121 protein-coding genes and 2 tRNA genes (2 of these 123 cut by a window edge) are annotated in these 107,649 nt (G+C 69.6%); 43 read left to right on the forward strand and 80 right to left on the reverse strand.

Annotation, left to right across the window (positions count from 1 at the left end):
* Together N0B31_RS07875 and N0B31_RS07880 are read left to right on the forward strand one after the other, a co-directional pair.
* On the forward strand, positions 1-747 hold the 3' portion of the coding sequence (locus tag N0B31_RS07875) for a DoxX family protein (RefSeq protein ID WP_260595321.1). 285 nt of this gene lie to the left of the window's left edge; the window shows 747 of its 1,032 coding nt (coding positions 286-1,032); its start codon lies off the left edge, out of view; the stop codon is at positions 745-747.
* A 58-nt stretch (positions 748-805) separates the two neighbouring features.
* Entirely contained in the window at positions 806-952 is a 147-nt protein-coding gene (locus N0B31_RS07880) for a DUF8555 family protein (protein ID WP_260595322.1), read from the forward strand.
* 194 nt (positions 953-1,146) lie between these two features.
* Here N0B31_RS07880 and N0B31_RS07885 read toward each other — a convergent pair whose 3' ends face one another.
* Entirely contained in the window at positions 1,147-1,416 is a 270-nt protein-coding gene (locus N0B31_RS07885) for an amphi-Trp domain-containing protein (protein ID WP_260595323.1), read from the reverse strand.
* A gap of 267 nt (positions 1,417-1,683) precedes the next feature.
* On the opposite strand from N0B31_RS07885, the gene N0B31_RS07890 reads away from it, so the two are divergent.
* Positions 1,684-1,968 (forward strand): PadR family transcriptional regulator, encoded by a 285-nt coding sequence (locus N0B31_RS07890; RefSeq protein WP_260595324.1) that lies wholly within the window; start codon positions 1,684-1,686, stop codon positions 1,966-1,968.
* 9 nt (positions 1,969-1,977) lie between these two features.
* Here the strand turns inward: N0B31_RS07890 and N0B31_RS07895 are convergent, their stop codons facing one another.
* A complete protein-coding gene (locus tag N0B31_RS07895) occupies positions 1,978-2,331 on the reverse strand; it encodes a HesB/IscA family protein (protein WP_260595325.1) in 354 nt (117 codons plus the stop codon).
* A 261-nt stretch (positions 2,332-2,592) separates the two neighbouring features.
* On the opposite strand from N0B31_RS07895, the gene N0B31_RS07900 reads away from it, so the two are divergent.
* Both N0B31_RS07900 and N0B31_RS07905 read left to right on the forward strand, forming a co-directional pair.
* Positions 2,593-2,667 (forward strand) — tRNA-Val (locus N0B31_RS07900).
* Positions 2,668-2,749: 82 nt separating this feature from the next.
* The gene (locus tag N0B31_RS07905; RefSeq protein ID WP_260595326.1) at positions 2,750-3,160 is read left to right on the forward strand and encodes a DUF7522 family protein; all 411 of its coding nucleotides are present in this window, start codon (positions 2,750-2,752) and stop codon (positions 3,158-3,160) included.
* A gap of 231 nt (positions 3,161-3,391) precedes the next feature.
* Here N0B31_RS07905 and N0B31_RS07910 read toward each other — a convergent pair whose 3' ends face one another.
* The 3 genes from N0B31_RS07910 to N0B31_RS07920 form a co-directional block, all read right to left on the reverse strand.
* Positions 3,392-3,610, reverse strand: a complete 219-nt coding sequence (locus N0B31_RS07910; protein ID WP_260595327.1) for a dodecin family protein — start codon at positions 3,608-3,610, stop codon at positions 3,392-3,394.
* Between the two features lie 101 nt (positions 3,611-3,711).
* A complete protein-coding gene (locus N0B31_RS07915; protein ID WP_260595328.1) occupies positions 3,712-4,314 on the reverse strand; it encodes a DsrE/DsrF/DrsH-like family protein in 603 nt (200 codons plus the stop codon).
* Positions 4,315-4,569, reverse strand: coding sequence for a sulfurtransferase TusA family protein (locus N0B31_RS07920; protein ID WP_260595329.1), 255 nt, complete (start codon positions 4,567-4,569; stop codon positions 4,315-4,317).
* A gap of 213 nt (positions 4,570-4,782) precedes the next feature.
* On the opposite strand from N0B31_RS07920, the gene N0B31_RS07925 reads away from it, so the two are divergent.
* From N0B31_RS07925 to N0B31_RS07945, 5 genes are read left to right on the forward strand one after another with little or no spacing between them, the layout of a single operon-like run.
* Positions 4,783-5,958 (forward strand): MBL fold metallo-hydrolase, encoded by a 1,176-nt coding sequence (locus N0B31_RS07925; protein ID WP_260595330.1) that lies wholly within the window; start codon positions 4,783-4,785, stop codon positions 5,956-5,958.
* Entirely contained in the window at positions 5,958-6,434 is a 477-nt protein-coding gene (locus tag N0B31_RS07930; protein ID WP_260595331.1) for a YeeE/YedE family protein, read from the forward strand. The genes N0B31_RS07925 and N0B31_RS07930 overlap by 1 nt, the downstream gene beginning before the upstream one ends.
* Positions 6,434-6,913, forward strand: coding sequence for a DUF6691 family protein (locus N0B31_RS07935; protein ID WP_260595332.1), 480 nt, complete (start codon positions 6,434-6,436; stop codon positions 6,911-6,913). Before N0B31_RS07930 ends, N0B31_RS07935 begins: the two co-directional genes overlap by 1 nt.
* Positions 6,913-7,368: a helix-turn-helix domain-containing protein gene (locus N0B31_RS07940; protein WP_260595333.1), complete on the forward strand. Its 456-nt coding sequence runs from the start codon at positions 6,913-6,915 to the stop codon at positions 7,366-7,368. The genes N0B31_RS07935 and N0B31_RS07940 overlap by 1 nt, the downstream gene beginning before the upstream one ends.
* Positions 7,369-8,142: a DUF2270 domain-containing protein gene (locus N0B31_RS07945; protein ID WP_260595334.1), complete on the forward strand. Its 774-nt coding sequence runs from the start codon at positions 7,369-7,371 to the stop codon at positions 8,140-8,142. It abuts the gene before it with no gap.
* Positions 8,143-8,297: 155 nt separating this feature from the next.
* Here the strand turns inward: N0B31_RS07945 and N0B31_RS07950 are convergent, their stop codons facing one another.
* The gene (locus tag N0B31_RS07950; RefSeq protein WP_260643329.1) at positions 8,298-9,056 is read right to left on the reverse strand and encodes a DUF429 domain-containing protein; all 759 of its coding nucleotides are present in this window, start codon (positions 9,054-9,056) and stop codon (positions 8,298-8,300) included.
* A gap of 122 nt (positions 9,057-9,178) precedes the next feature.
* On the opposite strand from N0B31_RS07950, the gene N0B31_RS07955 reads away from it, so the two are divergent.
* Entirely contained in the window at positions 9,179-9,763 is a 585-nt protein-coding gene (locus N0B31_RS07955; RefSeq protein WP_260643330.1) for a DUF7504 family protein, read from the forward strand.
* Here the strand turns inward: N0B31_RS07955 and N0B31_RS07960 are convergent.
* The 3 genes from N0B31_RS07960 to N0B31_RS07970 form a co-directional block, all read right to left on the reverse strand.
* Positions 9,760-10,398, reverse strand: coding sequence for a DUF7504 family protein (locus tag N0B31_RS07960; protein WP_260643331.1), 639 nt, complete (start codon positions 10,396-10,398; stop codon positions 9,760-9,762). The two genes, N0B31_RS07955 and N0B31_RS07960, sit on opposite strands and share 4 nt — an antisense overlap.
* Positions 10,395-10,991, reverse strand: coding sequence for a response regulator (locus tag N0B31_RS07965; protein ID WP_260643332.1), 597 nt, complete (start codon positions 10,989-10,991; stop codon positions 10,395-10,397). Before N0B31_RS07965 ends, N0B31_RS07960 begins: the two co-directional genes overlap by 4 nt.
* A 66-nt stretch (positions 10,992-11,057) precedes the next feature.
* The gene (locus tag N0B31_RS07970; RefSeq protein WP_260643333.1) at positions 11,058-12,158 is read right to left on the reverse strand and encodes an ATP-binding protein; all 1,101 of its coding nucleotides are present in this window, start codon (positions 12,156-12,158) and stop codon (positions 11,058-11,060) included.
* Positions 12,159-12,248: 90 nt separating this feature from the next.
* On the opposite strand from N0B31_RS07970, the gene N0B31_RS07975 reads away from it, so the two are divergent.
* A complete protein-coding gene (locus N0B31_RS07975) occupies positions 12,249-12,518 on the forward strand; it encodes a hypothetical protein (protein WP_260643334.1) in 270 nt (89 codons plus the stop codon).
* On the opposite strand, the gene N0B31_RS07980 is transcribed toward N0B31_RS07975, so the two are convergent.
* A complete protein-coding gene (locus N0B31_RS07980; protein WP_260643335.1) occupies positions 12,498-13,238 on the reverse strand; it encodes an MBL fold metallo-hydrolase in 741 nt (246 codons plus the stop codon). The two genes, N0B31_RS07975 and N0B31_RS07980, sit on opposite strands and share 21 nt — an antisense overlap.
* A 125-nt stretch (positions 13,239-13,363) precedes the next feature.
* On the opposite strand from N0B31_RS07980, the gene N0B31_RS07985 reads away from it, so the two are divergent.
* Together N0B31_RS07985 and N0B31_RS07990 are read left to right on the forward strand one after the other, a co-directional pair.
* On the forward strand, positions 13,364-13,639 hold the full coding sequence (locus N0B31_RS07985) for a hypothetical protein (protein WP_260643336.1): 276 nt from the start codon (positions 13,364-13,366) through the stop codon (positions 13,637-13,639).
* 125 nt (positions 13,640-13,764) lie between these two features.
* Complete coding sequence (locus N0B31_RS07990; RefSeq protein WP_260643337.1) at positions 13,765-15,588, forward strand: SLC13 family permease; 1,824 nt, start codon at positions 13,765-13,767, stop codon at positions 15,586-15,588.
* 1 nt (position 15,589) lies between these two features.
* Here N0B31_RS07990 and N0B31_RS07995 read toward each other — a convergent pair whose 3' ends face one another.
* The 8 genes from N0B31_RS07995 to N0B31_RS08030 all read right to left on the reverse strand — a co-directional run bounded on the left by N0B31_RS07995 (position 15,590) and on the right by N0B31_RS08030 (position 20,008).
* Positions 15,590-15,799: a dodecin gene (locus N0B31_RS07995; protein ID WP_260643338.1), complete on the reverse strand. Its 210-nt coding sequence runs from the start codon at positions 15,797-15,799 to the stop codon at positions 15,590-15,592.
* A gap of 52 nt (positions 15,800-15,851) precedes the next feature.
* Entirely contained in the window at positions 15,852-16,508 is a 657-nt protein-coding gene (locus tag N0B31_RS08000) for a DUF2238 domain-containing protein (RefSeq protein ID WP_260643339.1), read from the reverse strand.
* Positions 16,505-17,134 carry a hypothetical protein gene (locus N0B31_RS08005; RefSeq protein WP_260643340.1) on the reverse strand — a complete coding sequence of 210 codons (630 nt, stop codon included), beginning with the start codon at positions 17,132-17,134 and terminating at the stop codon, positions 16,505-16,507. The genes N0B31_RS08000 and N0B31_RS08005 overlap by 4 nt, the downstream gene beginning before the upstream one ends.
* A gap of 54 nt (positions 17,135-17,188) precedes the next feature.
* On the reverse strand, positions 17,189-17,731 hold the full coding sequence (locus N0B31_RS08010; RefSeq protein ID WP_260643341.1) for a mechanosensitive ion channel domain-containing protein: 543 nt from the start codon (positions 17,729-17,731) through the stop codon (positions 17,189-17,191).
* A gap of 37 nt (positions 17,732-17,768) precedes the next feature.
* Positions 17,769-18,083: a DUF7116 family protein gene (locus N0B31_RS08015; RefSeq protein ID WP_260643342.1), complete on the reverse strand. Its 315-nt coding sequence runs from the start codon at positions 18,081-18,083 to the stop codon at positions 17,769-17,771.
* Between the two features lie 84 nt (positions 18,084-18,167).
* Entirely contained in the window at positions 18,168-18,542 is a 375-nt protein-coding gene (locus tag N0B31_RS08020; protein WP_260643343.1) for a universal stress protein, read from the reverse strand.
* 101 nt (positions 18,543-18,643) lie between these two features.
* Positions 18,644-19,591 carry a D-2-hydroxyacid dehydrogenase gene (locus N0B31_RS08025; protein WP_260643344.1) on the reverse strand — a complete coding sequence of 316 codons (948 nt, stop codon included), beginning with the start codon at positions 19,589-19,591 and terminating at the stop codon, positions 18,644-18,646.
* 30 nt (positions 19,592-19,621) lie between these two features.
* Positions 19,622-20,008, reverse strand: a complete 387-nt coding sequence (locus N0B31_RS08030) for a universal stress protein (RefSeq protein WP_260643345.1) — start codon at positions 20,006-20,008, stop codon at positions 19,622-19,624.
* 86 nt (positions 20,009-20,094) lie between these two features.
* On the opposite strand from N0B31_RS08030, the gene N0B31_RS08035 reads away from it, so the two are divergent.
* Positions 20,095-21,339, forward strand: a complete 1,245-nt coding sequence (locus N0B31_RS08035) for an MFS transporter (protein ID WP_260643346.1) — start codon at positions 20,095-20,097, stop codon at positions 21,337-21,339.
* 13 nt (positions 21,340-21,352) lie between these two features.
* On the opposite strand, the gene N0B31_RS08040 is transcribed toward N0B31_RS08035, so the two are convergent.
* From N0B31_RS08040 to hisD, 3 genes are read right to left on the reverse strand one after another with little or no spacing between them, the layout of a single operon-like run.
* Entirely contained in the window at positions 21,353-22,132 is a 780-nt protein-coding gene (locus tag N0B31_RS08040) for an enoyl-CoA hydratase/isomerase family protein (RefSeq protein WP_260643347.1), read from the reverse strand.
* A 34-nt stretch (positions 22,133-22,166) separates the two neighbouring features.
* Complete coding sequence (locus tag N0B31_RS08045) at positions 22,167-23,720, reverse strand: DolP-mannose mannosyltransferase (RefSeq protein WP_260643348.1); 1,554 nt, start codon at positions 23,718-23,720, stop codon at positions 22,167-22,169.
* A 60-nt stretch (positions 23,721-23,780) separates the two neighbouring features.
* The gene (hisD, locus tag N0B31_RS08050) at positions 23,781-25,052 is read right to left on the reverse strand and encodes a histidinol dehydrogenase (RefSeq protein ID WP_260643349.1); all 1,272 of its coding nucleotides are present in this window, start codon (positions 25,050-25,052) and stop codon (positions 23,781-23,783) included.
* A 253-nt stretch (positions 25,053-25,305) separates the two neighbouring features.
* On the opposite strand from hisD, the gene N0B31_RS08055 reads away from it, so the two are divergent.
* Genes N0B31_RS08055 through N0B31_RS08070 form a run of 4 tightly spaced genes read left to right on the forward strand, consistent with a single transcriptional unit; the run spans position 25,306 to position 28,952 of the window.
* Positions 25,306-26,370 (forward strand): metal ABC transporter substrate-binding protein, encoded by a 1,065-nt coding sequence (locus N0B31_RS08055; protein ID WP_260643350.1) that lies wholly within the window; start codon positions 25,306-25,308, stop codon positions 26,368-26,370.
* Positions 26,367-27,161 (forward strand): metal ABC transporter ATP-binding protein, encoded by a 795-nt coding sequence (locus N0B31_RS08060; RefSeq protein WP_260643351.1) that lies wholly within the window; start codon positions 26,367-26,369, stop codon positions 27,159-27,161. Before N0B31_RS08055 ends, N0B31_RS08060 begins: the two co-directional genes overlap by 4 nt.
* Entirely contained in the window at positions 27,154-28,218 is a 1,065-nt protein-coding gene (locus tag N0B31_RS08065; RefSeq protein WP_260643352.1) for a metal ABC transporter permease, read from the forward strand. Before N0B31_RS08060 ends, N0B31_RS08065 begins: the two co-directional genes overlap by 8 nt.
* A 53-nt stretch (positions 28,219-28,271) precedes the next feature.
* Positions 28,272-28,952, forward strand: a complete 681-nt coding sequence (locus tag N0B31_RS08070; protein ID WP_260643353.1) for a metal-dependent transcriptional regulator — start codon at positions 28,272-28,274, stop codon at positions 28,950-28,952.
* A gap of 21 nt (positions 28,953-28,973) precedes the next feature.
* Here N0B31_RS08070 and N0B31_RS08075 read toward each other — a convergent pair whose 3' ends face one another.
* The 8 genes from N0B31_RS08075 to N0B31_RS08110 form a co-directional block, all read right to left on the reverse strand.
* Positions 28,974-29,609 (reverse strand): ArsR/SmtB family transcription factor, encoded by a 636-nt coding sequence (locus tag N0B31_RS08075; RefSeq protein WP_260643354.1) that lies wholly within the window; start codon positions 29,607-29,609, stop codon positions 28,974-28,976.
* A 255-nt stretch (positions 29,610-29,864) separates the two neighbouring features.
* The gene (locus N0B31_RS08080) at positions 29,865-30,119 is read right to left on the reverse strand and encodes an MTH865 family protein (RefSeq protein ID WP_260643355.1); all 255 of its coding nucleotides are present in this window, start codon (positions 30,117-30,119) and stop codon (positions 29,865-29,867) included.
* Positions 30,120-30,189: 70 nt separating this feature from the next.
* Positions 30,190-31,227 carry an AIR synthase family protein gene (locus N0B31_RS08085; RefSeq protein ID WP_260643356.1) on the reverse strand — a complete coding sequence of 346 codons (1,038 nt, stop codon included), beginning with the start codon at positions 31,225-31,227 and terminating at the stop codon, positions 30,190-30,192.
* Positions 31,224-32,264, reverse strand: a complete 1,041-nt coding sequence (locus tag N0B31_RS08090; protein WP_260643357.1) for an ABC transporter ATP-binding protein — start codon at positions 32,262-32,264, stop codon at positions 31,224-31,226. The genes N0B31_RS08085 and N0B31_RS08090 overlap by 4 nt, the downstream gene beginning before the upstream one ends.
* 61 nt (positions 32,265-32,325) lie before the next feature.
* Positions 32,326-34,140 (reverse strand): ABC transporter permease, encoded by a 1,815-nt coding sequence (locus tag N0B31_RS08095; protein ID WP_260643358.1) that lies wholly within the window; start codon positions 34,138-34,140, stop codon positions 32,326-32,328.
* Positions 34,141-34,159: 19 nt separating this feature from the next.
* On the reverse strand, positions 34,160-35,218 hold the full coding sequence (locus N0B31_RS08100) for a thiamine ABC transporter substrate-binding protein (protein WP_260643359.1): 1,059 nt from the start codon (positions 35,216-35,218) through the stop codon (positions 34,160-34,162).
* Between the two features lie 172 nt (positions 35,219-35,390).
* Positions 35,391-35,585, reverse strand: coding sequence for a cold-shock protein (locus N0B31_RS08105; protein WP_260643360.1), 195 nt, complete (start codon positions 35,583-35,585; stop codon positions 35,391-35,393).
* A 312-nt stretch (positions 35,586-35,897) separates the two neighbouring features.
* Entirely contained in the window at positions 35,898-36,455 is a 558-nt protein-coding gene (locus tag N0B31_RS08110) for a carboxymuconolactone decarboxylase family protein (RefSeq protein ID WP_260643361.1), read from the reverse strand.
* A gap of 438 nt (positions 36,456-36,893) precedes the next feature.
* Between N0B31_RS08110 and N0B31_RS08115 the strand changes: the two genes are divergently transcribed.
* A complete protein-coding gene (locus tag N0B31_RS08115) occupies positions 36,894-37,379 on the forward strand; it encodes a thiol-disulfide oxidoreductase DCC family protein (RefSeq protein ID WP_260643362.1) in 486 nt (161 codons plus the stop codon).
* On the opposite strand, the gene N0B31_RS08120 is transcribed toward N0B31_RS08115, so the two are convergent.
* Positions 37,367-38,722 carry an NAD(P)/FAD-dependent oxidoreductase gene (locus tag N0B31_RS08120; protein ID WP_260643363.1) on the reverse strand — a complete coding sequence of 452 codons (1,356 nt, stop codon included), beginning with the start codon at positions 38,720-38,722 and terminating at the stop codon, positions 37,367-37,369. The genes N0B31_RS08115 and N0B31_RS08120 overlap by 13 nt on opposite strands.
* Positions 38,723-38,937: 215 nt before the next feature.
* On the reverse strand, positions 38,938-39,312 hold the full coding sequence (locus tag N0B31_RS08125) for a VOC family protein (RefSeq protein ID WP_260643364.1): 375 nt from the start codon (positions 39,310-39,312) through the stop codon (positions 38,938-38,940).
* 120 nt (positions 39,313-39,432) lie between these two features.
* On the opposite strand from N0B31_RS08125, the gene N0B31_RS08130 reads away from it, so the two are divergent.
* Positions 39,433-39,888, forward strand: a complete 456-nt coding sequence (locus N0B31_RS08130; RefSeq protein ID WP_260643365.1) for a hypothetical protein — start codon at positions 39,433-39,435, stop codon at positions 39,886-39,888.
* Positions 39,889-39,961: 73 nt separating this feature from the next.
* On the forward strand, positions 39,962-40,189 hold the full coding sequence (locus tag N0B31_RS08135) for a hypothetical protein (RefSeq protein ID WP_260643366.1): 228 nt from the start codon (positions 39,962-39,964) through the stop codon (positions 40,187-40,189).
* 277 nt (positions 40,190-40,466) lie between these two features.
* On the opposite strand, the gene asd is transcribed toward N0B31_RS08135, so the two are convergent.
* The 8 genes from asd to cofD form a co-directional block, all read right to left on the reverse strand.
* Complete coding sequence (gene asd / locus N0B31_RS08140) at positions 40,467-41,501, reverse strand: aspartate-semialdehyde dehydrogenase (protein WP_260643367.1); 1,035 nt, start codon at positions 41,499-41,501, stop codon at positions 40,467-40,469.
* A 99-nt stretch (positions 41,502-41,600) separates the two neighbouring features.
* Positions 41,601-43,082 carry an MATE family efflux transporter gene (locus N0B31_RS08145; RefSeq protein ID WP_260643368.1) on the reverse strand — a complete coding sequence of 494 codons (1,482 nt, stop codon included), beginning with the start codon at positions 43,080-43,082 and terminating at the stop codon, positions 41,601-41,603.
* Entirely contained in the window at positions 43,079-43,687 is a 609-nt protein-coding gene (locus N0B31_RS08150) for a TetR/AcrR family transcriptional regulator (RefSeq protein ID WP_260643369.1), read from the reverse strand. The genes N0B31_RS08145 and N0B31_RS08150 overlap by 4 nt, the downstream gene beginning before the upstream one ends.
* 95 nt (positions 43,688-43,782) lie before the next feature.
* The gene (locus N0B31_RS08155; protein WP_260643370.1) at positions 43,783-43,971 is read right to left on the reverse strand and encodes a 30S ribosomal protein S17e; all 189 of its coding nucleotides are present in this window, start codon (positions 43,969-43,971) and stop codon (positions 43,783-43,785) included.
* 81 nt (positions 43,972-44,052) lie between these two features.
* Complete coding sequence (locus N0B31_RS08160; protein WP_260643371.1) at positions 44,053-44,655, reverse strand: DUF447 domain-containing protein; 603 nt, start codon at positions 44,653-44,655, stop codon at positions 44,053-44,055.
* 1 nt (position 44,656) lies between these two features.
* Positions 44,657-45,514 carry a triphosphoribosyl-dephospho-CoA synthase gene (locus N0B31_RS08165; protein WP_260643372.1) on the reverse strand — a complete coding sequence of 286 codons (858 nt, stop codon included), beginning with the start codon at positions 45,512-45,514 and terminating at the stop codon, positions 44,657-44,659.
* The gene (locus tag N0B31_RS08170; RefSeq protein ID WP_260643373.1) at positions 45,511-46,260 is read right to left on the reverse strand and encodes a tRNA-dihydrouridine synthase; all 750 of its coding nucleotides are present in this window, start codon (positions 46,258-46,260) and stop codon (positions 45,511-45,513) included. Before N0B31_RS08170 ends, N0B31_RS08165 begins: the two co-directional genes overlap by 4 nt.
* Positions 46,257-47,264 (reverse strand): 2-phospho-L-lactate transferase, encoded by a 1,008-nt coding sequence (gene cofD / locus N0B31_RS08175; protein WP_260643374.1) that lies wholly within the window; start codon positions 47,262-47,264, stop codon positions 46,257-46,259. The genes N0B31_RS08170 and cofD overlap by 4 nt, the downstream gene beginning before the upstream one ends.
* A gap of 124 nt (positions 47,265-47,388) precedes the next feature.
* Between cofD and N0B31_RS08180 the strand changes: the two genes are divergently transcribed.
* From N0B31_RS08180 to N0B31_RS08190, 3 genes are all read left to right on the forward strand, one after another.
* Positions 47,389-48,606, forward strand: coding sequence for an HD domain-containing protein (locus N0B31_RS08180; protein WP_260643375.1), 1,218 nt, complete (start codon positions 47,389-47,391; stop codon positions 48,604-48,606).
* 347 nt (positions 48,607-48,953) lie between these two features.
* Positions 48,954-49,988 carry an amidohydrolase family protein gene (locus N0B31_RS08185; protein WP_260643376.1) on the forward strand — a complete coding sequence of 345 codons (1,035 nt, stop codon included), beginning with the start codon at positions 48,954-48,956 and terminating at the stop codon, positions 49,986-49,988.
* Positions 49,989-50,038: 50 nt separating this feature from the next.
* Positions 50,039-50,527, forward strand: coding sequence for a universal stress protein (locus N0B31_RS08190; protein WP_260643377.1), 489 nt, complete (start codon positions 50,039-50,041; stop codon positions 50,525-50,527).
* A 15-nt stretch (positions 50,528-50,542) separates the two neighbouring features.
* Here N0B31_RS08190 and N0B31_RS08195 read toward each other — a convergent pair whose 3' ends face one another.
* The 12 genes from N0B31_RS08195 to N0B31_RS08250 form a co-directional block, all read right to left on the reverse strand.
* Positions 50,543-51,484, reverse strand: coding sequence for a biotin--[acetyl-CoA-carboxylase] ligase (locus N0B31_RS08195; RefSeq protein WP_260643378.1), 942 nt, complete (start codon positions 51,482-51,484; stop codon positions 50,543-50,545).
* Positions 51,485-51,516: 32 nt separating this feature from the next.
* Positions 51,517-52,602 carry a hypothetical protein gene (locus tag N0B31_RS08200; protein WP_260643379.1) on the reverse strand — a complete coding sequence of 362 codons (1,086 nt, stop codon included), beginning with the start codon at positions 52,600-52,602 and terminating at the stop codon, positions 51,517-51,519.
* A gap of 77 nt (positions 52,603-52,679) precedes the next feature.
* Entirely contained in the window at positions 52,680-52,991 is a 312-nt protein-coding gene (locus N0B31_RS08205) for a NifU family protein (protein WP_260643380.1), read from the reverse strand.
* A gap of 177 nt (positions 52,992-53,168) precedes the next feature.
* The gene (locus N0B31_RS08210) at positions 53,169-55,151 is read right to left on the reverse strand and encodes an AMP-dependent synthetase/ligase (protein WP_260643381.1); all 1,983 of its coding nucleotides are present in this window, start codon (positions 55,149-55,151) and stop codon (positions 53,169-53,171) included.
* A 171-nt stretch (positions 55,152-55,322) separates the two neighbouring features.
* Complete coding sequence (locus tag N0B31_RS08215; RefSeq protein ID WP_260643382.1) at positions 55,323-55,775, reverse strand: Hsp20/alpha crystallin family protein; 453 nt, start codon at positions 55,773-55,775, stop codon at positions 55,323-55,325.
* Positions 55,776-55,850: 75 nt separating this feature from the next.
* Positions 55,851-56,573: a CehA/McbA family metallohydrolase gene (locus N0B31_RS08220; protein ID WP_260643383.1), complete on the reverse strand. Its 723-nt coding sequence runs from the start codon at positions 56,571-56,573 to the stop codon at positions 55,851-55,853.
* Positions 56,574-56,617: 44 nt separating this feature from the next.
* Positions 56,618-56,824, reverse strand: coding sequence for a hypothetical protein (locus N0B31_RS08225; RefSeq protein WP_260643384.1), 207 nt, complete (start codon positions 56,822-56,824; stop codon positions 56,618-56,620).
* 64 nt (positions 56,825-56,888) lie between these two features.
* Positions 56,889-58,304: a motility-associated ABC transporter substrate-binding family protein gene (locus N0B31_RS08230; protein ID WP_260643385.1), complete on the reverse strand. Its 1,416-nt coding sequence runs from the start codon at positions 58,302-58,304 to the stop codon at positions 56,889-56,891.
* Complete coding sequence (locus N0B31_RS08235; protein ID WP_260643386.1) at positions 58,301-59,386, reverse strand: S49 family peptidase; 1,086 nt, start codon at positions 59,384-59,386, stop codon at positions 58,301-58,303. The genes N0B31_RS08230 and N0B31_RS08235 overlap by 4 nt, the downstream gene beginning before the upstream one ends.
* A 90-nt stretch (positions 59,387-59,476) precedes the next feature.
* A tRNA-Glu gene (locus tag N0B31_RS08240) sits at positions 59,477-59,595 on the reverse strand.
* Between the two features lie 52 nt (positions 59,596-59,647).
* The gene (locus N0B31_RS08245; protein ID WP_260643387.1) at positions 59,648-59,944 is read right to left on the reverse strand and encodes an HNH endonuclease; all 297 of its coding nucleotides are present in this window, start codon (positions 59,942-59,944) and stop codon (positions 59,648-59,650) included.
* A gap of 157 nt (positions 59,945-60,101) precedes the next feature.
* Positions 60,102-62,078: a 3-hydroxyacyl-CoA dehydrogenase/enoyl-CoA hydratase family protein gene (locus tag N0B31_RS08250; RefSeq protein ID WP_260643388.1), complete on the reverse strand. Its 1,977-nt coding sequence runs from the start codon at positions 62,076-62,078 to the stop codon at positions 60,102-60,104.
* A gap of 223 nt (positions 62,079-62,301) precedes the next feature.
* Here N0B31_RS08250 and N0B31_RS08255 point away from each other — a divergent pair, with 223 nt between their 5' ends.
* The 3 genes from N0B31_RS08255 to N0B31_RS08265 all read left to right on the forward strand — a co-directional run bounded on the left by N0B31_RS08255 (position 62,302) and on the right by N0B31_RS08265 (position 64,320).
* Positions 62,302-63,456 carry an acyl-CoA dehydrogenase family protein gene (locus N0B31_RS08255; RefSeq protein ID WP_260643389.1) on the forward strand — a complete coding sequence of 385 codons (1,155 nt, stop codon included), beginning with the start codon at positions 62,302-62,304 and terminating at the stop codon, positions 63,454-63,456.
* A gap of 235 nt (positions 63,457-63,691) precedes the next feature.
* On the forward strand, positions 63,692-63,943 hold the full coding sequence (locus N0B31_RS08260) for an MTH865 family protein (RefSeq protein WP_260643390.1): 252 nt from the start codon (positions 63,692-63,694) through the stop codon (positions 63,941-63,943).
* Between the two features lie 113 nt (positions 63,944-64,056).
* Positions 64,057-64,320 carry a hypothetical protein gene (locus N0B31_RS08265; protein ID WP_260643391.1) on the forward strand — a complete coding sequence of 88 codons (264 nt, stop codon included), beginning with the start codon at positions 64,057-64,059 and terminating at the stop codon, positions 64,318-64,320.
* Positions 64,321-64,322: 2 nt separating this feature from the next.
* Here N0B31_RS08265 and N0B31_RS08270 read toward each other — a convergent pair whose 3' ends face one another.
* The 3 genes from N0B31_RS08270 to N0B31_RS08280 form a co-directional block, all read right to left on the reverse strand.
* Positions 64,323-65,255, reverse strand: coding sequence for a hypothetical protein (locus N0B31_RS08270; protein ID WP_260643392.1), 933 nt, complete (start codon positions 65,253-65,255; stop codon positions 64,323-64,325).
* A gap of 4 nt (positions 65,256-65,259) precedes the next feature.
* Positions 65,260-66,513: a DNA primase small subunit PriS gene (gene priS / locus N0B31_RS08275; RefSeq protein ID WP_260643393.1), complete on the reverse strand. Its 1,254-nt coding sequence runs from the start codon at positions 66,511-66,513 to the stop codon at positions 65,260-65,262.
* A 99-nt stretch (positions 66,514-66,612) separates the two neighbouring features.
* Positions 66,613-66,858 (reverse strand): DUF5816 domain-containing protein, encoded by a 246-nt coding sequence (locus N0B31_RS08280; protein ID WP_260643394.1) that lies wholly within the window; start codon positions 66,856-66,858, stop codon positions 66,613-66,615.
* 74 nt (positions 66,859-66,932) lie between these two features.
* Between N0B31_RS08280 and N0B31_RS08285 the strand changes: the two genes are divergently transcribed.
* Positions 66,933-68,354, forward strand: coding sequence for a bifunctional metallophosphatase/5'-nucleotidase (locus N0B31_RS08285; RefSeq protein WP_260643395.1), 1,422 nt, complete (start codon positions 66,933-66,935; stop codon positions 68,352-68,354).
* Between the two features lie 55 nt (positions 68,355-68,409).
* Complete coding sequence (locus N0B31_RS08290) at positions 68,410-68,811, forward strand: universal stress protein (RefSeq protein WP_260643396.1); 402 nt, start codon at positions 68,410-68,412, stop codon at positions 68,809-68,811.
* Here N0B31_RS08290 and N0B31_RS08295 read toward each other — a convergent pair.
* Positions 68,808-69,839: a mechanosensitive ion channel family protein gene (locus tag N0B31_RS08295; RefSeq protein ID WP_260643397.1), complete on the reverse strand. Its 1,032-nt coding sequence runs from the start codon at positions 69,837-69,839 to the stop codon at positions 68,808-68,810. The genes N0B31_RS08290 and N0B31_RS08295 overlap by 4 nt on opposite strands.
* 87 nt (positions 69,840-69,926) lie before the next feature.
* Between N0B31_RS08295 and N0B31_RS08300 the strand changes: the two genes are divergently transcribed.
* Positions 69,927-70,685 carry a proteasome assembly chaperone family protein gene (locus N0B31_RS08300; protein WP_260643398.1) on the forward strand — a complete coding sequence of 253 codons (759 nt, stop codon included), beginning with the start codon at positions 69,927-69,929 and terminating at the stop codon, positions 70,683-70,685.
* 183 nt (positions 70,686-70,868) lie between these two features.
* Positions 70,869-73,946, forward strand: a complete 3,078-nt coding sequence (locus N0B31_RS08305) for an Eco57I restriction-modification methylase domain-containing protein (RefSeq protein WP_260643399.1) — start codon at positions 70,869-70,871, stop codon at positions 73,944-73,946.
* Positions 73,947-74,284: 338 nt separating this feature from the next.
* Here the strand turns inward: N0B31_RS08305 and N0B31_RS08310 are convergent, their stop codons facing one another.
* Both N0B31_RS08310 and N0B31_RS08315 read right to left on the reverse strand, forming a co-directional pair.
* Complete coding sequence (locus N0B31_RS08310; RefSeq protein WP_260643400.1) at positions 74,285-75,928, reverse strand: class I adenylate-forming enzyme family protein; 1,644 nt, start codon at positions 75,926-75,928, stop codon at positions 74,285-74,287.
* Positions 75,929-76,016: 88 nt separating this feature from the next.
* Complete coding sequence (locus tag N0B31_RS08315; protein WP_260643401.1) at positions 76,017-76,508, reverse strand: metal-dependent hydrolase; 492 nt, start codon at positions 76,506-76,508, stop codon at positions 76,017-76,019.
* A gap of 86 nt (positions 76,509-76,594) precedes the next feature.
* On the opposite strand from N0B31_RS08315, the gene N0B31_RS08320 reads away from it, so the two are divergent.
* Both N0B31_RS08320 and N0B31_RS08325 read left to right on the forward strand, forming a co-directional pair.
* Entirely contained in the window at positions 76,595-76,768 is a 174-nt protein-coding gene (locus N0B31_RS08320; RefSeq protein WP_260643402.1) for a hypothetical protein, read from the forward strand.
* A gap of 81 nt (positions 76,769-76,849) precedes the next feature.
* Positions 76,850-77,296, forward strand: a complete 447-nt coding sequence (locus N0B31_RS08325) for an ester cyclase (protein WP_260643403.1) — start codon at positions 76,850-76,852, stop codon at positions 77,294-77,296.
* Between the two features lie 42 nt (positions 77,297-77,338).
* Here the strand turns inward: N0B31_RS08325 and N0B31_RS08330 are convergent, their stop codons facing one another.
* Both N0B31_RS08330 and N0B31_RS08335 read right to left on the reverse strand, forming a co-directional pair.
* Positions 77,339-78,751 (reverse strand): lipopolysaccharide biosynthesis protein, encoded by a 1,413-nt coding sequence (locus N0B31_RS08330; RefSeq protein ID WP_260643404.1) that lies wholly within the window; start codon positions 78,749-78,751, stop codon positions 77,339-77,341.
* 3 nt (positions 78,752-78,754) lie between these two features.
* Positions 78,755-80,185, reverse strand: a complete 1,431-nt coding sequence (locus tag N0B31_RS08335; protein ID WP_260643405.1) for a sulfatase — start codon at positions 80,183-80,185, stop codon at positions 78,755-78,757.
* An 87-nt stretch (positions 80,186-80,272) separates the two neighbouring features.
* On the opposite strand from N0B31_RS08335, the gene N0B31_RS08340 reads away from it, so the two are divergent.
* Positions 80,273-81,247, forward strand: coding sequence for an alkaline phosphatase family protein (locus N0B31_RS08340; RefSeq protein WP_260643406.1), 975 nt, complete (start codon positions 80,273-80,275; stop codon positions 81,245-81,247).
* Positions 81,247-82,758 carry a sulfatase gene (locus tag N0B31_RS08345; RefSeq protein WP_260643407.1) on the forward strand — a complete coding sequence of 504 codons (1,512 nt, stop codon included), beginning with the start codon at positions 81,247-81,249 and terminating at the stop codon, positions 82,756-82,758. Before N0B31_RS08340 ends, N0B31_RS08345 begins: the two co-directional genes overlap by 1 nt.
* A 171-nt stretch (positions 82,759-82,929) precedes the next feature.
* Here N0B31_RS08345 and N0B31_RS08350 read toward each other — a convergent pair whose 3' ends face one another.
* Positions 82,930-83,769 (reverse strand): TrmB family transcriptional regulator, encoded by an 840-nt coding sequence (locus N0B31_RS08350; protein ID WP_260643408.1) that lies wholly within the window; start codon positions 83,767-83,769, stop codon positions 82,930-82,932.
* Between the two features lie 97 nt (positions 83,770-83,866).
* Between N0B31_RS08350 and aglJ the strand changes: the two genes are divergently transcribed.
* A complete protein-coding gene (gene aglJ / locus N0B31_RS08355) occupies positions 83,867-84,955 on the forward strand; it encodes an S-layer glycoprotein N-glycosyltransferase AglJ (protein WP_260643409.1) in 1,089 nt (362 codons plus the stop codon).
* On the opposite strand, the gene N0B31_RS08360 is transcribed toward aglJ, so the two are convergent.
* Entirely contained in the window at positions 84,952-85,281 is a 330-nt protein-coding gene (locus N0B31_RS08360; RefSeq protein WP_260643410.1) for a DUF5789 family protein, read from the reverse strand. The two genes, aglJ and N0B31_RS08360, sit on opposite strands and share 4 nt — an antisense overlap.
* A gap of 230 nt (positions 85,282-85,511) precedes the next feature.
* Here N0B31_RS08360 and N0B31_RS08365 point away from each other — a divergent pair, with 230 nt between their 5' ends.
* Both N0B31_RS08365 and N0B31_RS08370 read left to right on the forward strand, forming a co-directional pair.
* Positions 85,512-85,721, forward strand: a complete 210-nt coding sequence (locus N0B31_RS08365) for a ribbon-helix-helix domain-containing protein (RefSeq protein ID WP_260643411.1) — start codon at positions 85,512-85,514, stop codon at positions 85,719-85,721.
* A 48-nt stretch (positions 85,722-85,769) separates the two neighbouring features.
* Positions 85,770-85,985 (forward strand): hypothetical protein, encoded by a 216-nt coding sequence (locus N0B31_RS08370; protein ID WP_260643412.1) that lies wholly within the window; start codon positions 85,770-85,772, stop codon positions 85,983-85,985.
* On the opposite strand, the gene N0B31_RS08375 is transcribed toward N0B31_RS08370, so the two are convergent.
* The 9 genes from N0B31_RS08375 to N0B31_RS08415 form a co-directional block, all read right to left on the reverse strand.
* Positions 85,982-86,965, reverse strand: coding sequence for an isocitrate/isopropylmalate dehydrogenase family protein (locus tag N0B31_RS08375; protein ID WP_260643413.1), 984 nt, complete (start codon positions 86,963-86,965; stop codon positions 85,982-85,984). The genes N0B31_RS08370 and N0B31_RS08375 overlap by 4 nt on opposite strands.
* A 72-nt stretch (positions 86,966-87,037) precedes the next feature.
* Positions 87,038-87,526, reverse strand: a complete 489-nt coding sequence (locus N0B31_RS08380) for an ester cyclase (RefSeq protein ID WP_260643414.1) — start codon at positions 87,524-87,526, stop codon at positions 87,038-87,040.
* Between the two features lie 48 nt (positions 87,527-87,574).
* Complete coding sequence (leuD, locus tag N0B31_RS08385; RefSeq protein WP_260643415.1) at positions 87,575-88,192, reverse strand: 3-isopropylmalate dehydratase small subunit; 618 nt, start codon at positions 88,190-88,192, stop codon at positions 87,575-87,577.
* Positions 88,192-89,616 (reverse strand): 3-isopropylmalate dehydratase large subunit, encoded by a 1,425-nt coding sequence (leuC, locus tag N0B31_RS08390; protein WP_260643416.1) that lies wholly within the window; start codon positions 89,614-89,616, stop codon positions 88,192-88,194. Before leuC ends, leuD begins: the two co-directional genes overlap by 1 nt.
* Entirely contained in the window at positions 89,613-89,918 is a 306-nt protein-coding gene (locus N0B31_RS08395) for a DUF7989 family protein (RefSeq protein WP_260643417.1), read from the reverse strand. The genes leuC and N0B31_RS08395 overlap by 4 nt, the downstream gene beginning before the upstream one ends.
* Positions 89,911-90,972 carry a ketol-acid reductoisomerase gene (ilvC, locus tag N0B31_RS08400; protein WP_260643418.1) on the reverse strand — a complete coding sequence of 354 codons (1,062 nt, stop codon included), beginning with the start codon at positions 90,970-90,972 and terminating at the stop codon, positions 89,911-89,913. Before ilvC ends, N0B31_RS08395 begins: the two co-directional genes overlap by 8 nt.
* Positions 90,965-91,612: an acetolactate synthase small subunit gene (ilvN, locus tag N0B31_RS08405; protein ID WP_260643419.1), complete on the reverse strand. Its 648-nt coding sequence runs from the start codon at positions 91,610-91,612 to the stop codon at positions 90,965-90,967. Before ilvN ends, ilvC begins: the two co-directional genes overlap by 8 nt.
* The gene (gene ilvB / locus N0B31_RS08410; RefSeq protein WP_260643420.1) at positions 91,609-93,387 is read right to left on the reverse strand and encodes a biosynthetic-type acetolactate synthase large subunit; all 1,779 of its coding nucleotides are present in this window, start codon (positions 93,385-93,387) and stop codon (positions 91,609-91,611) included. The genes ilvN and ilvB overlap by 4 nt, the downstream gene beginning before the upstream one ends.
* 320 nt (positions 93,388-93,707) lie before the next feature.
* Entirely contained in the window at positions 93,708-94,901 is a 1,194-nt protein-coding gene (locus N0B31_RS08415; protein WP_260643966.1) for a LeuA family protein, read from the reverse strand.
* A 380-nt stretch (positions 94,902-95,281) separates the two neighbouring features.
* Here N0B31_RS08415 and N0B31_RS08420 point away from each other — a divergent pair, with 380 nt between their 5' ends.
* Positions 95,282-95,602: a DUF5779 family protein gene (locus N0B31_RS08420; protein ID WP_260643421.1), complete on the forward strand. Its 321-nt coding sequence runs from the start codon at positions 95,282-95,284 to the stop codon at positions 95,600-95,602.
* 7 nt (positions 95,603-95,609) lie between these two features.
* Here N0B31_RS08420 and N0B31_RS08425 read toward each other — a convergent pair whose 3' ends face one another.
* The 3 genes from N0B31_RS08425 to N0B31_RS08435 all read right to left on the reverse strand — a co-directional run bounded on the left by N0B31_RS08425 (position 95,610) and on the right by N0B31_RS08435 (position 97,443).
* Positions 95,610-96,140, reverse strand: coding sequence for a cupin domain-containing protein (locus N0B31_RS08425; protein ID WP_260643422.1), 531 nt, complete (start codon positions 96,138-96,140; stop codon positions 95,610-95,612).
* 49 nt (positions 96,141-96,189) lie between these two features.
* The gene (locus N0B31_RS08430) at positions 96,190-96,678 is read right to left on the reverse strand and encodes a cupin domain-containing protein (protein WP_260643423.1); all 489 of its coding nucleotides are present in this window, start codon (positions 96,676-96,678) and stop codon (positions 96,190-96,192) included.
* An 81-nt stretch (positions 96,679-96,759) separates the two neighbouring features.
* Positions 96,760-97,443, reverse strand: a complete 684-nt coding sequence (locus tag N0B31_RS08435; RefSeq protein WP_260643424.1) for a VOC family protein — start codon at positions 97,441-97,443, stop codon at positions 96,760-96,762.
* Positions 97,444-97,548: 105 nt separating this feature from the next.
* On the opposite strand from N0B31_RS08435, the gene N0B31_RS08440 reads away from it, so the two are divergent.
* Positions 97,549-98,238 carry a hypothetical protein gene (locus N0B31_RS08440; protein WP_260643425.1) on the forward strand — a complete coding sequence of 230 codons (690 nt, stop codon included), beginning with the start codon at positions 97,549-97,551 and terminating at the stop codon, positions 98,236-98,238.
* A 70-nt stretch (positions 98,239-98,308) separates the two neighbouring features.
* Entirely contained in the window at positions 98,309-98,707 is a 399-nt protein-coding gene (locus N0B31_RS08445; protein WP_260643426.1) for a JAB/MPN domain protein-containing protein, read from the forward strand.
* Positions 98,708-98,713: 6 nt separating this feature from the next.
* Here the strand turns inward: N0B31_RS08445 and N0B31_RS08450 are convergent, their stop codons facing one another.
* A complete protein-coding gene (locus tag N0B31_RS08450; protein WP_260643427.1) occupies positions 98,714-99,175 on the reverse strand; it encodes a DUF5799 family protein in 462 nt (153 codons plus the stop codon).
* 168 nt (positions 99,176-99,343) lie between these two features.
* The gene (locus N0B31_RS08455; RefSeq protein WP_260643428.1) at positions 99,344-100,498 is read right to left on the reverse strand and encodes an acyl-CoA dehydrogenase family protein; all 1,155 of its coding nucleotides are present in this window, start codon (positions 100,496-100,498) and stop codon (positions 99,344-99,346) included.
* A gap of 329 nt (positions 100,499-100,827) precedes the next feature.
* Here N0B31_RS08455 and N0B31_RS08460 point away from each other — a divergent pair, with 329 nt between their 5' ends.
* A complete protein-coding gene (locus N0B31_RS08460; protein WP_260643429.1) occupies positions 100,828-102,525 on the forward strand; it encodes an acyl-CoA carboxylase subunit beta in 1,698 nt (565 codons plus the stop codon).
* A gap of 116 nt (positions 102,526-102,641) precedes the next feature.
* Here the strand turns inward: N0B31_RS08460 and N0B31_RS08465 are convergent, their stop codons facing one another.
* The 5 genes from N0B31_RS08465 to N0B31_RS08485 all read right to left on the reverse strand — a co-directional run.
* Positions 102,642-103,298, reverse strand: a complete 657-nt coding sequence (locus N0B31_RS08465; RefSeq protein ID WP_260643430.1) for a helix-turn-helix domain-containing protein — start codon at positions 103,296-103,298, stop codon at positions 102,642-102,644.
* 106 nt (positions 103,299-103,404) lie between these two features.
* Complete coding sequence (locus N0B31_RS08470) at positions 103,405-104,844, reverse strand: DASH family cryptochrome (protein ID WP_260643431.1); 1,440 nt, start codon at positions 104,842-104,844, stop codon at positions 103,405-103,407.
* Positions 104,845-104,916: 72 nt separating this feature from the next.
* A complete protein-coding gene (locus N0B31_RS08475; protein WP_260643432.1) occupies positions 104,917-105,309 on the reverse strand; it encodes a secondary thiamine-phosphate synthase enzyme YjbQ in 393 nt (130 codons plus the stop codon).
* Complete coding sequence (locus tag N0B31_RS08480) at positions 105,299-105,904, reverse strand: DUF7344 domain-containing protein (RefSeq protein WP_260643433.1); 606 nt, start codon at positions 105,902-105,904, stop codon at positions 105,299-105,301. Before N0B31_RS08480 ends, N0B31_RS08475 begins: the two co-directional genes overlap by 11 nt.
* A 115-nt stretch (positions 105,905-106,019) precedes the next feature.
* On the reverse strand, positions 106,020-107,649 hold the 3' portion of the coding sequence (locus N0B31_RS08485) for a SpoVR family protein (protein WP_260643434.1). It continues 371 nt past the right edge of the window; the window shows 1,630 of its 2,001 coding nt (coding positions 372-2,001); its start codon lies off the right edge, out of view; the stop codon is at positions 106,020-106,022.

The following is a 107,649-nucleotide window of genomic DNA, read 5'->3' on the forward strand; positions in this document are numbered from 1 at the left end:
GCGGGCTACTTCTTCAGCCCCATCGTCGCGGCGCCGGGGGTGCGACTCCTCCAGATCGCACTCGGTTTCCTGTTGCTGTTCGGGCTGGCGACGCGCGCGAGCGCCGCGTCCGCGCTCGGGCTCTACCTCGCGGGGCTGGCGAGCGACCCGACGCTCCTGCTGGCGTTCGAGTACGTCGGGGGCCTCGCGGCGCTCGTCCTCCTCGGTGGTGGGCGCCCGAGCGCCGACGACATGCTGGGACGCGTGGCCGCGACGGAGGGGACACTCTACAACCGGGTCGACCCGGTCCACCGCGTCGCCGAGCGGTTCCGGGCCGCCATGGCGCCGTACGAGCGGTACGCGCCGACCGTCCTGCGGGTGGGGACGGGGCTGACCTTCGCGTACCTCGGTGTCGTCGAGAAGTTGCTCGACCCCGGCCGGGCGGCGCTCGTCGTGGCGAAGTACGACCTCACGAGCGTCGTCCCGGTGAGCGAGGGGGCGTGGATACTCGGCGCGGGTCTGGTGGAACTGGCCGTCGGGGTGGCACTGGTCGCGGGACTGTTGACGCGGGGGACGGCCGCGCTCGCGTTCGTCGTCCTGACGACGACGCTGTTCGGTCTCCCCGACGACCCGGTGCTGGCGCACGTCACGTTGTTCGGGCTCGTCTCGGCCATCTTCACGCTCGGGGGGGGACCGCTCTCGGTCGACCGTCTCCTCGAGGCCACCCCGGCCAGCCGGGGTCGGGAGCGCGCGGACCCGGCGGACTGAGTACGCACGACCCGCCGGTGTGAGAGGTTTCTTGACTCGGGCGGTGCTACCTCGGAGTATGCGTGACGAGGAGGAGATACGCGAACAGTACGAGTTCCTGAAGGCTGAACTGGACGACGAGGACATGAGACACGAGGGCGTTCGACAGATGTTCACCTACTACAAGCGGGCGCTCGGGTGGGTGCTCGAGGAGGAGTACATCTGAGGAACGCCGGGAGCGTCGTGCGGTTCAGCCGGTAGGTTTATGTCCCCGTGACCGCTTGTTGCAGGTGACGCTTCGCTTTGGAGGGCCGAAGCGTCAGCGGGGACCAACTAGGGCGGCAAGCCTCAAGCCGGCTCTTTTCACCCGGCTCGGGGCTTTCCACTCTTCGAGAACTACACCGCGAGCGACGTGGCCGTCTACTCGATACTCAGCGACGCGTCACCGTCGCCCGCGTTCACGTCCCACTCCAGCTCGAACTCGATGGAGAGCTCCTCGCGGCCGTTCGTCTCGCGCTCGACCTTCACCTCGAAGGTGGGACGAGCGGGCACGTCGAGCGACACCGACGAGCCACCGGCGCTGACCGTGACCGCCTCGCCGGCCTCGAGTTTGTTCGCGACGTCCCGCAGGAGCGCGGCGACGTCGGCACGGGACTGGACCTGTTCGTGTTCGAAGAGGACTTCCTCCATGGTACCCAGTAGGTGTGCTGGGGATTTGACTCGTCCGGCGGTCGGGGTCGGTCGTCGCGCCACTGGCCGAGCGCGTGGTGGGACCGCCGCCGAACGTGACGCCTCGGTGAACGGAGGGTCGGACCAGACACATCAGCGATATTTTGCGTGGTCGACGCCGCTGCACCCTGGTTGCAGGCCCCCTGGCCGGTCTCTCCGGCGCGTACGGGTCGACTCTGCCGGTAAATTTATCGTATTCCGACACTGATTGCGATGCAGACATAACCGATGTACGACCTGACAGGGTTCCAGCGTGACCTCCTCTACGTCATCGCGGGGCGGGACGAACCGCACGGGCTCGCCATCAAGGAAGAGCTCGAGGACTACTACGAGAAGGAGATCCACCACGGGCGGCTCTATCCCAACCTCGACACGCTCGTCGACAAGGGGCTCATCGAGAAGGGGCAGCGCGACCGCCGGACCAACTTCTACACGCTCACGAGTCGTGGCAAGCGGGAGATACAGGCTCGGCACGACTGGGAGGCCCAGTACACCGAGGGGATGTTCGACTGACGGCGCGGTTCAGGTCCTGAACGACTCGCCGCAACCGCACTCACTGACGACGTTCGGATTCTCGACGGTGAAGCCGGCCCCCTGGAGGCCCCCCTCGAACTCCAGCCGTGACCCCGCGATGTACTTCATGCTCGCGGGGTCGACGAACACGCGGAGCCCGTGCTCCGTGATGACGGTGTCGTCGTCCTCCGGTTCCAGGTCGAAGCGCATCCCGTAGGAGAGCCCCGCACATCCGCCCTGCTGGACGAACAGGCGGAGTCCGGCCTCGTCGGTGTCGTGCCCCTCGCCCGCCAGTAGCGAGGTGGCCTGTTCCGCGGCGGCCTCGCTCACGTCCACGGGTCGTTCGGCGGCCTCTGTGCTCATACCCGTAGGTACGCCTGCGTGGTGTTAACGCTAACGCCGGCGACACCGCTCGGCGAGCGGGGACAGACTGGCCGGTGGGTGCCGGCCTTCAGGAGCCCACGGTTCGACGGGCGAGCGCCCGCGTGACGGTACGCGGCGCGAGTGCGCCGTGATTTTAGGCTAGCCTAACAACCACTTGTAGCTTGCGATTTTTCGGCCGGCCTAAATCCATCACGGGAATCGACAAGGGTTAAGTTCGGGCGGGCAGTCCTTCGATACGCCGGGTCGGTGATCTAGTCCGGTTATGATACCTCCTTCACACGGAGGACGTCGGCGGTTCAAATCCGCCCCGACCCACTTCTGCAGCAGACGTTCGGGGAGCGTGTCGCGTCTGACCCGCCAAGCGACCCTTCATGCCGGTCGGCCACGTTGGCTCTCCATGACCGATCCCTCCGCTGCGGGGGCCGAACGGCTCCTCGAGGTACTGCGAGAGGAGTACGGGGACACACTGCGGAGTGTCGTCGAGTACGGTCCCAGTCGGAAACGCATCGTCTACCTCAGGGACGACATCGACCGCCAGGCCGCCAGTGGGCGGCTGGTCCGTCTCGACCAGCTCTACCAGGCCGAGCGCCTCAACAACGACCCGGTCATGAACGATCCGGAACTCGACCGTCTCCACGCCTCGATCTACGTCTTCGACGGCGCGACCGTCGTCCACGTCGTGGACCGGGGTGGCGCCGTCCTCGGCTTCTCGGTGGACACGGCGGCCCCCGTGGCGGTCGGGTCGGTGACGCGGTACCTGCGCGAGGCGTTCGGCGAGGTGCCCGACTCGCTCGCGGACCTGCCCTGACGCGTCAGTCAGGCGGCGGTGTCCCGCCGTCGCTGTCGCTCCGCGTCCGTCTCGCCTCCCGTCTCCCCCGTCCGACGAGCCGGACGGCTGCACTCCACCGGGACTGTCGAGTCGTGGCCGACGGTGACGTGTGCGTCCGCGGGACGTGGCCGTCGTCGTGGATTCGAACCCCACGCAGGGGTGAGGACGGGGCACCCCCCGAGCCCGCGGACACGACCCGAGCCGCGAACGCTACGGCTGCTGTCGGTGTCCGTGGACGGGGAACGCGATCTCGACGGTCGCCTTGTACTCCGTTATCCGCCCGTCTTCCACCTTCGCCGTCCAGTCCTCGACCTCGATGCCGCTGATGTCCTCCACCGACTCGCTCGCCTGCGCGATAGCCTCGCGCGCGGCGTCCTCCCACGAGTCGGTCGACGTGCCCAGTACCTTGATGATCTTCACTGCTGTCATGGCCCGTGCTCCCGTGGTCGCGAGAGCGTATCAACGATTCTTCAGTTCTGTCTGAAGGGATTCCGGTCTGGGCGAAAGAACGTCCCGCCCGGGTGGGCGGTTCAGACCAGCAGTTGTACGTCCGCCTCGGCCATCCGGTTGATGGCCGTTGCGGCACCGACGCCGACGGTGACGCCCTCGTAGAAGTCTGCCTCGTCGTAGTCCATCAGGTCGATGGTCATCTGGCAGGCCTGCATCTCGACGTCCATGTCGAAGCAGGTCTCGAGCAGTTCCTCGATGGTCGCGGTGTCGTTGTCGGCGATGCGCCGCTGCATCATCGTCGTCGTCACGCGGTCCATGCCGGGGAGCGCCGCGAGCGCGTTCGGGACGGGCATGTTCGGGTTGCCGACGGAACTCAACTTCAGGTCCTTCGAGCGCTCCTCGTGGAGGATGTCGAGCCCCCAGAACGTGTGGAAGACGGTGACGTCCCACCCGAACGCGGCCGCAGTCGAGGCGAGGATGAGCGGCGGGTAGGCCATGTCGAGCGTCCCCTTCGTCGCCACGATGACCATCGAGCGCCCGTCGTCGCCGGTGTCGGCCTCGACCTGCGCCTCCAGTTCCTCGATACGATCTTCGAGGGCGGCGATACGTGCCTCGGCCTCCGTCTCGGCGTCTGGTGAGGGCGTGTCGGCCTCGGTCTCGGCACCGTCCGTGTCCGCACTCATCTACGCCACCCGGACGTGGTGGACGTACACCGTCTCACCGCCGTCCTCACGTTCGGACTGCTCTTCGAGGGTCACGCCCTCGGTACCCTCGGCCCACCCGGAGATGTCGCTCACACTGCCGCTGTCTGTCGCCAGCACCTCCAGCAACGCCCCTGACTCGAGACCGTCGACGGCCTGCTTGGTCTTGACCACCGGCATCGGACACGACTCGCCCTTCACGTCCAGCACCTCCGTAGGTTCGGATTCACTCGTCATCGTTGTGTTCTGTCCGCATGCTCGCGGAGCCGACACTAAAGTCTTGCGAGTATACCACAACACACGATTTCTCGCTACCCGTACCACCGACCCGAAGCAGGCTGCAACAGGCGAGAATGACGACTGTTAAGCCCGTCATCGAGGCCAGTCCAGACAGGGATAGATTGTGGCCTCATCGCAACTCTTTTGGCTCGAACTCCCGAATCCCGCACCATGTCAGAGACGAAGTTCCCCGAGGTCGACGCCGAGGTCGAGGCGACGGACGCCGAGGACCTCAAGCGGCGGGTCGACGCGGGGGAGTCGGTCGCCATCGTCGACACTCGAGAGCCCGAGGACTTCGAGACGTGGCACATCGAGGCGCCGACCGTCACGAACGTCAACCTCCCGTACCACGAGTTCTTCGACGGACTGGACGCAGACCTCGAGGCCCGCATCCCGGACGCCGAGACCATCTACGTCGTCTGTGCCATCGGCCGGTCCAGCGAGTACGTCGCGAAGGTACTCACGAAGGCGGGCTACCACGCGACGAACCTCGCCGACGGGATGGAGGGGTGGGCACGCCTCTACGAACACACCGACGTGACGCTGCCCACCGGGACGCTGGTCCGGCAGTACCGGCGGCCCTCCTCGGGCTGTCTGGCCTACATGGTCGTCTCCGAGGACGAGGCGGCCGTCGTCGACCCGCTCCGGGCGTTCACGGACCAGTACCTCGTCGACGCCGACGAACTCGGCGTCCGCATCGAGTACGTGCTCGACACCCACGTCCACGCGGACCACGTCTCCGGCCTGCGCGAACTGGCCGACGCGGCGGGCGCGACGATGGTGCTCCCGCGTGCGGCCGCCGAACGCGGCGCGACCTACGCCGACGAGGCGCGCCTCGTCGAGGGCGGCGAGCGACTCCCGCTCGGGAACACCGCCATCGCGGTCCGGCACACCCCCGGCCACACCTCCGGGATGACGACCTACCGCGTGGACGACGCCATCGCCATGACCGGCGACACGCTGTTCGTCGACAGCGTCGCACGTCCCGACCTCGAGGAGGGTGACGAGGGCGCCACGGCGGCCGCGGAACAGCTCTACGAGACCCTCCAGGAGCGCGTGCTCACCCTGCCGGACGACACGCTTGTCGCGCCGGCCCACTACGGTGGCGACACCGAACCGCGCGAGGACGGCGCCTACCTCACCACGGTCGGCGAGGTGACCGCCTCGCTCGCCCTGCTCGGTGTCGACCGTGAGACGTTCGTCGAGCGCGTCCTCGCGGACATGCCGCCGCGCCCGGCGAACTACGAGGAGATCATCGAGACGAACCTCGGCCGGGCCACCGCGAGCGACGAGGACGCGTTCACGATGGAACTCGGCCCGAACAACTGCTCGGCCGGTGGCGACTGATGCTCGGGGAGCTCTACGCGACGCTGCTACCCAACGGCTGGGTCACCTACGCGGCGGGCGGCGCGCTCATCGGTCTCGGGACGGTGTTCATCTACTCGCTGACCGGCATCTCGGCCGGCGCGAGCACGTTCCTCGAGTCGACGCTCTCGTACGTCTCGGACCGCCCGCAGTTCGCCCAGTACCGCGCCTCGCGTGACTGGCGGGTCGTGTTCAGCCTCGGTATCGTCCTCGGGGCCGCGGCGTGGGCGTTCACGTTCGGCGACGGGCCGTGGCTCACCGACGTCCAGCCGTGGCGCCTCGCACTCGGTGGCGTCCTCGTCGGCGTCGGCACACGCCTCGGCAAGGGCTGTACCTCGGGCCACGGCGTCTGTGGCGTCGGCAGCGGCTCGAAGACCTCCATCGTCAACGTCGCCACGTTCCTCGCCGTCGCCATCGGGGTCGCCCAGCTCGTCGCGGCTATGGGGGTGAGCCCCTGATGGTCGCGAAGGACCACGAGTCCCACCCGCTGTTCCTGCCGGCGGTGTTCGTCGGCGGGCTCGTCTTCGGCGTCGGCCTCGCCGTCAGCGAGATGGCACGGCCGGAGGTCGTCCTCGACTTCCTCCAGTTCGAGGACTTCGGCCTCCTGCTGGTGATGGGTGGGGCCGCGACGGTCACCGCGACCGCCTACGCGGTCGTCGGCCGCTTGCGCGACAGCGCGCCGCTCACGGGCTGGGACTACGAGCGCCGGCTGAAGTCGTTCGACCGGAACGTCCTCCTCGGTGGCACCGTCTTCGGCGTGGGCTGGGGGCTCTCGGGCATCTGTCCGGGCGCGGCCTACGCCAGCCTCGGCATCGGGAACGTCACCATCCTCTGGGCCATCGGCGGGATGTTCGCCGGGGCGTACCTGCAAGGGTGGCTCCGAGCGGTGGTGGCCGGGGACGAGTCGCCCGCCGCGACCGCGGAGGTGTCGGACTGATGGTCGAGTCGATGGGCGAGATGCTCGAACGCGACCTGCAGTGCGAGAACCTGCTCGAGTGTTTCCACGGGCTGAGCGACCTGGACCGCGAGACGTTCCGGGTCCTCGTCGACGCCGACCGGCCGCTGACGGTCGACGAGCTGGCCGAGGCGGTCGACCGGGAGCGTACCACGGCCTACCGCTCGCTCCGGCGACTCGACGAAGCGGGCGTCGTCGACCGGGAACAGCGCAGCGGCGACGGCGGCAGTTACTACCACGTCTTCAGTCCCGCCGACCCCGACGAGGTGGCCGACGCGATGCAGCGCCTGCTCAACGACTGGTACGCGACGATGGGGACGCTCGTCGCCGAGTTCCGCGAGACGTACGCCGACCGCGTCGAAGTGGGCGCGGACACCGACGACGAGCCCGAGCGCGTCGCCGACGACCCACACCCGGCGCCGGCCAACCCCGAGTAGATGACCGACGCGAGCACCGGACCCCCCCACGAGACCGAACCGGACGAGGCGTCGAGCGACGCTGAGTCCCCACCGGTGGACTCGGCTCCCACGGCCGCCCCCGACGAGTCGGGGGACGCGAACGTCGGCTACGGGCTGCTCGACGAGGAGATGGGCCCAAGCGGGGCGATGGCGCACCTCTACCGTGGCGAGGTCCACCGGATGAAGCTCTGGCGCGAGCGGTTGGACCAGACGACGAACTGGGCGGTCCTCCTGCTGGCGGCCATCCTGACGTGGGCGTTCTCGAACCCGAGCAACCCCCACTACGTCCTGCTCATCGGCAACATCGCCGTGGGGCTGTTCCTCGTCATCGAGGCGCGTCGCTACCGCGCCTACGACATGTGGCGCTCGCGGGTCCGGACGCTCCAGCGGAACGTCTTCGCGCCGGGGCTCGACCCGACACGCGAGGTGGACCCGGACTGGCGCGAGCATCTCGCGGCGGACTACTACCAGCCCACGCTGAAGATCACGTTCGAGGAGGCCCTCGCCCATCGCCTGCGGCGGGTCTACCTCCCGCTGTTCTGCATCCTCGACGGCGCGTGGGTGCTCCGGGTCACCGCGTTCAGCGCCGTGCCGTGGCCCGAGAGCGCGGCCATCGGCGTCGTCTCGGGCCTCGCGGTGACGGCCGGGCTGGCCGTCGCGTTCTGCGCCGCGCTGTTCGTCGCGCTCAGACCGCGCACGTGGCGGGCGCAGGACGAACTCCGGACGGAGGATATCAGGTCGCCGCACGAGTAGGGCGAGGTGTGCGAGGTGTCGTGCGAGCGCAGCGAGCGCGACACCTCGGACTGACGAACGGCGAGCGAAGCGAGCCGTGAGCCGCGGCCTGCTTGCGCCGACCGACGAGCGCAGCGAGCGCGACACCTCGGACTCACGAACGGCGCGGGACGCCCTCAGCCTCCGAGCGGCCGCTCGCTCCGGTAGCACATCCGCATCGGCAGTCCCTCCGGGTCGAGCGGCGGGTCCGTCGGCAGCGATCGGAACTCGCCGGGACCGGGGCGTGCGGTCAGCGCGAGTGCCGTCGCGTCGATGACGTCGGCGACGCGCACCTCGTGGCCGCCGGTGGCCTCGCTGGCGTTCACCACGTCGACCGGGGCGTCCGCGTCGAACGCCGCCAGCACCCGCAGCCGCTCGGCGTAGCCGGCGGCCGTCCCGGCGTCGTACGAGAGGGTCTCACCGGCCAGCGCGCGGAAACAGAGTTCGGGGTGGGATTCGACGACCACCTCGCGGGCCTCCGGGATGGCCCCGAGCAGGCTGTCGACCTCGGCGATGTAGCCGGCGAGTTCGTGCGCGCGCTTCGAGAGCCGGCGGCCGGTCTTGCGCTCGTTCACCCGCGTCGCGGTGGCGTGGCGTCGCTTGCGCGTCGCCTCTCGGACCGGCGCGGGGACGACGGCGCTCGCGCGTGGGCCGAGCACCTCGCGCGCCAGCGGCTCCGGCGGCCGGGGGTCCTCGCCGCCCTCCAGCAGTCCGACCGGAACCCCGACGAGGATGCGTTCGGCCGTCTCCTCGTAGCGCCCCCAGAGCGCGCCCACCTCGGGGAACACCGCGGCGTGGTCGAACCCGTCCACGGTGTGGACCACGGCCACCCAGCCATCGGGACAGCGCCCGGCGCCGACGTACTGCCGTTCACCCTCCGTCGCCGTCTCACTCACACCGGACCAGTCGTGACTCGCCTGCATGTATCCATCGGGACCGGGACCGGTTCACGGCGGGGCTACTTCAACCGCTGAGAACGCCGCTCGGGTATTATGTGTCCGTGGTACGACGTGGAAGTATGAGCAGACAAGGTACCGTCGACCCCACCGGGGCGGACTCGGCGCGGACCACCCCGCGGGGCGAGAACGTGCTGGTGCTCGCGTCCTCGATGGACGCCGCTGCCGACGAGCCGTGCCGGTCCCTCACGAGCGATGCCGACGCTCTCGTCGTGGTCTCCCTCTCGGAGTCGCCGGACCGGCGCCTGCGCGCCATCACGGCCGACGGCCGGCGGCCCGCGCAGGTGGGGGCTATCTCCTGTGACACGACCCGAGGGGCGGCCGCGGCGTCGGGGAGCAGCCAGTCCGCCGGCGGCTCGGCCATCGTGACGGTGCCGAGCCCGGCCGACCTCACCGGCATCGGGATGCACGCCGAGCGACTCCTCACGCGGTTCGAGGGGGTGGGCCGGGTGGCCCTCTGTGTCCACTCGCTCACCACGCTCCTCCAGTACGCCGACACGCGGGCGGTCTTCCGCTTCGGCCACGCCCTCACCCGCAAGGTGCGCGAGACGGGAGCGACGGCGTACTTCCACCTCGACCCAGCGACGGTGGACCAACGGACGCTCCGGACGATGCGGTCGCTGTTCGACCGGACCGTAGAGGTCTAGACCGGGGTCCAGTTCGACCGGCCCTCGGGCCCGGTCACGCGACACGACACCTCGGAGCCACGCTCGTCCAGTTCCACCACGACGTCGAACGCGTCGGTGAGCATCGCGAGAGTCTGGTCGTTGCACGCGTCGGGGTTGAGCGTGCAGACGCCGAGCATCCCACCACGCTCGACCCGTCGGGCGAGCGTGGTGCAGAACTCGAACACGCCGCCACGGTCGAGGTGGTCGAGCATCGACGTGAGCGATAGCAGGCCGACCCGCATCCGGGCGGTGTCCGCCAGTTCGCGGAAACCGCGCGTGAGGGCCGTCCCGAGTTCCGTCAGGTCGCCGGGCGAGGAGATGGCGGCGACCCCCTTCCCCCCGGTTCCGGTGGCGTCGACGACGAACAGCCGGTCGTCGCCCTCTGCGCCCGTCACCTCGCGGTAGGCGCCGGAGGCCGCCACGCCGGGGACGTCGGTGCTGACGAGGACCACACCCTCGGCGCGTCGCTGACCAGCCGCGAGGAGTTCGTAGGCGAACTCGCGGCGGTCGACGCCGGCCGGCCCCAGCAGGAGGATCGAGGTCCCGGGCGCCACCCGCCGTCGGCCCGAGTGGGGGAACGATGGGCCGAGGTCGAACGGCGACTCCTCGCTCACGACTCCTCACCCTGCCGCTCGTCGATGGTCCGGAGCGTGGCCGCGAAGCCGGTCCCGTCCGCCTCGACGGCGGCCGACTCGTCGAGGCGTGCGTCGAGTTCCTCGATGCGGGCCTGCAACCGCTGGAACTCCTCGCGCTCGCGGACGCCGGCCTCGTCGCCTCGGGAGAGCAGCGTCTCGCGTTTCTCGACCAGCGACGTGTACTCGTCGAGTGCGTCGGAGTACGCCGTCTGTGCCCGGATGGCCTCGATGGTCTCGGTCAGGCCCTCGCGGTCGACCGGCTTGGTCAGGTAGGCGTCGAACCCCATCTCCACGATGTCGAGGTCCGGTTCGACGGCCGTCACCATCGCGTACTTCGCGCCGATGTCGCGCTCGCGCAGCGCCGCCAGCGTCTCGCTCCCGGAGCGTCCCGGCATCAGCCGGTCGAGCAACACCACGTCGACGCCCTCGTCGGCCACCTCGAGTGCCGTCTCCCCGTCGGGTGCGGTCAGTACCTCGTACTCGCCCTCGAGCCAGAGCTGGTAGGTCTCGCGGAGTTTCGCTTCGTCCTCCACCACGAGGACCGTCGGCGGGCCGTCCGCCGAATCTATCATATTTTCGTCGTCGCACGGTGGGCGGATAAAACCGGCGGCCACGCCAGCCTCGCGGGCCGTGGCGGGTCAGTTCGCCCGCCGGAACCGGAGGACGAACACGGCGCCACGTGGGTCGTTGTCCTCGATGGTCACCGTCCCGCCGTAGGCGTCCATCATCGTGTCGACGAAGAAGAGGCCGAACCCGGACCCGACCTCAGAGTCCTTCAGGCCCCGGTGGTCGCGCCGGAACACGGTCGCCTTGATGTCGTCCGGGATGCCCGGCCCGTCGTCGGCGATCCGTACCTCGACGGACTCGTCGGTCGTGGTGGCCGTGACCTCGACGTGTGGCCGCTCCCGGTCGTGGTGCTCGACGGCGTTCGAGAGCACGTTCGCGAACACGTCGGCGGCGAGGTCGTCCGCCAGCGCCAGCGCCCCCGTCGACGTGTCGACGGAGACGTCGACCTCGCGGGTCTGGGCGAGTGTCTCGGCCTCCTGCGCGGCGAGCTCCGCCACGTCGGTCGGTTGGGTGGCGTACGTCTCGCCCTCGCCAAGCACGTCCAGGACCGCACGGGTTCGTTCGACGAGATCGACGACCTCCTCGGTCTGCGTCTCGATGGTCTCGGCGTACTCCCGCTCGCGCCCGTTCAGGTCGTCGGTGATGACCTCGGCGCGCGCCTGGACGATCATCATCGCGTTCAGCACGTCGTGTCTGAGCATCGAGTTGAGCAACTCGAAGCGGTCGCGGGCGCGTTCGGCACGCTCGGCGTCGTTCCGGGCCCGTGCGTTCAGGAGGCCCACGACGACTCCCGCGAGCGCGCCCGTGCTCGTGGCGACGAGCAGCGCGAACTGCGGTTCCCCGACGGGGCGACCCTCCGCGCTCCGGATGAGCATCGTCGCGGCGAGGGCGCCCGAGAACAGCGCTCCGCCCCCGACCGACAGGAGCGCGACCCGCCAGCGCGCGCCCACCCCGAGGTCGGTCCGGTGGAGGAACACCCCGGAGAGACCGACGAGCATCGCCCCGCCCAGCCCCATGGCGAACGCCGCGATGGGGGGGAGCGTCACCGAGAGGTTCCGGAGTTCCATCCGGAAGTTCCAGAGGGCGACGGCGAACAGGCCGGCACCGAACAGGCCGAGCAGCAGCGGCGGAAGTCGCTCGTCGTCCAGCGGCGACGGCGTGCTCACGTCCATCGTCCGGATTTCAGGCGTGCGGTAGTTGGAACTTGTGACTCGACGGGCCGCCGCCACGGGGTTCAAGCCACGGCGTCGCCTACCGGAGGTGTGGACTGGGTCTGCACGGAGTGTGAACGGACGTACCACGAGGTGCCAGACGCCTGTGGCGCCTGCGGCAACGAGGCCGTCGTCCCGGTCGACGAGCACCGCGTGGGGCGTCTGGACAGACTCCTCCGGAACGCCCGCGGCGCGCTCACGGACCCGTCGAGGGTGGACCGGAGTCTGGTCCGCCCGGCGTCCGGCGTGGACCTCGCGTTCCGCCTGCTCGTCCTCGCCGCGGTGGTGCTGGCGGGGTCGTTACTGCTCGGCCTCGTCTAGGACGACCGGGACGCCACGGCCGGCCACGTCGGCCGCGAACGCTCCCGAGTCCGTCTCGATGGCCTCGAACGTGTCGTAGTGGATCGGGCAGACGAGGTCCGGGTCGAGCGCGACGGCGAGGTCGGCCGCTTCGTGGCGGTCCATCGTGAACGTGCCACCGATGGGGGGGCAGAACAGCGAGACGTCGAGCCGGTCGTGCCCCTCCAGTACGTCCGTGTCGCCGGGCCAGAACACGGTCACGTCCCGGTCCCACGCGGAGGGCACGGTGAGGTGGAACCCACAGCCGAGCCCCTCGGGGTGGGGGACGTTCCCCTCGGCGTCGGCCCGCGGTCCCTCGGGGTCGTTGTAGGCAGGCACCGTCCTGACGATCACGTCGCCGACGGCGAGGTCGGCGTGGGCATCGACGGTTCGCACCTCGAGGGGGAGGTCGGTCGGCCGCACCACGTCCCGGTCGATGCGGTGGGTGTTGACCCCCTCGAACAGGACGAGCGTGGCGTCATCGCCGGCCACGCGGCGGATGGCGTCGGAGTCGTAGTGGTGGTCGTGGGTGACACAGACGAGGTCGGCGTCGCCGCCCGCGTCCTCGCGACTGGCGCCGCCGGTCGCGCCGTCGAGGACGCCGTAGCGACCGGGGTCACAGTAGACGACGTGCTCGGGACCGGCCACGCGCAGGGTGGCGTAGCCGAGCCACGAGACGTCCAGTCCGTCGTGGCGGAACATGCGGGTCGATTCTCCGGCGGTGATAACAAAGGTTCGGCCGTCGGGTGGCGAAAACGAGGGTGTTTTCAGCTGGAGATAATACGCGCGACGGTTTATGTGTCAGGGACCGATAGAGGGGAACGAACGTGTCCGAGGTCCCCCGGACGCGAACCAACATGGTCAGCGACGAAGAACTCAAACAACACATCCGCACCGCCGAACGACAGCACGAGCAGTCGACGCCCGTCGCCGGACGACTCGACGAGATGGAGTCGACGGCCCGGCACGTCCACAACGAACTGGCCCGCCGCATCGAGGCGGTGGACGACGCCAGCGCCGACCGGGACGAACTCGCGGCCATCCGCGAGGAGCTGGCCCGACTGGACCGTCGACTCGAATCCATCGAAGCCCAGCTCGACTGAGACGACCCGGCCCCGAGCCCCGGTTCCGGCGTGCTGACCACCACCCCTCCACGCCGCTCTAATTCTCGATTCTGATACCGCCAGCCGGCGGTACCGTTTAAGCCGAGCCCTGTCGAACGGCCCGCATGGTCACCGCGCCGCCGACGAGCGCCCTGGTCGTGTTCGCGCTCGTCGCCGTCGCCGTCGGGCTGTTCGTCACAGAGGTCGTCAGTCCGGACGTGACTGCGCTCTCGGTGCTGGTGGCGCTGGTCCTGCTCGAACCGTGGACCGGGGTCGGGCCGCAGGCGGCGCTCTCGGGGTTCGCCTCGCCGGCCACCATCACCATCCTCGCGATGTTCGTCCTGAGCGCGGGCGTCCAGCAGACGGGCGCCATCCGACGGCTGGGGGCACTCGTCGCGGAGTTCGTCGCGGGGGACCGTCGACGGCTCTCGACCGCCATCGTGGCGATGACCGGGCCGCTGGCCGGGTTCGTCAACAACACCCCGGTCGTGGCGATGTTCATCCCGATGGTGACGGAGCTCGCCGACGAGGTCCACCTCTCCCCCTCGAAACTGCTCATCCCCCTGAGTTACGCCTCCATGCTCGGGGGGACCCTGACGCTCATCGGGACGGCGACCAACGTCCTCGCCTCGGACCTCCTGGACGAACTCGTCGGGCAGTCCTTCTCGATGTTCTCGTTCACGCCACTCGGCGTGGTCGTCCTGCTGGTCGGCTCCGCCTACCTGCTGCTCGTGGCCGTCCCGCTCCTGCCCGAGCGCATCGAGGTGGTCGACCTCGTCAGCGAGTTCGGCCTCGAGGGGTACCTCCACCGGGTCTACGTCCGGCGACGCTCGCCGCTGATCGGGCTCAGCGTCGCCGAGGCGATGGAGGAACTCGACGTGGACGTCGACATCATCCAGATCGTCCGCGGTGAGGAGACGCTCATCGCGCCCGTCGACCGGACCATCGAGCAACAGGACGTGCTCACCGTCCGGGCCGACCGGGACGCGCTCGACGCGTTCGTCGCCCTCGGCGCGCTCCGGCGGCTCCCGCAGGCCCGTGTCACGGAGCGCGAACTCGTCGAACCCGAGGGGCTCGGGACACTCGTGGAGGCCAGCATCGCACGGAAGTCGGCGCTGGCCGGCGAGACGCTCCGGACCGCAGAACTCCGTCGTCGCTACACCGACACCGTCCTCGCGTTCCGTCGTGGGGGTGACCTCGTCCACGAGGACATCGCCGACTTCGAGATGAGTGAGGGTGACGGACTGTTGCTCTACACCACGCAGGAGACGGTCGACCGACTGCGGAGCGACGGCGACCTCCTCGTCACGGAGGTGGCGAGGCTCCCGAACCACGAGGAGACGTTCCCGCCACTGTTCGAGACGAAGGCACCACTCGCCATCGGCGTCGTCGGCGGGGTCGTCGCACTGGCCGCCCTGGACGTGCTCCCCATCGCTATCGCGGCGCTGGCCGGTGTCGTCGCGATGGTCGTCGGCGGGGTCATCGAGACCCGCGAGGCGTACAAGTCCGTCGACTGGGAGGTCATCCTCCTGCTCGCGGGCATCATCCCGCTCGGACTGGCCATCCAGTCCTCGGGCGGGGCGGCGTACCTCGGCGAACTGGTGGCGGCGGCGGCACCGGCGCTCCCGGCGCTCGTCGTCCTCGGGGCGTTCTACCTGCTCACGGGACTGCTCGCGAACCTCGTGACACCCGTGGCCAGCGTCGTCCTCGTGCTCCCCATCGCCGTCGAGACGGCGGCGAACGTGGGGGCCGACCAGTTCGCCTTCGCCCTCGGCGTGACCTTCGGCGCCGCCACCGCCTTCACCACCCCCATCGGCTATCAGACCAACCTCATGGTCTTCGCCCCCGGTGGCTACCGGTTCACCGACTACGTCCGGGTCGGTCTGCCGCTCCAACTGCTGCTCACGGTCGTCACCCCGGTGGCCATCGACCTGCTCTACAGCGTCTGAGTCACTCCTGCGGCTCGGCCAGTTCGAAGGCGACCGTCACCTCGGCCTGGTACTCCCGGTCGGCGGCGCTGGCGACCTCCACGCCGAGTTCCTCCACCTCCACCCAGTGGACGTTCTCGATGGTCTGTTCGGCCCGGTCGACGGCGTCGTCGACCGCGGCGTCGAAACTCTCGGTGCTCCGGCCGATGAGGGTGATCTTCTTGAACACCATCGCGCTCCTCGGTTCTCAGCCAGACTACATAAATCCGCGTGGCGTGGTACCACTACGCGCTGCGGAAGCGCGCCGCCATCTCCGCGGCCAGCCCCGAGAGGTGTGCGGTCCCCCACACCGCCACCACGACGGCCCCGACGGTGTCGAACACGAGGTCGAGCATCGTGTCCTCGAGGCCGTACTGGGTCAGGACGGTGCCGCTCCCGAGGACGCCCGCGGTCTCCGCCAGCGTGAACTCGACGACCTCCCAGAAGACCCCGAACGCGAGGGTCACCAGCAGGATGAACGCGAACATGAACCGGGGTGGGAGCGATACGTCCTCGGAGTGCAGGTCGTAGGCCCGCGCGGTGGCGTAGCCGGCCGCCGCGACGACGCTCGCCGACAGCGCGTGGGTGACGTGGTCCCACCACCAGACCTGTCGGTAGAACGAGGTGAGGCCGGTGCCCGGGATACCCACCGTCCCGAGCGCGTGGAGGAAGACGGCGCTGGTCACCCAGAGGACGAGGCCGGCGTCCATCTGGACGCCGAAGTCGCGTTCCAGCACCGGGACCAGTTGCGTGACGGCGATGGCGACCCCGGTGTTGACGAGGATGCCCGTGTTCCCGCGCTGGAGGCCCACGAGGAACATCCCGACGAGCAACACCTCCATCGCTGCCACCAGACGCAGTTGCGTTCGTTCGCCCAGACCCAGTCGGTCACGGAGCCTCACGCGCGCACCTCCGGCGGCACCACCGTCTCCGGGGTCCGCCGGCGCCGGAAGTACCCCTCGAAGATGACGCCGGCGAGCACGCCCGCGGCCGTCGAGTAGACGAACTCGAACATCAGTGCGCGCTCGATGGCCGCCTCGGGCAACGTCGGGTCGAGCAGGAACGTCGTCCCGAGCAGGCTGTCGAGGGCGAACCGGGCGACGGCCCACGCACCGGCGGCCGCGAGCGTCGCCACGACGACGAACCCCACGGCGAACCGTGGGGTCATCCGCACCGGGGTGAACACCTGGAGCTCCACGGCGACGACGAGCGCCACAGCGGCGACCGAGAGGTAGGTGGCGAGCGCGCTCGTCACGGGGACTGTGGCGGCAGAGCGACCGAGCAGGGGGAGCGACGCCAGCGCGAGCACCTCCCACGGGAGCATCACGCGAGGTGACTGGTGGCCGAGGGGGACGACGAGCGTGAGCGCGAGGACGGTTCCCGCGAACCCGGCCCAGAGCAGCGACCCGGTGAGCGCGTTCCCGACGGCGACGACGGTCACCGCCCCGACCAGCGCCCACGCCAGCAGGGCGTTCGTCCGGGCGTCCTCGAGGAGTCCCTCTAGTCCACCGCGCGCGTCGTCCGACATCGTACGGGTGCGAGGTGGGAGGCGGAGGACAAAAGCCCGCTGTCGAACGGACGGTCAGTCGGCGTCGTCGAGCTTCGTCCACTTCTTCTCGATCTCCGCGTTCGCACGGACGACGGTGTCGTCACCGACCGTGAGTCGGGTCTTGCGGAGTTCGATGGCCTTCACCGTCCCGACCGTGCCACCGATGTCGACCGTGTCGCCGGGGTCGAAGTCGGGGTCGCGGAGGAGGTAGACGCCCGCGACGGCGTCGGCGATCATGCCCGAGAGGGCGTAGGAGACCCCGAGTGCGAGGAAGCCGGTGGCGGTCCCGAGCGACGTGGCGATGCCCTCCAGTCCGACGATGGAGAGGAACGTCAGCGCGACGCCGAACCAGAGGAAGACGAGGACGACGGTGCTGACGAACTGCCGGTAGACCGGCGAGTCGCCCGGAAGCGCCCGCGAGAGGACGGTCCGCACGGCGAACATCAGGACCTTGACGAGGACGTACGCGACGACGAGGAAGACGAGCCCGGTGAGGAGGTCGGGGATCACCTCGAGGACGTTGTCGACGAACGCTTCGAGGGCCGTCCGCACCACACTACCCTGTAGCGGGAGCATGGTCACCACGAGAAGCGCGGGGGGTTTGTAACGTCCGCTACGGCGCCGAGAGGACCGCGGCCGAGGGATGGAGGACTGTGTACGCCTCGTCCTCGACCCCGACGACGGCCCAGTCGTAGTCGGGGGCGCGTCCGAGGAGGTCCTCTCGGAGCGACTCCGCTCGGTCGAGCGGGGCGACGAAACAGCGCAGACTCCCGTATGCGGGTGCTTCTGCGGGGTCGGCCGTGGTGACGTAGACGGTGCGCCACTTGCGCTCGGCCCTGAACTCGCCCCGGTCGGGCGTCACCTCGTACCCGAGGTCGGTGAAAATCGTCCGTGCCCGTTCGTCGAGTGACGTGCTAACGGCTGCCATCCACCATGAGGTTACGTGCCGCTCGTGATAAGTGTTCTCGTGGCACGAGACAACTTCCACGCCAGCCCGTGCCTCGCGGCCGGCTCAGGGGTCGCGGGGGACGACGAACACGGGCACCTCGACGGTCGAGAGCACCGCCCGCGTCGTGGTCCCGATGGTCGAGAACCCGCCGGGCGCGTCGCGCCGCGGGCCGACGATTATCTCGTCGGCTCCGATCTCACGGGCCAGCGCGACGATCTCCTGTGCCGGCTGCCCGCGTCGCCGGATGGTCCGAACCTCGGCCACCTCGGTCAGCCGGGTCTGGGCCTCCTCGAACGCCGTCTCCGTGGCCTCCTCCACGTCCGGTTCCTCGACGGAGAGGACGTACACGGCGTCGTCCGGAGTCAACTTCTCGAGGAGGTAGTCGCAGGCCGCCGTGGTGGTCTCCGCGGACGCCGTCGCGACGAGGTAGACGGTCACTACAGGAGCCTCTGGTAGGCATCCCCAATAGTGTTCCCACGCTTCGGTCCCGAGAACCGTCGTGGGGAGTGGGGAGCGGGGGAGGAAGCCGAACGGCGCCCTCAGACGACCCGGTTGGCCAGCGGCCCCCCGGACCCGAGGCGGGTGACGTTCCCGGCCACCAGGTCCGCGAGGCGGTCGTAGTACCGCGGCGTCGCCCCCGCGTTGTGCGGCGTCACGAGGACGTTCCCGAACCCCCAGAGCGGGTGGTCCGGCGGGAGCGGTTCGGGGTCGGTCACGTCCAGGGCGGCCCCGCCGACGGCGTTCCGCCGCAGCGCCTCGACCAGCGCGTCGGTGTCGACGACCTGCCCCCGCGCCACGTTGACGAGGACGCCGTCGTCGCGCATCGTCCGGAACGCCTCGCGGTCGACCAGCCCACGGGTCGCGTCGGTCAGCGGGCACGCGAGGACGACGTACGCGGCCTCGGCGATGGCATCGTGGAACCGGTCGGGGCCGACCACCTCGTCGGCCGGCCCTCCGTTCGAGGGGTCGCCACGGACCCCCACCGACCGCACGCCGAACGGGTTGAGGCGGTCGACGACAGCGCTCCCGATGGCGCCGAGCCCGACGACGGCGACGGTCGACCCCTGCAACTCCCCGGTCGGGTACGAGCGCCACTCGCCGCGACTCGCACGCTCCCGCCCGACGTGGAAGTTCCGCGAGAACGCCAGAATCGCACCGACGACGTGCTCGGCGACGTTCGGCGCGTGGACCCCCGAGGCGTTCGTCACGGCCACGCCCCGTTCCTCGAAGGCCTCGAGTGGCAGGTGCGAGTGCCCGGCGTAGGCGCCGGCGAACAGTTCGAGCGAGTCGGCCGCCGCGAGCAGGCCCTCGTCCATCCGCGGGCCGGTCACCACCGTCGCGTCGGCAGCGAGGTCACGCTCCTCGGCCGGCGTCCGTGCGAGGCGAACCTCGCAGTCGAGACGCTCGCGCAACGCCGTGGCGTACTCCTCGACGGGCATCCCGTGGACCCCCTCGCGGAGCACGAGGACGGTCGGGTCGTCGGTCATGGTCGTCCGTCGACCCCGTGGGACAAGAAACTACGAGAGGGGCTCGAGCGGGAGGACGACGACGGGGACCGCGGTCCCCTCGAGCACCGCTCTGGCTGTCGGCCCGAGTTCCGGTCCTGCCCCCGACCGGCCCCCGTGTGGGCCCACGAGGAGGACGTCCGCGTCGAGGCTGTCCACGCTGTCGAGAATCTCGTCGGCCACGTCACCCTCTCGTTCCTCGAACGCGAGTTCGCAGAACCCGGTCAGGCGGGCGGTGGCGACGTTCGCGGCGTCACCCGGGTCACGCTCGTCCGCGTCCGTCTCGACGACGGTCAGTACCGTCGCCCGGTCGTCGGGGTCGAGTCGGGCCGCGTCGAGCAGGTAGTCACAGCCCGCGGCGGTCGTGTGGACGGAGTCGGTGGCGAGGAGGTAGTGCACGGCGGGGGATAGCGCGCCGCAGACTCGGGCGTTGTGGTCGGGGCGAACCACGCCCCTCAAGTCCATACCGTCCGGACTCGTGGACAGTGACACGCCGCACCCAGTGGGGACTCGTCAGCCTCGCCGCGCTCACGCGCTTCGGGAGCGGCATCCTGATGGGGACGGTGCTGGCAATCGTCGTCGAGCGGACCGGGTCGGCGCTCGCGGCGGGCGTCCTCGCCACGGGCTACTTCGCGGGGCTGATGCTGTTCTCGCCGGTCTGGGGTGCCATCGCGGACGTGACCGGCCGGCGCCGGGCGGTGATGGTCGGCACCGGCGCGCTCGCGACGCTCTCGATACTGCCACTCACCCTCTCGGACGCCATCGGCTGGTCCATCCTCTGGCGGGCGGTCTACTCCGTGTTCGCGGCCGGGTTCGCGCCCGTCGTCCTCGCCATCGTCAGCCACTACGGCGGCGCCAGCGGGACGGGCCGCTCCATCGGCTTCTACAACGGCGCCCGCTCCGGCGGCTTCGCCGGCGGCAACCTCGTCGCCGGCGTCCTGCTGGGGCTCTACCTCCCGGGCGACATCTACCTCGTCGTCGGGGCGCTCTCGCTGGTCTCGACGCTCGCCGCCCTCGGCATCGAGGACCCGACGCCCTCCCCCGACGGCGACGCGACGCTCCGCGAGGTGGCCAGCGAGGTCCGCCACCGACTCCTCCCGAGCGTCGGGGACCGCGACCACCTCCGGACGAACGGTCTCGCGTTCCTCTACCTCGGCCTCGCGGTCCGGAACGCCTGCATCCTCGGCGTGATGGCGCTCATCGCCCCGTTCCTCGTCGGCACCGTCGGGCTCACCGAGGCGACGATGGGGGCAGTGCTGGCGGCGAACCACGGGACGCAGGTGCCGGCGATGGTCGCGCTCGGCGTGGTCGCCGACCGGGTCGGGCGCAAGCCGCTCGTCGTCGCCGGGATGGCCGGCAGCGGCCTGTTCGCGCTCGTCGTCTCGCTCGCGCCCGCCGTCGCCCCCGACTCCCGCGTCCTCTTCGCCGCGGGCGCGATGGTCGTCCTCGGCGTCGCCTTCTCGGCGATGACGACGGGGGCGCTCGCGTTCATCTCGGACGTCGCACCGCCGAACCGGGAGTCCGAACTGATGGGCCTGCGCTCGACGGCGAAAGGGCTCGGTGGCGTCGTCGGACCGGTGCTCGTCGGCGGGGTGGCGACGCTCGCGGGCTACCGGACGGCGTTCGCGCTGGCGTCGGTACTGGCGTTCGCCGCCGCGGCACTCGTCTGGGTGGCGTTGACGGAGAGCCGGCCGACGGGGAGCGGTGAGGTGGTGCCGGCGGGCGACTGAGTACCGACGCCCGTCACTCCCCCTCGAACTCGGCCTGCTCCTTCTCGAAGAACGCCTCGACGCCACGCTGGTAGTCTCCGGTCTTCGTCAGCCCCACGATTGTCTCGGCCTCCTCCTCCATCTGCTCGGAGAGCTGGCGGTCCAGCGAGGTCCGGAGCAGCCGTTTGGTGCCGGCGTGGGCGAGGGTGGGGCCCTCGGCGAGCGCGGCGGCCTCCTCGGCCAGTCGCGTCTCGAACTCGTCGTCCGGGACCACCTCGGTGACCAGCCCGATCTCCTCGGCCTCGGCGCTCCCGACGGACTCGTTGCGCATCGCGATCTCCTGTGCCTTGCGCAGCCCCACGAGTCGGGGGAGGAAGTACGACGAGCCGCCGTCGGCCGAGAGGGCGATGGCGGGGTAGGCGAACTGGAACCGTGCGGATTCGGCCATCAGGACGATGTCGCCACAGAGCGCCGGCCCGATGCCGCCGCCGGCGGCCACGCCGTTGACGCCGCAGACGACGGGCTTGGGTGCCCGGTGGAGCGTGCTCACCATCGCGTGGAGGTGGTTGGCCACCTCGCGGAGGAGCGCCCCGTCGCTCTCGTCGAGTTCGAGCATCCCGAGGTCGGCGCCCGTGTGGAACACCTTGCCAGTGCCGGTGAGGACGATACAGCGGACGGCGTCGTCCTCGACGAGTTCGATGGCCGCCTCGTGGAGTTCGCGGGCGGTCTGGGCGTTCATCGAGTTGTTCTGCTCGGGCCGGTCGAGCGTGATGCGGCCGACTCCCTCCGTCCGCGTGACGGTGACGTGGTCCATACCGCCCGGGGGTGCGACGGGCGGCGGCAAAACGCTACCGGCGGGCGAGACGCGGTGTGGTCGGCGTCGCCAGTCTCGGGGTGGACGTGGCCGGCGTCGGCGTGGGTGTCGTCACGCCGTCGGCCGGGCCACGCCGTTCGAGACCGAGCCCGTACGTCTCGCGGACGGCCCGCCACGTCGGCCCGAACTGCCCACAGTCGGGTTTCCAGTAGCGGACGTCCGGGTCGTCGGCGAGACCGAGCCGCTCGACGAGTTCGTACTGCGTCCGGCCGACGAACACCCGGCAGGTGGGGGCCTCGTGGCCGTGCCAGTAGAGCTGCTGGCGCTCGGTGAGGTTGTACGGCATCTCCATCTCCACCGCTTCGGTGGTGTCGTAGACGGCCGCGTCGGTCAGCCCCGTCGAGCCGGTGCCGTAGCCACCGAACGTGAGGACGCTGACGAGGGCCATCCCGCAGACGACGACGGCGACGGCGCGTCCGGCGCTGGCCCGCACCGAGACGCCGTCGGTGGCCTCTCGAAGCGCCCGCCTCGACCGGCCGACGACGCACCCCACCCCCACGCCGACCACCGCGAGGAACGGTATCAGGTCGTTCTTCGTGTCGTAGTCGACGAACAGGAGCGCGAGGAGGAACCACGCGGCGACGGCGACGACGGGTGCCACCTGCCGGCGGGTGTCGGCGTCCCGGCGGAGCGCCGCCAGCAGTCCGTAACACCCCAGCAGCACGACGGGCAGCGCGATACCGAGTCCGTCGACCACCCGTTCGACCGGCGAGGCGCCTCCGCCGTCCTCCGTCCCCAGCAGGGGGACGAACACCGTCTCGACGACCATCTCGGGGACCGTCCCCCACCAGAACACCGGGAGGGAGACCAGTCCAGCGGTCACGAGGATGGCCGCGAGGTAGCGCCGGGTCGACCCAGCGTCGCGTCCGGCGAGAGTCCCGACGAACGTGGCGACGGGGACGACGACGGCGAGCTGCCACGTCCCCACCGCGAGCGCCGAGGCGACGCCCGATCCGACCTCGCGGTCGGTGACGTGGTAGTAGAGCGCCACCAGGACGAACGCCGCGACGAGGTACTTCGCCTTCAGGCCGATAGTCGCCCGCCACCAGTACCGCGGGAGGACGAACGGGACGAGCGCGGCGACGACCCCACCCAGCGAGTCGCCGGTCACCTCCCGGACGATGCCGGCCGCGGCGACGCCCCCGACGGTGACGGCGGCCACGTTCGCGCCGAGCGCGAGGGCGTGGTAGGCGTAGGTATCCGGCGCCACCGTGGCGAGGAGCCACGACAGCTCGAACGGGACCGGGGGTTTCACCTCCCAGATGGTCTCGTAGAGCCGCCCCCCGCGGGCGAGGTGGAGACCGACGAACTCGAAGATGACCGAGTCTCCGAGGACGACCCGCTCGGTGGCGGCGAGGCCGGCACGCAGGCGGAGGGTGGCGTGTACCTGCAGCGCGGCGACGAGGGCGCCGATCCAGACGTACCAGTAGCGGTCCCGGAGCGTGGCGAGGTCGAGGGGTGTGTCGCCGAACGTGCCGGTGAGGACCGCACGCAGTCGCTGGAGGCGTGTGCGCAACGGGGAGGGCATCGCGTCGTCCGAGTCGCCGCTCGGGCGGGTGGTAAACCTTGTGTGCCGACGGGTCGCGGCTCAGTCCTCGAAGCGCTTCTCCACGCTCGCGGCGTGAGCTTCGAGCCCCTCGGCGCGCGCGAGCGTCGTGATGGCCTTACGGACGTCGCCGAGCGCCTCCCGGTCGAGCCGCTGGACCGTCGAGGAGCGCAGGAACGTGTCGACCGAGAGCCCCCCGTGGACCCTCGCCCCGCCGTTCGTCGGGAGGACGTGGTTCGTGCCGGCAGCGTAGTCGCCGGCGGCGACGGGCGAGTAGCCGCCGAGGAAGACGCTCCCGGCGTTGTCGACGCGCTCGAGCAGCGCCTCGTCGTCCTCGGCGACGACGCTCAGGTGCTCGGCGGCGTACTCGTCGGCGAACAGGACCGCCTCGGGCATCGACCGGGCGACCAGCACGCCCGACGCGTCGTTGTCGAGCGCCGCGCGGATGGTCTCCTCACGCTCGCGCTCGGCCGCCTGTTCGTCGACGGCCTCGCAGACGGCCGTCGCGAGCGCCTCGTCGTCCGTGACGGCCACGACCGAGGCGTTCGGGTCGTGTTCGGCCTGCGCGACGAGGTCCGCCGCGACCAGTTCGGGATCCGCGGTCGCGTCACAGAGCACCAGCACCTCGCTCGGGCCGGCGAGGAAGTCGATCTCCACCGTACCGCGGACCTCGGCCTTCGCAGCGGTGACCCAGCGGTTGCCCGGCCCGACAACCTTCTGGACGGCGTCGACCGTCTCGGTGCCGTAGGCGAGCGCACCGACGGCCTGCGCGCCGCCGACCCGGTAGACCACGTCCGCCCCGGCGTGGTGGATGGCCCCCAGCGTGACCGGGTTCAGCTCCGTCGCGGGCGGCGTGGCGACGGCGACGTGTTCGACGCCGGCCACCTTCGCGGGGACGACGCCCATGATGGCCGAGGAGGGGTAGGCGGCCGTCCCGCCGGGGACGTAGACCCCGGCCCGTTCGATGGGGCGGAACCGTCGCCCGAGTTCGCGCCCGTCGAACGAGTCGCGCCAGTCCTCGGGGACCTGCCGCTCGTGGAACGCCCGGACGTTCTCGGTGGCAGTCTCGATGGCCCCCTTCAGGTCGTCGTCGAGCGACGCCCACGCGCGCTCGGCGTCGTCGGTGATGTCGAGGTTGCCCACCTCGCAGTCGTCGAACTCGCGGGCGAACTCGCGGAGGGCCACGTCACCTTCCTCGCGGACGCGCCCGAGGATGTCGCGCACGTCCTCGCGTACCGCCTCGACGCCGGCGTCGCGTTCGAAGAAGGCGACGCGCTCGGCCGGCGAGAGGTCGGCGACGGCTCTCGGTTGCATAACGGGGTGTTCGCGGGGGCCGGAAAAGACGGTTTCCATGCCGTGTGGTGCCGGGACGGCTGGCGACCGTTCCACGACTGCGCTACGGAGTTCGACCGAACGGGGGAACGGCCAGCCCCCGGCGGTTTCGTGAGCCGCTCCCCGCCGGTGTGGAGGTCCCCCACCGGCACCCGGGTATCGACAACCTATATATGAGAGGAGCACCACGAAATAGTTAGACGAGTCTAATCCGACTTCGAACATCTATCGAATCATGGTATCTAGAGAGCACACTCTGAGTCGACGCCGTGTGTTGCGAGCAGGTGGACTGGTGGGAATCGCGGGGCTGGCTGGCTGTACCAGCCTCGGCAGTACGGTGGGCGGGGGTGGCGACGACGGTGATGCAGACGACGACGGCCCCGTCGCCGTGGCCTCCTTCTTCAGTTTCTACGACTTCGCCCGGAAGGTGGCCGACGGTACCCCACTCACCGTGAAGAACCTCGTCCCGACGGGGTTGCACGGCCACGGCTGGGAGCCGAACTTGAGCATCACCCGCCAGATCGTGACCGCGGACGCGTTCGTCCACGTCGGCAAGGACTTCCAGCCGTGGGCGGACCGGGCCATCCAGACCCTGAAGGACGACGGGGTGGACACCGCACTCATCAACGTCCGCGAGGGTATCGAACTGGTGCCGCTCGCCGCCTCGCTCGACCGGGACGAGGAGGGCGTCGGGGAGAACCGCGGGCGCGACCCACACTTCTGGCTGGACCCCCAGCGCGCGAAGCGGGCCGTCGACAACATCACCGAGGGGTTCGTCGACCTGCTCCCCGAGCACGAGGACGCCTTCCGGGAGAACGGCGAGACGTACAAGACGGACGTCCTCGACCGGGTCGACGCCGACTACGAGGCCATCTTCGACGCCGCGAGCCGCGACGTGGTCCAGCTGGCCGCGCACAACGCGTTCCAGTACGTCGGTGAGCGCTACGGCGTCCGGATGCGACCGCTCGTGGTCAACCTCGCCGCCAGCGGGGACGTGAATCCGAGCGACATCACCGAAGCGAAGCGGGTCATCGACGAGAACGACATCCGGTACATCGGTGCGGGCGTGTTCGAGACGCTCAGGCCCGCCAAGCAGCTGGTGGCCGAGACGCCCGTCGAGGCGTACTTCCCGGTGACCCCCTACGCCGGCGTCCGCGAGGACTGGGTCGAGGCCGGCTGGGGCTACGAGGAGATCGCCTACAACATCAACATGCCCACGTTCGAGGTCGTCCTCGGGAACGAGGCACCCGAGGACGCCGGCCCCGAGGGCTGGGCGGCCGAGTGGAGAAACTTCGAATGAGCACCGAGGGCACACCTTCCGAGGCCGGTCCCGGCGCGCCGGTGGTCTCCGTCGCGGACGTGGCGTTCGGCTACACGAGCGTCCCCGTCGTCGAGGACGTGAGCCTCGACATCCAGCCCGGCGAGTACGTCGCCGTGGTCGGTCCGAACGGGTCGGGCAAGTCGACGCTCATGAAACTCGTGCTGGGCCTGCTCCGACCGGACGCGGGGGAGGCACGGCTGTTCGGCGAACCCGCCCACGCGTTCGACGACGGCGCGCGGGTCGGCTACGTCGCCCAGCACGTCTCGGCCGCCAAGGAGATGCCCATCACGGTCCGTGAGGTCGTGCGGATGGGGCGGTTCGCCCACGTCGGCTTCGGGACGCTCGGCGCGGAGGACGATGCCATCGTCGACCGGGCGCTGAAGACGGTCGGGATGAGCGGCTTCGCGAGGCGTCGCATCACCCAGCTCTCGGGCGGGCAGCGCCAGCGCGCGTTCATCGCCCGGGCGCTCGCCAGCGAGGCCGACCTCCTCGTGCTCGACGAGCCGACCGTGGGCGTCGACGCGGAGTCCGTGGAGGCGTTCTACGACCTGCTTCGGGCGCTCAACGACGACGGCATCACCGTCCTGCTCATCGAACACGACCTGAGCGCAGTCGCCGAACACGCCGAGCGGGTCGTCTGCATGAACCGCGAGGTGTACTTCGACGGCCCGACCGACGAGTTCGTCCAGAGCGACGCGCTGGCCCGCGCGTTCGGGACCACCGCGCGGTTCCTGACCGCCGGTGCGCCGACGGAGGCCGACGATGACTGAACTGCTCGGCCCCCTCGTGGCGCTCCTCGCGGGGGTGCTCGACCCGCTCGTGTTGCAGGGTGGGCTGGAGGCGCTCGGTGGGCCGGTGTACGATGCGCTGGCGCTCGTGCTCGAGGGCTGGTACCGCGTGATGGACTTCGTCTACGCGCTGACCGGCCTCGAGATGATCGACCCCGACTTCCGGTTCATGCACCGGGCCATCCTCGTCGGCCTGTGTATCGGCGTGATGGCGCCACTCATCGGGACCTTCCTCGTCCACCGCCAGCTCGCCCTCATCGGTGACGCGCTGGCCCACACCGCGTTCGCGGGCGTCGCCGTCGGCCTGTTCCTGAACGGCGTCCTCGAACTCGGCGTCTCGCCGTACCTCACGGCCGTCATCGTGGCGATGCTCGCGGCGCTGCTCATCGAACTCATCTCGGAGGTCACGGACGCCTACAACGACGTCTCGATGGCCATCGTCCTCTCGACGGGGTTCGCGCTCGGGACCGTGCTCATCAGCCTGAACGCCGGTGGCCTCTCGGTCGGCATCAACCAGTACCTGTTCGGTAACCTCTCGACCGTCTCGGCGGAGAACGCCGTCATCCTGCTGGCGCTGTTCGCCGTCATCGTCGGCACCGTCGCGCTGACCCGGAACCAGTTGCTGTACGTCACGTTCGACGAGGTGGCCGCCGAGGTGTCTGGCATCCCCGTCCGCTGGTACAACCGCGTGATGGTGATGCTCACCGCGATGGTCGTCGTCGGCGCGATGCAGATCATGGGCGTCATCCTCGTCGCCGCGATGCTCGTGGTGCCCGTGGCCGCGGCCTCGCAGGTCTCCCGGAGTTTCACCGGGTCGCTCCTGACGAGCGTCGTCCTCGCCGAACTGGCGGTCCTGCTCGGTATCGGCGTCTCGTTCTACGGTGAGGCGACCGCCGGGGGCGTCATCGTCCTCGTCGCCGTCGCCATCTACGTCGTGGCGGTGCTGGTCGGGAAACTACTGGCCCGGCGGGACCGCGAGACGCCGGTGTCGGTGGGTGCCATCGACACGGACCGGACGGACCCGACGGAGGCCGACTGACGATGGGCGACACCCGAAACCCTAACTCCGGCCGGCCGAAGAGGCGGACGAAGATGTTGAGCGCCGTCATGGAGGACTACATCAAGGCGATATACGTCATCCAGAACGAGACGGGCGAGCGGGTCTCCACGTCGGCGCTCGCGGAGTACCTCGACGTGACCCCACCGACTGTCTCCTCGATGGTGAAGAAACTCGAGGAGCGCGGCCTCGTCGACCGCGAGGAGTACAAGGGCGTCACGCTCACCGAGGACGGCGAACTCGTCGCGCTGGAGATCCTCCGGCACCACCGGCTGCTGGAGTCGTTCCTCACCGAGCAACTGGACTACGACTGGGCGGACGTCCACGAGGAGGCCGACCGGCTCGAACACCACGTGAGCGACGAGCTCGCGCGGCGCATCGCGGAGGCGCTCGGCAACCCGGGCGTGGACCCGCACGGCGACCCCATCCCCGACGCGGACCTCCGACTGCCCGAGGGCGAGGAGACGACCCGTCTCGCGGAGATGGCGGTGGGCGACCGCGTCCTCGTCAAGCGCATCCGCCACCAGGGCGACGAGGAACTGCGCTACCTCGCGGACGCGGGCATCCGACCGGGCGTCGAACTGACCGTCGTGGACGTGGCCCCGTTCGGGATGATGACCGTGGAGACGCCGGCGGGCGAGCAGTCGCTCCCGGACGAGATCACCCGGCTCATTGAGATCACGAGCGCCGAGGTCGAACAGGACGCCTCGGCCTGAGCGGGTCGGGTCGCCGCCTCGTCACACGCCTCGCGCGTACCAGTAGCCCGTCAGCACGACGATCGCGACGAGGCCCCCGAGGAAAAACAGCAGGAGTGGGTCGGGGTTCGCGAGGAGGCCAGCGGCCCCGCCCGCGACCGTGTCGGCGCTCGAGGCGCCCGCGTCACCGGCGGTCTCGGCGGACAGCGAGACGGCCGAGTCGGCCGTGGGGCCGGCGGGGGCGAGTAGTTCCCGCAGGCTCCCCGCGGCCGCGACTGCCACGGCGAGGAAGAGGTAGAGCCCCAGCACCCGTCCGAGGAGTCGAGAGAGCCGCGAACGGTCGTGTTCGTGACCGGCGAAGAGGACGACGGCCTCGCTCTTCGGGGCGAAGATGGTCATCTCGTTGCCCTTCTCGGAGTAGCCGACGCCGGCCGGCTCGATGAGGTCGGCCTCCTCCAGTCGCCCGAGGTGGTAGTGGACGTTCTGCAGGCTCGTACCGACCTCGTCGCGGACCTCCGGCGGCGTGCTCGGCTGTTCGTAGATGTGCGAGAGGATACGTCGGGCCGTCTCGCTGGAGAGCGCCTCGAACGCCCGGTCGGCTTCTACCCCTTCGATGTCGAGGACGCGGGCCGACTCCGGTGCGCGTTCGGACTCGACACGACGCGGTAACAGTCCCATCGCCCACCGATAGTGAACGGAGGTAGATGGGTCTTCCCGTGGTTCAAACGGTGGTTTGAGCTATCGTGGGGGACCATCGACTCGAGACAGAATCGGGAGTCGGTGGTTCGGTGGCGGGGCTAGGCGGTGCTGGGCGGTGCGGTCGAGTACACCCACCCGTCACGAGCGGCGAAGCCGCGAGTGGCGCAGTTTTTCCCCGCGTTTTCGCGACGAGCGGTTCGCGCCGCAGGCGCGAACCCGAGGAGTAAAACGTGGTTAGAGGTGACCCTGGTCCTCGAGGCCCTCCATGATGTCGTCGACGAGGTCCTCGACGGAGTCGTACGGGAACTCCTGACTGCCGCCACCCTTCGTGTTCAGTTCCATCGCGGTCATCGAGAAGTCCCCCGACTCGAACGTCGTGCCCGGCCCGGCCGGGAGCGCCGGCACGAGGTCCATCGGGCTGTTCACGGGGTAGTCGGCGCCCTCGAAGGCGTCGACGAACTGCTGTCGGAGGTCGTCCTTGTCTACCATAGCACACGAAGAGTACACTCACGTGGTGTTGTAAGTTGTGATTCGTGCATCGTTTACCGTGGCGGACGCCTCACTCCTCGCTGAGCGCCCGGTAGACGGCCCACGAGGGGTCGACGTCCGGGTGTTCGACGTGCTCGCCGTCGACGTAGACGCCCTCGCCGGCCGACACCTCGCCCACGACGGCCGCGGGCGTCCCACGGTCCTCGAGGGCCGCGACCACCGCTTCGGCGTCCGCCGGTGCGGCGGAGAGCAGGAGCGTCCCACAACTGGTGACGTGCCACGGGTCGACGTCGACGGCCGTACAGACGGCGTCGACGCCCGGTGCCATCGGCACCGCCGAGCGGTCCACGTCGAACCGCACGCCGGCGCCGCGGGCCATCTCGACCAGACCGCCCGCGACCCCGCCCTCGGTGGCGTCGTGCATCGCGGTCACCTCGCCGGCGGCGAAGGCGGCCCGTGCGTCGGCGACGGCGGCGATGTCGTCGACCCGTTCCCGCGCCGTCGCCAGCACCGCCGCCGGCAGGTCGAGTCGGTCGCCGAACAGCGTGGCGAACAGGCCCGCCACCTCCGCGGCGGGACCGGTGGAGACGACGAGGGCGTCGCCCGGTCGGGCACCGTCCGGACGGACCACGTCGGCCGGGTCGCCCACGCCGAACCCCGTCGCGGCACCGACCCACGAGGAGGCCACCCCGGAGTACCGGCCGGTGTGGCCCGTGACGACGCTCACGCCCAGCGACTCGGCGTGGTCGGCCATCCCCCGCCAGACGCGGGCCACCTCGTCGTCGGTCATCTCGGGCGGGAGGGTGAGCGCGACGGCGACGTGGGTGGGACCCACGCCGGAGACGGCGACGTCGGTCAGGCAGATGTCGAGGGCGAGTCGGCCGGCGCGTTCGAGGCCGAGCGCCGGCAGGATGGAGAGCGGGTCGGTGGCGGTGACGACGCACTCGCCGCCGACCTCGAGGACGCCGAAGTCGACGCCGTGTCTCGGGCCGACCAGCACGTCCGAGCGGGTCGCTCCGAGGTTCGGGTAGACGTGCCGTTCGAGGAACGCCCGGTCGAGTTTGCCGAGTGCGGGGGCCGGTTCGGGGTCGGGAGTCGGGTCGCTCACAGGAGGTGTCCCTCCGCCGGGTCGAAACCGACTTCGATGTCGCCCGTCGCCCGATCACGCGAGCGCACGAGTAACTCACGGCCCGCCCACGCACAGTGCAGGCGGTAGCTCTCGCCGAGGAACTCCACGTTCTCGACGCTGACGGGGAGCGTGACGACACCCTCGCCGAGCGTGAACGCCTCGGGTCGCACGGAGAGTGTCACCCGGTCGCCGGCCGGCCGGTCGGCCAGCTCGGGGAGCGGGACGGTCACCGCCGTGTCGTCGACCAGTCGGGCCGCACCGTCGGTCGTCACCTCGGCGTCGAGGAGGTTGTTGTCGCCGACGAACGCCGCGACGAACCGGGAGGCCGGTCGGCGGTACACGGTCTCGGGCCGGCCCACCTGCTCGATCCGGCCGGCGTTCATCACGGCGACACGGTCCGACACCGCGAGCGCCTCGGCCTGGTCGTGCGTGACGTACACCGTCGTCGTCCCGAGTTCGCGCTGGATACGCCGGACGGTCACGCGGAGCCGTTCGCGGAGGCGGGCGTCGAGCGCCGAGAGGGGTTCGTCGAGGAGGAGCAGGTCCGGCCCCGGCGCGAGCGCACGTGCCAGCGCGACCCGCTGGCGCTGCCCGCCCGAGAGTTCCGTCGGGTCGCGGTCGCCCATCCCACCGAGGTCGACGAGGTCAAGGAGGTGCTCGACGCGGGCGGCGGGCGAGCGGTCGTCCGGCGGGTCCCGGAACCGCAGCCCGTAGCCCACGTTCTCGCGGACGTTCATGTGGTTGAACAGGGCGTAGCTCTGGAAGACGATACCGACGTTCCGGTCCTCTGGGGGGCGGTCGGTGACGTCCTCGCCGTCGACTCGGACGGTCCCCTCGGTGGGCCTCTCCAGCCCCGCGAGCACCCGGAGCGTGGTCGTCTTCCCGCACCCCGAGGGACCGACGAGCGTGAAGAACTCTCCCGGGGCGACCGAGAGCGAGACCGAGTCGAGCGCGGTCACGCCGCCGTAGCGGACGCTCACGTCCTCGAGTTCGACGGCGACGGAGTCGTGGCTCACGGCTCCCTCCGCTCGCCGTTCGCGACCCCGAGCCGTCTCGCGCCACTCGACGGGGCGCACCTCACAGCTCGTACCTCCCCCCGAACCGGTCGATGACGAGGAAGCTCCCCGCGGTCACCACCAGGAGCACGGTCCCCATCGCCGTCGCCGGACCCAGACTCGGGCCGATGGAGCGGTTCCCGATGTAGCGTTCGAGCGCCACGGGCATGGTGGCGCTGTCGACACCCTCCGCGAGGATGACTGTGGAGTCGAACTCCCCGACGGAGATGGCGAACGCGAACGCCGCGCCCGCGAGGACCGCGGTGGAGACGAGGGGCAGCTCCACGTCCAGCAGGGTCCGAACGCGCGAGGCGCCGAGCGACCGGGCCGCGTCCACGACCCGCGGGTCGAGACCGCCGAGCGCGGGGGCGACGTTCCGGGTGACGAACGGGTAGGCCGAGACGGCGTGGGCCGCGACCACCGCGACGGCGCCCGTGACGACGATACGCTGGCCGAACAGCACGGTCCCGAACACGAGCGTCTGGAGCAGGCCGAGCCCGACGACGACGCCCGACACCGCGAGCGGCGCGGTGAGGACGGCCTCGGCCGCTCTGGACCCCCGACCACCCCGAACCGAGAGGACGCTGACGACGACGCCCATCGGCACCGCGATCGCGAGTGTCCCGACGCCGAACGCGAGCGAACGGAGGACCGCCGGGAGGGGACGGACCGTCCCCGCCGCGGCCGCGGTCTGCTGGTCGAGGAGGAACGCCCAGTAGGCCGTCGTGAACGTGCCGCTCGGGTCCGTGACGCTCTCGACGACCATGCTCAGGAGTGGCCCGACGAACACGACGACGACCACCGCACCGTACCCGAGGAGCGCCACACGGACCGGGTCGGCCAGCGAGCCGACCCCGTCGAACAGGGGTCGCCGGGGGAGCGGCCGGCCACGGTCGGTGGTGCCGGCGGTACGGGCCTCGTAGCGGAGGTAGAGGTAGGTGAGGGAGAGCGTGAGCACCGTCTCGATGGTGCCGATGGCCGCCGCCTCGGTCAGCGCGAGGTCGCCGACCCGCGCGTATAGCCACACCTCCAGCGTCGCCAGACGCAACCCACCGAGCGCGAGGACGATGGGGAACGTCATGAACGTGAACACGAACGTCAGCAGCGCCGAGGTGAGCAGCGCCGGCCACAGTTGCGGGAGGACCACGTCGCGGAACGCCCGCCGCGGCGAGGCCCCCATCGTGCGGGCCGTCTCCACGCCGGAGGCGTCGACGGACTCCCACGCCGCCGTCACGAGCCGGGTCACGAGCGGCGCGTTGTAGAACGCGTGGGCGAGGACGATGATCTCCAGCGTGAACAGGAGCCGGACCGGCCCCAGCCCGAAGACGCCGAGGACGTCGTTGAACACGCCGTTGGCACCGAACATCGCGAGGAAGCCCACCGCGACCATCACGGAGGGGAGGACGAACGGGAGGATGGTGAGCGACCGTATCGTCCGGCGGCCGCGGAACTCGAACCGCGAGAGGAGGTAGGCGCCGGGGAGGCCGAGCGCCACGCTGGCGACGGTGGAGAGCGCCGCCTGGTAGGCGGTGAACCCGACGAGGCCGAAGCCGAGCGGTGGGACGTCGAACGGCGAGAGCGTGACGTCGGCCAGCCACGCCGCGACCCCACCGGGCACCCCGAGCGGGTCGGCGAACAGCCCGCTGGCCGCCCCGGTGTAGAACGGGTCGGCGAGCACCGCGAGCAGCGGCCCGGCCGTCAGTCGCCCCCCGTCGACGAGCGCCTGCAGGAGGACGCTCCCGACCGGGTGGTAGAACGTGACGACGAGGACGGCCAGCGTGCCGAGGGTGCCGAGTGCGAGTGCGTGTCGCTCGAGCGACTCGCGGAGCGCGCTCACGGGCAGGCTCCCCCGACGCTCAGTTGCTGGCGACCTGCCGTGCCCAGTCTTCGATCCACGTGCTGACGTTGCCTGCGAGTTCGTCGTACGTAAACGTGACCGCTTCCGGGGGTTCGTAGGCGTACTGTGAGAACTCCTCGGGCATCTCGACCCCCGCCACGGCTGGGTACTGCACGTTCCGGGAGGCCACCTCGCGCTGTGCCTCGGGGGTGAGGACGAACTCCATGAACTGGCGGGCCAACTCGCCCTCGTCCGTGCCGGCGAACATCGCCATCGCCTCCGGGTTCGCGTACCCCTGGTCTTCGACGAAGCCGACCTGGTGACGGCTCATGTCCACGTCCGGGCCGTGGTAGTAGACCTGGTCGGTGGAGTACGAGACGACCATCGGCGCCTCCTCGGCGAGGTAGGCGTTGTACGCGGGTTCCCAGTCGTCCAGGATGGTGACGCCGTTGTCCAGCAAGCCCTGCCAGTACTCGAGGTAGCCGTCCTCGCCCTTGGCGTCGATGGTCCAGAGCAGGAACGCCCGGCCGGGGTCCGACTGCTGGGCGTTCTGCGTGATGAGCGCGTCCTCGAACTCGGGTTCGAGGAGGCCGTCGAAGGTGAACGGGCCGGACACCTCGTTCTCGTCGTAGACGAGCGTGATGTAGCCCGTGTCGTACGCGATGGCGCGGCCGTCCGGGTCGATGCGGAGGTCGGACTTGACGTTCGTCGCCCCGTCGAGGTCGGCCTCCACCCTGACGAACAGGTCCGAGTCGAGCCGTTCGTCCGCCCGGACGAGCTCGCCCGTGTTCAGACCGACGTACAGGTCGGCGTCGATGGGCGCATCCTGCTGGGCGCGCTGGATGTACTGGTTCAGACCGTTCTCGGGCGTGACGAACTCCACCGTCGCGTCCGGGTACTCCGACTCGAACGCGGACTTGAGCCAGTTGCCCGCGGTGCCCTCACCGGTGAACGAGGAGTAGGTCGCCACGGTGAGCGTGCCGCTCGGTGCGCCGCCGTCACCGACGAACCCGGTGCACCCGGCCAGCCCGACCGCACCCGCGGTGCCGACGCCGGTCAGGAACGTACGTCGTTTCATAACCGAGTGGTTGCACCCAGTGGTAGATAAGTGGCGTGGTGCCGGACGAGGGGGTCGCGTCGCTCGTCGATGTCGCCGTCGGAGAGCCGTGGCCGCCGCTGACCGGTCGGCGTCGAGAGAAATCGTGTCGTGTGGTTCGCCGCGTGAGCGGGCGTGAGTGGTTCCGTCGCGTCTACAGGCGCGTCAGGTTCGCCGCGCGGGGACCCTTGGGGGAGTCCTCAATCTCGAACTCGACCTCCTGGCCCTCCTCGAGGTCCGGGCCGCCCACGTCCTCCATGTGGAAGAAAACGTCGTCGTCAGAGTCCTCAGTGTCGATGAAACCGTAGCCGCCAGTGTCGTTGAAGAAATCAACCTTTCCGGTTGCCATTGCGAGTAGACGGAGCGGAGTGCCACGTATAAGGCCTCCGATGTTCGTCCAGAAATGACGACCCGAGATAGACGCACGGTCGACGCTCGTGCGATACGACACGAGTACTCTACCGTACAGTCGGTTCCACGCTGGATTCTCGACGCATCCGGCGAGGTTCCGGGGTCTCCCAGCCGTATCGGCACTTTCTGCCGGTTCTGTGAGGTGCGTGGGCGGACCACACGGTACTCGAGGGGCGGCGAGGGTACCGCGCCCGGCGACGGGTGGTGTCACCGTCGGTCTACGAGTCGCCCCGAGTTCGCGAGTTCGACCCTACCGTTCCGACGAGCCTGACCCCACGGTCGTCCGGTGGAGTCGCCCCACGCACCCACCGACCAGCCGACGACTCCGGTAGCCCACCGCGTCGACGGTGTTGCCGAGCAGGTTCGCGGCGTGGATGGCCCGGACGTACGCCCGGAGGTCGGCGGCCGTCTCCGGCCCGTAGGTGTCGACGAGCGTCGCGATGGCCTCCCGGCCGGGGTGGCCGTCCGTCTCGGCGTACCGCTGCGCGAACACGAGCGCCGGGCGTTCGTGGTCGTCGACGACCGCGACGCCGTCCCGTTCGAGGATGGCGTCCACCGTCGACTGGTCGACGCCGGCCTGTCGCGCGAGGCCGGCGTGGAAGCGGGCGCAGTACCGACACTCGTTGACGGCGGTCGTGGCGAGCATCAGCCGTTCGGCGAACGCCGGCGAGACGCGATCCGAACGGTTCGCTCGGACCAGCGCGGGGACGTTCAGGAGGCCCCGGGCCGCGTGGTGGGGGACCGTCCGAGGCGTGAGCGTTCGCTTGCGGAACTCGTCGGGTGGGCTGTTCGGGGTGTCGGAGGTCACTGCGCGTTCTACGCGCCCGGCGGGCAAAAGCACGCACGTGGACTCCTCAGGCGCGCCGTGTCGACCGGTCGGCCTCGTGGGACGTGGCCACCGCTCGGCGGCGGTGGAGTGTCGCCCGGAACACTAACGACCAGTCTCATCCCGAGGCGGCGTGCCGCGTCGACTGGGAAACCCTCGTGCCGGGCGGTCCGCGCCGGCTGGCGCGGACGGGTGCCGAGACGGCGTCAGCCGTCGAGGCAGGTGGCGCTGCGCGCGCCGGTCGGGCACTCCTTTCGGGCGAGTGCCAGCTCCACGTGCTGTCGCGCACCCGGGTTCTCCGCACCATCACCGCACCCTGATACGTACTCCGGGCGGGGACTTGAGGTACGCACGACACCTAGCGCGGCGAGGGGTTTCCCTGTTACGAACCTTCAGGTGTCGGGAGCGCGTAGGTGTGGTGTGAGCGAGACAGCGACGGACGTGGCCGACGGGGCGCTGGCGGAGGTGCCCGAAGGTGGGGCCGTCGTCCTCTTCGACGGCGTCTGTAACTTCTGCTCGTGGTCGGTCCGGTTCATCCACGAACACGACGACGGGACGCTCCGCTTCGCACCCCTCCAGTCCGAGGTTGGGGCCGCGCTCCTCGAACGGCACGGACTGGCGGCGGACTACTTCGACTCGCTGGTCTACCTCGGCGAGGACGGGGTCCACACCAAGAGCGACGGCGCGGTCCGTATCGCCCGGCACCTCGAGCAACCGTGGCGCGCCCTGTGGCTCGCGCGGGTCGTCCCCCGCCCCGTCCGTGACGTGGGGTACGACCTGCTCGGCCGGGTCCGCTACCGGCTCTTCGGCAAGAAGGAGTCCTGCATGATCCCTGGCCCGGACCTTCGCTCACGGTTCCTCGACGACCCCACCGACGAGTTCGGGACCGCCGGTCAGACCGCGTAGTCGTCCTCGCGTATCTGGCAGTACCGACCCCGCCGGTAGCGGAACTTCGTCCACTTGTAGCCCGCGAAGAGCTTCGCGCCGTAGAGTCCCGCGAAGAGGGCGTCCTTCACGTCGTAGAAGCCGTCCTCGGGCATGATGGAGTCGACGAGGCCGAACGTGCGGTCCCAGTCGTCGGGGCCGTACCCATCGACCATCTCGGCGAGTGCCACCGACCGGAGCACCTCGTCGCCCATCGCGCGCTGCCACTCCGTGTTGTACGCGCGCATCGCGCCGAGCGCGGCGAGACGCCCGGCTATCTGACCCGACCGGACGGCGGTGTGGTCCCCGCCCTCGTGGAACGCGCTCGTCGCGCCCATCGCCCCGCCGACCACGGCCACGTTCGCCCGCGTGGGCGACTCGATGGGGCGGGTGGAGGAGATGGGGTACGTCTCGGTGCCGCCGCGCTTGCCGCGGTCCTCGACGAGCTGGAACGCCTCGACGCCGAGGTCCGGGTACACCTCCTCGATGAGCCGTTCGATGTACGTCTTACCAGCGGGGATTCGCTCGTCCTCGGGGCGCAGGAGGCGGTAGCTGTCGCGGTCCTCCAGTTCGTCGATGTCGAGGCCGATGGGCATCGTCAGGCCCACGCGCGCGACGTTGCCGTCGTTCGGGAACACCCACGGGTAGGCGGTGTGCCCGGGCATGTACCCCCACCAGAACTTCAGGCGGTCGGGTTCGTACACCTCGTCGGGTATCTCGCGGTACTCCTGGTAGGCGATGTGGTTGGCCGTGTTCGTGGCCATCCGCTCGAACTCGCCGTCGGGGAGGAGCGGCTCGAGGACCGTGCCCGTGATTGTTCGCTGGGGGCCGTCCGCGAGTATCAGGTAGTCGGCTCGGATCTCCGTGCCGTCCTTGAGCGTCAGGGTGTGGCTCGGCGTCCCGACGAGGTCCGAGTCGACCGAGCGGACGCCCGTGCCGACCCGATACTCCGCGCCGGCGGTCTCGGCTCGCTCGCGGAGCCAGTCGTCGAACCGAGCGCGGTGCATCGTGAAGCCGAAACCGGGGTACGAGGAGTCGATGCCGGTCGAGTTCAGGTTCACCTCGCTGTTCGGACCGACGAAGTCCGCCCCGGTGAGTTCGCGGTGCTTGACCCACCCGGGGATCTCCTCGTCCAGGTCCATGATGTCGACCCAGTAGTCGAGGATGCCCGCGGCGTCCGTCGAGTCCGGCCCCAGCTCCTCCCGGTCGGCTCGGGGGACCCCCTTCTCGACGACGAGGGTATCGGCCCCCTCGCTGGCCGCCGCGTACCCGGCGGAGGAGCCAGCGGGCCCCCCACCGACGACGGCGACGTCTACGTTGCGCATATCACGGTGGGTGTCCGGGGCCGGCTTAAATCGATTGACCGCGCGGTGGGTGTGGTGTCGGGTCGGTCCCAGCCAGTCCCCCGTGGGAGGAGCGAGTGGGGCGCCATCCGCGGGGGAGACGAGGTTACTAGCACGGTACAGGCTGTACCGTGACGCGTCGGTCTGCCCGCTGGCCCGAGGGACTGGGAAGACGACTCGAGACAGAAGAGGCGGTCTCAGTCTTCGAGCGGCTGGATGAGTTCGACGACGTGCCCGTCGGGGTCCTTCACGAAGGCCGTCCGCGCGCCGGCCTCTGGCTGGTCGCCCGGTTCCTTCACGACACCGTGGTGCTCGATCTCCGCGAAGGCCGCGTCCACGTCCTCGACGCCGACCGCGAGGTGGTCCCACGTCTCGCCGTGGTCCTCGGGGGTCACGCCCCGCGTCTCCGAGAGCTGTAGTTCGACGCCGTTCTCGTCGGCGACGTAGCGGTTGCGCGTCTCGCCGTCGGCCGTCTCGAACTCCCACGAGAACTCGAAGCCGAGCTGTTCGGTGTACCACTCGACCGACCGGTCGGCGTCGGCCACGTTCAGGCAGGTGTGCAGGAACTGCATACCCGTTCGCCGGACGGGGAGGGCAGGAACCTTGCGATACGGGCGAGGGGCGCAGGCCGGCCCCGACCCGCACCGTCCCTGCCGTAGCACACTTGACCCCGGCACACCTACCGAAGGTCGATGGGAACGGACTGGCGAGCGGTGGGCGTGGGCACGCTGTGGGGTCTCGGCCACCTCGCGGTGCTCTCGGTGCCGCCGTTCGCCAGCCTCCGCTGGAGTGCCGTCCCGCTCGTCCTCGCGACGGGGCTGCTCGCGGGTGCGGCCACGGGCCGCATCGTCGACCACGTCGAGGGGGGTGGTCGCCACGGTCTGCTCTCGGGGGGCGTGACGGGCGGCTGTTTCGCCGTCGCCTTCTGGGTGGCGCTCTCCTCGCCCGGCATCGACGCGGGCGTGTTCTCCGCGTTGAACTACCTCCTCGCGACGAACGCGCGGTACTTCCCGGTCATCGCCACCCACGGCGAGTACGTCGTCGCCGCCTTCGCCGTCCTCGGCGGGTTCGGTATCGCCTTGCTCGGGGAGTACGCCGGCCGCCGGGCGCCCGAGCGTGGCGACGACTTCCTCCTCGTGGAGGAGTAGCCCGAGTCCCCGCGCCGGACGTTTCGACGGTTCTGCGAGTTCCTTCAAGAGGTATCGGGAGTTCGCAGTCGGTATGCCAACCCCGATATACGGCGGTCCCGACGGCGAGTTCCACACCGGCATCGAACTGCTGAAGCGCACGCAGGACGACAGCTGGGGATTCCTCATCGGTTACGAGGACCGGCTCGTGCTGTCGAGCCCGGCGGGAGAGGAACGGCTCTACGTCGAGGTCCCCGAGCACGAACTCCCGGCCGGCATCCACGAGGAGAACGGCGTGGTCGTGGACGAGCGAATCGTCTGAGCGAACCCACCGGGCGACACGGGAGGTCGCGGTCGCGGGGTAGTGCTGTCACCACCCGATTCGCGACCCGCTCCGAGGGCCGAAGGCCCGAGGAGCGCAGTGGTTCCCCACGTGTTTGCGAGCAGTGCGGGGCCGGAGCTCCCGCATACCGTGCGAACGGCGGCTTCGCCGTCCTCGGATATCTCCGATGGGCTGCGGAAGACGCGGCGCGTCTTCCGAGCGCCGTGAGCAGAGAGTGGTCGCGCTTCGCGCGACCCGACGAGTGAAAGGTGGGTTCCTACAGGTAGCCTTCTCTGGCGAGCAGTTCCCCGTTCAGGATGCTCGCCCCTGCCGCCCCCCGCAGCGTGTTGTGCGACAGGCAGTTGTACTGGACGCCCTCCGGCGTCTCGCGGAAGCCGCCCGCGGAGACGGCCATCCCGTCACCGAGCATCCGGTCGAGTCGGGGCTGGGGCCGCTCCGGGTCCTCGAACGTGTGGATAAGCGGCGCGGGCGACGAGGGGAGGTCCGCGCTCGGGTAGTCGGCCATCGCCTCGGCGGCGGATTCGGTGGTCACGTCCTGCGCGGTGTCGGCCCAGACGTTCTCGAGGTGGCCGTCGAGCGTCGCGATGCGGTTGCACGATGCCGAGACGTCCATCCCGTGGAGGTCGAGTTCGGCGCCGTCGAACCCGCCGAGCAGTTTACGCGACTCGTCCTCCATCTTCTCCTCCTCGCCTCCGATGTGGGGGATGGCGTTGTCGAGGATCTCCATCGAGGTGACGCCGGAGTAGCCGGCGCCGGAGACGGCCTGCAGGGTCGAGACGTGGACGCGTTCGAGGCCGAACTGGTCGAGCGCCGCCAGCGTGGGGACCATCGTGATGGTCGAGCAGTTCGGGTTCTTCAGGAGCGCGCCGTCCCAGCCGCGCTCGTCGCGCTGGACCTCGAGGAGATCGAGGTGGTCGGCGTTCACCTCGGGGATGACGAGCGGGACGTCCGGGTCCATCCGGGCGTTCGAGGAGTTCGAGGAGACGACGTAGCCCGCCTCGGCGAGACCGGGCTCGACCGCCTCTCCGACCGAGGAGGGGAGCGACGAGAACAGGAGCGGCACGTCGTCCGGGATCTCGTCGGCGTCGGTGGCCCGGACCGTCATCTCGGCCACGCTATCGGGGATGGGGAAGTCCAGCCCCCACTTGGCGGCGGCGCGGTACGACCGCCCGGCCGAGGCCTCGCTGGCGGTCAGTGCGGCGATCTCGAAGTCGGGGTGCGGGTCGAGCAGCTGGACGAGTCGCTGGCCCACGGCGCCCGTCGCGCCGAGGATGCCTACGCGGATGCTCATTGTCACGGATAGGGACGAGGCTCCTCTAAACGGTTCCGAAAGCCACAACCGGGCGGCGGGATGCGGCCGGCGAACCGGACGTCCGTCCAGTGGGCCGACTCAGTCGTCGGTCGGCGCGGCGTCCGCGTCGCTGCCGTCGGCGGCATCGCCACCGGGGGACCCCACCCCCCGCGTCGCGTCGGCGTCGCGCCAGCCGCCGCGGCGGAACCACCCGAACGCCAGTCCGGCACCGAGGACGTTCGAGACGACGAACGCGGCCCAGATACCGGTCGGGCCGAGGTCGAGGCCGATCGGCTGGGAGGCGAACCACGCCGTCGGGAGGCGGATGGCCGCGAGCGTGGAGATGGAGATGGCCGCCGCGACGATGGTCTGGCCGGCCCCGCGGAACGCGCCCGAGTACGATCGGACGATGCCGATGAAGCCGAACGAGGGCGAGACGATGCGGAGGAAGTTGGCGCCCTCGGCGATGACCTGCGGGCCGTCGGTGAACAGCGCCACGATGGGTTCCGCGAAGACGAACGTGACGACGCCGGCGAGCGCGAGGACGACGAACGAGGCCTTCGCGGCGAAGTCGGCGGTGGCCTGCGCGCGGTCCTGTTTGCCCGCGCCGATGTTCTGCCCGGCCATCGTCTCCACCCCACGAGCGACGGCGATGGCGGGGAGGAAGATGGTCGAGAAGACGCGCACCCCGACACCGAACGCGGCGACGACGGTGGTGGAGTAGAGGCCGACGATGATGAGCATCAGGTTGACCGACACCGCCCGGCCGGTCCCCTCGATGCTGGCCGGGACGCCGATGTCGAGCATCCGCCGGAAGTAGCCCAGTTCGGGCGTCATGTCGCCCAGGTGGATGCGGACCCCGCGGTTACCACGGAACATGATGGCGAGACCGACGACCATCGCCAGCCCGCGGGAGATGACCGTCGCGTAGGCGGCCCCCTCGACGCCCAGCTGGGGGAGGCCGATGGCGGGCACGCCGAAGATGAACAACGGGTCGATGACGATGTTGAGGACGACCGTCCCGAACTGCACGAGCATCGGCGTCACGGTGTCGCCGTACCCCCGCATCAGCGCCGTGAACACGAAGAAACCGAACATGAGCGGGAGGCCGGCGGAGATGACCCGCATGTAGTCGGTGGCACCCTCGAGGACGACGGGTTCGGCCCCGAAGATGGTCAGCACGTCACCCACGAACAGCAGGCCGAGGATACCGAGGATGGCGCTCACGACGAACGAGAACGTGATGGTCTGGGAGGCGGCGAACTCCGCCTGTCGCTCGTCGCCCTTCCCGACGTTCTGCGCGACGAGGACGCTGCCGGCCACGCTCACCCCGAAGCCCAGTGAGATGAGGAGGAACACCATCGGGAACGCGAACGTGATGGACGCGAGCGCCTCCTTCGAGAACTGGCCGAGCCAGAACGTGTCGGCGAGGTTGTAGGCCGTCTGGAGCAGGTTCGTGACGACGATGGGCAACGAGAGGAAGAACAGCGGCTTCGCGATGCCCCCCTCCGTCAGGTCGACCTGCTCGCGGCCGCGGAACACGGTGGCGAACTTCTCGCGGAGCCAGTCGAGCCGACTCACGCGGCCGCCTCCTCGACGAACAGGTCGTCGACGTAGTCACGGAGCGCCGACTCGGCGGCCGTCGTCTCCCGGTCCAGCGCCACCCGACGCGTGTGGGCACCGCTCGAGACGGTCACGACGAACTCGGCGGCCGTCTCGGGGGACACCTCCGCGCGGAGCAGGCCGGTTTCGGCCGCCCGCTCCAGCGTCGTGGTCAGTTCGCCGCGGAGGTACGCGTCGAACTCGGCCAGACGCTCGCGCAGCGCCGGGGCGTACGGTGCCTGCGCCTTCAACTCCAGCATCGCCGTCCGGAACTCCGCGTCCGCGTCGCCCCCCGGCGGCTCGAACAGCAACTCGACGAGCGCACCGAGACGCTCGCGCGGCCCGTCGCTCTCGACCGCGTCGACCCGCTCGCGGAAGGAGTCCAGCAGGAACTCGAGGAACGACTCCAGCAGCGCTGCCTTCGACTCGTAGTGGTAGTGCAGCGCGGCCTTGCTCAGGTCCGACTCGTCCGCGATGTCCTGCATCGTCAGGTCGGCGTAGCCGTGTCGACAGAGTGCGCAGTAGGTGGCCCGCATGATGCGGTCCGTCGTCTCACCCCGCTCGGGGGCGTCGCTCTCGCTCATTGCACTTACTGACTGGCCAGTCAGACAAGTATCCGTCGGAACGTGGGTCGACCTGCCGGTGTCGAACGCGTGGCGAGAACGGGGAGGAGACCGGCTTACGCGGCGACGGGACGCTTCTTTCGGGTGATGTACCCGGCGATGCGGTTGCGCACGCCCTTCGACTCGACGTTGGTCACCTCGCCGATGACGTCCTTGTTGTGCTCGAAGTCGTGGGAGAACGCGTCGGGATAGCGCTCAAGCAGTCGGTTGCCGATCTTCTTGATGTAGGCGGGTTTGATGGCCATTACCGGTCGAAGGGCGGTTCGCCACAAAAGCGGTTCGGAACGGACGCCCCCGCGGCCACCCTCACGACCCCACGTCGGCTCTCACCACTCCGCGTCGGCGTACTCGCGGACCCGCGCGTACGCCTCCCGCTCGGCCGGCCCACCGGCCCGGGCGACCACCGACTCGAGCCACCGCAACCGCTCGAGCAACGCCGTCCGGTCGTAGCCGGGCACGTCCAGACGCGACACCGCGACGGTGGCCTCCACGACGGCGCCGTACCCACGGTTGAACGTCGGCACCGTCCGCTCGCGCACGACCGACTCGGTCGGTGCGAGCGCCCAGTCGACCCACTGGGTGTCGCCCTCCTCACCCGAGCGGTGTTCCGTCACGTCGACGCGGACCCACGCGGCCGCCTCGTCGATGACCGGGTCGTCCTGCTCCCGGACCGAGAGCGCGGCGTCCACGAACGTCCGCGGGTCGGCCACGAACTGGACGACGCCCTCGCCACGCTCGTCGAAGTTCCGCCACGTCCGGGTCCGGCCCCACGTCCGTGCGGTGACGCGGTCCCCACCCACCTCGTCGAGTGCCGGCGCCCGCAAGCCGAGGGCCGCGAGGTTCCAGCGCTCGTTCGGCCCGAGCGTCGTCACGACGCTCTCGGTGACGCCACGGAGTCGCACGGCGTCGGGCCACCCCTCGGCGCCCATCTCAGACCTCCAGCCCCCGCTCGAGGGCGACGAACAGCGCCCCCGCGGTCAGGTCGGCCGTCGTCCCGGGGTTGATGCCGCGCTCGACGAACTCGTCGGCCAGCGCCTCCGCCTCTTCTTCGCCGTCGAGGGCGGCGCGTGCCCGCCTCGTCGCCTCCGTCGCGCGCGCCTCGTCGGCCGTCTTCGCGACGAAGGTGTCCACCTCGTCGACCAGCAGTCGGAGGAAGACGCGTGCGGCGCGGTCGGGAGCCGACCCCTCGTCGGCCAGGAGCCACTCGGCGGCCTCGAAGGTGCGTTCGAACCCGCGCACCCACTCGGCAGCGACGCCGTCCACCTCGGCGGAGAGTGCCATCACGTCCGCCAGTGTCAGGCCGCGCTCGCGGAGCGCCCGCTCGGCCGCGCCCCCGCGGCGCACGTCCAGAGCATCCAGCCCCTCCGGCGGGTCCCCGACGGCGACGTCGACGTGTTCGAACGCGCGGTAGAACGCGACGGCGTCGTCGACGGTCGTGTCGGCGACGACGTGCTCGACGGCCTCGGTGGTCAGGGCGCGGCCATCGCTCCCAGCCCGGACGAGCGGGACGAGGAGGAGGAGCGCCCCGAACTGCGTGTTCCCGCCGCGCTGGTGGGACATCCCCTCGACGGCGCGCTCGAACGCCTCACCGACGGCGTGGTCGTGGTCGGCGGCGAGCGCGAGGCCCCGGCGTGCCCCCACCGCGCCCGCGAGGAAGTGCTCGAAGCGCAGGTCGTCGTGGTCCCGGTGCCGGTCGACGTTGCCCGGCTTGGGCGTGCCGGCCACCTCCAGCAACAGGGCGAGTTCGGCGTTCTCGACGGACGTTCGGGGTGAGTCGCGACCGGTCACGCCGTCACCTCGCGGTCGGCGAACCACGCGTCGACGGCCTCGCGGACCCGGCGCAGGACGACGGGGTCGTCGCTCGGGCGGCCCACACTCACCGCGTCGGCGCCGTACTCGAGATACTCGGTCGCCGTCGCGCGGTCACGGACACCGTTGTTCGCGACGAGGAAGCAGTCACACGCCTCGCGCACCTCGCGAACGACGGGTTCGGAGTCCATCGCGTCGACGTGGAGCCAGTCCGCCCCCGCGGTTTCGAGCGCGGCCGCGAGGGCGGGGAGGTCGACCCCCTCGACCTCGGTCCGGACCTTCACGCTCGTCGTGGCGAACTCGCTGGCCGCGGCGACCTGGTCGCACAGCCGGTCGGTGTCGCGCAGGAGCGTCTCGCCGGCGCCCGCCTCGCGCATCTCCGCCTGCCGGCAGTGGGCGTTCACCTCGAGGACGGCGTCGTGGCCGGCGCAGACCCGCGCCACCTGTCGGAGCGGCCCGAGCGTCGTCGTCCGGACGTTGACGGAGGGCCGGACCTCGAGGTCCGCGACGGCGTCGAGTTGCGCGCCGACGAACGCGACGGGGTCGTCGGGCAGGAACTCGGAGCGGTCCCGGTCGACGAGCCGGCGGGCCGCCTCCCGGGTCGGCCCGTCGAGTGAGACGCCTCCGAGGAACGCACAGCCGACGTACGGGGCGGCCCGCCGGGCCCACGCGGCGTCGGCTGCCCCCGAGAGCGACGCGACGGCCACGCGGGGGGTGAACGTCACGCGACGACCTCCAGCGCGTCCTTCACCGCGAGGGCGACCCGTTCGGCGTCGTGGTCCTCGTCGAGCGAGGTGTCCGTGTGGATGACGGGTCGGTCGAGTTCGGTGTCGTCCTCCGTATCGAGGACGAACGCGTCGGCGAACGGGTAGGCCTCCGCGACGCCCGCGGTGGAGGCCTCGTAGCCCATCGCCGCCATCAGGGTCGCCGCCGGCCCCGAGTAGAGTTCGTCGCCCACGAACGGGGAGACGGCGACGACGGGCGTTTCGTGCAGCGCGCGCTCGAACTCCTCCATCGCGACCATCGGCCCGATGCTCGTGATGGGGTTCGACGGCCCGACCACGACGGGTTCGGTGAGCGCAGTCAGCACCCCGTCGGTCGGTTCGGCGGCCTCGGCCCCCCGGAACTCGACCCGGTCGACCGGTGGCTCGGCCCGGTGGCCCACCCACCACTCCTGGAAGTGCTGGAACGGCTGGCGGCCCGGCCCGCCGTCGACGTGGACGAGCGAGGCGACCGGGTCGTCGCTCATCGGCAACAGCGTCCGCTCGACGTCGTAGGCGGCCGCGAGGATATCCGTCACCTCGGTCAGGGTGCGGCCCTCGTCGAGCAGCGAGGTGCGGGTGAGGTGCAGCGCCCGGTCGCGGTCGCCGATGAGCATGAACTCCGCGACGGCCGAGAACCGGCGCCAGTTCGCCAGCGGTCGACCCTCGGTCTGCAGGCGCTCGGGGAGGTAGCCCGGTCGGCCGTCGAGGCCGGCCTTCGTCGCGAGCCGCTCGAGTTCGCGGTGGGTCTCGTCGGTGTCGCCAGCGATGCCCCACCACCGGTCCCGTTCGAGCATCTCCGCGTCGAGGAACAGCACCGTGTCGATGTCCGGGCAGACGAGGTGGCCCCCGAGCACCACGTCGTCGCCGGTGTTCCCGATCACGGTGGTCTCGGCCGGGGGGAACACCGCGTCCGCGCCGGCCAGCAGTTTGGGCGTCCCCGTCCCACCGGCGAGGAACGTCGTCATAATCGGACTATGAGAGCACCCGAATTAGGGCTTGCGCTGTCTCGATATTCAGTGAGAGCGACCGCCCGAGACGCACTGGCTCGATGCCGGAGGCTTATCTGCGAACGCGACGAACCCTCGGCCAATGAACACCATCAAGGACAGCGTCCACGACCACATCGCCGTCCGTGGCGTGGCCGAGGAACTCCTCGACACGCCGCCCGTCCAGCGCTTGCGACACATCAAGCAACTCGGGACGGTCGGGATGGTCTACCCCTCCGCCAACCACACCCGCTTCGAGCACTCGCTCGGGGTCTACCACCTCGCCGAGGAGGCGCTCGGCCACCTCGGTGTCGAGGGACGGAACGCCGACCGGGTCCGCGCCGCCGCCCTCCTCCACGACGTGGGGCACGCCCCGTTCTCGCACAACACCGAACACCTCGTCGAGCGGCGGACCGGCAAGATGCACGACGAGGTCCACGACCTCATCGAGCGCGGCGAGGTGGCGCGCGTCCTCGAACTCCACGACCTGAACCCCCGGAAGGTCGCCGACCTCGTCGCCGGGAAGGGCCGGTTCGGCCAGCTGGTCTCCGGTGAACTCGACGTCGACCGGATGGACTACCTCGTCCGCGACGCCCACCACACCGGCGTCCCGTACGGGACCATCGACCACGGCCGACTCGTCCGCCAGTTGCGGTTCGTCGAGGACTCGCTCGTGCTCGCGGAGGGGAACGTCCAGAGCGCGGAGTCGCTCCTGCTGGCCCGCGCCCTGATGAACCCGACCGTCTACAACCACCACGTCGCGCGCATCTCGAAGGCGATGCTCCGGCGCGGGTCCGAACGACTGCTCGATGCGAGTGTCGTCGACGCCGAGACGTTCCGTCGGTGGGACGACCACGACCTGCTCGTCGCGCTGCGGACCCACGAGGAGAGTGCCGAGTTCGCGGACCGACTCGACCGGCGCGACCTGTTCAAGCGTGCCGTCTGGGCCGAGTACGACGACGTCGACGACGACCTCATCGACGCCGACCACGAGCGCGTCCTCGAGTACGAGGCCGACATCGCCGAGGCGGTGGGCATCGACCCGGAATCGGTGGTCATCGACGTCCAGCCGCGACCGAGCATGAAGGAGTCCACCTCGCGGGTCGTCGTCAACGGGGAGGTCCGCCGACTGGGCACGCAGTCGGGACTCGTCGACGCGCTCCGACAGGCCCAGACCGAGCAGTGGCGACTCGGCGTCTACGCACCCGCGGCCCACACCGACGCCGTGGGGGCGGCCGCCGAGTCCGTCCTCGGCCTCGACCTCGATGCCCTCGTCGTCGAGGTCCGCAAGGGGATGAACCGCTCGCTCGACCAGTTCTGACGTGTGGACGCACGTCCGTCCAGATACACCTTGAGGGTGTCGTTCGGACAGTTCTCCGCGGCACCCTCGAACGTTCAAATCCCCTAACCCACCTTAGTCACCCTAGACGCCCAATTTTTTAATACATCACACGACATTCGTAGATAGAATGAGTTCGAGGTCGTTCGGTCGGCGGATGACGTGCCGAGTCGTTGGACACGAGTGGAAGATCGAGAAGTTCAGGGTCACGCACGGGCAGGTCGTGTGTACCCGGTGTGACCACGCGGAGTGGCGGCGGAACTGAGTCGCAGGGGACAGACGGCGGTGCGGTTCCACGGATTTAACAGCACACCGCGCGGACGGAGCGTATGATCCTGGAGGGGACCGTGCTCGCCGGTCCGGGGTACGACCCCGTCGAGGGGCGCGTCGTCGTCGAGGACGGACACGTCGAGTCCGTCGAGGAGACGGAGACCGACTCCACGGACATCGTCCTGCCGGCGTTCGTCAACGCCCACACGCACGTCGGGGACTCCATCGCCAAGGAGGCCGGCGGGGGCCTGTCGCTGGAGGAGCTGGTCGCGCCGCCGGACGGCCTGAAACACCGACTGCTGGCCGAGGCGAGTCGCGAGGAGATGGTCGAGGCCATCCGCCGGTCGCTCCGGTTCATGGAGCGTGCCGGGACCGCGGCGTTCCTCGACTTCCGCGAGAACGACGTCGAGGGCGTCGAGATACTCCGCGAGGCCGTCAGCGGGCGGGCCATCGAACCGAGGATATTCGCCCGCGGGTCGCCCGAGGCGATGGAGGCCGGCGACGGCTTCGGCGCCAGCGGCGCGAAAGACGCCGACTTCAGCATCGAGCGCAACGCCACCCGCCGGGCCGGCAAGCCGTTCGCCATCCACGCCGGCGAGGCCGACTCGGCGGACGTGAACCCGGCGCTCGACCTCGACCCGGACTTCCTCGTCCACATGGTCCACACCGAGCCACTCCACCTCGAACGCCTCGAGGAGCGGGGCACACCCGTCGTTGTCTGTCCACGCTCGAACCTCGTCACCGGTGTCGGGGTGCCGAACGTGCGCGAGCTACTCGACACGACGACGGTGGCGCTGGGGACGGACAACGTCTTCCTCAACGCACCGTCGATGTTCCGCGAGATGGAGTTCACCGCGAAGCTCTGCGACGTGAGCGCTACCGAGGTGCTCCGGATGGCGACGCGGGCGGGTGCCGAGTTCGCGGACCTGAACTGCGGGACCGTCGAGGCGGGCCGCGAGGCCCGACTGATCGTCCTCGATGGCGACTCGGACAACCTCGCCGGCGCGCAGGACGTGGTCCGGGCCGTCGTCCGCCGGGCGGGCGTCGCGGACGTGAAGTCGGTGTTGCTGGAGCGACCCGACCCCACGGCGTGAGGGTCGCCAGGGGGCAAACGTTCATAGCGGGTCGCGTGTCACTGTCTCGCATGTACGACCGTATCCTCGTGCCCACCGACGGGTCGCCGGGGATGGACAGCGTCGTCGCTCACGCCGCCTCGCTGGCCGAGGTGCACGGCGCGACGCTCGACTTCGTCTACGTCGTCAACACGGCGGCGTTCGCCAACCTCCCGATGGAGACGTCGTGGGAGGGCCTGAGCGAGACGCTCCGTGACGAGGGGGAAGCCGCTCTGGACGCCGCCGCGGAGGCGGCCGGCGACGTGCCACACGAACGCCACCTGCTCGAGGGCGGTCCCTCGCGAGAGATAACGGCCTACGCGAACCGGTCGGGTGCCGACCTCGTCGTGATGGGGACCCACGGTCGCGGGGGCATCGACCGTATCCTGCTGGGGAGCGTCGCCGAGCGCGTCGTCCGGTCCTCGTCGGTCCCGGTCCTCACCGTGCGCGTCGGAGAGCCGCCGGCCGACGCGGACGTGGACGCCGATCGGGCGGCCGAGCCGCCGACGGACGAGGAGTAGCGCCCCGGCGCCCCCTCACTCGACCGGACGGAGGTGCTCGCAGTCGCCGGCGCTGACGCTGACCTGCCCCTCGTCCGTGTCGACCAGCAACGTCCCGGGGAACGTCACGTCGACCGCCTCACCCTCGACGACACCGCCGGGGGTCTCGACGCGGACCCGCTTGCCCAGCGTCAGCGCGTACTCGCGCCACGCCGGGAGGACGGTCTCCGGGTCCCGCCGCAGGTCGTCGAACGACTCGAGCAGTCGGCGGAGGAACGCGGCACGGTCCACCTCGCCGACCTCTCCCCGGAGGCTCGTCGCCGTCGCCGGGAGCGCCTCGGCGTCGACGTTCGCGTTCACGCCGATGCCCACGACGACCCACGAGACCCGGTCGGCCTCCCCCTCCATCTCGGTCAGGATACCGGCCAGTTTCCGCTCGTCCGGCCCGACGAGGACGTCGTTGGGCCACTTGATGCCGGCGTCGACACCGAGTTCGCGGGCCGCACGCGTCGTGGCGACGGCGGCCGCCAGCGTGTAGACGGGCACCTGCGCGACGGGGAGGTCCGGCCGGCAGACCAGACTCACGTAGACACCGCCCGGCGGCGACGACCACTCGCGGCCGAGTCGCCCGCGCGCGCCGGTCTGTCGCTCGGCGACGACGGCCACGTCGCTGGCACCCTCCACGGCGCGTTCGCGGGCCGCGACGTTGGTGCTGGCGAGCGACTCGTGGAACTCCACGTCGAACTCGGCGTCGAGGCCAAACTCGATGGCCGCGGCGCCGTACTCGGGGACCGACTCGACGCGGTAGCCGTCGTCGCCGCTCGTCACCTCGAACCCCGCCTCGCGGAGCGACTCGACGTGTTTCCACACGGCCGCCCGCGAGACACCGAGTCGGTCGGCCAGTTCCGGGCCGGGGACCGGGTCGGCCGCCAGCGCGTCGAGGACGCGTCGCCGCGTCGCCCGTTCCGTCTCGTCCATACCCGCGGTTCCAGGCCGACGCTCTTGAGCCTCTAGGGACGGCGGCGCTCGGTCGACCCGGTCTCCGCGTCCGCCGCGGTGAGGTTCGGGACGTCGTGGTCGAGTTCGGCCGCCAGCCCGTCCACCGCCCGGCAGAGGTCGGCGACCCGAGCGGCCGTCGTCTCGCCCGCGTCCGCCGTGGCCTCGAGGTCGGCACGGAGCGCCGACACCTCCTCGCGGAGGTCCTCGACCGCCTCGCGGGTCCGCTCGAGTTCGTCGACTCCCAGTTCCGCCCGGAGCCGCTCGCGCGCCGCGTCGGACTGGAGGTCGGCGAGCAGCGCCGCGAGCACCTCGCCACCCGCGCCGTCGTCCTCGACCGGCGTCTCGCTCGCCGCCCCATCGGCGGCCGGTGCCGCGTTCCGGTCGCCCTCCCCCTCGTCCGCCGCCGGGAGCGCCGAGAACGCCGCGTCCTCCGTCTCGGAGACGGGAGCGACGACCGGTGTCAGCGTGGGGTTCTCGTCGTGGGGCTGGGTCGGGTCGCGGCCGCCGCCCGGCGTCGTCTCGCCACGCGAGACCACCATCGCGTCCGGGTCGAGGTCGGAGGCCCGGACCACCTCGTCGTCGTCACCGCCGAAGACGGCGCTCCTGACACCCGAGAGGAGGCCACCGCCCCGTTCCGCGTCGGCCGCGCCGCGCGAGTCGGAGGGGGCGACGGCATCTTCCTCCGCGTCCGCGTCCGGGAAGACCATCCGGTCACCCTCCGGCGCGACGCCGACGGGTTCGGCGTGGACGATCTCCGGGTCCGGCAGCGACACGTCGTCGCCGAACCCTCCCTCGATGGCGAGACCGAACTCGAACGTGGCGGGAGCGGTGCTCCCGACGGTGTCCTTGAACCCGAGGCGACTCTCCTCGACGACCCACCACCGTGGTTCGCGCGACGGGTGGAACCCCGTCCCCTCGGTCGACTCTCCGGGGAGGTCGTTCTCCACGTGGACGGCGACGGGTCGCTCGTTCTCCGTCGTGACGGTGTACGTGGCGACGATACCGGCGTCGCGTCGCTCGGTCACCCGGTCCACTGCCACCAGTCCGTCCGCGACCCTCGTCCCCTCGGACCCCGGGCCCGCACCCCCTGCGCTCATGTCGTCAGTAACTGATTAGAACACGTACATAAATCCGTCGCCGAGCAGTCCTCGCTCCGCGGAGCGAGGGGCCGGGGTCAGAACGGGACTTCGTCGGGGTCGAACCCCCGTGGCGTCGCGGCGTCGGTCTCCGCTGTGCTCGCGTGGACGACGCGGATCTCCGGGATCTCCTGCACGAGCCGGACCTTCAGGGCCTGGATCGTCATCGGCGAGATGCCACACCCCGAGCAGGCCCCGCCGAGTTCGAGTGTCACCTCGCCCGCCTCGGCGTCGAGGTGGCTGATGGCGTGGCTCCCACCGTGCATCCCGATCTGCGGGAAGTTCCGGGCGACGAACCGGGAGATACGCTCGCGGAGTTCGGCCTCGTCGACGGCTGCCTCGGTGCTCATACCGACTCTGAAGCCGAGCAGAGAGATAGCGATAGCGGTGCGGTGCTGGGCGGTGCGGCGAGCCCCCGGCACCTACCCGCCACGATGCGCGAAGCACCGAGTGGCGCGTTTCGAATCCAACGTTTTCGAGGAGTGGTGCGCGCCTGCGGCGCGCACCCGAGGAGAAAAGTTTGGTCGCTAGTCGTCGGCGGCGACTCTGTCCTGTTCCCCGTAGATTGCCTCTATCTCCTCGTCGTAGCGGTCGAGGATGTTGCGCCGCTTCAGTTTCATCGACGGCGTGAGCAGGTCGTTCTCCGGGGTCCACTCCTCGGGCACGAGGCGGAACGCTTTGATCTGCTCGTGCTTCTCGAACTGGCGGTTGACCTCGTCGACCTCCGCCTGGACCCACGCACGGACCTCGTCGTGCCGGCAGATGGCCCACTGGTCGCTGGGCAGTGCCACGTCGTTGGCGTCCGCCCAGCGCTGGATGGCCTCGAAGTTCGGGACGAACAGCGCGGAGATGAACTTCTGGTCGTCGCCCATCACCATCACCTGGTCGACGCGCTCGCTGGTGGCGAACCCGTCCTCGATGGGGCCGGGCGCGACGTTCTTCCCGGTGTCGAGCACGAGGATCTGCTTCAGGCGGTCGTGGTAGACGAGGTAACCGTCGCTCGTCTGCTCGATGATGTCGCCCGTGCGGAACCAGCCGTCCTCGGTGAACGCGTCCTCGGTGGCCTCCGGTCGGTTCCAGTAACCCTGCGTGACGTTCGCGCCCTTGACCAGGAGTTCGCCGATAGCGCCGGTCGCCTTCCGGCGCTGGTCCTCCGTGACGACGCCGCCGTCGAGTTTCGTCTCGATGCCGACGAGCGGCGGCCCGAGGGTCCCCGGTCGAGGGTCCTCCGGCGGGTTCGTCGAGACGACGGGCGACGTCTCGGTCAGCCCGTACCCCTCGAGGATGGGGAGGCCCATCCCGTCGAACAGTTCGGCCAGTCGTTTCGAGAGCGACCCCCCGCCGCTGACGAAGAAGTCGATGTTGCCGCCCATCTGCTCCTTGACCGAGGAGAAGACGAGCCGGTCCGCGAGGGCGTGTTTCGTCCGGAGGCCGATACCGGGCGAGGCCGTGGTCGAGTAGTCGCGGGCGACGCCGAGCGCCCAGTTGAAGATTCGCTCCTTGAAGTCGGACTCGGCGGCCTGCTCGCGCATCGAGTCGAAGATGCGTTCGTAGACCCGCGGGACGCTCGTCGCGACCGTGGGCCGGACGAGTTTGATGTCCTCGGAGACGGTCTGGGCGGACTCGGCGTACGCCACCGTCGCTCCCGAGGCGAACATCAGGAAGTTGCCGGCCAGTCGCTCGAAGACGTGGGCCAGCGGCAGGAACGAGAGCGAGCGGTCGGAATCGTCGAGGCTGGGGACGCCGTCAGCCTTGTCCGGGCGGGGGCCGAACCGCTTGCGACACTGGTTGACGTTCGCGCGGAAGTTGCGGTGGGTCAACTGGACGCCCTTGGGCTGGCCCGTCGTCCCGGAGGTGTAGATGAGCGAGGCGAGGTCGTCGAGCGAGCGCTCGGAGAGCCACCCCTCGTAGGCGTCCACGTCGAACGCCTCGTCACCCATCCGGTAGACGTCCGCCAGCGAGTGGATGTCGTCGCGGTCCTCGTGGCCCTCGTACTGGTCGACGACGACGATGAACTCGAGGTCGAGGTCGTCCTCGACCGAGAGGACCCGCTCCAGCAGTTCCTCGTTCTCGACGACGACGCCGTCGGCGTCCGGGTCGTCGAGCAGGTAGCGGACCTGTCGGGGCGAGGACTCGGTGTAGACGGTGGTGACCACGCCACCCGCAGAGAGGATACCGAGGTCGCACTGCGCCCACTCCATCCGGGTCCCGGCGAACAGGCCGACCCGGTCGCCCGTCTCCAGCCCGAGTTCGCGGAACCCGGTCGCGAGGTTCTGGACGACGTTCTGCATCTCGGCGTAGGTCAGCGCCGCGTACTGCCCGTTCGGCGCCTCCGGGACGATGCCGTCGGCCAGCGAGCGGTCGTAGATGCCGCCTTTGTACCACTGGGCCTCGTTGTTGGCGTAGCGCGAGGCGGCGGCCTCGAACATCCGGGGGATGGTGTCGTCACCGATCACCTCGTCGGTGTACTGTTCCTCGGCCTGTCGCCAGTCCGCGTCGATAGATGCCATGGGTTGCTATCTCGCTCGTGTGGGTCCAGCACTATTAATGTAGCATCTTCGAGGGGGACCGAAAGCCGGCCATGCACGGGGAACGCGACCCGCGCAGGGCGACAGAACGGAGCGAGGAGGGAGGGCAGTGGGAGGAGAGTGAGAGCGGCGCCCGAGGACGGGAGCCGGTGCTCAGTCGATGTCGATGCGGTGGCTGTCGTCTTCGAGCCCCCCCTCGACGGGGAGGGTGACCTCGAGGACGCCGTTCCGGTAGCGGGCGTCGATGTCCGCGACGACGACGTCGCCGGGGACGCGGATGGAGTCGGTGACGCGGCGCGAGCGGCTGAAACTGGCCCCCATCGCCTCCTCGCTCACCTCGTGGGTCGCGCGGATCGAGAGGATACCCTCGTCGAACCGAAGGTCGATCTCCTCCTTCTCGAAACCGGGGAGGTCCGCGAGGACGACGTAGCCGTCCTCGGTGGACTCGAGGGTGAGGTTGGTGTCACCGGTCGTCTCGTAGTCGCCGAAGGCCGGTACGGGGCGCATCTCGGGGAACGAGGGGCGCACCCCGATCATCGAGCGGCGCATCTGGTCGAACAGCTGGTCCATCTCGTCGAACACGTCGAAGGGGGTTCGTCGGTCCATGACTATCGGCACCCCAGTAGGCGAGATTCGGTATTAAGCTCCGCGCGAATCCTGATAGCACGTGTCCGAGGCCGGTCAGAACAGCGAGAGCGCCGTCGTGCCGGCCGACCGGGCCGCCCAGAACCCCTTGCGGCCCGCCCCCTTGACGTAGTGGCCCGCGGACTTGTGGTAGGGGACCCGCCGGCCGTTGACCCCCGTCGCACCCTCGCGGATGGCCTCGACGACGGCCTCGGCGGTCACGGCGGCTCGTGGACCGGGGACCGTGAGTTCGGTGTACGCACGCCCGATGGTGGCGACGGTGTGGGCGTCGCTGCCCGCGAGCGCGGTGTAGCCGTGCCGCCGGGCGAACGCACGTGCCCGGCGGTTCCGATAGCCCGTGAACAGCCACGCGTTGTACGTCTCCATCCCGTCGGGTTCGGCGGGGACGATGTGTTTCCCCCGGGCGCCGTGGCGCGTCCGCTGGAACGGGTGGGGGACGACGGCCGCCCCGCCGAGTTCGCGGACCCGCGCGACGGTGTCGACCATCGACTCCCCCGGCCGTGGTCGTTCCTCGACGCCGATGGCGAGCAGGTGGCCGTGTGCCGTCGACACCTCCACACCGGGGATGCCGACGAGTCCGTACTCCGGGGCGAGTTCGGCGGCCCGCAGCGACGCCGAGATGCGGTCGTGGTCGGTCACCACCACTCCGTCCAGACCGATGTCGGCGGCCTGTTCGAGCAGCAACTCGGGAGGGTCACGGGCGTCGTAGGACGCCTCCGAGTGGACGTGGGGGTCCAGTCGGAGCGTGGTCTGTGACATCTATCGGAGGGTACGGACCGGGGACGAATGAACGATACGGCCGGCTACTGTTCGGCCAGCCGACCCGCCATCTCGGCCTCGTCGGCCGCGGCGAGTATCTCGCGGGCGATGTCGCGGGCCTCCTCTGGGGTGTACAGCGTCTGGTCCCCGCTGGGTTGCTGGACGTCGACGTACCCGTTGCGCTCCTCAACGAAGATGGGGGCGACGTGTTCGAGGGGGAGTACGGTCGGGGGGTCGGCGGAGTCGGCCATACCCCCTATACTGTGTGCCGTGATAACAAACTTACCCCCGCGCCGGGCTCACCGCCGCGTCGCGTCATCGCACGGGCGCCCGCGGAGCGAGCGACGGTCCGGGGGTCGGGCCGGTGGGCGGTTCGCCGTCGTCACCGTCGGAGTCGGTACCGTCGTCGGGCGCGCCCGACACGGACGTGGTGTCACCGCCCCTCAGGACGGCCGTCCGGTCGGAGAGGGCCTCCCCGCGGCTCCCGTTCGCGACGAGGACGGCGACGGCCCGTTCCACGGCCGTCGCCGACGGTCCGACCACCACGACGGCGTCAGTCCCGCGTGGCTGGTGGACGACCGTACTGTTGGCCGTGGGACCGCGATAGCCCGGCACCGACACCTGCGACCCACTCACCGTGACGCCGGTCCACGGAGCCTGCCCGCCCAGGGTGTCATAGGTGGCGAGGAGCAGGTCCGTCCCGTTCGCTCCGGTGCCACCGATGGAGAGGCGCGGGTCGAACCCCTCGTCCCGGAGGTCGTTCACGGCCGTCTTGCTCGCGTTCAGCAGGGTCGGTGCGGTGTAGCGGACCCGCGGCGACCGGTCGAGGAGGTGTGGGTACTCCGTCAGCGAGCGCTCGCGCGTCCCGTCGACGGCGAACTGGGCGATGGTCCGGACCAGCCGCTCGTTGTCGGCGACGAGGTCCTTCGTCCCCTCCAGGAACGTGGTGTCACCCACGGCGAGGACGTTCTCGGACCGCACCGCCACCGGCCGTGCTCCGACGCCACTCCCGTCGGAGTACCGGGTGGTCTCCCCCGTCCGCAACAGGACGTCACCGTCCGTCGCCCGGACGGTGGTCGCGGTGTAGAGCGCCGCCCGTCGGTCGGCCAGCGGTCCGGACCCGCGTGCCACCACGCGCTTGAAGTTGCCGTCGTTGGCCGCCTGGTCGTAGAGGTATCCCGTCCCGAACGCGACACCGAACCGGCCGGCGAGCGTGTCGATGCGCGAGCGCGACGGGAGTGGCGCGCCGACTGGCCCTGCCGAACGGAAGCGTGTCGGCTCACCGAGGAGGACGAGCCGACCACCGTCCTCGACGAACGCCTCGACGGCGTCGCGCTCCGCGCTCGTGTAGGCGATGCTCGGGTCGGCGACGACGAGCGCGTCCGCGCGCGCCAGCGCCGACCGGATCTGGGACGCGTCGCGGAGGAACCGCACCTCGACGTTCGACCCGTAGGCGGCCACCAGCGGGTCGTACGCCGAGGGAAGCAGGCGGTTGCCGTGGGCGTCGTCCACCAGCACCACCTGCCGCTCGTCGCGCTCGACTGGCGCCAACCCGTCGTCGCTCGCGTCGAGTTCCGTGGGGACCAGTCCGTCGACCGCGGGGTAGTCGACGCCCGTGTCGGCAGGGGTGGGCGCGGTGGTCACCCCGAGCGCCACCCCGCCGGCGACGACGAGGAGGAACACCACCCCGAACACCGCGAGGCGGCCGCCGACCCCGTCCGCGGCGCTCACGACCCCCCACCTCCGGCGGTGGCCGTCGCCCCCGCGCCACCACCCGTCGCGTTCCTCGCGGTCGTCGCGTCGGTGGTGTTCTCCGGAGTGCTCTCGGTGCCCGTATCCCCGTCGGCCGAGTCGGCCAGCGACGCCCGGAGCACGCTCGGGGGCAGCATCAGGACGTTCGGGAAGCCACCCTGCTGGCCGACGAAGTAGCGCCCGGAGACGAGTTCACGCTCCGGCGCGTCCGAGGCGAGGTAGGCCGCCCGGGTGAGGAACTGGACGGACGACTCCGGCCGGACGACACGGACGTCGTAGCGCGACAGGCCGGCCCGACTGGCGGCGTACTCCACCGCGTCGCGGGTCCCGCCGAGTTCGTCGGCGACGCCGTTCTCGACCGCCTGCACACCGGTGAACACCTCGGCCGAAGCCGCCTCCGCCCGCGACAGTTCGAGCGTGTCGCCACGCCCACGCATCACGGCCGAGACGAACGCCCGCTTGATGGACTCAGTCTTGTACTTCCACGCCCGCTCGCTCCCGCCAGAGCGCTTGTTCGGGCCGGTGGTGATGAGGCTGTCCGACGGCTCGATCTGCGCTGGCGGCGGGAAGACGACCCCCACGCTCCCGATCACCGACGAGGGCTTGACGAAGATACGCTCCGTACCGACGGCCGTGTAGTAGGCTCCCGAGGCGGCGATGGCGTCGACGCTCGTCACGACTGGCACATCCTCGGCCGTCTTGTCCGCCTCGAGGTACATCGCCTCGCTGGCGGGGGCGGACCCGCCCGGACTGTTCACCACGAGGACGACGGCGTCCACGTCAGGGTCGGCCCGTAGCCGTTCGAGCGTCGTCGTCAACGCGACGGCGGTCCCCCCGTCGATCCCGCCCTCGACGGGGACGACGGCCACCGTCCCCGCACTGCCCGAGAGCGCCACCGTCGCCGCGATGGGGGCGACGAGCAACCCCACGACCACCGCCAGAATGGCCACGCCGGCGTAGGTACCCACGAGGAACTCGCCGAGCGCCTGCAGACGGCCCGCCGGACTGGACTCGAACGTCGCTGTCAGGGACCCGTCGTCGGGGCCGTCCTCGCCAGCCATTGTATGTCACTCGGTGGCATGGGCCGGTCGTGTCAAAAGTCTACGGTAATCACTGATGGAAGCGGACGCTCTTCGTCGAGAGAGTGGAGATGCTCGGTAGGGGATTTGAACCCCTGTCGTTGGCTTTCTTCACCAATCGGGCCGGACCCGAAGTGTAGGATTCTTGATTCGAAAGGCCAACATGATTGGCCGGACTACACCAACCGAGCTTACACCCACAACTCCGCCGGTGCCACACATAAACTCTGCTCTTTCCACTCCTCAGAACGAGTGTTCGAGAGTTGACTCGAACTCGAGTTGCCCCAGCCCCGCCCGTGCGTGACACGAGCGACAGAGCAACACGAGGTTCCCCTCGTCGTGGGCATCTGCGACGTTCACAGTGTCCGACTCGTGGAACGTACAAACGGGAACAGTGTGGTGAACGTCGAGATAGGTAGCCGACCCATCGTCTCCACACTCCTGACAGACCTCGTCACGCGCTCTGACGCGGCGTCTCGCGTCGGGATGCCGTGCTCGTCCAAGTACTTCCGGATCGCCTGCGGCGAGACACCGCAACACTCGGCCAGCTCAGCCGGCGAGTGCTCACGCCCGTGGTACATCACGTCCAACCACTCGCGGTCTCGGTACCGCACCATAGGGCACCTGCTCCGGGCTGTCCGTTGAACCCTCTCCGCGCGGGGCGAAACGGAGAGGAGCCGGTAGGGCGAGGTGTGCTCTACTTGCCCTCGAACTCGGGCTCGCCGTCGCCCATGAACGCCGTGATGCCGGTCATCAGGTCGTCCGTGTTGATGAGGTGGCCGAACGCGTGGGACTCGACCTCGAGCCCGGCGTCGGTGTCCTCGCGGCCCTTCAGCATGGCCTTCTTCGTCAGCTCCTGCGCGATGGGCGGGCCACCGGCGAGCTGGGCGACCAGTTCGAACGCACGCTCCTCGAACTCGTCGTTCTCGACGACCTCGTTGACGAAGCCGTAGTCGTACATCGTCTCGGCGTCGTAGCGCTCGGCGGTCAGGATGATCTCCTTCGCGCGGCCCTCGCCGACGATGTGCTTCAGGCGCTGGGTGCCGCCCCAACCGGGCAGCAGACCGAGGTCGAGTTCGGGCTGGCCGAGTTCGGAACGCTTCGAGGCGATGCGCATGTCCGCACACATCGACAGCTCCATCCCGCCGCCGAGGGCGTAGCCGTCGATACCCGCGACGATTGGCATCGGCGAGGACTCGAGCTTGCCGAAGGTCTCCTGACCCTGCCGGGAGAGCTTGATGGCCTCCAGCGGGTCCGCGGAGGCGGCCATGCTGGTCACGTCCGCACCGGCGGAGAAGGCGCGGTCACCCTTGCCGGTCAGGAGCACCGCACGGACCTCGTCGTCGTCCTCGAGCATCTCGATGGCCTCGCCGAGTTCCTCCATCAGGTCCGGCGAGATGGTGTTCATCCGGGCCTCACGCGAGAGGACGATGTGGCCGACGTAGTCGTACTCGTCGGGCTTGTAGACCTCGATGTTGGTGAACTCGACGACGTCCTCGTCGTCGCCGGAGGCGTGGAAGCCACCTTCATCTGCGGCCTCGCGCAGCGCGTCGCTGACCTCGAAGCGCGGGTGGCCCTGCTCCTCGTAGAGCTCCGAGATGGTGGACTCGAGCGAGGCGAGTCCGTGGTCGTCGGCGAGCTTCGCCGGGCCGTCCGGGAAGCCGGCACCGAGCATGACGGCCTCGTCAATGTCACGCGGGTTCGAGACGTCGCCGCCGACGAGGTTGCCGACCTCGTTGGCCATGACCGCGAGCAGGCGGGCCTCGATCTCGTCCGTGCCGGCGTCGGTCGGGATGTCGGCGCCGTCGCCGTTCTCGTAGTCGTAGAAGCCCTCGCCGGTCTTCTTGCCGAAGCGCTCCTCCTCGACGATCTGCTCGAGGAACGGGGCCGGCTCGTACGCCTCGCCGAGCACCTCGTTCATGTACTCGAGGACGTGGTATGTGACGTCGTTGCCGACCTGGTCGCCGAGTTCGAACGCACCCATCGGCAGGCCGAGGTCGAACTTGGTGGCGGAGTCGATCTCCTCGATGGTCGCGGCGTCCTCGCTGACCATCCAGCAGGCCTCGTTCATCAGCGGAACGAGGATGCGGTTGACGATGAAGCCGGGCGAGTCCTTGTGGACGCGCACCGGCGTCTTGCCGAACGCCTCGGCGAGGTCCTCGGTCGCCTGCAGGGTCTCCTCGCTGGAGTGGGCACCGGAGATGACCTCGACCAGCTGCATCCGCACCGGCGGGTTGAAGAAGTGCATCCCACAGAACTGCTCGGGGCGCTCGGTGACCTCCGACAGCTCCGTGATGGAGAGCGAGGAGGTGTTCGTCGCGACGATGGCCTCCTCGGGCAGGTACTGTTCGACGTCCCCGTAGACGTCCTTCTTGATGTCCATCTTCTCGGGGACGGCCTCGATGACGACGTCCACGTCACCGACGGCGTCCTCGACGTCGACGTACGGCGTGACCCGGTCGATGGCGGCATCGGCCTCTTCCTGCGTGATCTGTTCCTTCTCGGCGAGCTTTTCGAGCGACCACTCGATCTGGTCGTAGCCGTTCTGGACGAACTCCTCCTTGATGTCCCGGAGGTTGACCTCGTAGCCCGCGAGGGCTGCCACCTCGGCGATGCCGTGGCCCATGTTCCCGGCCCCCAGCACCGCGATGGTCTCGATGTCGTCGAATTCCATGGTTCGTACGTCTCTCACGTTCCCTGCCTCTCGTTTCAAGGTTTCCAATCGGGCCTGTTTCACCACCTCTGCCCCCTACAGACCGGGGGCCAGGCACCCCCGAACTGGTAATGGACGGTTCCTTTATTTTGAGTCCGTCGGGCCGCGAGAGTCCCGAAAACCGACGGACGCGGACGCGGCGTTTGCAAAGAATTATGTTTGTATAATCGTGAGGTACGGTGTCATGGACTTCGGGTTGACGGACGAACAGGAACAGCTGAAGAAGGAGGTCAAGCGGTTCGCCGACGAGGAGATCCGGCCGAACGCGACCGAGTACGACGTCGAGGAGAAGTACCCGTGGGAGATCGTCGAGAAGGCCGCCGAGATGGGCCTCATCGGCATGTCAATCCCGATGGAGTACGGTGGGGCCGGCTACTCCCCGCTCGAGAACATCATGGTCGCGGAGGAGCTGTTCGCGGCCGACGCCGGCATCGGGCTCTGTATCGGCGCCTGTTCGTTCGGCACCGAGGCCATCCAGGAGTTCGGTACCGAGGAGCAGAAAGAGCGCTTCCTCGAACCCGTCCCCAGGGGGGAGGCCATCTCCGGCGCGGCCATCTCCGAGCCGGACACCGGCTCCGACGTCTCGTCCATCTCGACCCGCGCGGAGAAGGACGGCGACGAGTGGGTCGTCAACGGCAACAAGATGTGGATCACCAACGGCTCCATCGGCGACTACTTCGTCGTCCTCTGCAAGACCGACCCGGAGGCCGAGGGCCGCTACAACGGCTTCAGCCAGATCGTCGTCGAGTCCGACCGCGACGGGTTCAAGTCCGAGAAGATCACCGGGAAGATGGGCATCCGCGCCAGCGACACGGCGGAACTCATCTTCGACGACGTCCGCGTCCCCGAGGAGAACCTCGTCGGCACGCGCGGTGCCGGCTTCCTCCAGCAGATGAACTTCTTCGACGCCACGCGAACGGGCGTGGCCGCGCAGGGTGTGGGTATCGCCCGTGGCGCCGCCGAGCGCGCTCTCGAGTACAGCCAGCAGCGCGAGCAGTTCGGCCGTCCCATCGGTGAGTTCCAGGCCATCCAGCACAAGTTGGCCGACATGTTCACCAAGATAGAGGCTGCGCGTAACCTGACCTACAAGTCCGCGTGGACCGTCGAGAACTCCGACCAGCCGGTCACGAAACTCGCCTCGATGGCGAAGGAGTACGCCTCCCGCATCGCGGTGGACGTCACCAACGAGGCGGTCCAGATCCACGGTGGCTCGGGCTACGTCAACGACTTCGACGTCGAGCGGTTCTACCGCGACGCCAAGATCACCCAGATCTACGAGGGCACCACCGAGATCCAGAAGAACATCATCGCTCGGGAGCTGCAGGGTAAGGGCTTCTAAGACCATCTTTTTGCGCTCGGGTCCACGCGCTGCGCTCGCGAACCGCTCGCGCAAAAACGTGGGTGAAACCGGCGCCGCTCGCTCCGCTCGCAGCGGGTGGGTGGGCTCGACCGCACCGCAACCGCACAGCTCTGCAACCTCGTCTCGACCCTCATTCCGCCTTTGGAACCGCTAGCAGTGGGCCTGAAGTTCTCGAACGATTTATAACGGTTCTGCCTCACGATACGAGTGTACCATGGTAGACAAGGACGACCTCCGTCAGCAGATGATCGACGCGTTCGAAGGTGCCGACTACCCCATCAACAGCCCGATGGACCTCGTGCCCGCGCTCCCGCAGGGGCCGGGGACGAAGTTCGAGTCCGGGGACTTCTCGATGACCGCGATGGAGCTGAACACGAAGCTCGGCGGCGGCGAGTTCCCCTACGACTCCGCCGAGGAGTTCGTCGACGACGTGATGGCCCAGCTGGAAGACCAGGACCTCATCTGAGGCGGCTTCGACGCAGACCTTCCCCGTTCTTTGCGCGAGCCACACCCCACAGCGACGCCACCGCTCGAGCCGTGTCACCCACACTTTTCGAGTGGCCGGCCCTCCTCCCGACGATGCCCGACACCGAGCCGCAGTCAGAGGTCTCACGGTCCGACCGGACCCGACGGTCGGTCAGACAGCTCCTGTTCGTCGTCGCCGGGGCACACACCGGGGCGTTCATCGGCTCGTTCGTCCCGAACTCGCGTCTCGGCATCCCCGGCGACGTGTTCTCGCTGCTGCTCATCGGCTTCCTGTTCGCGCTCCCGTTCGCCGTCGACGCGAACTGGGACCGCATCTACGGACGCTACCGCTCGGCGTTCGGCGACACACTCCGGTGAACTCACTCGAGGGGTTCCGCGTTGTCCTGGCCGACCAGGATACTCGCGTTCTCCTCCGGCAGGTCGACCACGTCGTCCGACGAGAGGTCGTACGTCCGACCGTCGACACCGAAGATGTCGCCCACGTCGCCGGTGATGCGGACGACGCGACGGTCGACCCCCTCCGGGTCGTCCGGGTCGGCGCCGGTCTCCGCTTGGCGTGGGTCACCACCCGGCGGGGTGGCGTCCGGGGCCACGTCGCTCGGCTCTCCACCAGCGTCTGACGAGGGCTGGTCGCCGCCACCCATCGCGCCGCCGATGTCCAGCCCCTGGTCCTCGGGCGGGGCCGGTGGTGCCTCACTTTCCGCCTCGGCACCCGACTGGGTGGAGGAGTGCGAGGCCGTCTCGGCAGGCGCGGACCGGTCGGCCGTCAGGTCGGGCGTCGCATCGCCCGACCCCGGCTTCGGGTCGGTCGAGCGGACGTCCGGCTCCGTCGGCGTCCCCGCGCCCGGCGGGGCGTCGTCCACGGCCGCTTCCCCGTCGGTCCGCGAACACGTGATGCTCCCGGTCTCGCCATCGAGCACCGAGAGCACGGCCTCGCGGTTCTCCTTGATCTGTGAGACGAGCGTCTCGAACAGGTGGGCCTCCTCCTCGGTCAGTCCCTCGTCGTCGTAGGGCATGTCGGCAGCGGCGATGGAGGCCATCTTGACCACCTTGCCGACGCGGCGCTCGTAGAGTGACTCCACGGTCCGCTGGGCCGTCTCCATGTCGTCGGTCAGCCGACGGACCTCCTCGGAGCCGAACGGGTCGTCAGCCTGGGCAGCCGCCGCGTCGCGTCGGTCGCGTAACTCCTGGACGAACTCGCCGGCCTCCTGGTAGAACGAGGCCCGGAGATGCTGGAGGCTGCTGGATTGGCGCTCCTTGTTCTGGACCGACTGGAGTTCGTCTAGGTTCATTGTGCTACTCCCGCCCCTTCTCGGCGTTGCCGCGAGCCATCGCGAACACGCCGACGTGTTCAGGTACGGAGTGTAAACCCGCGTCTACATTAAACCTCTCCCCCGCGAGACGAACCTCGAACGGGTCGGCCACGTCGACCATGATGCGGTTCTCGCGGAACGTGTCCGCGACGGCGTCCGTGAGCGGGTCGAAGGCGTCCACGCCGTCCAGCGGGATGCGCGTGACGACCAGTCCCGTCCCGCCGTGGAGGCTGCCCGGCAGACGGATGAGTCGATTCACGTCCGTCGTCACGGGCTCGTCGATGGGGGCCGCGTCGGCGGCTCGCGTCTCCTCGAGGAGGTGCTTCGACACCGAGTAGACCGCCGAGTGGACGTCGATGTTCCCCCGCTCGACAGCCTCGCGGTTCGACCGCACCGCGTTCAGCGCCGCGCGCGCCTTCCCCTCGCCGACGCCGTCGAACTCCCGTAGCCGGGCGATGCCGTCGTCCTCGTCCAGCCCGTCGAGTTCCTCGACCAGCGCCATCACGTGCCGGTGGACCCGCCGTGACCACCCGCCCGCGACCGAGAGCGTCCGCTTGTCTGCGGGCGTCTTCCGGCCGATTCCGGCCACCGACTCAGTGCGCACGAGGTCGTCGAACTCGATACCCAGCCCGCGCACGTAGTCGACCACCTCGCGGCGCTCCTCGCGGGAGAGTTCGAGCACCCCCTCGTCCCGGACGTGGACGTGGTACCCGCGGCCGCCGGAGAAGACGACGGTCAGGTCCTCGAAGCCGAAGTCGTCGACGAGGAAGTCGAGCAACGCGACGAGCGCCTCCTTCCCAGCCGCGAGCATCTCGCCGTAGGGGTCAGCCTCCTCGTCCACCCCGGGGAGGTGGTCGGCGTCGATGTCGAACACGAGGTCCGCCCCGCGCCACCCCTTCTGCCCCATCGAGTCGGCGCCGGGGTGGTCGTACCGCCCGGCCGAGAAGTAGACGTGACGCGGCCGCTCGCGCGCGAGGAACTCGCCGACGCCACCGCCGCCAGTCAGGTCGAGCAGCGACTGGTGGCGCACCATCGTCGTCCCCCCCTCGGAGAAGGGGATGTACCCCCACTCGCGTTCGTTCCCGGCCGGTGGGCCCCTGAGCGGGGCGTTCGCGTCCTCGTCACCGAGTTCCGCGTCCCCCTCCGCGTCCCCGTCACCCTCGCGTGTGCGGCGGGCCTGCCGGCGGTAGTGGTCGCCGAACCGGCCTCTGAGGTACTCGCGGGTGCGGGGTTCCATCGCTCTGCGAGTGCAGGGTGGGGCGTCACATAAGGGTGCCCGTTGTGTCGGTCCGCCCCCGTCCAGTCTCCGGGGTCCCGGTCCCGCCTCCGGGTGGCGTCACTCGTGGGCCGCGTCCCACTCGTCCGGCTTCTTGTAGTTCGCACAGACGTTGCACTGCAGACGGCCCATCGAGTCCATCGCGTTGTCGAAGCTCTCGCAGTTGGTGCAGAAGTAACCCCACCGGGTCTCGCAGTCCTCGTCCTCGTAGACGACGAGGAACGGCCCCTTCTCGCCGCGCTCGGCCTCCCGGGAGACGTAGAGCGTCTGCCCGTCGGGGCCCTCACGCGTCTCGTACAGTTCCATGTCCGTGACCAGCGGGGGGAGCGTCAAAGCGGCTTCGGAGGCGATTAGTACGACGGACACTCACGAACGACAACGTGTCCCTCCGCCTGCTCCACTACTCCGACGTCGAGAACGCCTACGACGACCCCGAACGCGTCGGCCGCCTCGCCGGCACCATCCGCGACCTCGACGGCCCGGACGCCATCGTCTGCGGCACCGGCGACACCACCGCACCGGGCGTGCTCGCGCTCCAGACCCGCGGCGAACAGGCCATCGACTTCTACGAGCGCGTCGGCACCGCCGTCGAGACGTTCGGCAACCACGACTTCGACTTCGGCTACGAACGCACCCTCGAGCTGGTCGAGCGCTCGCCACAGCACTGGCTCTCGGCGAACGTCTATCACCCCGCCGACGCCGGGACGGCCACGGACGGTGGAGACGCCAGAGCCGACGAACGCTTCGGCGACGCGGTCGGCGTCGACCCCCTCGCCGTCCACACGGTGAACGGCCACCGCGTCGGCTTCTTCGGCCTCACCGACCCGTCGACGCCGGACATCAACCCCCACGCGAGAGCGCTCGCGTTCACCGACCCCGTCGTGGAGGCCGAACGCGCCGTCGCCGAACTCCGCGAGCGCGGTGTCGACTTCGTCGTCTGCCTCTCGCACCTCGGGCGGGGTGACGAGGAGCTCGCCGCCAGCGTCGACGTCGACGTCGTCCTCGGAGGACACGTCCACTCCGAGCGCGTCGAGTACGTCGACGACACCGTCCTCACCCGCCCGGGGGTCAACGGCCGCGTCGCGCTCGAGGTGTCGCTCCCGGACAAGGAGGTGACCCGCCACCTCGCGGACGACGGTCCGGTGGACGAGCCGCTCGCGACCCGCCTGCGCGACCGGTTCGACACCACGGGGCTGACCGACGTGCTCGCCACGGTCGAGGACCCCGTCGAACGGACCGAGAAGACCTGCTTCCGTGGGGAGTCACGCATCGGCAACTTCGTCGCCGACGCGTACCGCTGGGCGGCACGCGAGGCGGGCTACCCGGAGCCCATCGTGGGCCTCCAGAACTCCGGTGGCATCCGCGAGGGTCCGGCACTGGCGGGCGAGGTGACGCTCGCTGACCTGGTGAGCGTCATCCCGTTCGAGGAGGGGGTCGCCGTCCTCGAACTCACGGGCGATGAGCTGCTCGGGACGCTCGCAGAGGCCGACGCCAGCGTCGGCTTCGGCGACGCGGAGGCCGACTGGTGGCACGCGCACGTCTCGAACGTCCGTCTGGAGTACGACCACGGCGACGGTGAACTCGTCTCGGCGACCGTCGCGGGCGACCCGGTCGACCCCACCGCGACCTACCGTGTCGCCACCTCCGAGTACCTCCTGCACACGGCGGGGGAGTTCCCGTCGCTGCACGAGGGGCAGCGTGTCGACACGCTCGACACCCAGTACGAGGTGCTCGCCGCGTACGCCCGCGCGGTCGGCGTCGACCCGGAACTGGAGGGCCGCATCGTCCGGACGGGCCTGTGACCGGACCCACGCGAGAACCACGACGTTTACCCGACGCCGGCCCGACTCTCCGTCGATGACGCTGGTCGTCGTTCCGGTCCGGTACCCGCTCTCGGAGCACTCGGAGGCGACCCTCCGTCGCGCCATCGAACTCGCGGAGGCGGAGGACGCCGACCTGACCGTGTTCCACGTCAACCTCTACCAGAAATCCAGGCGGGTGAAGCGGGCCGAACTCAAGCGGGCCGTCGAGGAGACGTTCGGCCACCTGCCGAACACGCGCTACGTCGTCCGCTCGGGCTTCCTCGTCGAGGAGACCATCCTCGACGAGGTGGCCGGCGAGGGGGCCGACTACGTCGTCATCGGCCGCAAGCAGGCCGGCCGCTGGCGCCGGATGCTCCGGAGTATCACCGACGAACCGGACGTGGAGGGGTACCTCCGCGAGAAGTTGGACTGTACCGTCGTCACGGCGTCGCTCTAGTCGCGCCGCTCGTCGCCGTCGACCCCCGGCGGACGTTCCGGGCCGAGCTCGGGGCCACGGTCGCGGACGCTGACCTGCATCTCCCCGCTCGTGTCGTCGAAGTAGAGGTGGCTGTGCGGGTAGGCGATCTCGACGTCGGCCTCCTCGAGCCGGTCCCAGATGGCCGTCTGGACCTCCGAGCGGAGTTTCAGCAGTTTGTACGGCTCGGTCGCCCAGTAGCGCAGGCGGAGGTTCACGCCGTGGTCGGCGAACGCGTCGATGTAGCAGGTGGGCCTGGCCGGGTAGCGTGCCGACCCGATGCGGATGTCCGGGCCCCCCTCGATGACCTTGTCGACGTGTGCGGCCGCCTCCTCGATGAGTGCGCGCGCCTCGTCGAGGTCCGACTCGTAGGTGACCTGTACGTCGAGTTTCAGCCGCGTCCGGCCGTCCTCCGCCGAGTAGTTCACCACGTCTCGCTCCCGGATGGAGCCGTTCGGGATGACGAGGAACGTGTTGTCGAGCGTGAAGACCTTCGTGTAGCGCAGCGTGATGTCCTCGACGAAGCCGTAGACCTCCCGGTCCGAGAGGTGGATCATGTCGCCGATCTCGTAGGGCTGCTCGCTCAGGACGAACAGGCCGTTGATGACGCTCCCGATGATGGGCGCGAGGACGAAACCCGCGACGGCCGAGAACACCGTGACCGAGAGCGCGAGGTTCTGCAGCGGCACGCCGAGTATCCGCAGGGCGAGTCCACCACCGAGTAGCAGGATGGTCGTCTGGATGGAGCGCAACACGGTCCGGGTGAGCGACGGGCGCTGGAACCGTCGAGCGATGCGCCGGCCGAACACCTGCCGGACCACCTTCGAGACGTAGTACGAGAGGACGACCACCAGCAGCGCGAGGGCGCCCTGGACCGCCCACTCCGGCACCCACGGCGGGAGGAACTGGCCGACGGTCTCGGCGGCGCTCTCTGTCGGCGTCCGGGTGGGGGTCCCCGTCGGTGTCGGCGTCCCCGCCTGTACCAGCACGCGCACGAACCCCCCGAGCATGGCCGTTCGGTCGCCGGCCGGCGATAAAAACATGGGTGGAAGGGACCGCCCCCGACAGATATGTAGCGGCACGTCCAGTACGGTGGTATGTTCGGGTTCACCGACCGCCGACCCACGTTCGACGTGAGTTCGCGCTCGAGCCCCTCCGAGACGCTCGTCGTCGGCGTCTCGGAGTTCGGGCTGGCGGGCCTCACGGCCGTCGACTACCTCGTCACCCACCTCGGCCTGGAGGAGACCGGCCACATCCGAGTCGACGAACTGCCGACCATCACCCCGTTCGCCGAGGGGCGCCCGCGGCACCACACGCGGCTCTACTCGCGTGACGACCTCGACGTGACCGTCCTCGTCGGCGAGTTGTTCCTCCCGCCGTCGGCCGCCGATGCCTTCGGGCAGGCCGTCATCGAGTGGACCGACGCGAACGGCATCGACGAGACGGTGGCGCTCTCCGGCGTCCCCACCGCCCACGGGCCCGACGAACACGTCACCTACCACATCGCCACCGACGACTACCGGTCCGAACGGCTCGAGGACCTCGACCCGGCCGTCCCCGCGATGGGCGGCGGCTACCTCGCGGGCGTGAACGGCGCGCTCCTCTCACACGGGATGGAGACGGCGCTGGCCGCCTGCGTCTACACCACCCCCGTCCACGCACAGACGCCGGACGCCGACGCCGCGCTCCGCCTGCTGGAGACGCTCGACCGGGTCTACGACCTCGGGGTCGACCTCGGCCCGCTGGAGGCGTTCGCCGAACAGGTGAGCAGACAGTACGAGGAACTGGCCGCGCGGATGGAGGCGGCGGAGGCGGAGGTCGGGGAGCGACAGGCGGAGGACAGGATGTACATGTAGAACCACTTTTTACTCGTCGGGGGCGCGGCGAAGCCGCACCCCACTCCTCGCAAAAACTGGACGAAAACTGCGCCGCTCGCTCCGCTCTCGGCGGGTAAGTGAGGGACGTCCCCAGCACCGCGCCGCGACCGCACCGCGACGCCGCCCCCGGGCTATTTAGGCTCCGTCGCCATTCTCCTCGCCGTGTCCGAGCAGTACGCGTCGGCGGACGCGGACGCCGACGGCCTCGCCGAGCGCCTCCGCGACCGGATCTACGACGAGGTGGTCCCACGGCTAGCCGGGGCGCTCGTCGACGCGCAGGGTCTCTCGGAGCCGACCCGCGACGAACTCGACGCGACCTACCGGGCGACGCTCGTCCTCTGCTATCGGCTCCTCTTCCTCGCTCACGCCGAGGCCCGGGGGCACCTCCCACGCGGGCGGAACTCGACCTACGACCGGTACTCGCTGGGGGGCATCGCCAGCGAACTGGCAGCGGGGACGACGTTCGGTCGGCGGCCGACGCTCTGGGAACGGGTGCAGACGCTCACCCGTGGCGTCCACGAGGGTGCCCCCGAGATGGGCGTGCCGGCCTACGGCGGCCGACTGCTCTCGGCCGACCCGGAGGTGAACGAGGCCGGGGCGAGGCTCGCGCGAGTGGAACTCTCGGACGCGGCGTTCGGCCCCGCGCTCGAAGGCCTGCTCGTCGACGATCCACCGGAGGGTCGAGCGACCCCGGTCGACTTCGGGGCCGTCGACGTCCGCGAGCTCGGCGTCGTCCACGAGCGGTTGCTGGAGTCCGACCTCTCGGTCGCCGACACCGACCTCACCACGGAGCCGCGTCGGGGTGACGAGCAGTACGTCCCGGCGGACGCGGACGACCCCGTGGTCGTCGAGGCGGGCGAGGTCTACCTCCACGGCCACTCCGGCGAGCGGAAGGCGACCGGCGCGTACTACACGCCCCCCCGGTTCGTCGAGCACCTGCTGGAGTACTCGCTCGACCCCGCGCTGGAGGCCCACCTCGACCGGGTCGACCGGGTCCGCGAGCGAGACGGTGAGACGGCCGCCTCCGACGCGCTGTTCGAGTTCGCGGTCGCCGACGTCGCGATGGGCTCGGGTCACTTCCTCCTTGGAGCCGTCGAGCACGTCACCGCGGCGTTCCGGGCGTACCTCCGGGCGAACCCGCTCCCCGGTGTCGAGCGCGAACTGGACGACCTGGCGGCGAGGGCCGAGACCGCGCTCGCGAACGCGGCGGCAGAGACCAACGCGGAGGCGGTGAGCAGGTCGGAGGTGGACCGTCGCAGACTCCTCCGCCGGGCGGTCGCCAGCCGGTGTCTCTACGGGGTCGACCTGGACGGGCTGGCGGCGGAACTGGCACGCCTCTCGCTGTGGGTCGACACGTTCGTCCCCGGGCTGCCACTCGACGACTTCGCGTCCACACTCCGGACCGGCGACTCGCTGGCCGGCGTGGGCACGCTCGACGAGGTGCCGGACACGCTCCGCGTGGACGACCCGGTGCACCACCGTGACGACCTCGCGGCGACGCGGGCGCGGTTCGACGTCCTCGCGGCCGCGCGCGTCGACGACGACATCGACCCGAGCGCCGTCGACTCGACTGTCCCGGACCCGCGGGACACGCCGACCTACGAGGCCGCCGAGGCGGCACTCGGGTCGACCGACCCGCTCCACTTCCCGGTGGCGTTCCCGGAGGTGTTCGGGGACGGTGGCGGGTTCGACGTCGTCGTGGGCAACCCACCCTGGGAGGAGGCCGTCCTCGAAGCGGACGAGTTCTGGGCGCGGTACGTCCCCGGCCTCCGGGGGCGCTCGCAGGGCGACCAGGAACGACTGAAGACGCGACTGCGTGCGGAGCGGCCCGACCTCGTCGCCGAGTTCGAGCGGGAGCGGGCGACGCAGGAGCGACGACGACGGACCCTCGCGAACGGGCCGTACCCCGGCATGGGGACGGGCGACCCCGACACGTACAAGGCGTTCTGCTGGCGGTTCTGGGACCTCCTCCGGGACGGCGGGTACCTCGGGGTCGTCCTCCCCCGGAGTGCGCTCGTGGCCGCGGGGTCAGCGTCGTTCAGACGGACGCTCCTGACCGAGGGCACCGTCACCGACGCCACGCTCCTCGAGAACACCAGCGGGTGGGTGTTCGACGGCGTCGCCGAGCAGTACACCGTCGCGCTCCTCGCCGCACGGAAGTCTCCGCCCGGCCCCGACGACACGCTCCCGTTGCGTGGGCCGTTCACCGACGCCGAGAGCTACGAGCGGGGCCTCGACGCGGGGCCGTACCGGTTCGACCCGGAGCGCGCGCTGCACTGGACCGGGACGGCCTCGTTCCCGCGACTCCCCGACGACCCGCGCTCGGTCGCGGCGTTCGCCCAGCAGGCGCGTCACCCGCCGCTGGGTCTCGACGACCCCGACACCTGGCGGGCCCGGCCGCACACGGAACTCCACGCGACGGGCGACAAGACGGCCGCGGACGGGTCACGGGTGATGACCTTCCCGGAGGACCCGCCGGTAGACCACTGGCCAGTGTACAGGGGTGGCTCGTTCACCCACTGGGTGCCCGACACCGGCGAGCGCTACGCGTGGATCGCGCCCGAGGTCGCCCGGGCGTACCTGCAGGAACAGCGGGAGAACTCCTATCGCTACGCCGGGTCGCGCTCGGCGTTCTCCGAGATGGACGAGTCGTGGGTACACGACCCGGAGACGCTCCCGTGTCTCGCGCCGCGGGTCGCGTTCCGCGACATCGCACGGTCGAGCGACCCGCGGACTATCGTCAGTGCGCTCGTGCCGCCCGAGACGGTGCTCACGAACAAGGCACCGTACTTCCTCTGGCCGCGCGGCGACGAACGCGACGAGGCCTACCTCCTCGGCGTGACGAGTTCGATACCGTTCGACTGGTACGCCCGACGGTTCGTCGAACTCGGCGTCAACTACCACATCCTGAACGCCCTGCCCGTCCCCCGTCCCGGTCGGGGGGCACCGCTCCGGCGGCGGGTGGTCGAACTCGCCGGCCGACTGGCGGCCGTCGACGACCGGTACGCCGAGTGGGCGACGGCCGTCGGCGTCGACTGCGGCCCCCTCGACGACACCACGAGACGCGAGTCCGTCCACGAACTCGACGCGGTGGTCGCCCACCTCTACGGCCTCTCTCGCGAGCATCTCGAGGTGGTGTTCGACACCTTCCGCGAGGACGACAGTCTCGCCGAGCGACGGGACGCGGTGCTCGGGTGGTACGACGAGTGGTGCGACGCGGGGCGGGCGGTGGACGAGTGAGTCGTCGCCGAGAGAAGGGACAGACCCCCCGGCGACCAGCTCGAACCGTCGGTTCGCGAGCGGTCGGCGGGGCGGGAGCGGGCGAGGTCACCCACCCGCGACGAGCGAAGCGAGAGGCGCTCGTTTCACCCGTGGCGTTATCCGAGCGGTTCGCGAGCGGTCGGCGGGGCGGGAGCGGGCAAGCACACCCACCCGCCGCGAGCAGGGCGGGACCGAAGGACCCGCTTGCAGACGGCGGCGAAGCCGCCGTCGACGCAGCGAGCGGCGCCTTCTTCACCCATGTTTTTGTGCGAGCGGTTCGCGAGCGCAGCGAGCGAACCCGAGGATAAAAAGATGGTCTAGAGTTGGTCGCCGCTCGTCAGCGGTCCGTCCAGGTACTCCTCGGCCATCTCCTCCAGTCGGTAGCGCTGGACCTTCTGGGTCGCCGAGCGCGGCAGTTCGTCGACGAAGAAGATGCGCCGCGGGTGGGCGTAGCTGGCGACGTGGTCGAGCGTGAACCTCCGGAGTTCCTCCTCGGTCACGTCTGCACCCTCGGCGAGGACGACGAACGCGACGGGGGCCTCGCCCTTCACCTCGTGGGGCGCGCCGGCGACGCCGGCCTCCTCGACGTCCGGATGTTCGTAGAGTGCCGCCTCCACCTCGGCCGGGTAGATGTTCTCCCCACCGGCGATGATCATGTCATCGGCACGGTCGACCATCCAGAAGTAGCCGTCCTCGTCGACGCGGGCGATGTCCTCGGTGTAGAAGTAGCCCTCGTCGTCGAACACCGCGTCGGTCTTCTCGGGGAGTTCGAAGTAGCCCTCGAACACGTTGGGACCGCGGATGGCGAGCTCGCCGCCCGTGGCCTCCGCGTCGTCGAAGTCGAGGTCCGAGTCCGGGAACGGGCTGAGCTCCTCGGGCGAGACGCGCGTCTCGCGGGTCTCCGGGTCGACGATCTTGATCTCACAGCACTCCAGCGCCGGGCCGATACAGCCAGCGGCCTTCCGGACGCCGTGGGAGGGTTCGACCGTGCCGGCGGGTGCCGTCTCGGTCATCCCCCAGCCCTCGACCATCGGGACGTCCCACGCCTCCTCGATGGTGCGACGGACCTCGTCGGCCAGCGGGGCGGCCGCGCAGTTGACGTAGCGCAGCGACGAGAGGTCGTACTCGTCGGGGTTCTCGCGGTACTCGCGCCACATCATCGTGTACATCGCGGGGACGCCGGCGAACGTGGTCGCGTCGTGCTCGTCGATCCCCCGGAGCATCCCCTCCCCCTCGGGCTGCGGCTGGAGGTGCATCGTCCCGCCGCGGACGAGGTACGTCGCCATGATGGCGTTCAGGCCGAAGATGTGGAACAGCGGCAGGACGAGGACGATGGAGTCGTCGGCGTCGATGGCCAGTCCGCCCTTCGTGTACGCCTCGACGGTGGTGAGGAGGTTCTCGTGGCTGAGGAGGACACCTTTCGGTCGGCCCGTCGTCCCCGAGGTGTAGGGCTGGCAGGCGATGTCGCCGTACTCGCGTTCGGGTTTCTCGAAGGTGTCGTCGTAGTCGTCGAGCACGTGCGAGACGTTGACGACGCCGTCGTCGCTCACCCCGGGCAGGAACAGCGTACTCACCTCGGCGGCGTCGGCGAGGTTCTGCACCTGTTCGGCCAGCAGTGGCGAGCCGACCATGTGGTCGGCCTCGGCGTTGTTCACCACGTAGACGAGCGTCTCCGGGTCCATCCGGAGGTTCAGCGGTACCGCCACCCCGCCCGCCTTGATGATGCCGAAGTAACTGACCGGGAACTGGGTCGTGTTCGGGACGAAGATGCCGACGCGGTCGCCCGGCCCGACGCCGTGGTCGGCGAGCATGTTCGCGTACTTGTTCGACTCCGCCTCGAGTTCCGCGTAGGACGTCGCCTGCCCGAACGAGGTGAACGCCGTCTTCTCGCCGTACCGGTCTGCCGCCATCGCCGGCAGGTCACCGAAGTGACGCAGGGGAGCGCCTTCGAAGTGTTCCATGTGCGGCCGGACGGTTCGGCGGGTAGTTAATAAATATTCGTCCGAGGATACGGGGTCCGTTGAAGTGTACCGCCCGGCACCGGTGCGCTCAGACGTACCCGGACAGCGCCAGCACCACCACCGAGGCGACGGCACCGAGGAACAGGAGGCCGTAGTTCGCCACGGTGTTGTCGGCCCGTGCCAGCGACAGCGAGAAGCGGTCGACCGGCACCGGCCAGAACACGTTGACCCCCATCGGTGTCAGGGCGTCGGCCAGCAGGTGCGACCCGATGCCGACGACGCCGAGGACGAGACCGAAGACGGCGCCCCGCATCGGGCCGCCGAGTGGCTGCCACGAGCCCTGTCCGAGCAGGAACCCCGCGGCGCCGAGGCCGCCGGCGACGAGGGCGAGGAACAGGAGCGAGTGGGTCGGACCACGGTGCGGGACGAGCGGGAGACGCAGGTCGATGTCCGGGAGCGTGGCGAGCGAGAGCACCACGGCCCCGCCGAGGAACGCCAGCAGTGGCGCAGCCTCCAGCAGGACGAACCCGACGGGTGCGTAGGCGAGCAACGCCATCCCGTAGTGGCCGGTGGCGTACACACGCCCCGATACCGCCCGCCCGGAGAAGAACCTACGGGAGGGTGGGCGAGACCGGCCCTTATACCGGTCCCCGCCCATCTACCCGTATGGGCATCCTCGACACGCTCGTGGGGACGTTCGGCCCGTTCCTCATCCCCGTCGTCGTCTTCGCCGTCGGCGCGGTGGGCTACGGACTCCTGTTCGCGCTCAACCGGGCCCGTGGGACCGACGAGGTGTCGAAGTGGCAGGCCGCCGACGACCGCCCGGACGAGCGCGAGTAGTTCCTTCCGTCACGGACCGTCACGAGCCGGTGAACTAAGTTGAATGTCTGACACGTCGTGGACTGTTCTCGGTGCTACACGATGGCAAGCACACAGCAAGAACAGCGTGAGGCGGCACAGGAGATCAGCGAGGCGTTCGTCGAGGCGTACAACACGGGAGACACCTCGCTCATCGAACCAGTCGTGACCGACGACTTCGTCTGTCACCACCACGGTGCCGGCGTCGAACTGCACGGGGCCTCGGAGTACGCGGGGCGCATCAAGGAGATGCGCGGCGCGTTCTCGGAGTTCAAGATGGCCGAGGACATCCTCGTCGTCGAGGGGGACCTCGCGGCGGCGCAGTTCAGCTGGGGCGGCACACACGACGGGCCGTTCCAGGGTATCGACCCGACGAACGAGTCGGTGCACACGTCGAGCCTCTGCCTGATGCGGATGGACGACGGGAAACTCGACGAGATGTGGATCTACAGCGACACGCCGGGGATGCTGGAGCAACTCGGCCTCGAACCCCGGTTCGGTGAGGACTGAACGCAGACGGGGCCGGGGTGGGGGAAGCGGGGGACGGGACGCTCACCCGGCCGTCGCGAGCAGGGCACGGGCCTTCCCCCTGACGCGGGCGGAGACGACGACGAGGACGAGCGTGTAGACGCCGACGCCGACGAACACGAGTGCGACGGTGCCGTAGTGACTCCGTGGGAGCGACGGCTCCGCGGCGAGGACCCCGGCAGCCATCACCGCCGAGGCGAGGACCTGTCGGGCGAGTTCGGCCAGCGGGACGTCCGGCCGCCCGATGAGTCGGGAGAGCGCGCCGTAGCCCAGCGCGAGGCCGACGCCGGCCGAGACGGCGGTGGCGACGGCAGCCCCGACCCAGCCGTAGGCGTAGACGAGCGTCACGTTCAGGACGAGGTTGAGGCCGACGAACGCGGCGTTGATGCGGAACGCCACGTCCGGGCGGTCGACGGCGTTGACGACGTTGACGAGCTGGTCGCCGTAGGCCGAGAGCATCCGCGCGCCGACCAGTATCAGGAGGATGCCCGCCCCCTGCGTGAACTCGGGGTTGTAGATGCGCAGGACGCGCTCGCCGAGCACCCACGCGCCGAACAGGCCGGGGATGATGAACACGCCCGTGAACACCAAGCCCTCGTTCAGGTAGTGGTGGATGCGCTCGTAGTTGCCGTCGACGCTGAGCTCACTCACCTCCGGGAACAGCGTGTCCTGTACGGAGTTGGCGACGAGGACGAACAGCGACGCGAGGTTCCACGCCACCTCGTAGACGCCGATGAGGGTGGCGCCGACGGCGAAGAACGCGAGGACGATGGTGTCGGTCCAGCCGAAGGCGCGGGACTTCAGCCGGCTGAGCCAGCCGTAGCGGGCGTACCGGACGAGACTCCGGGCGGTCTCCCACGAGGGCCGCGAGGGCCGGCCACGGACGAGGAACACGCCGACTGCGGCGGCGACGAGGACGGAGACGACGTGGCTCGCCACGAGCGCGGCCACCCCGTAGCTCAGCAGGACGGCCCCGACGTGGAGCACCGACCGGACGACCCGCTCGACGGTCTTCAGTGCGCCCGCCTGCGCGACCTTCTTCTCGCCGTTGAGGACCGAGATGGCGGTGAGCAGGCCGACGTTCGAGACGACGAGCAGCGCCACGAGTTCGCCCACGGGCGCACCGACGAGTCGCTCGACGAGCGGCGACCCGACCAGCAGGCCCACCCCGAGGACGCCCGCGACGGCGAGTTCGAGCAGGAGTCCGGTCGCCAGTAGTCGCCCGGCGTCGCCTCCCTCGCTCAGGCGCTTGGTGACGGCGTCGCCGATGGCCGTCGGCGGGATGGAGAGCCAGAACATCAGGGCCACCGCCACGGCGTAGGTCCCGAGCACGTCCGCCCCGCCGAGGCGAGCGATGGCGAACGTGGCCGCGAATCCGGCGACGCTCACGCCCACCTGCGAGACGAAGTGCAGGAGCGTGGTTCGGCCGAGTCGCATCGGCTACTCCACGTACCCGAGGTCCGAGAGTTGCTTCCGCATCGCGTCGTCGAACGCCGCGTCGCGGGCCTCACCGACCGGCTGGCCGTCGGTCGCCAGCCACTCGGCCAGCGCCTCGCGCAGTTCGTCGGCCACCTCTGGGTGGTCGGCGCTCGCGTCACGTGACTCGTCGGGCAGCGCGAACAGCTCCTCGCCGTCCTCGCTCGTCTGGAACTTGAACTCGTGGGTGCGAGCGCAGGTCATCGTGGGGGCGTGGTACCGGGAGGTGTCGAACGAGGGGTCGTGCTCCGTGAAGTCCCCGAAGTCGGCGGGAGCGCGCTGGGCGACAGCGAACTCGCGCGGACCGTCGCGCAGGTCCACACCCTGCATCCCATCCGTGTCGCCACCCGCGACGGCGACGAGCGTGGTCATCAGGTCGGTGTGCTGGACCGGGTCGTCGTCCGCGAGCGCGAGGGCGTCGGTGAGGCGCTGGCTGGCCCCGTCCCCCTCGCCGTCCGAGTGGACGACGAACGGGACGTTGATCAGCCCGTCGTGGAGCAGGAGTTTGTGCGCGAGCACCCCCTGCTCGCCGAACAGGTCGCCGTGGTCGGCCGTGACGACGAACACCGTCTCGCGGTCGGTGTCCAGTGACTGGACGTACTCGAACAGCCGCCCGATACACTCGTCGGTGTAGGCGACCTCGGCGTCGTAGGTCGCCAGCAGCGCGTCGCGCTCCCAGTCCGTGAGCGGGTCGCCGCTCGCCACCCGCTCGTACATCGTCCGGTGTACGTCCATCGCGATGTCGACGGCCTCGGCCGGGCCGGCGTCTATCTCGTCCGTGTAGCGGTCCTGCCACGGGAGCGGCGGCACGTAGGGCCGGTGTGGCTCGTTGTAGTGGAGGTAGTGGAAGAACGGGGCGTCCCCGCCAGCGAGGTCCGAGAGCCACCGCTTGGCGATGTCGTTCATCAGGAACGGGGTCGCGTGCTTGGCCGTGTCGGGCGTGAAGCCGGCGGAGTGACGCCGGAGGTTGAGGAGGTACTTCGCCAGCGTCGCTGGCCCGGCCACGTCGAACAGCGTGGCGGCAGCCAGCCAGGCGAAGCGGTCGAACCCACGGAAGAGGTCCGTCGCCTCGCTGACGTGCGAGTTCCGGGAGAGGCAGGCGGTCCGGTAGCCAGCGTCGCGCAGGCGCTCGGCGACCGTCGGGAGTTCCGGCGGGAGCGTCGAGCCGTCGATGCCGACCGTGTTGTGCGTGGGGTAGGTGCCGGTGAGGATGCTCGCGGAGGAGGAGAGCGTCCAGATGCCGGCGGCAATACCGTCGGAGAACGCCCGACCGCCGGGGCGGTCGGCGAGTGCCTGGAGGCGTGGCGTGGTGTCCCGGTCGTGGCCACCCATCGTGGTCCGGTCCTGCCGGACGCTGTCGAGGGTGACCCAGACGACGTTCGGGCGCTCGCTCATGCTGCTGGCTGGGTCCGGGGGCTTCAAGTCCTTTCCCTCTCGAGCCGAGGCCGTCAGATTCACGTCCCGTGCGGCGGGAGGGCGGGTATGACAGTGGTGGTCCTCGGTCTCGACGCCCTCGACCCCGACCTGGTCGACCCCGAGACACACCCGAACCTCTCGCTCGCCGCCCACCGCGCCATCGACACCATCGACAGCGTGGCGGGCGAACCGAGCACGCACGAACTCTGGCCGACCATCGTCACCGGCCTTGAACCTCGCGAGCACGGGCTCGTCCTCGACGACGGCGTGGCGTGGGGTAACCCGGTCCTCGACCGGGCGAGCGACGTGGCCGACTACCTCCTCCCTGACGCTCTCCAGACGCGCATCGGCGCGTGGCTGCTGACCAACACCGACTCCGACGCCTTCCGCACGCGGGCGACCTACTACGAGGAGCAAGGCCTCTCGACGCTGTTCGACGGGCGGGAGGCGCTCCCCATCGGGGTGCCGAACTACGTCGTCGACCCGGATTCGGAGGACCGGGAACACCAGCTCCGGCGGAGTCTGGGCGACCTGTTCGAGCGCGACCCGGAGGCCGTCGGCGGGCACACCTCGGCGGACCCGGACACCTTCTACGAGCAGTGTCTGGAGATGCTGATGATACGGGTCGCCCGCACCCGTCGTGGTCTGCGTGGCGGGCGCTACGAACTCGTCTTCGGCTACACGAGCGGCCTCGACCTGGTGGGCCACGTCGCCTACGACGCCCCGGACCTGCAGGAACGAGCGTACGCGGAGGCCGACGAGTTCGTCGGCGAACTCCGTGGTGACCTCGACGAGGGGGACGAACTCCTGCTCGTGAGCGACCACGGCCTGCAGGACGGCGTCCACACCCACGAGGCGATGGTCGCCGGTACCGACCCAGAGATGGTCGAGGCCATCGGGAGTGTCACGGACGTGCGAGCGGCCGTCGAGACGGAACTAGACGAGAACGACCACTCGCCCGAGCCACGGGTGGCGCGTGAGCGCGACGGCGTAGGCGGCGAGCAGGTCCGCGAGCAACTGGAAGACCTGGGGTACATGTGATGCACGAGGGATCGAGCGAACGACGAGAGAGAGATTCTTCGGCGGCGAGCGACGACCCCAACGTCCTCCTCGTCGTCCTCGACAGCGTCCGCGCGAGGAACTGCTCGGCCTACGGCCACCACGAGGGGACAACGCCGTTCCTCGAGTCGTTCGCCCGCGAGCGGGCCACCCTGTACGAGCAGGCCCGTGCCCCCGGTGCCCGCAGCGTCACCAGCCACGCCAGCCTCTTCTCCGGGTTCCACGTCGAGGAGCACGGCGTCGTCTCCGCCGCCCACAAACTCGACCCCTCGGTGAGCGTCTTCTCGACGCTCCGCGAGGAGGGCTACGCGACTGGCGTGTTCAGCGAGAACGACTGGATAACCGCGGTCGACGTGGGACTGAAGGACGGCTTCGACACTGTCGTCGGCGCGCGGAACGTCCCGTTCCCGGACGCCGTGAATCCACACGAGTTCGTCTCGAACCAGGGGCGGGGCCAGTACGTCACCTTCCTGAAGGAGGCGCTCGCGGACGACCACCCCGTCCAGTCGCTGGCGAACGGCGCCGCCACCAAACTCCAGTCGGACTACAAGCGCTTCCTCCCGTCGAGCGTGCGAGCCTCCACCCCGGCGGGCGTCTACGTCGACTCGTTCCTCGGCTGGTCCGAACGCCAGTCCGGGCCGTGGGGCGCCTGCGTGAACCTGATGGACGCCCACATCCCGTACGAACCGGCCCCGGAGCACGACCACTGGGGGGGCAAGCGCGCCCGCGAGTTGCAGTCCTCGTTCGAGGACCAGAAGTGGGCGTTCAACGGTGGCCAGCGCCCGTGGTGGCAGAAGAAGGCCGTCGAGTCGCTGTACGACGGGGCCATCCGGCACTGCGACGCGGAGCTGGAGCGCCTCGTGAGCGAACTCGACCGCCGCGGTGACCTCGACGACACCCTGCTGGTCGTCACGAGCGACCACGGCGAGGGGTTCGGCGAACCGAGTCGCGTCCGGCCCGGCGTCCGTGTCGCCGAACACGGCGTCGCGCCACACGAGGCCGTCCTCCACGTCCCCCTCGTCGTCCGCCTGCCGGGGCAGGACGGAGCCACACGGGTCGAGCGACCCGCCTCGCTCACCGAGTTCCCACGCGTCGTGCAGGCCGTCCGCGACAGCGAACACCCGACCGAGGGGTTCCGCCCCGACGGCCCCGTCCTCTCGACGGCCGTCGGGCTCGACGAACCCCTGCAGGAGCGGGCCAGCGCCTACGTCGGTGACCTCTCGCCGTGGACCGCGGACTCACGCGCCGTGTTCGACTGGGACGAGGGCCAGGGCGTCGTCGAGAAGTCGCTCGTCAACCGCGACCGGGCCGTGACGGTGACCTGTCGAGACGCGCAGACGCAGTACGTCGACGGTGGGGGCGACCGGCCGCGCGAGCGGGTGGCCGAGGCGTTCGCCGCTGTCGAGCAGCTCGACGTGCGACGCTCGGGCGGTGGGGTGGAGGACATCGACGACGCGACGTACGACCGGCTGGAGGACCTCGGGTACGTCTGACCACTTTTCACTCGTCGGGTGCCCGCTGCGCGGGCACCGCTCCTCACAAAAACGTGGTGAAAAAGTGCGGCGCTCACTCCGTTCGCGCCGGGTGAAACGTCTCTTTCCGCTCGGCGTACACCGACCCTACAGCCACCGCCACCGTACCACTCAGCGCCGCCCAAACCCCGCTCAGTCCCGCTCGGCCGTACTCTCGTAGTCCCACACCAGATCGAAGAATCGAGCGAGCCCTGCCACGAACGAGCCGTTCTCGGTCAGTGCGGCCTGCCGCATGTGGTTCGGGACGTCGGGCTCCTCGACGAGGAAGATGGCCTCACCGGAGTCGTACTCCATCGACGGGTCCACGAGGGTGCCGCGCCACGGGAGGACGTGCCGCGAGAAGCGGAACTCGACGCTCGGGAACTCCCGTTCGAGGCGCGCGACCCGGTCGTCCTGGACGGGCCGCTCGTCGTCCGCGAGGATGTCCGGGTGGTGGAACAGCACGCGGACGGCCACGTCCCGGTCCACCGCGTCAGCGAGCGCGGGGGCGACGCTGTCGAGGTACTCCCACGACTTCGTGAGGACGCGCATCTCGCGCTCGGCCTCGTGGTAGAGTCGCCGCGTCTCGGACTCGCTCGGCTCTCCCACGTCGACGACGTGGAACAGTTCCTCGGCGGGGCGGACCGACTCGCCGGCCTGCTCGTATCGGGGCTCGAACTCCGCGAGGAAGGCGTCACTCGCGGACTCCAGTTCGCGCTCGAACGAGGCCAGCGACTGCCGCTCGTTCTCCCGTGCTCGCTCGAGGATCTCCTCGGGCGAGCGCGGCACGTACTCCTTGGGCCGGCCGGGCACGACCTTCACGAACCCGCGGTCGGCCAGCGAGTCGAGCACGCCGTAGATACGGGCCTTCGGGATGCCGGTCGCCTCGGCGAGGTTCGGCGCGGTGGTCCGGCCCAGCCCCACCAGTTCGGCGAGCGCGGTCCGCTCGTACTCACCCAGCCCGAGCAGGTCGAACACCCCGGCGTCGTCCATACCGACGACTCAGGCGGGGCTCACGTAAACCACGCGGTGCCCCGCGCTCGCCCGTGAAGCCAGCAGTTTTTTGCGCTCTGAGGGGCGACACCCGGTAATGGAGCGACGCGAGGACGTCTGTGTACTCCTGCCGACGCTGAACGAGGCCGAGACCATCGGGTCCGTGGTCGAGGGGTTCCGCGAGGCGGGGTACACGACCGTCCTCGTCGTCGACGGCGGATCCTCCGACGGGACCCGACGCATCGCGGAGGACGCGGGTGCCCGTGTCGTCGTCCAGTCGGGCAACGGGAAGGGCCAGGCGGTCCGTGAGGGGGTCCGGAGCGTGGAGGAACCCGTCGTCCTGATGGCCGACGGCGACGGGACGTACGACCCGGCTGACGCCGACGCGATGCTCGAACCCATCTTCGCCGGGCGCGCCGAGCACGTCATCGGCGACCGGTTCTACCGGATGGCCGACGACGCGATGCCCCGCCTCAATCGGGCCGGCAACCGCCTCGTCAACCGCGCGTTCGCGTTCGTCCACGGCCGTGACCTCGCCGACATCCTCTCGGGCTACCGCGCGTTCACCCGCGAGTCGTTCGAGCGACTCCGGGTCACCTCGGACGGGTTCGGCATCGAGACGGAACTCGCCGTCGAGTGCGTGAAACACGGCGTCCCGACGGAGGTGGTCGGCGTCTCCTACGGCGCCCGTCCGGACGACTCGGAGACGAACCTCCACCCCATCAAGGACGGCGCGCGCATCTACCTCACTCTGTTCCGACTGGCGAAGACGAACAACCCCCTGTTCTACTTCGGGAGCGTGGGCGTCCTCGCGCTCCTCGCGGGGCTGGCGGTGGGCGGCTACGTCGGCTACGAGTGGTTCCTCCGGGAGCCCCCCGTCTCCCACGAGGCGCTCGCCGTCGTCTCGGCGGCGGGCATCATCCTCGGCGTCCAGTTGCTGATGTTCGGCGTGCTCTCGGACGTCATCGTGGCGGTGAATCGCGAGCAGACCCGACGTATCGAGGAGCTCGCCGCGCAACTCGGCCGCGGTGGGGGACGAGCCTCGACCTACCGGACGGGGTGGAACGGGACCGAGACGGACGCCGAGCGCTCGGCGCAGGAAACGGGCGAGAGTGCGGCGGAGGCAACGGGCGAAGGAACGACGGAGGCAGCGGCCGAGTCGGAGTCGCCGACGCCGGACCGTTAGAAGGGGAGCAGTGACCGGAGCTGGGCGAACAGCCCGGACCCGGACCGCTCGCGGTGGGCCTCGAAGACGGGGTGGAGTGCGTTCAGGAGTTCCTGCTCGGTCTCGAACTGGGAGCGGTGCGTCTCCGAGAGCACCGCCGAGAGGCTGACCGTGCTCCCACCGGCGTCGTACGGTATCTCCGGGTCACCCAGTTCGCGCACCAGCGTCTCGGCGTCGACCGGATAGGCCACCTCGGCCTCTTCGAGGTGGGCGTCCAGCGCGGCGATGCCGAACGTCACCACGTCCGGTGTGTCACCGTCGTCGCTCGGTGGGGGCCTGACTCCCATCGTCCCCCGCTACACCCGTCGTCACCTAAAGACCCGTGGTGTCCAACCATCTTTTTCCGCTCGGGGTCGCCTCCGGCGACCCTCTCGCGCAAAAACATGGGTGAAAAAGGCGCCGCTCGCTTCGCTCGCGGCGGGTAGGTGTACTCGTCCGCACAGCACCGCCTACCGCACTGATTCCTGCTCTACCCCTCGAGCACAACTCCTTTTTGGGCGCCACGCTTCCTTCGGGTATGACCGACTACACCACCGTCTCCATCCCGAAGGAACTCGCCGAGCGCGTCGACGAGACCATCGAGGGGACCTCCTTCTCCTCGACGTCGGACCTCGTCCGCTTCCTCCTTCGCTCCATCGTCGTCCAGCACCAGCGACAGGGTGAGCTCACGGAGGCCGAGTTCGCCGACATCGCCGACCAGCTGCGTGACCTCGGCTACCTGAAGTAGCCCCGACGGGCCCGAAAGCCCTTGTCCCGGGGCGTCCGGAGTCGGAACGTGGACCGAACCAACGCCCTCCTCTACGCCGTCCTCCTCGCCGTCATCGGGAACGCCGCTTCGATAGCCGGCGGGGGTAACCTCGCCCCCGTGGGTGGCCTCGTGCTCGTCGTCGCGCTCCTGTTCGGCACCGGCGTGTTCTTTGCCGAGTTCGACGAGGACGGGTCCAGCGCGGGTGGCGGAGGGACGGAGAATCGAAGCGAGGGCGACGACTAGAGTCGCTCGACGATGGCGGCGGTCACGTCCTCGGTGGAGGCGTCCCCGCCGAGGTCAGGGGTGTGTGGTCCCTCGGCCAGCACGCCCTCGACGGCGTCCCGCACGTCGGCGGCCGCCTCGCCGTAGCCGAGGTGGTCGAGCATCATCGCGGCCGAGAGCACCGTCGCACAGGGGTTGGCGATGCCCTGTCCGGCGATGTCCGGCGCGGAGCCGTGGACCGGTTCGAACAGGCCGCGTTCGCTCCCGACGTTGGCGCTCGGGAGCAGGCCGAGGCCGCCGACCAGTCCCGCGGCGAGGTCCGAGAGCACGTCGCCCGCGAGGTTCGGCGCGATCACGACGCCGTACTCCTCGGGTCGGAGGAGCAGGTGCATCGCCAGCGCGTCCATCAGCGCGTCGTCGTAGTCGGCGCCGCGTTCGTCGCCGACTGCCTCACAGGCGTCGAGGAACGCTCCGTCCGTGACGCGCATCACGTTCGCCTTGTGCGCGATGGTCACGTCCTCGTAGCCGTTCTGCTCGGCGTAGTCGAAGCCGAACTCGGCGATGCGCCGCGAGGCGTCCTCGGTGACGACGCGGGTGAGCGTCGTCACGCCGTCGGCGATCTCGCTCTCGATGCCCGAGTAGACGCCCTCGGTGTTCTCCCGGACGAACACGAGGTCCGTCTCGGGGCGCAGGGCATCGACGCCGGGGTAGGCGCGGGCGGGCCGGACGTTGGCGAACGAATCGACCGCCTCACGGAGCGGGAGGATGACGTCGGCTGCCGATTCACCGGCCGCGCCGAACAGCGTGGCGTCGGCGCTCGCGGCCGCCTCGTAGGTCTCCTCGGGGAGCGCCTCGCCGGTCTCGGCGAGCGTCTCGTCGCCCGCGTCGTACTCGGTGAACTCGAAGTCGACGCCGTCGAGCGCCTCCAGCACCTCGACGGCCGCCGGGACGACCTCCTGTCCGATGCCGTCACCGGGGACGACGACGATATCTTCGGTCATGCTCGGGGGTGCGCGTGGCCCGCGAAAGAGGGTGTCGGTCGCGTCAGAGCCTGCCCGTGACCGAGGACCCGGTCAGAGCGCGTTCCGCACGGCGCCGACGGCCAGTTTCGGTAGCTTCCCGACCACCTCGGGAAACGTCAGCCCCAGTTGCGCGGTGAACTCGTGGTTGTCGAAGTAGCCCCTGACCTCGGCGATGCCGTCCTCGGTGACGACGACACGCTCTATGCCGTCGACCTCGACGTGTTCGTCCGTCGGGGGGAGCCCCTCGTAGGTGCCTGTCTGGGTGCCGGTCATCGTCCACTGGACCACGAGGACCCCCGGCTCTCGCGTCTCCATGATGCGCGTCGGCTCGAAGTGGACGTCCGGGAACCCGTCCAGCAGTTCGCGCACGAACGGTTCGAGGTCGTCGTACTCGTACACCCCGTCGGTCGCCGGGTCGTCGTAGCGCACGTCCGGGGCGAAGTGTGCCAGCACCCGCTCTGCGTCGTGGTCGTTCCAGGCCGTCGCGTACCCCTCGTAGTGCGCGACCGGATCGTCCAGTGGTGTGTCACTGACTCCCATCCCTCACCAGACGTGTCTTTCGGCGAGAATAAAGGTTGGGTCGGCCGCTCAGTCGCTCCCGACGTACGGCAGGTTCGCCGCCGTCTCCGCGATGGCGTTCTCGTTTGCCTTCATCAGCGCCGTCGTGTCCCAGATGCCCTCGACGAGCGCCTTGCGCTGGGCCTCGTCCACGTCGACGTCGACCGTGGTGTCGCCGTAGGTGACCGTCTCCGCGGCGACGTCGACGTCGATGTCGCCGTCCGGGTTCGCCACCACCCAGTCCTGGATGGCCTCGATGGTCGCCTGGTCGGCGGTGACCGTAGGGATGCCCAGCGCGAGGCAGTTGCCCGCGAAGATCTCGGCGAACGACTCGCCGACGACGGCGTCGATGCCCCAGCGCATCAGCGCCTGCGGGGCGTGCTCGCGAGAGGAACCACAGCCGAAGTTGGCGTTGACGACGAGCACGTTCGCGTCCTGGTACTGGGTTTCGTTGAACGGGTGGTCCTTCTCCTCGTCCTCGTCGTCGAACCGCAGGTCGAAGAACGCGAACTCCCCGAGGCCGTCGAACGTGACGACCTTCATGAACCGCGCGGGGATGATCTGGTCCGTGTCGATGTCGTTCCCGCGAACGGGGATGCCCGTGCCGGAGACGTGCTCGACGCTCGGGATCTCGACCTCGTGGGCCATTACGCCTCCACCTCCCGCTTCGGCAGTTCACGCACGTCCGTGACCTCGCCGGTGACGGCCGCGGCGGCCACCATCTTCGGTGACATCAGGACCGTGCGGCCGTCCTTGCTCCCCTGCCGACCGACGAAGTTCCGGTTGGACGAGGAGGCACACGCCTCGTCGCCCTCCAGCTGGTCGGCGTTCATCCCGAGACACATCGAACAGCCGGCACCGCGCCAGTCGAAGCCCGCCTCGCGGAACACCTCGTCGAGGCCTTCCGCTTCGGCGGCGGCCTTCACGCGCTGGCTGCCGGGGACGACCATCGCCCGCACGGAGTCGTGGACCTCGCGGCCCTCGACGACCTCCGCGGCGTCGCGGAGGTCGGCCAGTCGGGCGTTCGTACACGAGCCGAGGAAGGCCACGTCCACGTCGTACCCCTCCATCGTCTCGCCGGGCGAGACCCGCATGTGTTCCTGCGCCCGACGGGCGGTCTCGACCTTGTCCGCGGGCAGGCTCTCGGGGTCCGGGATGGGCTCGGTGATACCGATACCCTGTCCGGGCGTGGTCCCCCACGTGACGACCGGTTCGATGGCCGAGCCGTCGATGGTGACCACGTCGTCGTACTCGGCGTCCGCGTCGCTCGCGATGGACTCCCAGTACGGCTTCAGCCGCTCGAACTTCTCCGGGTCGTCGCGGAACTCGTCGGTGTCGCGGAGCCACTCGTAGGTGGTCTCGTCCGGGTTCACGTAGCCCGCACGCGCACCGCCCTCGATGGACATGTTGCAGATGGACATCCGGCCCTCCATCCCGAGGCTCTCGATGGCCTCGCCGGCGTACTCGTAGACGTAGCCGACGCCGCCGTCGGTGCCGAGTTCACGGATGATGGTCAGGACGACGTCCTTGGCCCCGACACCCTCGCCGAGTTCGCCGGTGACCTCGATCTTCCGGACCTGCTTCTTCTCCATCGCGACGGTCTGGGTCGCCAGCACGTCGCGGATCTGCGAGGTACCGATACCGAACGCCAGCGCGCCGAACGCGCCGTGGGTGGAGGTGTGGCTGTCGCCACAGACGATGGTCGTGCCGGGCTGGGTGATACCCTGTTCCGGCCCGATGACGTGGACGATGCCCTGGTTGCCAGTCGTGGGGTCGTCGAACTGGATGCCCGCCTCGCGGACGTTCGCCTCCAGTTCGGCCATCATCTCCTCGGCCGCGTCGTCACCGAGCGGCCGGGACTGGTCGTCGGTCGGGACGATGTGGTCCACGGTCGCGTGGGTCAGGTCCGGGCGCGCCACCTCGATGTCGCGCTCGCGGAGCATCCCGAACGCCTGCGGACTCGTCACCTCGTGGATGAGGTGCAGCCCGACGAACAGCTGGTCCTGCCCGTTCGGCAGCGTGGTGACCTTGTGGCGGTCCCACACCTTGTCGTAGAGCGTCCCTCGGCTCATTCTTCGGTCTCGTCTCGGACGCCACCCGCCTCGCCCCCGCGGGCGTGGACGGCGTTGGCGGACTCCGCACCCTCCGGCGGGGTGTGGTCGATGTCTCGCAGTACCTCGCCGTCGTCGTCGTCCGAGTCGGGCTCCTCGGGGACGGCGTCGGCCTCGCCCCCGTCCGCGGCCACGGTCTTGCCACGGTCGTAGGTCTGCGTGCTCCCGAACACCTCGCCCGTGAACGGGTTGGTGTGGCTCGTCTCGCCCAGCGTCGGGCGGTACTGCTCCTCGTCCGTCTGTGTCTCGTCGTGCTCAGTCATCTGCCGGTGTCTCCGCTGCCTCTTTCTCCTGGTCCGCTCCCTCGCCCCACGAGAACAGCGCACGGAGGTTCTCGCCGACCTCCTCTATCTCGTGGTTCTCCTCGCGGTGCTTCAGTTGCTTGTAGCTCGGCCGACCCGCCTGGTTCTCGGTGATCCACTCGCGGGCGAAGGTCCCGTCCTGGACCTCCTCTAACACCTGCTCCATGTTCTCGCGGGCGTGCTCGTCGACGATGCGGTCGCCGCGGGTCAGCCCGCCGAACTCGGCCGTGTCCGAGACCGAGTGCCACATCTCGCCCAGCCCACCCTCGTACATCAGGTCGACGATGAGCTTGAGCTCGTTCAGACACTCGAAGTAGGCCATCTCCGGGGAGTAGCCCGCGTCCACGAGCGTCTCGTAGCCCTGCTTGACGAGCGAGGTGACGCCGCCACAGAGGACGGCCTGCTCGCCGAACAGGTCGGTCTCGGTCTCCTCTCGGAACGTCGTCTCGACGACGCCCGCGCGGGTGCAGCCGATGGCCTTCGCGTACGCCAGCCCGATGTCGTGGGCCTCACCGGTCGAGTCCTGGTAGACCGCGAGCAGGCCGGGGGTCCCCTCGCCGTTCTCGTAGTTCCGGCGGACGAGGTGGCCCGGCGACTTCGGCGCGACCATCGTGACGTTCACGTCATCGCTCGGCTCGATCTGGCCGTAGTGGATGTTGAACCCGTGGGCGAACTGCAGCGTGTCGCCCGCCTCCATCACGTCGCGGATCTCCTCGTAGACCCGCGGCTGGACGGTGTCCGGGACGAGCACGCTCACGAGGTCGGCCTCGGCGGCGGCCTCGCGGGGCGTCTCGACACGCAACCCCTCGGCCTCGGCCGCGGAGCGCGAGGAACTGCTCTCGCGCAGGCCGACGACGACGTCGATGCCCGACTCGTGGAGGTTCAGCGCGTGGGCGTGGCCCTGCGAGCCGTAGCCCAGCACGGCGACCGTCTTCGATTCCAGCGGCGATACGTCGGCGTCCTCGTCGTAGTGGACGGTCGTGGTGAACTCGTCCGGAGTGTCTTCCTCAGTCATCGTCTGCGTAGGTCCCCTTCGCCCCCTCGGTCGCCTGCGACCCCTCGGTGGCGGCCGTCCAGCGCTCCCCGCGTGCCAGCGCCGCCTGCCCGGTCCGGGCGATCTCCCGGATGCCGAACTGCCGGAAGGCGTCGATGGCGTCGTTTATCTTCTGCTCGTCGCCGGTGATCTGGACCGTGATGGTCCGCGGCCCGGCGTCCAGCGTCGTCCCGTCGTACATCTCGGTCACGGCCTGCACCTTGTCCGGCTGGCTCCCGCCGTTGACCTTCAGGATGACGAGTTCGCGCTGGACCGCGTCGTCGGCCAGTTCCCGCACCGAGATGACCGGGATGACCTTCGCCAGCTGTTTCTCGACCTGCTCGATGCCGGGGTCGGACTCCTCGACGACGAGCGTGATTCGCGAGAGCTCCTCGTCCTCGGTGGTACCGACCGTGAGCGACTCGATGTTGAACTGCCGGCGGCTGAACAGCCCCGACACCTTCGCCAGCACGCCGGGTTCGTTCTCCACCAGCGCGGAGATGACCGTCCGTCGGGTCTCCGGTTCGGCCGCCGCCTCGGGGTCGATGCGGAACCCCTGTTCGTTGCGCTTGCCCTGTGGCCGAGCGCGCTCGTTCGGGTCCGGACCCTGCAGCCCGCTCATAGCTGGTCCTCCGACAGGGCGAACAGCCCGTTATCCCCGCCGCTCGGGACCATCGGGTAGACGTTCTCCTCGGGGTCGATGAACACGTCCACGATGCTCGGCCCCTCGTAGTCGAGCGCCTCCTGGACGGTCTCCTCGACCTCGTCGTAGCTCTCGATGCGGAAGCCGCGGGCACCGAACGCCTCGGCGAGCTTGTCGAACGCCGGCATCCACGGGTACTCCGAGGCCATCCGGCGCTGCTCGTAGAAGGCGTCCTGCCACTGCCGCACCATCCCGATAGCGGCGTTGTTGAGGACGAACACGGTGATGTCCAGTTCCTCGCGGACCGCGACCGAGAGCTCCTGACAGGTCATCAGGAACGAGCCGTCGCCGTCGAAACAGACGACCTGCTGGTCGTCGTCCGCGGCGATGCGCGCGCCGATGGCCGCGGGCAGGCCGTAGCCCATCGTCCCCAGCCCGTGGCTCGACACCCACGTCCGGGGCTTCGTGTAGGTCCAGTACTGGGAGGCCCACATCTGGTGCTGGCCGACGCCCGTGGTGACGATGGTGTCGTCGGCCGTGGCCGCGTCGACGACCTCGACGACGAACTGCGGCTTGATGGGGCCGTCCTCGTCCATCTCGTAGTCCATCGGGTACTCGTCCTTCCACTGGGCGACCTGTTCCAGCCACTCGTCGGCCTCCGGGGCCTGCGGCATCGCCGCGTGGAACTGCTCGAAGACCGCCTTCGCGTCACCCACCAGCGGGTAGTCGGCGTGGACGTTCTTCGAGATCTCCGCGGGGTCGATGTCCGCGTGGATGATGTCGGCGTCGGGCGCGAACGTGTCGATGCCGCCGGTCAGACGGTCGTCGAAGCGCGTCCCGACCGCCAGCATGCAGTCGGTCATCGTGATGGCCATGTTCGCGTAGCCGGTGCCGTGCATCCCGGCCCACGAGAGCGAGAGCTCGTGGTCCTCCGGGAACGCGCCGATGGCCGGCATCGTCGTGACGACCGGCACCTCGAACTCCGTGGCGAACTCGTAGAGCTGCTCGCAGGCGTCGGCCTTCATCACGCCGCCACCGGCGAGGATGACCGGCCGCTCGGCCTGCGCGAACCGCTCGGCCGCCCGCTCGACGGCCGCCTGGTCAGCCTCCTCAGCGGGGTTGTACGTGCCCGGCGTCGTCGGGCCGCCGGGGTCGGCGTCCGTCTCACCCTGCGTCACGTCCTTCGGCAGGTCGACCAGCGTCGGTCCCTGCCGGCCCATCTTCGCGAGGCCGAACGCCTCGCTGACGTCGCCACCCACCGTGTCCGGCGAACTCGAGAAGTAGTTCGCCTTCGTGATGGGGCGCGTGACGCCGACCGTGTCCGTCTCCTGGAACGCGTCGTTGCCGACGAAGTCCGTGGGGACCTGTCCGGTCAGCGCGAGGAGCGGCTCCGAGTCCATGTTGGCGTCCGCGATGCCGGTGACGAGGTTCGTCGCCCCCGGCCCCGAGGTGGCCATGCACACGCCGGGGTCGCCCGTGACGGTGCCGTAGGCCGTGGCCGCGTGGACGGCCCCCTGCTCGTGGGCCATCGTGATGTGGTCGATCGCCGAGTCGTAGAGCGCGTCGTAGACGGGCATGATGGCCCCACCCTGGACGCCGAACGCGTAGCGGACGCCAGCGTTCTCGAGTGCGCGGATGACCGCGCTCGCACCCGTCTGGACCTCGGTGCGGTCCGTCTCGTCGTGTTCCGCAGCGTCGTCGCCGCGGTCGGTCTCCGTGTTCGGGGAGACCGGTGTGGCGCCGTCGCCGCTCATGCGTTACCTCCGTGTCGATACCGGTACCGATGCTGTCGTGTCATTGTCGTGTCTGTGTACTCGTCTGCGGTGCGAACCGTCGGGGAGAAAGTGGTGTGCGGGCCTAACGGGCCCGTACGATACCGACCACCGCACGAATCACGGCCGCGTCGCTCCGTGCCGCCTCGGGCCCGGAGTCGACGTGCCGTCTCACGTCCGGCCGTCTGCACGCCTGCGTAATCAACCTTACCGGTCTGGCAGGTGTTACCTGTCGCGTGGCGACGGCTGGCCGTGTCGGTGTGCGACCGCTCGTGCGGCGGGCGTGACGGGGAGGTCACGGCCTAGACCCGGACCTCCTCGCGGCGAACGCCGACCTCGTTGGCGAACTGCTTGAGGACGGACATGGTGACCTGCTGTTTCTCCGCGCCGTAGTCCTTCACGCGGCGGGTCACCTCCCGTACCTCGTCGTCGGTGGGCGCGTAGCCGGCGTCCTCCAGTCGCTCGCGGACGGAGTGCTGGCCGGTGTGCTTGCCCAGTACGAGTTCGCGCTTGGCGCCGACCATCTCCGGGGTCATGACGCCGGGTTCGAACGTGTCGGAGTTCTCGATGACGCCGGCGGCGTGGATGCCCGACTCGTGGGAGAAGGCGTTGGCCCCGACGACCGGCTTGTTCGCCGGGACGGGGATGTCGGACTTCTCCTCGACGATGCGGGAGAGCTCCACGATGCGGGTCGTGTCGATGCCCGTGTCGATGCCGTACAGCGACTCGACGGCCATCACGACCTCCTCGTAGGCGGCGTTGCCCGCCCGCTCGCCGATGCCGTTCACCGAGACCTGCGCCTGGTGGGCGCCGTGTTCGAAGCCGGCCAGCGCGTTCGCGCTCGCCAGCCCGAAGTCGTCGTGGGTGTGGACGTCGACGTAGGTGCCCTCGCCGGCCGCGGTGTTCACCTTCTCCACGAGGTCGCCGAACCTCGTCGGGGTCGCGACCCCACAGGTGTCGGGGATGTTCACCCAGTCGGTGCCGGCCTCGCCGGCGGCCTCCACGACCTCGAGCAGGAACTGCTCGTCGGTCCGGGTGGCGTCCATCGGCGAGAACATACAGGTCGCTCCCGCCTCCTTCACGCGCTCGATGGCGGCCACCGAGCGCTCGACCGCCTCCTCGCGGGAGGCGTGCATGGAGTCCTCGAGCTGGACGTCGCTGGTCGAACAGAACACGTGGACCATCTCCACGCCCGAGTCGAGCGCGGCCTCCACGTCCTTGTCGACCACGCGGGCCAGCCCGCAGACCGTGGTTCGTGTCGCGGCGGCGATGTCGCTGACGGCCTCGAACTCCGCGTCCGAGTTGACCGGGAACCCCGCCTCGATGACGTGGGTGCCCATCTCGTCGAGTACCGCGGCTATCTCTCGCTTGTCGTCGTACGAGAAACTGGTCCGGGGCGACTGCTCACCGTCGCGCAGCGTGGTGTCGAAAATTCGTGCTTCGTCGATTTCAGAAGTGTTGTCGAGCGTTCCCTGGAAGAACTCGACCCGCCGCAGATTGCGACGAAACCTCGTTGTTGCCTTTCATGGCTACCCGTCCCTGTTCACGGATTCTACTTAAACCCACCGCTGGGGCCGGTTCTTACCGGCCGCACGAGCGCCGGCACAGCGCGCGCGGCGACGAAAACCGCCCGACATCAACGCGGTGGTAGAGTTACGCATCCCCTTATATCGTATAATGTCGTCACCGGCGCTGGCGGAGTTTATAATGGTCTTGGAGTGGTCGTTCGGGCAGTTCGGGACGGGGCTGACGCTGGCGCGCGCAACGGCTGTCCAGTTCGCTCGCCATGCGAGAAGTCGGTCGACCACGTCGTCGACCGGGCCACGGGTCGCCACGATGAGCCACGTTTTTGCCCACCCACGCGAACGCTGCGGGTATGAGCGACGACGAGAGTCGAAATCGTGGTGGCCTCGACCTCGACCTCCAGACCGCCGAAGGCGAACTCGACGCCCCGGAGGAGGGGGGTGGCGGCGGCCGCGTGGTGCTGGGGGTCCTCGACGGCAGCGAGGCGCCCGAGACGTGGGTAGAGCACATCGCCGACGGGAACGTCCTCGTCCTGAACGTCGACGGCGACCTGAACGAACTCGCCGCCGGCTTCGCCCGTGACGTCCGGGACATGGGCGGGGAACTGATGCACTTCCGCGGGTTCCTCGTCGTCTCCCCGCCGGGCGTCGAGATCGACACCGACCGGCTCTGAGCCGGGGTTACCCGGCCGGGCCGGAGACCAGTCGGTCCACCTCCTCGCCGCAGGCCTCGCAGAACAGCACGTAGGTGGCCCCCTCGTCGGCCACCTCGAAGGTCCGGCCGGTCACCGCGCCACACGCGGGACACTCCTCCTCGATGACCGCGTCGTCCGTCGCCTTGGGGGCACCGACGGCCAGCAGCTCCAGCGGTTCGTCCCCCACCGCGACGGCCTCCTGTGTCGTGTTCGGCGGCACGTAGAGCACCTCGCCGGCGGCCACGCGGACCGTCTCCGCGTCGTCCAGCGGGCCGACGGTGAACTCCACCGCCCCGCTCACGACGTAGAACGCCTCCTCGTGGTCCGGGTGGTAGTGTCGCCCCCACGGGATGCGCTGGCCGGGCTCGGCGACGTAGCGGTTGAACCCGAACTCGGTGGCGCCCACCGCCCGGTCGATCTCGTACTTGTGTGTCGTCCGACTCGGGGCGTCCGGCGCGTCTGCCGAGTGGATGTGGCGGTACCTCGGCGGCTCGTCCGCGTCGTGGTCGTCGCTCATCGCTCTCCGTTCGGCGTCGACGTACAAAATCGTGGGTGTGGAGCCAGTCCTACATCCGGAGGCCGTGTTCCTCGCAGAGCTGCGGGATGCTCCCGAGGTCGGCCTCGAACCCGTACCGCTCGCCGATGGCGAGGAACTCCGCCACCTTCCCCTCGTCACTCGGGTCGAGCGGCGAGACGTGCGAGACCTCCTCGAAGAACTCGGAGAACTCACCTGGCACGATGATCTCGAGGAACCGGAGCGGCTCGTCGCTCGACCAGAACGTGTGCCACACGTCCCGTCCCTTCACCACCGACTCGCCCGCCGGCACCGTGGCCAGTTCGCCGTCGGCGAGGACCGTCATCTCTCCCTCGAGGACGTAGGATATCTCGTCCTCCCGGCTGTGTCGGTGGAGCGGTGCCGCGAGTGTGTGCGGGGGCAACGTGTGCTCCACGATGGCCACGTTCGCCTCGTTCTCCCCCCGAGCGACGTCCAGTCGCGCCCCGAGTTCCCCCAGCATCACGTCGTACTTCTCGCCACCGGTCGTCTGTGCGCACATGACACGGCCCGGTCGGGAGACGACGGCATAACTCCACACTCGGCGGGGGTCACGCCCGCCAGACGGTCACTCGAATCGGACTCACTCGCGGAACGTCAGGTAGTGGCCGTCCGGGTCGCGGACCCGCGCCCACCCGTCACGGCGCTCGACCGACAGGCCCTCGTCCGCAACCGCGGCCACGCAGTCCTCGACCGACTCGACCCCGAACCCGAGGTCGACGTGGACGCCACCGCGCGCGTCCGCGAGGCCGAGGTGCGGCTCCCAGAGTTCGAAGTCGAACGGGCCGGCCGTGAGCCGCACGCGTGTCCGGTTCTCGCCGACGTCGACCGTCTCCATCCCGAGCGACCCGTAGAACGACACCGCACGGTCGAGGTCCTCTACCTCGAGGACCACCTCGACGAGGCCCGTCACGCCCTCGCCCGCGTCGTCGCTCCCCATCAGCTCCACGCAGTTCCCCTCGGTGTCGTAGAAGTAGAGCGACCGGACGGGGCCGAACCGCTCCTCGTGGAGGTCGAAGTCGGCCGCGAGTCGCTCGAACCAGTCGTCGTACCCGGCCCCAGGGATGGAGAACGCGTAGTGGGTGTGGAGGCCCCCACGCGGCACGCCCGAGGGCGTCCGGAGGACGAGGTCGGTGTCACCGGCGCCGAGTCGGGCCTCGGTCTCGGTCCGTTCGCGCACCGGCAGGTCGAGCTGCGTCGTGTAGAACTCGACGGCCGGGTCGAGGTACTTCACCTCGAGCGCGAGCCACGAGAGCGACGAGAGCATACCCCCCGTTCGACGCGCCGGCACAAAACCGTTCGTCGGTGTCGCCTTCCCCGCGGACTTGCCCCCTCGCCGGGGTTTATGCACCGAGCGCGCGTCCAAACGGGTATGCCGATGAAATCTTCCGGGGCGGGCGCGGTCAACGAGATCGACCGCTGGAACGGCGGTGCCGGCTGGATCGCGCACCCGGACGAGGAGATGCAACGGGCGAGCCACGCGTTCGTCGAACCCGCCGACGAGGCGGACGAGGCAGACGCGGTGTACGTCGCCGACCCCGTCGACGTCCCCGGACTGGACGAGTGGTTGGCCGAGCTGGGGGAGGTGGCGGGCGTCCTCGTCCTCCTCGATCGACACAAGCGCGACGCCGCGGCGGTCGCGAACCGCCACGACGTGGCCGTCCACATCCCGTCGTGGATGTCCGGGGTCGCCTCGAAACTCGACGCCCCCGTCGAGCGACTCGGCGACACCGTCGCCGGCTTCGAGGTGAGGCGGCTCATCGACAACCCGTTCTGGCAGGAGGCGGCGCTCTACGACCCCGAGGCCGAGGTCCTGTTCACGCCCGAGGCGTTCGGGACGGTCGACTACTACTGCGCCCCAGGCGAGCGCGTGGGGGTCCACCCGGCGCTCCGCCTGTTCCCGCCCAAGCAACTCGGGAGACTGGACGTGTCGCACCTGCTGGTCGGCCACGGTGAGGGCGTCACCGACGATACGAACGAGGCCATCCGCAAGGCGCTGGCCGGGTCCCGCGCTCGTGCGCCGAAGCTCTACCTCAAGACGCTCAAGGGCGCCCTCTCCTGACGCGGGCCGGTGCCGGCCCCAGCCGACCGGGAGCGCCCGGAGTTATCCCCCTGGGACCCGTACGACGCCTGTGGTGTACGCGACCCGTGGGCTGGTCGACGCCCTGCTCGAGCTCGCCTCGGACCGTGACCCGGACTCGCTGAGCGTCGCGCTCGCCGCGACACCGGCGGGCGACTGGGCGCCGCTGGCTCCCGAGACGCAGATCCTCACCGACTTCTACCTGCCGGAGACCGGTGGGTCGGTCTCGGCGGTGTTCGGGATGGACCTCGCGACGCCGAAGGCCGCGGGCCGGTTCCTGACCCATCCGGACGGCGACCCGCGACTCAGGCAGACCGACACCTTCCACCAGGTACTCATCGTCGCCATCCCGCCCTACGACCGGGACTCCGTCTACGTCTACGACCGGAGTGGCCGGGAGCGACCGCTGGAACTGGTCGACGCCGAGCCCCCGGAGCGGACCATCGAATAGTCGCGACTAGTCGTCGGACTGGGCCTCGGCCGCCGCACAGATGTCCGCCCACCGTCCCTTCTGTTCGAGGTGTGACTGGAGTTCCTCGGCGTAGCGCTGGGTCAGCGACCGGGCCTCGGCGAGCCGTTGCTCGTCGACACCCTGGTCGTTCCCGGTTCCGTTACCGAGGCCGAGCGCGGACTTCACGTTGTCGAGGATGCCTCCCCCCGAGTTACTTCTCCCGCCGCCTTGCATCTGGTTCTGCATCTCGGCGACGCGCTTCAGCTCCGGCACGACCGCCTCGAGGTTGTCGCTGTTGGCCACCAGCCGTGCGGTCTCGGGGTCCTCGGCGCCCTCGATCTCGAACTCGACGGAGGTCATCACGAGTCCCCACTCCTGCCGGGAGAACCCCGAGGCGTCGACCTCGGGGGCGAACGTGCCGTCGACGGCCATGCGTGCGCCGACGATCTTGTCGGTCCAGTCGCTCATGTGGAGACGTTAGCGCGGGGGAGGGATAGGTGATGCGGGCGGCGTCGGTGCGGAGTCGTCGAGGGGCCCCACCCGCTGCGAGCGGAGCGAGCGGCGCCGTTTTCACCCACGTTTTTGCGCGAGCGGTTCGCGAGCGCAGCGCGTGGACCCGAGCGCAAAAAGATGGTCTTAGAAGCCCTTACCCTGCAGCTCCCGAGCGATGATGTTCTTCTGGATCTCGGTGGTGCCCTCGTAGATCTGGGTGATCTTGGCGTCGCGGTAGAACCGCTCGACGTCGAAGTCGTTGACGTAGCCCGAGCCACCGTGGATCTGGACCGCCTCGTTCGCCACGTCGACGGCCACGCGGGAGGCGTACTCCTTGGCCATCGAGGCGAGCGTCGTCAGCTGCTCGTCCTTGTTCGAGACCGACCACGCGGACTTGTAGGTCAGCATGCGGGCGGCCTCGATGTCGGTGAACATCTCCGAGAGCTTGTGCTGGATGGCCTGGAACTCGCCGATTGGGCGGCCGAACTGCTCACGCTGCTGGCTGTACTCGAGTGCGCGCTCGGCGGCCCCGCGGGCGATACCGACGGCCTGTGCGGCGACGCCCGTGCGGGTCTCGTCGAAGAACTGCATCTGCTGGAGGAATCCCATCCCGCGCGTGCCGACGAGGTTCTCCTCGGGGACGCGGACGTCGTCGAAGATAAGCTCCGCCGTGTCGCTGGCGCGGATGCCGAGCTTGCCGGTGATTTTGTCGGCCTTGAACCCATCACGGTCGGACTCGACGAGAATCTGGCTGAAGCCGTTGTAGCGGCCCTCGGCCTCCGGGTCGGTCTGACAGAGGACGACGAAGTAGTCGCCGACGGTCCCGTTCGAGATCCACATCTTGTTGCCGTTGACGACCCACTCGTCGCCGTCCTTCTCGGCGCTGGTGGAGACCGAGGAGACGTCGGAGCCGGTGTCCGGCTCGGAGATGGCCGCCCCCATGACGGCCTCGCCCTCGGCGATGGGCGGGAGGTACTCCTCTTTCTGCTCCTCGGTTCCGTACTCCACGATGGCCTCGCTGCCGAACGCCGAGGCGGTCAGGCAGAACCCGATGCCCGGGTCCGCCGCGAACATCTCCTCCACCATGATGGAGGTGTCGAGGGTGTCGTAGCCGGCCCCACCGTACTCGAGGGGGATGCCGGCGCCGAGCAGTCCGTTCTCGGCCGCCTTGTCCATGATCTCGTGGGGGTACTTCTCCTCCACGTCGTACTCGGTGGCGACCGGCTTGATCTCCTCCTCCGCGAACTCGCGGAGCATCTTCTGCAGTTGTTTCTGCTCCTCGGACAGCTCGAAGTCCATACCCGCGCCCTACGGTTCTACACGTAAAAACACACCTCTTCTTACGCCGTTTACCGGAACTGGCCGACCACCTTACAACGTAAAAGGGCCGTCGATGGACGGAACTCGTTACCACGGGTGTGGAGATGTACGTCGACAGCGCACAGGATACCCACCCGTTCGCGGGGCTCTCCGGCCTCGCGCGCGATCCTCGAGAGGAGAGCCCCTCGACGGGGCATCGGCACGGCTGGGGGCCACCCACAACTATTTGTGAAGTGCTGAGGTATCACGACCCATACAGCCCGTGGAAACTCTCAACTCCGACCGAGTTTCACGGGGCAGTCGCAACCATGGAGATACACATCGACGACGCCGACGAGGAGGTGGCACAGGCCATCGCGACGGCCATCGCGGAGCACCTCGGGACGACCGTGGAACTGAAGTCCCGTGACGGCCGGGAACTCGCGAACGCCGGCGAGGACTGGGACGAGGAGGGGAGCGTCGTCACGGACCGAGAGGAGGAACTGCGTGAGGAGATCGAGACCATCCTCTCGGGCGGCCCCCCGCGCGGCCACGAGAAGATCGAGGACCTCGGGAAGCTGTTCGTCCGCGAGCGACTCGACGCCATCTTCGACGAGATCGCCTACGAGGACGGCACCTTCGCCCGTTACGGCGAGGACGACGAACTCCCGGCCGACGGGCTCCTCACGGGCGTGGGCATCGTCGACGGCCGGAAGGTTGCGTTCACCGCCAACGACTACACCGTCAAGGCGGGGTCGCTCGGGCAGATGGGCGTCGAGAAGGTCATCCGCATCCAGGAGCGCGCGATGGACCTCGGCATCCCCATGTTGCGGCTCGTCGACTCCACGGGGGCCCGCCTCAACGCCGAGGAGCGCGAGCCCGGCGACACCCACATGGACCGCTACCGCGGGGGCAAGATGTTCTACAACCAGTGTCGGCTCTCCGGGAAGGTCCCCCAGATCGGCGTCCTCTACGGCCCGAACGTGGCCGGGAGTGCCTACACGCCCGTCTTCTGTGACTTCCTCGTCATGGTGGAGGACATCGCCGGGATGGCCATCGCCTCGCCCCGCATCGTCGGCGCGATGACCGGCGAGCAGATCGACATGCAGGGCCTCGGCGGCCCGGAGGTCCACGCCAAGCACTCCGGCAGCGCCGACGTGGTCGTCCCCGACGAACAGGCGGCCACCGAGACCGTCCGCGAACTGCTCGGCCTGCTCCCGCAGAACTACCGGCACGACCCGCCCGCGACCACCCCGAAGCCCCCGGCGAAGAATCCGAAGGGCCTCGACGCCGTCATCCCCGAGGAGCCAAACAGGGCCTACGACGTCCACGAGGTCATCGACCGGGTCGTCGACCGCGAGAGCTTCCTCGAACTCAAGCCCGAGTTCGCGCCCGAACTGGTGACGGGACTGGCCCGCATCGACGGTGAGGTCGTGGGCATCGTCGCCAACCAGCCCGACCACGTCTCCGGCGCCATCTTCCCCGACTCGGCCGACAAGGGCGCCGGCTTCGTCTGGACCTGCGACGCCTACAACATCCCGCTGGTCTACCTCTGCGACACGCCGGGCTACATGATCGGCTCGCAGGTCGAGAAGGAGGGCGTGCTGCGGAAGGGCCGGAAGTTCATCTACGCCACCTCGAACGCACAGGTCCCGAAGTTCTGCGTCATCACCCGCAAGGCCTACGGTGCGGGCATCTACGCGATGGCCGGCCCCTCGTTCGGCCCGGACGCCACGCTCGCGCTCCCGTCGGCCGAGATATCCGTGATGGGACCGGACGCCGCCGTCCACGCCCTGTTCGGCCGCCAGCTCGAGGAGATGGACGGCGAGACGCGGGCGGCCTTCCTCGAGTCGGCGAAGGCCGAGTTCGAGCAGTACGTCGACATCCGCAAGCAGGCGGCGACGATGCAGGTCGACGAACTCCTGCCGGCGGGCGACCTGCGCGACCAGCTCGTGCGGCGGCTGGCGACGTTCCGGGGGAAGGAGCGGGACGACGTGGACCGGCACCACGGGACCGTCTTCTTCTGAACCTTTCTCTCGTCGGGTGCGCTCGACCGCGACCGCACAGCGACAGCACCGCGACCGCGTGCTCTGTGGCGTGTAGCTAATCGAATTTCGACAGGGGAGCAACCGCGCCGGCGGAGCTAGCCCCGCACCAGCGACGAGAGCACCCGCGATTCCGCCTTGCGCAGGTGTTCGTCGACCGTCGAGGGCGCACACTCCAGCCGGTCGGCGATGTCCTCGTGGGTCGTCTGACGCGGGATCTCGTAGTACCCGAGGTCCACCGCCGTGCGGAACACCTCCAGTTGCCGGTCGGTCAGCGTCGAGAGCATGTCGGTCCGGTTGGGCTGGTACTGGCCCACCTGTTCGACGTCGATCTGGACGCTGTCGGGCAACTGTTCGACGGCCTGCTGGAGCATCTCGTGGGTGCCGACGACGGTCGTCTGGATGCCCCCGCGACCGGTGAACTCGATGGGCGTGTCGACCATCAGCGCGAACCGCTGGGTGAGCGCCATCAGCGTCCCCGCGGGGTCCCCCGGGAGGACGTGGAGGTAGAGGTGGAACCGCTCGTCCCTGACGTCGAGCATGTCCCAGTCGACCACGTACTCGCTCGCCTCGAGTTCCTCGGGCAGCCCCTCCGGGTCACCCAGGATACGATAGAGCATCACCCCGGTGCCGTCGGCCAGCGCGTCGACGTGCATCAGCGCCTCCCGTGTCAGTGCCGGATGCTCGGCGACGATACGGTCCGCCGGATGGATGGCGCCGTCCTCCGGTGTCAGGGTGAAATCGAAGTACCTCATCGGCTCGAGGGGGTTCCTCAGGACAGTCATACTTGCATGAACGAATATGTGTTTCGACTGTGTCAGCAGTCCGGCCGAGCACAACGGTTAAACGCCGGAATCGCCCTCAGCGCATCTCGTCGTACCGCGCGTCGATGTCCAGCATCGGGGACGGGTAGTCCAGTCCGAGCTGGACGCCGTACCCCGCCTGTTCGTCCTCGCTCATCCGCCACGGGTGGTGTGCGTACGCGGGCGGCAGCGGCTCCAGCTCCGGCAGCCAGTGCTTCACGTACGCGGCCTCGCCGTCGTACCGCTCGGCCTGCCCAGGGACGTAGAAGTAGTTGTCACGCGAGTCGTTGCCGACGCCCGCCTGGTACGCCCAGTTCCCCCAGTTCGAGGCCACGTCGTAGTCCACCAGCCGCGACTCGAAGTACGCCGCCCCCATGCGCCAGTCGACCTGCAGGAGGTCGGCGAGGAACGACGCGACGTTCTGCCGCCCCCGGTTGGACATGTAGCCCGTCTCGTTCAGCTCGCGCATGTTCGCGTCGACGAACGGGAGCCCCGTCTCGCCCGCCGCCCACGTCTCGAACGCCTCGCGGGCGTCCGGCCCGGTCCGCCAGTCCTTCTCCACCCCGCGGATGCCGTCGCGGTGGAAGAACTCGGCACCGTGTTCGAGGAACTGGAACTGGAAGAAGTCCCGCCAGAGCAGTTCGAACACGAGCCAGTAGGTGTCCTCGTTCGAGACCCGTTCGTCCTCGTAGCGCTTCACCTCCTCGTAGACGTACCGCGGCGAGAGACACCCGTGGGCCAGCCACGCCGAGAGCTTCGAGGAGAAGTCCGGGCCGAGCAGGCCGTTACGCGTCTGCTTGTACTCGCGCAGGTGGTCGCCCTCCCAGAAGTACGCCTCGACGCGGGCCTTCCCAGCCGACTCGCCGCCCTCGAACGGGAGGACCGCCCGGTCGTCCACCTCGTGGGCCTCGACCCCCAGCTCTTCGAGCGTCGGCACGGCCGTCCCGTCCGCGTCGAGTTCGGGCGTCGGCACTGACGAGGGCGTCGCCAGCGTCTCCCTGACCGAGGCACCCCGCTCGACGGACTTGCGCCACGGCGTGTACGTATCCTGCATCTCGTCGACCGGGTCCGGCAGGTCGTGCAGGTGATACAGCGTGTGGGTCCACGACCGTTCGAGCGGGATCTCGGCCTCGGCGAGCTGGGCACGGACCGTGTTCTCGGTCGTGAGCTCCTCCGTCCCCGCCTTCGTCTGGCAGTGGACGGCGTCCGCGTCGAACGTCGCCGCGACGTCGGGGACTACCGCCTCCGGTTCGCCGTGGCGCACGAGGAGGTCACCGCCCAGCTCGCGCAGCGACTCGCGGAGGTCCAGCACGGACTCCCGGCGGAACCGCGCCCAGTGTGGCCCCTTCTTGCGGAGTCCGAACATCCCCTCGGCGTACTGCCGGGGGTCGAAGGTGTAGAGCGGCACCACCTCGTCGTGGTGGTGCGCGGCCAGCGCGAGGGGTTCGTTGTCGTGGACCCGCAGGTCGTCGCGGAACCAGACGACGGCTCTCGACATGCATCCAACTACGGCGGCGGCGCCTTTAGCGGGTGAGGAAGCGGAAACGCGGACGGGCGGCGGAGCGGAGGGTCAGTATCGGACCTCGGCCGTCCGGGTCCGCGGGCCGTCACACTCCACCAGCAACACCGACTGCCAGGTGCCGAGGTCGAGCGACCCGTCGGTCACCGGGAGCGTCTCGCTCGGACCGAGCAGGAGTGCTCGGAGGTGCGAGTCGGCGTTCCCGTCGAGTTCGTCGTGGGCCCATCCCTCGTCGGCCACCGTCTCACGGAGGAACGTCTCCACGTCGCCGAGGAGTCGCGATTCGGCCTCGTTGACGACGACACCGCACGTGGTGTGGCGGACGAACACCGTGCAGGTGCCCGTCGCGTCCGCGGGGAGCGCCGCTTCGACCCGGTCGGTCACGTCGAGGAGCTGGAGTCGACGCTCCGTCTCGACCGAGAACGTGGTCCCGTCAGTCGTCATCGTCGTCTCGCCCCCCGTCGGTCTCGGCGTCACGACGCTCCCCGCTGGACGCGAGGCCCTGGATGCGCGAGAAGATGAGCCGGTCCTGCTGGTCGTACACCTGATAGGTTGCAGAGAGCATCATCACGACGAAGAAGCCGCTGGCGAGGACGGTGATGCCGAGGGCGGCCACGCCGGGCACCCCCAGCAACACCGCGAGCGTCGTCAGCATCCCGAGGAGACCGAGCGCGAAGTAGTACTCCCCCCACGAGAGCCCGTACTTCGGCACCACGTCCATGTACACCTCCACCTCGCGCATCTTGTTCTGGAGGCGCACCTCCTTGGCGTCGGAGTCGTAGACGACGATGCCGAGGTCGTCGAGTTTCGGGAGGTGCGTCTGGTGGAGCGAGACGTACACCGACTGGCGCTTGTTGCGCGGCGGTGGGTCCTCGTCCGTCTCCAGCGTCGCCACCGCCTCGGAGAGATCACGGACCGACATGACCCCGCCCTCCGCCTCGCGGAGACAGTCGAGACTCAGGCGTCGCCGGTCGTTCCGGAGGACGTCGTGGATCTCGGCGGCGTCGAGTTCGGTCTCCCTCCGCCGCGGCGGATCCATGCGGTTGGACACGTCGAGACCTAGCGGAGCGACGACCAATAAACTACCTATCGTTCCGAAAACCAAGAGCGTCGAACCACGATACGAACGCCAGAGAGGCCGTCAGACGGCGGTTTCAGGCGAGCCACTCCTCGGGCTTCGTGTCGTAGTCCACGTCGGTTGCGGCGATGTCCTCGACCTCCTCCCACGGGAGGTCCTCCACCTCGAAGCGCTCCCCGTCGAACCGGACGAGCTTCCCCCGCTCCTCCGGCGTGGGTTCGCGGTCGCGTCGGCGCGCCACCTCGATGTCGTGGTCGTCGACCTCCTTAACGATGGTCTTGAGGTTGACCGGGCGCCCCCAGAGTTCGAACACCCGCTCGAGCGTCTGCTGGGCCTGCCGGATGTCCAGCATCACCCCGTTGTAGTGGTGCGCCAACAGCAGCTCGTTGCGGTTCTCGTAGTTCGCGTCCAACACCGTGACGGTGGGCTTCCCGAAGTTGGTGAACCGCAGCATCAGTTTCTTCTTCACGTCCTCGTAGTCCACCGACGTGACCCGGTAGTCACGCGTCGTGTGGGTGTACTCGTAGGTGAAGTAGTCGTTCTCGTCGACGAACTCCTGCGTGAGGAACTCGTCGAGGAACGTGATGTCGTTGTGGCTCTCGCGGATCTCACGCATCCGGTCCCAGCCACGCGAGCGGTCGACGTCCGCGACGGCCTCGGCCACGGTCTCGTACCGATCCACCTCGAACAGATAGCGGGCGGTCCGCTCGAGCTCGTTCTTCGAGACCCGTTTCAGGAACCCGCGGTGCTGGCGTCGCACGAGCGAGTAGTGTCGTTCACACAGCCCCTCGTAGGTCAGGACCTTCCACGGGTACGCCGCGACGTCTATCTCGCCCGCCTTCGCCGCAGCGAGCGCCTCCGCGTCCACCCGCGGGTCCGCCGGGTCGAGCCGGTCCAGCGTCTCCGGCGTGACCCCGGCGATGGCCGGGTCCGGCTCCAGCCCGTCGAGGACCTCGTCGAGGTCGACCGTCTCGTGGAAGTTCCGCCACGTCACGCCGTCGACGCGGAGCAGTCGCTCGATCACCTCGCGGCGGTTCGTGTAGTTCTCGATGTACTCCCACAGCTCCATCCCCAGTTTGTAGGGGTTCAGCCCGGGCGACCCGAGCACGCGAGCCATGTGGTCGGCGTACGAGAGGAACTCGTCGTCACCGGCGAACCGCTCGTCGGTCATCATCAACGACTCCCAGTAGGCCGCCCACCCCTCGTTCATCACCTTCGTCATCTTCTGGGGAGCGAAGTAGTACGCCTCCTTGCGGAGTATCTCGAGGACGTCGCGCTGCCACTCCTCGAACTCGACGGCCTTCTCCGCCTCCTCGTCGTACTGCATCCCGTGGGCCCGCAGGAACGCCAGCACGTCCTTCTCGGGGTCGGCCGGGAAGGTGATGGTCCCGTCCTCGGCCGTCTGGGCCTCGAACCACTCGTCGTCGAACACCTCGCGGCGGACCTCCTCGGAGAGCTTCAGTTTCCCGAGGCGCTCCTCCACGTCGGCCCGGTCCGGTGGGTCGGCGGTCCACTCCTCGGCGGTCGTGAACGGCTGGTGCTGGTCGATGTTGTCCTCGAGGCAGAGCACGTGGTCGATCCACGCCTCCACGTCCTCGCGGTCGATGTCCGGGTCGTTCATGTACTCCCGGATGGTCTCGGCGTGGCGCTCCAGCATCGCGGCGGCGTCCGGGTTCTCGCTGAAGAGGTTGAACCACTCGTTGTTC

It is taken from the genome of Salinirubellus salinus (assembly GCF_025231485.1).
Lineage (GTDB): Archaea > Halobacteriota > Halobacteria > Halobacteriales > Haloarculaceae > Salinirubellus > Salinirubellus salinus.

What these genes read in the sequence shown, in the direction of transcription:
- N0B31_RS07880 (WP_260595322.1), top strand. Translation starts at nt 806, where the DNA reads ATGCGTGACGAGGAGGAGATACGCGAACAGTACGAGTTCCTGAAGGCT.
- N0B31_RS07885 (WP_260595323.1), bottom strand. Translation starts at nt 1,416, where the DNA reads ATGGAGGAAGTCCTCTTCGAACACGAACAGGTCCAGTCCCGTGCCGAC.
- N0B31_RS07890 (WP_260595324.1), top strand. Translation starts at nt 1,684, where the DNA reads ATGTACGACCTGACAGGGTTCCAGCGTGACCTCCTCTACGTCATCGCG.
- N0B31_RS07895 (WP_260595325.1), bottom strand. Translation starts at nt 2,331, where the DNA reads ATGAGCACAGAGGCCGCCGAACGACCCGTGGACGTGAGCGAGGCCGCC.
- N0B31_RS07905 (WP_260595326.1), top strand. Translation starts at nt 2,750, where the DNA reads ATGACCGATCCCTCCGCTGCGGGGGCCGAACGGCTCCTCGAGGTACTG.
- N0B31_RS07910 (WP_260595327.1), bottom strand. Translation starts at nt 3,610, where the DNA reads ATGACAGCAGTGAAGATCATCAAGGTACTGGGCACGTCGACCGACTCG.
- N0B31_RS07915 (WP_260595328.1), bottom strand. Translation starts at nt 4,314, where the DNA reads ATGAGTGCGGACACGGACGGTGCCGAGACCGAGGCCGACACGCCCTCA.
- N0B31_RS07920 (WP_260595329.1), bottom strand. Translation starts at nt 4,569, where the DNA reads ATGACGAGTGAATCCGAACCTACGGAGGTGCTGGACGTGAAGGGCGAG.
- N0B31_RS07925 (WP_260595330.1), top strand. Translation starts at nt 4,783, where the DNA reads ATGTCAGAGACGAAGTTCCCCGAGGTCGACGCCGAGGTCGAGGCGACG.
- N0B31_RS07930 (WP_260595331.1), top strand. Translation starts at nt 5,958, where the DNA reads ATGCTCGGGGAGCTCTACGCGACGCTGCTACCCAACGGCTGGGTCACC.
- N0B31_RS07935 (WP_260595332.1), top strand. Translation starts at nt 6,434, where the DNA reads ATGGTCGCGAAGGACCACGAGTCCCACCCGCTGTTCCTGCCGGCGGTG.
- N0B31_RS07940 (WP_260595333.1), top strand. Translation starts at nt 6,913, where the DNA reads ATGGTCGAGTCGATGGGCGAGATGCTCGAACGCGACCTGCAGTGCGAG.
- N0B31_RS07945 (WP_260595334.1), top strand. Translation starts at nt 7,369, where the DNA reads ATGACCGACGCGAGCACCGGACCCCCCCACGAGACCGAACCGGACGAG.
- N0B31_RS07955 (WP_260643330.1), top strand. Translation starts at nt 9,179, where the DNA reads ATGAGCAGACAAGGTACCGTCGACCCCACCGGGGCGGACTCGGCGCGG.
- N0B31_RS07965 (WP_260643332.1), bottom strand. Translation starts at nt 10,991, where the DNA reads ATGATAGATTCGGCGGACGGCCCGCCGACGGTCCTCGTGGTGGAGGAC.
- N0B31_RS07970 (WP_260643333.1), bottom strand. Translation starts at nt 12,158, where the DNA reads ATGGACGTGAGCACGCCGTCGCCGCTGGACGACGAGCGACTTCCGCCG.
- N0B31_RS07980 (WP_260643335.1), bottom strand. Translation starts at nt 13,238, where the DNA reads ATGTTCCGCCACGACGGACTGGACGTCTCGTGGCTCGGCTACGCCACC.
- N0B31_RS07990 (WP_260643337.1), top strand. Translation starts at nt 13,765, where the DNA reads ATGGTCACCGCGCCGCCGACGAGCGCCCTGGTCGTGTTCGCGCTCGTC.
- N0B31_RS07995 (WP_260643338.1), bottom strand. Translation starts at nt 15,799, where the DNA reads ATGGTGTTCAAGAAGATCACCCTCATCGGCCGGAGCACCGAGAGTTTC.
- N0B31_RS08005 (WP_260643340.1), bottom strand. Translation starts at nt 17,134, where the DNA reads ATGTCGGACGACGCGCGCGGTGGACTAGAGGGACTCCTCGAGGACGCC.
- N0B31_RS08010 (WP_260643341.1), bottom strand. Translation starts at nt 17,731, where the DNA reads ATGCTCCCGCTACAGGGTAGTGTGGTGCGGACGGCCCTCGAAGCGTTC.
- N0B31_RS08015 (WP_260643342.1), bottom strand. Translation starts at nt 18,083, where the DNA reads ATGGCAGCCGTTAGCACGTCACTCGACGAACGGGCACGGACGATTTTC.
- N0B31_RS08025 (WP_260643344.1), bottom strand. Translation starts at nt 19,591, where the DNA reads ATGACCGACGACCCGACCGTCCTCGTGCTCCGCGAGGGGGTCCACGGG.
- N0B31_RS08040 (WP_260643347.1), bottom strand. Translation starts at nt 22,132, where the DNA reads ATGGACCACGTCACCGTCACGCGGACGGAGGGAGTCGGCCGCATCACG.
- N0B31_RS08045 (WP_260643348.1), bottom strand. Translation starts at nt 23,720, where the DNA reads ATGCCCTCCCCGTTGCGCACACGCCTCCAGCGACTGCGTGCGGTCCTC.
- hisD (WP_260643349.1), bottom strand. Translation starts at nt 25,052, where the DNA reads ATGCAACCGAGAGCCGTCGCCGACCTCTCGCCGGCCGAGCGCGTCGCC.
- N0B31_RS08055 (WP_260643350.1), top strand. Translation starts at nt 25,306, where the DNA reads ATGGTATCTAGAGAGCACACTCTGAGTCGACGCCGTGTGTTGCGAGCA.
- N0B31_RS08060 (WP_260643351.1), top strand. Translation starts at nt 26,367, where the DNA reads ATGAGCACCGAGGGCACACCTTCCGAGGCCGGTCCCGGCGCGCCGGTG.
- N0B31_RS08065 (WP_260643352.1), top strand. Translation starts at nt 27,154, where the DNA reads ATGACTGAACTGCTCGGCCCCCTCGTGGCGCTCCTCGCGGGGGTGCTC.
- N0B31_RS08070 (WP_260643353.1), top strand. Translation starts at nt 28,272, where the DNA reads ATGTTGAGCGCCGTCATGGAGGACTACATCAAGGCGATATACGTCATC.
- N0B31_RS08075 (WP_260643354.1), bottom strand. Translation starts at nt 29,609, where the DNA reads ATGGGACTGTTACCGCGTCGTGTCGAGTCCGAACGCGCACCGGAGTCG.
- N0B31_RS08080 (WP_260643355.1), bottom strand. Translation starts at nt 30,119, where the DNA reads ATGGTAGACAAGGACGACCTCCGACAGCAGTTCGTCGACGCCTTCGAG.
- N0B31_RS08100 (WP_260643359.1), bottom strand. Translation starts at nt 35,218, where the DNA reads ATGAAACGACGTACGTTCCTGACCGGCGTCGGCACCGCGGGTGCGGTC.
- N0B31_RS08105 (WP_260643360.1), bottom strand. Translation starts at nt 35,585, where the DNA reads ATGGCAACCGGAAAGGTTGATTTCTTCAACGACACTGGCGGCTACGGT.
- N0B31_RS08120 (WP_260643363.1), bottom strand. Translation starts at nt 38,722, where the DNA reads ATGCGCAACGTAGACGTCGCCGTCGTCGGTGGGGGGCCCGCTGGCTCC.
- N0B31_RS08125 (WP_260643364.1), bottom strand. Translation starts at nt 39,312, where the DNA reads ATGCAGTTCCTGCACACCTGCCTGAACGTGGCCGACGCCGACCGGTCG.
- N0B31_RS08130 (WP_260643365.1), top strand. Translation starts at nt 39,433, where the DNA reads ATGGGAACGGACTGGCGAGCGGTGGGCGTGGGCACGCTGTGGGGTCTC.
- N0B31_RS08135 (WP_260643366.1), top strand. Translation starts at nt 39,962, where the DNA reads ATGCCAACCCCGATATACGGCGGTCCCGACGGCGAGTTCCACACCGGC.
- asd (WP_260643367.1), bottom strand. Translation starts at nt 41,501, where the DNA reads ATGAGCATCCGCGTAGGCATCCTCGGCGCGACGGGCGCCGTGGGCCAG.
- N0B31_RS08150 (WP_260643369.1), bottom strand. Translation starts at nt 43,687, where the DNA reads ATGAGCGAGAGCGACGCCCCCGAGCGGGGTGAGACGACGGACCGCATC.
- N0B31_RS08155 (WP_260643370.1), bottom strand. Translation starts at nt 43,971, where the DNA reads ATGGCCATCAAACCCGCCTACATCAAGAAGATCGGCAACCGACTGCTT.
- N0B31_RS08160 (WP_260643371.1), bottom strand. Translation starts at nt 44,655, where the DNA reads ATGGGCGCCGAGGGGTGGCCCGACGCCGTGCGACTCCGTGGCGTCACC.
- cofD (WP_260643374.1), bottom strand. Translation starts at nt 47,264, where the DNA reads ATGACGACGTTCCTCGCCGGTGGGACGGGGACGCCCAAACTGCTGGCC.
- N0B31_RS08180 (WP_260643375.1), top strand. Translation starts at nt 47,389, where the DNA reads ATGAACACCATCAAGGACAGCGTCCACGACCACATCGCCGTCCGTGGC.
- N0B31_RS08185 (WP_260643376.1), top strand. Translation starts at nt 48,954, where the DNA reads ATGATCCTGGAGGGGACCGTGCTCGCCGGTCCGGGGTACGACCCCGTC.
- N0B31_RS08190 (WP_260643377.1), top strand. Translation starts at nt 50,039, where the DNA reads ATGTACGACCGTATCCTCGTGCCCACCGACGGGTCGCCGGGGATGGAC.
- N0B31_RS08195 (WP_260643378.1), bottom strand. Translation starts at nt 51,484, where the DNA reads ATGGACGAGACGGAACGGGCGACGCGGCGACGCGTCCTCGACGCGCTG.
- N0B31_RS08200 (WP_260643379.1), bottom strand. Translation starts at nt 52,602, where the DNA reads ATGAGCGCAGGGGGTGCGGGCCCGGGGTCCGAGGGGACGAGGGTCGCG.
- N0B31_RS08205 (WP_260643380.1), bottom strand. Translation starts at nt 52,991, where the DNA reads ATGAGCACCGAGGCAGCCGTCGACGAGGCCGAACTCCGCGAGCGTATC.
- N0B31_RS08210 (WP_260643381.1), bottom strand. Translation starts at nt 55,151, where the DNA reads ATGGCATCTATCGACGCGGACTGGCGACAGGCCGAGGAACAGTACACC.
- N0B31_RS08215 (WP_260643382.1), bottom strand. Translation starts at nt 55,775, where the DNA reads ATGGACCGACGAACCCCCTTCGACGTGTTCGACGAGATGGACCAGCTG.
- N0B31_RS08220 (WP_260643383.1), bottom strand. Translation starts at nt 56,573, where the DNA reads ATGTCACAGACCACGCTCCGACTGGACCCCCACGTCCACTCGGAGGCG.
- N0B31_RS08225 (WP_260643384.1), bottom strand. Translation starts at nt 56,824, where the DNA reads ATGGCCGACTCCGCCGACCCCCCGACCGTACTCCCCCTCGAACACGTC.
- N0B31_RS08235 (WP_260643386.1), bottom strand. Translation starts at nt 59,386, where the DNA reads ATGGCTGGCGAGGACGGCCCCGACGACGGGTCCCTGACAGCGACGTTC.
- N0B31_RS08250 (WP_260643388.1), bottom strand. Translation starts at nt 62,078, where the DNA reads ATGGAATTCGACGACATCGAGACCATCGCGGTGCTGGGGGCCGGGAAC.
- N0B31_RS08255 (WP_260643389.1), top strand. Translation starts at nt 62,302, where the DNA reads ATGGACTTCGGGTTGACGGACGAACAGGAACAGCTGAAGAAGGAGGTC.
- N0B31_RS08260 (WP_260643390.1), top strand. Translation starts at nt 63,692, where the DNA reads ATGGTAGACAAGGACGACCTCCGTCAGCAGATGATCGACGCGTTCGAA.
- N0B31_RS08265 (WP_260643391.1), top strand. Translation starts at nt 64,057, where the DNA reads ATGCCCGACACCGAGCCGCAGTCAGAGGTCTCACGGTCCGACCGGACC.
- N0B31_RS08270 (WP_260643392.1), bottom strand. Translation starts at nt 65,255, where the DNA reads ATGAACCTAGACGAACTCCAGTCGGTCCAGAACAAGGAGCGCCAATCC.
- priS (WP_260643393.1), bottom strand. Translation starts at nt 66,513, where the DNA reads ATGGAACCCCGCACCCGCGAGTACCTCAGAGGCCGGTTCGGCGACCAC.
- N0B31_RS08280 (WP_260643394.1), bottom strand. Translation starts at nt 66,858, where the DNA reads ATGGAACTGTACGAGACGCGTGAGGGCCCCGACGGGCAGACGCTCTAC.
- N0B31_RS08290 (WP_260643396.1), top strand. Translation starts at nt 68,410, where the DNA reads ATGACGCTGGTCGTCGTTCCGGTCCGGTACCCGCTCTCGGAGCACTCG.
- N0B31_RS08295 (WP_260643397.1), bottom strand. Translation starts at nt 69,839, where the DNA reads ATGCTCGGGGGGTTCGTGCGCGTGCTGGTACAGGCGGGGACGCCGACA.
- N0B31_RS08300 (WP_260643398.1), top strand. Translation starts at nt 69,927, where the DNA reads ATGTTCGGGTTCACCGACCGCCGACCCACGTTCGACGTGAGTTCGCGC.
- N0B31_RS08310 (WP_260643400.1), bottom strand. Translation starts at nt 75,928, where the DNA reads ATGGAACACTTCGAAGGCGCTCCCCTGCGTCACTTCGGTGACCTGCCG.
- N0B31_RS08320 (WP_260643402.1), top strand. Translation starts at nt 76,595, where the DNA reads ATGGGCATCCTCGACACGCTCGTGGGGACGTTCGGCCCGTTCCTCATC.
- N0B31_RS08325 (WP_260643403.1), top strand. Translation starts at nt 76,850, where the DNA reads ATGGCAAGCACACAGCAAGAACAGCGTGAGGCGGCACAGGAGATCAGC.
- N0B31_RS08330 (WP_260643404.1), bottom strand. Translation starts at nt 78,751, where the DNA reads ATGCGACTCGGCCGAACCACGCTCCTGCACTTCGTCTCGCAGGTGGGC.
- N0B31_RS08335 (WP_260643405.1), bottom strand. Translation starts at nt 80,185, where the DNA reads ATGAGCGAGCGCCCGAACGTCGTCTGGGTCACCCTCGACAGCGTCCGG.
- N0B31_RS08340 (WP_260643406.1), top strand. Translation starts at nt 80,273, where the DNA reads ATGACAGTGGTGGTCCTCGGTCTCGACGCCCTCGACCCCGACCTGGTC.
- N0B31_RS08345 (WP_260643407.1), top strand. Translation starts at nt 81,247, where the DNA reads ATGCACGAGGGATCGAGCGAACGACGAGAGAGAGATTCTTCGGCGGCG.
- N0B31_RS08350 (WP_260643408.1), bottom strand. Translation starts at nt 83,769, where the DNA reads ATGGACGACGCCGGGGTGTTCGACCTGCTCGGGCTGGGTGAGTACGAG.
- aglJ (WP_260643409.1), top strand. Translation starts at nt 83,867, where the DNA reads ATGGAGCGACGCGAGGACGTCTGTGTACTCCTGCCGACGCTGAACGAG.
- N0B31_RS08360 (WP_260643410.1), bottom strand. Translation starts at nt 85,281, where the DNA reads ATGGGAGTCAGGCCCCCACCGAGCGACGACGGTGACACACCGGACGTG.
- N0B31_RS08365 (WP_260643411.1), top strand. Translation starts at nt 85,512, where the DNA reads ATGACCGACTACACCACCGTCTCCATCCCGAAGGAACTCGCCGAGCGC.
- N0B31_RS08375 (WP_260643413.1), bottom strand. Translation starts at nt 86,965, where the DNA reads ATGACCGAAGATATCGTCGTCGTCCCCGGTGACGGCATCGGACAGGAG.
- N0B31_RS08380 (WP_260643414.1), bottom strand. Translation starts at nt 87,526, where the DNA reads ATGGGAGTCAGTGACACACCACTGGACGATCCGGTCGCGCACTACGAG.
- leuD (WP_260643415.1), bottom strand. Translation starts at nt 88,192, where the DNA reads ATGGCCCACGAGGTCGAGATCCCGAGCGTCGAGCACGTCTCCGGCACG.
- leuC (WP_260643416.1), bottom strand. Translation starts at nt 89,616, where the DNA reads ATGAGCCGAGGGACGCTCTACGACAAGGTGTGGGACCGCCACAAGGTC.
- N0B31_RS08395 (WP_260643417.1), bottom strand. Translation starts at nt 89,918, where the DNA reads ATGACTGAGCACGACGAGACACAGACGGACGAGGAGCAGTACCGCCCG.
- ilvC (WP_260643418.1), bottom strand. Translation starts at nt 90,972, where the DNA reads ATGACTGAGGAAGACACTCCGGACGAGTTCACCACGACCGTCCACTAC.
- ilvN (WP_260643419.1), bottom strand. Translation starts at nt 91,612, where the DNA reads ATGAGCGGGCTGCAGGGTCCGGACCCGAACGAGCGCGCTCGGCCACAG.
- ilvB (WP_260643420.1), bottom strand. Translation starts at nt 93,387, where the DNA reads ATGAGCGGCGACGGCGCCACACCGGTCTCCCCGAACACGGAGACCGAC.
- N0B31_RS08420 (WP_260643421.1), top strand. Translation starts at nt 95,282, where the DNA reads ATGAGCGACGACGAGAGTCGAAATCGTGGTGGCCTCGACCTCGACCTC.
- N0B31_RS08425 (WP_260643422.1), bottom strand. Translation starts at nt 96,140, where the DNA reads ATGAGCGACGACCACGACGCGGACGAGCCGCCGAGGTACCGCCACATC.
- N0B31_RS08430 (WP_260643423.1), bottom strand. Translation starts at nt 96,678, where the DNA reads ATGTGCGCACAGACGACCGGTGGCGAGAAGTACGACGTGATGCTGGGG.
- N0B31_RS08435 (WP_260643424.1), bottom strand. Translation starts at nt 97,443, where the DNA reads ATGCTCTCGTCGCTCTCGTGGCTCGCGCTCGAGGTGAAGTACCTCGAC.
- N0B31_RS08440 (WP_260643425.1), top strand. Translation starts at nt 97,549, where the DNA reads ATGCCGATGAAATCTTCCGGGGCGGGCGCGGTCAACGAGATCGACCGC.
- N0B31_RS08450 (WP_260643427.1), bottom strand. Translation starts at nt 99,175, where the DNA reads ATGAGCGACTGGACCGACAAGATCGTCGGCGCACGCATGGCCGTCGAC.
- N0B31_RS08455 (WP_260643428.1), bottom strand. Translation starts at nt 100,498, where the DNA reads ATGGACTTCGAGCTGTCCGAGGAGCAGAAACAACTGCAGAAGATGCTC.
- N0B31_RS08460 (WP_260643429.1), top strand. Translation starts at nt 100,828, where the DNA reads ATGGAGATACACATCGACGACGCCGACGAGGAGGTGGCACAGGCCATC.
- N0B31_RS08465 (WP_260643430.1), bottom strand. Translation starts at nt 103,298, where the DNA reads ATGAGGTACTTCGATTTCACCCTGACACCGGAGGACGGCGCCATCCAT.
- N0B31_RS08470 (WP_260643431.1), bottom strand. Translation starts at nt 104,844, where the DNA reads ATGTCGAGAGCCGTCGTCTGGTTCCGCGACGACCTGCGGGTCCACGAC.
- N0B31_RS08475 (WP_260643432.1), bottom strand. Translation starts at nt 105,309, where the DNA reads ATGACGACTGACGGGACCACGTTCTCGGTCGAGACGGAGCGTCGACTC.
- N0B31_RS08480 (WP_260643433.1), bottom strand. Translation starts at nt 105,904, where the DNA reads ATGGATCCGCCGCGGCGGAGGGAGACCGAACTCGACGCCGCCGAGATC.